Annotated in this window: 112 protein-coding genes and 4 pseudogenes (2 of these 116 cut by a window edge); 59 read left to right on the top strand and 57 right to left on the bottom strand. The window is 74.0% G+C overall.

The window, feature by feature from the left end; all coding sequences use genetic code 11:
- Positions 1–1,015, top strand: the 3' portion of a protein-coding gene (locus tag ACIPW5_RS05795) for an ATP-binding protein (protein ID WP_401240837.1). Its footprint begins 983 nt before the window's first position; only the last 1,015 of its 1,998 coding nucleotides appear in the window; its start codon lies beyond the left edge, outside the window; the stop codon is at positions 1,013–1,015.
- A 138-nt stretch (positions 1,016–1,153) separates the two neighbouring features.
- Positions 1,154–1,603 carry a spore-associated protein gene (locus ACIPW5_RS05790; protein WP_401240836.1) on the top strand — a complete coding sequence of 150 codons (450 nt, stop codon included), beginning with the start codon at positions 1,154–1,156 and terminating at the stop codon, positions 1,601–1,603.
- Here ACIPW5_RS05790 and ACIPW5_RS05785 read toward each other — a convergent pair.
- From ACIPW5_RS05785 to ACIPW5_RS05775, 3 genes are all read right to left on the bottom strand, one after another.
- Positions 1,587–2,000 carry a ribosomal protein L7/L12 gene (locus ACIPW5_RS05785; protein WP_401240834.1) on the bottom strand — a complete coding sequence of 138 codons (414 nt, stop codon included), beginning with the start codon at positions 1,998–2,000 and terminating at the stop codon, positions 1,587–1,589. The two genes, ACIPW5_RS05790 and ACIPW5_RS05785, sit on opposite strands and share 17 nt — an antisense overlap.
- 118 nt (positions 2,001–2,118) lie before the next feature.
- Positions 2,119–9,144, bottom strand: a complete 7,026-nt coding sequence (locus tag ACIPW5_RS05780) for a LamG-like jellyroll fold domain-containing protein (RefSeq protein WP_401240831.1) — start codon at positions 9,142–9,144, stop codon at positions 2,119–2,121.
- A gap of 143 nt (positions 9,145–9,287) precedes the next feature.
- On the bottom strand, positions 9,288–9,632 hold the full coding sequence (locus ACIPW5_RS05775) for a hypothetical protein (protein ID WP_401240828.1): 345 nt from the start codon (positions 9,630–9,632) through the stop codon (positions 9,288–9,290).
- Between the two features lie 47 nt (positions 9,633–9,679).
- Here ACIPW5_RS05775 and ACIPW5_RS05770 point away from each other — a divergent pair, with 47 nt between their 5' ends.
- On the top strand, positions 9,680–9,910 hold the full coding sequence (locus ACIPW5_RS05770) for a hypothetical protein (protein WP_401240826.1): 231 nt from the start codon (positions 9,680–9,682) through the stop codon (positions 9,908–9,910).
- 95 nt (positions 9,911–10,005) lie between these two features.
- Positions 10,006–10,671 carry a MerR family transcriptional regulator gene (locus ACIPW5_RS05765; RefSeq protein WP_401240823.1) on the top strand — a complete coding sequence of 222 codons (666 nt, stop codon included), beginning with the start codon at positions 10,006–10,008 and terminating at the stop codon, positions 10,669–10,671.
- Positions 10,672–10,806: 135 nt separating this feature from the next.
- Here the strand turns inward: ACIPW5_RS05765 and ACIPW5_RS05760 are convergent, their stop codons facing one another.
- A complete protein-coding gene (locus ACIPW5_RS05760) occupies positions 10,807–11,340 on the bottom strand; it encodes an SMI1/KNR4 family protein (protein ID WP_401240821.1) in 534 nt (177 codons plus the stop codon).
- Positions 11,341–11,655: 315 nt separating this feature from the next.
- Positions 11,656–11,943, bottom strand: coding sequence for an antibiotic biosynthesis monooxygenase family protein (locus ACIPW5_RS05755; RefSeq protein WP_401240819.1), 288 nt, complete (start codon positions 11,941–11,943; stop codon positions 11,656–11,658).
- 125 nt (positions 11,944–12,068) lie between these two features.
- Between ACIPW5_RS05755 and ACIPW5_RS05750 the strand changes: the two genes are divergently transcribed.
- From ACIPW5_RS05750 to ACIPW5_RS05740, 3 genes are all read left to right on the top strand, one after another.
- Positions 12,069–14,291 carry a helix-turn-helix domain-containing protein gene (locus ACIPW5_RS05750; RefSeq protein ID WP_401240817.1) on the top strand — a complete coding sequence of 741 codons (2,223 nt, stop codon included), beginning with the start codon at positions 12,069–12,071 and terminating at the stop codon, positions 14,289–14,291.
- A gap of 166 nt (positions 14,292–14,457) precedes the next feature.
- Positions 14,458–15,024, top strand: coding sequence for a dihydrofolate reductase family protein (locus tag ACIPW5_RS05745; RefSeq protein ID WP_401240815.1), 567 nt, complete (start codon positions 14,458–14,460; stop codon positions 15,022–15,024).
- A gap of 343 nt (positions 15,025–15,367) precedes the next feature.
- A complete protein-coding gene (locus ACIPW5_RS05740; RefSeq protein WP_401240814.1) occupies positions 15,368–15,802 on the top strand; it encodes a pyridoxamine 5'-phosphate oxidase family protein in 435 nt (144 codons plus the stop codon).
- A 54-nt stretch (positions 15,803–15,856) separates the two neighbouring features.
- Here the strand turns inward: ACIPW5_RS05740 and ACIPW5_RS05735 are convergent, their stop codons facing one another.
- Positions 15,857–17,083, bottom strand: coding sequence for a saccharopine dehydrogenase family protein (locus ACIPW5_RS05735; RefSeq protein WP_401240811.1), 1,227 nt, complete (start codon positions 17,081–17,083; stop codon positions 15,857–15,859).
- A gap of 126 nt (positions 17,084–17,209) precedes the next feature.
- On the opposite strand from ACIPW5_RS05735, the gene ACIPW5_RS05730 reads away from it, so the two are divergent.
- The 4 genes from ACIPW5_RS05730 (at position 17,210) to ACIPW5_RS05715 (ending at position 22,117) form a co-directional block, all read left to right on the top strand.
- Positions 17,210–17,920, top strand: coding sequence for a TetR/AcrR family transcriptional regulator (locus ACIPW5_RS05730; protein ID WP_401240809.1), 711 nt, complete (start codon positions 17,210–17,212; stop codon positions 17,918–17,920).
- A 184-nt stretch (positions 17,921–18,104) separates the two neighbouring features.
- Complete coding sequence (locus tag ACIPW5_RS05725) at positions 18,105–19,685, top strand: APC family permease (protein WP_401240806.1); 1,581 nt, start codon at positions 18,105–18,107, stop codon at positions 19,683–19,685.
- Positions 19,686–19,766: 81 nt separating this feature from the next.
- Positions 19,767–21,710, top strand: coding sequence for a hypothetical protein (locus ACIPW5_RS05720; RefSeq protein ID WP_401240804.1), 1,944 nt, complete (start codon positions 19,767–19,769; stop codon positions 21,708–21,710).
- A gap of 53 nt (positions 21,711–21,763) precedes the next feature.
- On the top strand, positions 21,764–22,117 hold the full coding sequence (locus ACIPW5_RS05715) for a ferrous iron transport protein A (protein ID WP_401240802.1): 354 nt from the start codon (positions 21,764–21,766) through the stop codon (positions 22,115–22,117).
- A gap of 24 nt (positions 22,118–22,141) precedes the next feature.
- Here the strand turns inward: ACIPW5_RS05715 and ACIPW5_RS05710 are convergent, their stop codons facing one another.
- The gene (locus tag ACIPW5_RS05710; RefSeq protein WP_401240799.1) at positions 22,142–22,915 is read right to left on the bottom strand and encodes a glyoxalase; all 774 of its coding nucleotides are present in this window, start codon (positions 22,913–22,915) and stop codon (positions 22,142–22,144) included.
- A gap of 163 nt (positions 22,916–23,078) precedes the next feature.
- On the opposite strand from ACIPW5_RS05710, the gene ACIPW5_RS05705 reads away from it, so the two are divergent.
- Together ACIPW5_RS05705 and ACIPW5_RS05700 are read left to right on the top strand one after the other, a co-directional pair.
- On the top strand, positions 23,079–24,395 hold the full coding sequence (locus ACIPW5_RS05705; protein ID WP_401240796.1) for a hypothetical protein: 1,317 nt from the start codon (positions 23,079–23,081) through the stop codon (positions 24,393–24,395).
- Between the two features lie 174 nt (positions 24,396–24,569).
- Complete coding sequence (locus ACIPW5_RS05700; RefSeq protein WP_401240793.1) at positions 24,570–25,670, top strand: serine hydrolase domain-containing protein; 1,101 nt, start codon at positions 24,570–24,572, stop codon at positions 25,668–25,670.
- An 83-nt stretch (positions 25,671–25,753) separates the two neighbouring features.
- Here the strand turns inward: ACIPW5_RS05700 and ACIPW5_RS05695 are convergent, their stop codons facing one another.
- The gene (locus ACIPW5_RS05695) at positions 25,754–26,119 is read right to left on the bottom strand and encodes a hypothetical protein (RefSeq protein ID WP_401240790.1); all 366 of its coding nucleotides are present in this window, start codon (positions 26,117–26,119) and stop codon (positions 25,754–25,756) included.
- Between the two features lie 177 nt (positions 26,120–26,296).
- A complete protein-coding gene (locus ACIPW5_RS05690) occupies positions 26,297–27,193 on the bottom strand; it encodes a hypothetical protein (RefSeq protein ID WP_401240787.1) in 897 nt (298 codons plus the stop codon).
- A gap of 122 nt (positions 27,194–27,315) precedes the next feature.
- Here ACIPW5_RS05690 and ACIPW5_RS05685 point away from each other — a divergent pair, with 122 nt between their 5' ends.
- Positions 27,316–27,897 (top strand): TetR/AcrR family transcriptional regulator, encoded by a 582-nt coding sequence (locus ACIPW5_RS05685; RefSeq protein WP_401240785.1) that lies wholly within the window; start codon positions 27,316–27,318, stop codon positions 27,895–27,897.
- Between the two features lie 72 nt (positions 27,898–27,969).
- Here ACIPW5_RS05685 and ACIPW5_RS05680 read toward each other — a convergent pair whose 3' ends face one another.
- From ACIPW5_RS05680 to ACIPW5_RS05670, 3 genes are all read right to left on the bottom strand, one after another.
- Positions 27,970–28,734, bottom strand: coding sequence for an SDR family oxidoreductase (locus ACIPW5_RS05680; RefSeq protein WP_401240782.1), 765 nt, complete (start codon positions 28,732–28,734; stop codon positions 27,970–27,972).
- 182 nt (positions 28,735–28,916) lie between these two features.
- The gene (locus ACIPW5_RS05675; RefSeq protein ID WP_401240780.1) at positions 28,917–29,795 is read right to left on the bottom strand and encodes a helix-turn-helix domain-containing protein; all 879 of its coding nucleotides are present in this window, start codon (positions 29,793–29,795) and stop codon (positions 28,917–28,919) included.
- 64 nt (positions 29,796–29,859) lie between these two features.
- Positions 29,860–30,360: a carboxymuconolactone decarboxylase family protein gene (locus ACIPW5_RS05670; protein WP_401240778.1), complete on the bottom strand. Its 501-nt coding sequence runs from the start codon at positions 30,358–30,360 to the stop codon at positions 29,860–29,862.
- A 92-nt stretch (positions 30,361–30,452) separates the two neighbouring features.
- Here ACIPW5_RS05670 and ACIPW5_RS05665 point away from each other — a divergent pair, with 92 nt between their 5' ends.
- Positions 30,453–31,406: a pirin family protein gene (locus ACIPW5_RS05665; protein WP_401240775.1), complete on the top strand. Its 954-nt coding sequence runs from the start codon at positions 30,453–30,455 to the stop codon at positions 31,404–31,406.
- Positions 31,407–31,432: 26 nt separating this feature from the next.
- A complete protein-coding gene (locus ACIPW5_RS05660; protein ID WP_401240774.1) occupies positions 31,433–31,798 on the top strand; it encodes a GNAT family N-acetyltransferase in 366 nt (121 codons plus the stop codon).
- A gap of 23 nt (positions 31,799–31,821) precedes the next feature.
- Here ACIPW5_RS05660 and ACIPW5_RS05655 read toward each other — a convergent pair whose 3' ends face one another.
- Complete coding sequence (locus ACIPW5_RS05655) at positions 31,822–32,229, bottom strand: RidA family protein (protein ID WP_401240771.1); 408 nt, start codon at positions 32,227–32,229, stop codon at positions 31,822–31,824.
- Between the two features lie 100 nt (positions 32,230–32,329).
- Here ACIPW5_RS05655 and ACIPW5_RS05650 point away from each other — a divergent pair, with 100 nt between their 5' ends.
- Positions 32,330–32,716 (top strand): winged helix-turn-helix transcriptional regulator, encoded by a 387-nt coding sequence (locus tag ACIPW5_RS05650; RefSeq protein WP_401240768.1) that lies wholly within the window; start codon positions 32,330–32,332, stop codon positions 32,714–32,716.
- 10 nt (positions 32,717–32,726) lie between these two features.
- Here ACIPW5_RS05650 and ACIPW5_RS05645 read toward each other — a convergent pair whose 3' ends face one another.
- The 5 genes from ACIPW5_RS05645 to ACIPW5_RS05625 all read right to left on the bottom strand — a co-directional run bounded on the left by ACIPW5_RS05645 (position 32,727) and on the right by ACIPW5_RS05625 (position 36,535).
- Entirely contained in the window at positions 32,727–33,422 is a 696-nt protein-coding gene (locus ACIPW5_RS05645; RefSeq protein ID WP_401240765.1) for a hypothetical protein, read from the bottom strand.
- Between the two features lie 55 nt (positions 33,423–33,477).
- The gene (locus ACIPW5_RS05640; RefSeq protein WP_401240762.1) at positions 33,478–33,930 is read right to left on the bottom strand and encodes a hypothetical protein; all 453 of its coding nucleotides are present in this window, start codon (positions 33,928–33,930) and stop codon (positions 33,478–33,480) included.
- A gap of 177 nt (positions 33,931–34,107) precedes the next feature.
- Positions 34,108–34,800 carry a response regulator gene (locus ACIPW5_RS05635; protein ID WP_401240760.1) on the bottom strand — a complete coding sequence of 231 codons (693 nt, stop codon included), beginning with the start codon at positions 34,798–34,800 and terminating at the stop codon, positions 34,108–34,110.
- Positions 34,797–36,008: a sensor histidine kinase gene (locus ACIPW5_RS05630; RefSeq protein WP_401240758.1), complete on the bottom strand. Its 1,212-nt coding sequence runs from the start codon at positions 36,006–36,008 to the stop codon at positions 34,797–34,799. Before ACIPW5_RS05630 ends, ACIPW5_RS05635 begins: the two co-directional genes overlap by 4 nt.
- Before the next feature lie 2 nt (positions 36,009–36,010).
- A complete protein-coding gene (locus tag ACIPW5_RS05625; RefSeq protein WP_401240755.1) occupies positions 36,011–36,535 on the bottom strand; it encodes a hypothetical protein in 525 nt (174 codons plus the stop codon).
- A gap of 122 nt (positions 36,536–36,657) precedes the next feature.
- On the opposite strand from ACIPW5_RS05625, the gene ACIPW5_RS05620 reads away from it, so the two are divergent.
- Together ACIPW5_RS05620 and ACIPW5_RS05615 are read left to right on the top strand one after the other, a co-directional pair.
- Positions 36,658–37,992: an ATP-binding protein gene (locus tag ACIPW5_RS05620; RefSeq protein ID WP_401240754.1), complete on the top strand. Its 1,335-nt coding sequence runs from the start codon at positions 36,658–36,660 to the stop codon at positions 37,990–37,992.
- Positions 37,993–37,994: 2 nt separating this feature from the next.
- Positions 37,995–39,065, top strand: a complete 1,071-nt coding sequence (locus tag ACIPW5_RS05615; RefSeq protein WP_401241428.1) for a hypothetical protein — start codon at positions 37,995–37,997, stop codon at positions 39,063–39,065.
- 47 nt (positions 39,066–39,112) lie between these two features.
- On the opposite strand, the gene ACIPW5_RS05610 is transcribed toward ACIPW5_RS05615, so the two are convergent.
- Complete coding sequence (locus ACIPW5_RS05610; RefSeq protein WP_401240751.1) at positions 39,113–39,424, bottom strand: hypothetical protein; 312 nt, start codon at positions 39,422–39,424, stop codon at positions 39,113–39,115.
- Between the two features lie 211 nt (positions 39,425–39,635).
- On the opposite strand from ACIPW5_RS05610, the gene ACIPW5_RS05605 reads away from it, so the two are divergent.
- A complete protein-coding gene (locus tag ACIPW5_RS05605; protein WP_401240750.1) occupies positions 39,636–40,379 on the top strand; it encodes a class I SAM-dependent DNA methyltransferase in 744 nt (247 codons plus the stop codon).
- A gap of 9 nt (positions 40,380–40,388) precedes the next feature.
- Here ACIPW5_RS05605 and ACIPW5_RS05600 read toward each other — a convergent pair whose 3' ends face one another.
- The 3 genes from ACIPW5_RS05600 to ACIPW5_RS05590 all read right to left on the bottom strand — a co-directional run bounded on the left by ACIPW5_RS05600 (position 40,389) and on the right by ACIPW5_RS05590 (position 43,106).
- Positions 40,389–41,078: an NAD(P)H-binding protein gene (locus ACIPW5_RS05600; protein ID WP_401240747.1), complete on the bottom strand. Its 690-nt coding sequence runs from the start codon at positions 41,076–41,078 to the stop codon at positions 40,389–40,391.
- A gap of 118 nt (positions 41,079–41,196) precedes the next feature.
- Entirely contained in the window at positions 41,197–42,096 is a 900-nt protein-coding gene (locus ACIPW5_RS05595) for a hypothetical protein (RefSeq protein ID WP_401240744.1), read from the bottom strand.
- A complete protein-coding gene (locus tag ACIPW5_RS05590) occupies positions 42,093–43,106 on the bottom strand; it encodes an SPFH domain-containing protein (RefSeq protein WP_401240742.1) in 1,014 nt (337 codons plus the stop codon). The genes ACIPW5_RS05595 and ACIPW5_RS05590 overlap by 4 nt, the downstream gene beginning before the upstream one ends.
- Before the next feature lie 165 nt (positions 43,107–43,271).
- Here ACIPW5_RS05590 and ACIPW5_RS05585 point away from each other — a divergent pair, with 165 nt between their 5' ends.
- Both ACIPW5_RS05585 and ACIPW5_RS05580 read left to right on the top strand, forming a co-directional pair.
- Entirely contained in the window at positions 43,272–43,589 is a 318-nt protein-coding gene (locus ACIPW5_RS05585; RefSeq protein WP_401240739.1) for a hypothetical protein, read from the top strand.
- Between the two features lie 108 nt (positions 43,590–43,697).
- Entirely contained in the window at positions 43,698–44,219 is a 522-nt protein-coding gene (locus tag ACIPW5_RS05580) for a hypothetical protein (protein WP_401240737.1), read from the top strand.
- A gap of 10 nt (positions 44,220–44,229) precedes the next feature.
- Here ACIPW5_RS05580 and ACIPW5_RS05575 read toward each other — a convergent pair whose 3' ends face one another.
- A complete protein-coding gene (locus ACIPW5_RS05575) occupies positions 44,230–44,421 on the bottom strand; it encodes a hypothetical protein (protein ID WP_401240735.1) in 192 nt (63 codons plus the stop codon).
- 61 nt (positions 44,422–44,482) lie between these two features.
- Between ACIPW5_RS05575 and ACIPW5_RS05570 the strand changes: the two genes are divergently transcribed.
- Positions 44,483–45,037, top strand: coding sequence for a GNAT family N-acetyltransferase (locus ACIPW5_RS05570; protein ID WP_401240733.1), 555 nt, complete (start codon positions 44,483–44,485; stop codon positions 45,035–45,037).
- Positions 45,038–45,139: 102 nt separating this feature from the next.
- Here ACIPW5_RS05570 and ACIPW5_RS05565 read toward each other — a convergent pair whose 3' ends face one another.
- The 4 genes from ACIPW5_RS05565 to ACIPW5_RS05550 all read right to left on the bottom strand — a co-directional run bounded on the left by ACIPW5_RS05565 (position 45,140) and on the right by ACIPW5_RS05550 (position 48,478).
- Entirely contained in the window at positions 45,140–45,697 is a 558-nt protein-coding gene (locus ACIPW5_RS05565) for an EF-hand domain-containing protein (RefSeq protein WP_401240730.1), read from the bottom strand.
- A gap of 72 nt (positions 45,698–45,769) precedes the next feature.
- Entirely contained in the window at positions 45,770–47,086 is a 1,317-nt protein-coding gene (locus tag ACIPW5_RS05560) for an MFS transporter (protein WP_401240727.1), read from the bottom strand.
- A 45-nt stretch (positions 47,087–47,131) separates the two neighbouring features.
- Positions 47,132–47,515, bottom strand: a complete 384-nt coding sequence (locus ACIPW5_RS05555) for a VOC family protein (protein WP_401240725.1) — start codon at positions 47,513–47,515, stop codon at positions 47,132–47,134.
- A gap of 42 nt (positions 47,516–47,557) precedes the next feature.
- A complete protein-coding gene (locus tag ACIPW5_RS05550; protein WP_401240724.1) occupies positions 47,558–48,478 on the bottom strand; it encodes an ADP-ribosylglycohydrolase family protein in 921 nt (306 codons plus the stop codon).
- Between the two features lie 982 nt (positions 48,479–49,460).
- Between ACIPW5_RS05550 and ACIPW5_RS05545 the strand changes: the two genes are divergently transcribed.
- Together ACIPW5_RS05545 and ACIPW5_RS05540 are read left to right on the top strand one after the other, a co-directional pair.
- Positions 49,461–50,414 carry a pyridoxamine 5'-phosphate oxidase family protein gene (locus ACIPW5_RS05545; RefSeq protein ID WP_401240721.1) on the top strand — a complete coding sequence of 318 codons (954 nt, stop codon included), beginning with the start codon at positions 49,461–49,463 and terminating at the stop codon, positions 50,412–50,414.
- A 230-nt stretch (positions 50,415–50,644) separates the two neighbouring features.
- A complete protein-coding gene (locus ACIPW5_RS05540) occupies positions 50,645–54,031 on the top strand; it encodes a BTAD domain-containing putative transcriptional regulator (RefSeq protein WP_401240718.1) in 3,387 nt (1,128 codons plus the stop codon).
- A 6-nt stretch (positions 54,032–54,037) separates the two neighbouring features.
- Here ACIPW5_RS05540 and ACIPW5_RS05535 read toward each other — a convergent pair whose 3' ends face one another.
- From ACIPW5_RS05535 to ACIPW5_RS05520, 4 genes are all read right to left on the bottom strand, one after another.
- A complete protein-coding gene (locus ACIPW5_RS05535) occupies positions 54,038–54,952 on the bottom strand; it encodes a TIGR03619 family F420-dependent LLM class oxidoreductase (protein ID WP_401240716.1) in 915 nt (304 codons plus the stop codon).
- A gap of 58 nt (positions 54,953–55,010) precedes the next feature.
- Positions 55,011–55,694: a hemerythrin domain-containing protein gene (locus ACIPW5_RS05530; protein ID WP_401240713.1), complete on the bottom strand. Its 684-nt coding sequence runs from the start codon at positions 55,692–55,694 to the stop codon at positions 55,011–55,013.
- A 627-nt stretch (positions 55,695–56,321) separates the two neighbouring features.
- Positions 56,322–57,713 (bottom strand): hypothetical protein, encoded by a 1,392-nt coding sequence (locus ACIPW5_RS05525; protein WP_401240710.1) that lies wholly within the window; start codon positions 57,711–57,713, stop codon positions 56,322–56,324.
- Positions 57,710–58,237, bottom strand: a complete 528-nt coding sequence (locus ACIPW5_RS05520; protein WP_401240708.1) for a transposase — start codon at positions 58,235–58,237, stop codon at positions 57,710–57,712. Before ACIPW5_RS05520 ends, ACIPW5_RS05525 begins: the two co-directional genes overlap by 4 nt.
- Positions 58,238–58,473: 236 nt before the next feature.
- Here ACIPW5_RS05520 and ACIPW5_RS05515 point away from each other — a divergent pair, with 236 nt between their 5' ends.
- The 3 genes from ACIPW5_RS05515 (at position 58,474) to ACIPW5_RS05505 (ending at position 60,948) form a co-directional block, all read left to right on the top strand.
- Entirely contained in the window at positions 58,474–59,397 is a 924-nt protein-coding gene (locus ACIPW5_RS05515; RefSeq protein WP_401241425.1) for a D-alanyl-D-alanine carboxypeptidase family protein, read from the top strand.
- Between the two features lie 95 nt (positions 59,398–59,492).
- Positions 59,493–60,128, top strand: coding sequence for an RDD family protein (locus ACIPW5_RS05510; RefSeq protein WP_401240705.1), 636 nt, complete (start codon positions 59,493–59,495; stop codon positions 60,126–60,128).
- Between the two features lie 25 nt (positions 60,129–60,153).
- Entirely contained in the window at positions 60,154–60,948 is a 795-nt protein-coding gene (locus ACIPW5_RS05505; RefSeq protein WP_401240703.1) for a hypothetical protein, read from the top strand.
- 29 nt (positions 60,949–60,977) lie between these two features.
- Here ACIPW5_RS05505 and ACIPW5_RS05500 read toward each other — a convergent pair whose 3' ends face one another.
- From ACIPW5_RS05500 to ACIPW5_RS05480, 5 genes are all read right to left on the bottom strand, one after another.
- Positions 60,978–62,297: a glycosyltransferase gene (locus ACIPW5_RS05500; RefSeq protein ID WP_401240701.1), complete on the bottom strand. Its 1,320-nt coding sequence runs from the start codon at positions 62,295–62,297 to the stop codon at positions 60,978–60,980.
- A 12-nt stretch (positions 62,298–62,309) separates the two neighbouring features.
- On the bottom strand, positions 62,310–63,425 hold the full coding sequence (gene wecB / locus ACIPW5_RS05495) for a non-hydrolyzing UDP-N-acetylglucosamine 2-epimerase (RefSeq protein ID WP_401240698.1): 1,116 nt from the start codon (positions 63,423–63,425) through the stop codon (positions 62,310–62,312).
- A 221-nt stretch (positions 63,426–63,646) separates the two neighbouring features.
- Positions 63,647–64,342: a response regulator transcription factor gene (locus ACIPW5_RS05490; protein ID WP_401240696.1), complete on the bottom strand. Its 696-nt coding sequence runs from the start codon at positions 64,340–64,342 to the stop codon at positions 63,647–63,649.
- Complete coding sequence (locus tag ACIPW5_RS05485) at positions 64,339–65,520, bottom strand: ATP-binding protein (protein WP_401240694.1); 1,182 nt, start codon at positions 65,518–65,520, stop codon at positions 64,339–64,341. The genes ACIPW5_RS05490 and ACIPW5_RS05485 overlap by 4 nt, the downstream gene beginning before the upstream one ends.
- 53 nt (positions 65,521–65,573) lie before the next feature.
- On the bottom strand, positions 65,574–66,689 hold the full coding sequence (locus ACIPW5_RS05480) for a hypothetical protein (protein ID WP_401240691.1): 1,116 nt from the start codon (positions 66,687–66,689) through the stop codon (positions 65,574–65,576).
- A 205-nt stretch (positions 66,690–66,894) separates the two neighbouring features.
- On the opposite strand from ACIPW5_RS05480, the gene ACIPW5_RS05475 reads away from it, so the two are divergent.
- Complete coding sequence (locus tag ACIPW5_RS05475; protein ID WP_401240689.1) at positions 66,895–67,755, top strand: endonuclease/exonuclease/phosphatase family protein; 861 nt, start codon at positions 66,895–66,897, stop codon at positions 67,753–67,755.
- An 8-nt stretch (positions 67,756–67,763) separates the two neighbouring features.
- Here the strand turns inward: ACIPW5_RS05475 and ACIPW5_RS05470 are convergent, their stop codons facing one another.
- The 3 genes from ACIPW5_RS05470 to ACIPW5_RS05460 form a co-directional block, all read right to left on the bottom strand.
- Entirely contained in the window at positions 67,764–68,294 is a 531-nt protein-coding gene (locus ACIPW5_RS05470) for a hypothetical protein (RefSeq protein ID WP_401240687.1), read from the bottom strand.
- The gene (locus ACIPW5_RS05465) at positions 68,284–69,168 is read right to left on the bottom strand and encodes a DUF6286 domain-containing protein (protein ID WP_401240684.1); all 885 of its coding nucleotides are present in this window, start codon (positions 69,166–69,168) and stop codon (positions 68,284–68,286) included. The genes ACIPW5_RS05470 and ACIPW5_RS05465 overlap by 11 nt, the downstream gene beginning before the upstream one ends.
- Before the next feature lie 188 nt (positions 69,169–69,356).
- Positions 69,357–69,842, bottom strand: a complete 486-nt coding sequence (locus ACIPW5_RS05460; RefSeq protein ID WP_401240681.1) for an Asp23/Gls24 family envelope stress response protein — start codon at positions 69,840–69,842, stop codon at positions 69,357–69,359.
- A gap of 170 nt (positions 69,843–70,012) precedes the next feature.
- Here ACIPW5_RS05460 and ACIPW5_RS05455 point away from each other — a divergent pair, with 170 nt between their 5' ends.
- From ACIPW5_RS05455 to ACIPW5_RS05445, 3 genes are read left to right on the top strand one after another with little or no spacing between them, the layout of a single operon-like run.
- The gene (locus ACIPW5_RS05455; RefSeq protein WP_401240678.1) at positions 70,013–70,600 is read left to right on the top strand and encodes an RNA polymerase sigma factor; all 588 of its coding nucleotides are present in this window, start codon (positions 70,013–70,015) and stop codon (positions 70,598–70,600) included.
- Positions 70,591–71,295, top strand: a complete 705-nt coding sequence (locus tag ACIPW5_RS05450; protein WP_401240675.1) for an Asp23/Gls24 family envelope stress response protein — start codon at positions 70,591–70,593, stop codon at positions 71,293–71,295. The genes ACIPW5_RS05455 and ACIPW5_RS05450 overlap by 10 nt, the downstream gene beginning before the upstream one ends.
- The gene (locus ACIPW5_RS05445) at positions 71,292–71,648 is read left to right on the top strand and encodes an Asp23/Gls24 family envelope stress response protein (RefSeq protein WP_401240672.1); all 357 of its coding nucleotides are present in this window, start codon (positions 71,292–71,294) and stop codon (positions 71,646–71,648) included. The genes ACIPW5_RS05450 and ACIPW5_RS05445 overlap by 4 nt, the downstream gene beginning before the upstream one ends.
- A 12-nt stretch (positions 71,649–71,660) precedes the next feature.
- Here the strand turns inward: ACIPW5_RS05445 and ACIPW5_RS05440 are convergent, their stop codons facing one another.
- A complete protein-coding gene (locus ACIPW5_RS05440) occupies positions 71,661–72,227 on the bottom strand; it encodes a helix-turn-helix domain-containing protein (RefSeq protein ID WP_401240669.1) in 567 nt (188 codons plus the stop codon).
- Between the two features lie 216 nt (positions 72,228–72,443).
- On the opposite strand from ACIPW5_RS05440, the gene ACIPW5_RS05435 reads away from it, so the two are divergent.
- A complete protein-coding gene (locus tag ACIPW5_RS05435; RefSeq protein ID WP_401240667.1) occupies positions 72,444–73,697 on the top strand; it encodes an NAD(P)/FAD-dependent oxidoreductase in 1,254 nt (417 codons plus the stop codon).
- 68 nt (positions 73,698–73,765) lie between these two features.
- Here the strand turns inward: ACIPW5_RS05435 and ACIPW5_RS05430 are convergent, their stop codons facing one another.
- The 3 genes from ACIPW5_RS05430 to ACIPW5_RS05420 all read right to left on the bottom strand — a co-directional run bounded on the left by ACIPW5_RS05430 (position 73,766) and on the right by ACIPW5_RS05420 (position 75,285).
- Entirely contained in the window at positions 73,766–74,272 is a 507-nt protein-coding gene (locus ACIPW5_RS05430) for a DinB family protein (RefSeq protein WP_401240664.1), read from the bottom strand.
- Positions 74,273–74,376: 104 nt separating this feature from the next.
- Positions 74,377–74,874: a DUF427 domain-containing protein gene (locus tag ACIPW5_RS05425; RefSeq protein WP_401240661.1), complete on the bottom strand. Its 498-nt coding sequence runs from the start codon at positions 74,872–74,874 to the stop codon at positions 74,377–74,379.
- 66 nt (positions 74,875–74,940) lie between these two features.
- Positions 74,941–75,285 carry a UBP-type zinc finger domain-containing protein gene (locus ACIPW5_RS05420; RefSeq protein ID WP_401240658.1) on the bottom strand — a complete coding sequence of 115 codons (345 nt, stop codon included), beginning with the start codon at positions 75,283–75,285 and terminating at the stop codon, positions 74,941–74,943.
- A 108-nt stretch (positions 75,286–75,393) separates the two neighbouring features.
- On the opposite strand from ACIPW5_RS05420, the gene ACIPW5_RS05415 reads away from it, so the two are divergent.
- Positions 75,394–75,993 (top strand): hypothetical protein, encoded by a 600-nt coding sequence (locus ACIPW5_RS05415; protein ID WP_401240655.1) that lies wholly within the window; start codon positions 75,394–75,396, stop codon positions 75,991–75,993.
- An 83-nt stretch (positions 75,994–76,076) separates the two neighbouring features.
- Positions 76,077–77,639 (top strand): alpha/beta hydrolase, encoded by a 1,563-nt coding sequence (locus ACIPW5_RS05410; protein ID WP_401240653.1) that lies wholly within the window; start codon positions 76,077–76,079, stop codon positions 77,637–77,639.
- On the opposite strand, the gene ACIPW5_RS05405 is transcribed toward ACIPW5_RS05410, so the two are convergent.
- Positions 77,570–78,406 carry a hypothetical protein gene (locus tag ACIPW5_RS05405; protein ID WP_401240652.1) on the bottom strand — a complete coding sequence of 279 codons (837 nt, stop codon included), beginning with the start codon at positions 78,404–78,406 and terminating at the stop codon, positions 77,570–77,572. The two genes, ACIPW5_RS05410 and ACIPW5_RS05405, sit on opposite strands and share 70 nt — an antisense overlap.
- An 82-nt stretch (positions 78,407–78,488) precedes the next feature.
- Between ACIPW5_RS05405 and ACIPW5_RS05400 the strand changes: the two genes are divergently transcribed.
- Together ACIPW5_RS05400 and ACIPW5_RS05395 are read left to right on the top strand one after the other, a co-directional pair.
- Positions 78,489–79,076, top strand: coding sequence for a hypothetical protein (locus ACIPW5_RS05400; protein WP_401240649.1), 588 nt, complete (start codon positions 78,489–78,491; stop codon positions 79,074–79,076).
- Positions 79,077–79,257: 181 nt separating this feature from the next.
- Positions 79,258–79,884 carry a hypothetical protein gene (locus tag ACIPW5_RS05395; protein WP_401240648.1) on the top strand — a complete coding sequence of 209 codons (627 nt, stop codon included), beginning with the start codon at positions 79,258–79,260 and terminating at the stop codon, positions 79,882–79,884.
- A gap of 82 nt (positions 79,885–79,966) precedes the next feature.
- Here ACIPW5_RS05395 and ACIPW5_RS05390 read toward each other — a convergent pair whose 3' ends face one another.
- Complete coding sequence (locus ACIPW5_RS05390) at positions 79,967–80,314, bottom strand: hypothetical protein (RefSeq protein ID WP_401240646.1); 348 nt, start codon at positions 80,312–80,314, stop codon at positions 79,967–79,969.
- A 109-nt stretch (positions 80,315–80,423) separates the two neighbouring features.
- On the opposite strand from ACIPW5_RS05390, the pseudogene ACIPW5_RS05385 reads away from it, so the two are divergent.
- Both ACIPW5_RS05385 and ACIPW5_RS05380 read left to right on the top strand, forming a co-directional pair.
- Positions 80,424–80,951: pseudogene (locus tag ACIPW5_RS05385) on the top strand (transposase); the annotation flags it as partial.
- Positions 80,952–80,992: 41 nt separating this feature from the next.
- Positions 80,993–81,265 (top strand): hypothetical protein, encoded by a 273-nt coding sequence (locus ACIPW5_RS05380; protein ID WP_401240643.1) that lies wholly within the window; start codon positions 80,993–80,995, stop codon positions 81,263–81,265.
- Positions 81,266–81,310: 45 nt separating this feature from the next.
- On the opposite strand, the gene ACIPW5_RS05375 is transcribed toward ACIPW5_RS05380, so the two are convergent.
- The 3 genes from ACIPW5_RS05375 to ACIPW5_RS05365 form a co-directional block, all read right to left on the bottom strand.
- Positions 81,311–81,775 carry a DUF5990 family protein gene (locus tag ACIPW5_RS05375; protein WP_401240641.1) on the bottom strand — a complete coding sequence of 155 codons (465 nt, stop codon included), beginning with the start codon at positions 81,773–81,775 and terminating at the stop codon, positions 81,311–81,313.
- Positions 81,776–81,813: 38 nt separating this feature from the next.
- Complete coding sequence (locus ACIPW5_RS05370) at positions 81,814–82,452, bottom strand: DUF998 domain-containing protein (protein ID WP_401240638.1); 639 nt, start codon at positions 82,450–82,452, stop codon at positions 81,814–81,816.
- Positions 82,453–82,703: 251 nt separating this feature from the next.
- Complete coding sequence (locus ACIPW5_RS05365) at positions 82,704–83,060, bottom strand: MerR family transcriptional regulator (RefSeq protein ID WP_401240636.1); 357 nt, start codon at positions 83,058–83,060, stop codon at positions 82,704–82,706.
- Between the two features lie 98 nt (positions 83,061–83,158).
- On the opposite strand from ACIPW5_RS05365, the gene ACIPW5_RS05360 reads away from it, so the two are divergent.
- The 5 genes from ACIPW5_RS05360 to ACIPW5_RS05340 all read left to right on the top strand — a co-directional run bounded on the left by ACIPW5_RS05360 (position 83,159) and on the right by ACIPW5_RS05340 (position 88,302).
- Positions 83,159–83,947 (top strand): amidohydrolase family protein, encoded by a 789-nt coding sequence (locus tag ACIPW5_RS05360; RefSeq protein WP_401240633.1) that lies wholly within the window; start codon positions 83,159–83,161, stop codon positions 83,945–83,947.
- A 133-nt stretch (positions 83,948–84,080) separates the two neighbouring features.
- The gene (locus tag ACIPW5_RS05355) at positions 84,081–84,524 is read left to right on the top strand and encodes a peptidase inhibitor family I36 protein (protein ID WP_401240630.1); all 444 of its coding nucleotides are present in this window, start codon (positions 84,081–84,083) and stop codon (positions 84,522–84,524) included.
- A 46-nt stretch (positions 84,525–84,570) separates the two neighbouring features.
- A complete protein-coding gene (locus tag ACIPW5_RS05350; protein WP_401240628.1) occupies positions 84,571–85,014 on the top strand; it encodes a peptidase inhibitor family I36 protein in 444 nt (147 codons plus the stop codon).
- A gap of 30 nt (positions 85,015–85,044) precedes the next feature.
- Complete coding sequence (locus tag ACIPW5_RS05345; protein WP_401240626.1) at positions 85,045–85,476, top strand: peptidase inhibitor family I36 protein; 432 nt, start codon at positions 85,045–85,047, stop codon at positions 85,474–85,476.
- A gap of 105 nt (positions 85,477–85,581) precedes the next feature.
- Positions 85,582–88,302 (top strand): AAA family ATPase, encoded by a 2,721-nt coding sequence (locus ACIPW5_RS05340; protein ID WP_401240625.1) that lies wholly within the window; start codon positions 85,582–85,584, stop codon positions 88,300–88,302.
- A 61-nt stretch (positions 88,303–88,363) separates the two neighbouring features.
- On the opposite strand, the gene ACIPW5_RS05335 is transcribed toward ACIPW5_RS05340, so the two are convergent.
- Complete coding sequence (locus tag ACIPW5_RS05335) at positions 88,364–91,168, bottom strand: AAA family ATPase (protein WP_401241422.1); 2,805 nt, start codon at positions 91,166–91,168, stop codon at positions 88,364–88,366.
- A gap of 174 nt (positions 91,169–91,342) precedes the next feature.
- Positions 91,343–91,939, bottom strand: a pseudogene (locus tag ACIPW5_RS05330) (cytosine permease); the annotation flags it as partial.
- A 928-nt stretch (positions 91,940–92,867) separates the two neighbouring features.
- Between ACIPW5_RS05330 and ACIPW5_RS05325 the strand changes: the two are divergent.
- Positions 92,868–93,389 carry a hypothetical protein gene (locus ACIPW5_RS05325; RefSeq protein ID WP_401240622.1) on the top strand — a complete coding sequence of 174 codons (522 nt, stop codon included), beginning with the start codon at positions 92,868–92,870 and terminating at the stop codon, positions 93,387–93,389.
- Between the two features lie 647 nt (positions 93,390–94,036).
- On the opposite strand, the gene ACIPW5_RS05320 is transcribed toward ACIPW5_RS05325, so the two are convergent.
- The 3 genes from ACIPW5_RS05320 to ACIPW5_RS05310 all read right to left on the bottom strand — a co-directional run bounded on the left by ACIPW5_RS05320 (position 94,037) and on the right by ACIPW5_RS05310 (position 95,670).
- A complete protein-coding gene (locus ACIPW5_RS05320; RefSeq protein WP_401240621.1) occupies positions 94,037–94,507 on the bottom strand; it encodes a hypothetical protein in 471 nt (156 codons plus the stop codon).
- 13 nt (positions 94,508–94,520) lie between these two features.
- Positions 94,521–94,838 carry a hypothetical protein gene (locus ACIPW5_RS05315; protein WP_401240618.1) on the bottom strand — a complete coding sequence of 106 codons (318 nt, stop codon included), beginning with the start codon at positions 94,836–94,838 and terminating at the stop codon, positions 94,521–94,523.
- Positions 94,839–95,067: 229 nt separating this feature from the next.
- Positions 95,068–95,670 carry a helix-turn-helix domain-containing protein gene (locus ACIPW5_RS05310; RefSeq protein WP_401240616.1) on the bottom strand — a complete coding sequence of 201 codons (603 nt, stop codon included), beginning with the start codon at positions 95,668–95,670 and terminating at the stop codon, positions 95,068–95,070.
- A 242-nt stretch (positions 95,671–95,912) separates the two neighbouring features.
- Between ACIPW5_RS05310 and ACIPW5_RS05305 the strand changes: the two genes are divergently transcribed.
- The 6 genes from ACIPW5_RS05305 (at position 95,913) to galE (ACIPW5_RS05280) (ending at position 99,617) form a co-directional block, all read left to right on the top strand.
- Positions 95,913–96,086, top strand: a complete 174-nt coding sequence (locus tag ACIPW5_RS05305) for a hypothetical protein (RefSeq protein ID WP_401240613.1) — start codon at positions 95,913–95,915, stop codon at positions 96,084–96,086.
- A complete protein-coding gene (locus tag ACIPW5_RS05300; RefSeq protein WP_401240610.1) occupies positions 96,079–96,285 on the top strand; it encodes a hypothetical protein in 207 nt (68 codons plus the stop codon). Before ACIPW5_RS05305 ends, ACIPW5_RS05300 begins: the two co-directional genes overlap by 8 nt.
- 84 nt (positions 96,286–96,369) lie before the next feature.
- Positions 96,370–96,642: a MoaD/ThiS family protein gene (locus ACIPW5_RS05295; protein WP_401240608.1), complete on the top strand. Its 273-nt coding sequence runs from the start codon at positions 96,370–96,372 to the stop codon at positions 96,640–96,642.
- A 1-nt stretch (position 96,643) separates the two neighbouring features.
- Positions 96,644–97,546: a formylglycine-generating enzyme family protein gene (locus tag ACIPW5_RS05290; protein ID WP_401240606.1), complete on the top strand. Its 903-nt coding sequence runs from the start codon at positions 96,644–96,646 to the stop codon at positions 97,544–97,546.
- Entirely contained in the window at positions 97,543–98,529 is a 987-nt protein-coding gene (galE, locus tag ACIPW5_RS05285; RefSeq protein ID WP_401240603.1) for a UDP-glucose 4-epimerase GalE, read from the top strand. The genes ACIPW5_RS05290 and galE (ACIPW5_RS05285) overlap by 4 nt, the downstream gene beginning before the upstream one ends.
- Before the next feature lie 86 nt (positions 98,530–98,615).
- Positions 98,616–99,617, top strand: a complete 1,002-nt coding sequence (gene galE / locus ACIPW5_RS05280) for a UDP-glucose 4-epimerase GalE (protein ID WP_401240602.1) — start codon at positions 98,616–98,618, stop codon at positions 99,615–99,617.
- An 86-nt stretch (positions 99,618–99,703) separates the two neighbouring features.
- Here galE (ACIPW5_RS05280) and ACIPW5_RS05275 read toward each other — a convergent pair whose 3' ends face one another.
- Complete coding sequence (locus tag ACIPW5_RS05275; RefSeq protein ID WP_401240600.1) at positions 99,704–100,069, bottom strand: hypothetical protein; 366 nt, start codon at positions 100,067–100,069, stop codon at positions 99,704–99,706.
- 129 nt (positions 100,070–100,198) lie between these two features.
- Here ACIPW5_RS05275 and ACIPW5_RS05270 point away from each other — a divergent pair, with 129 nt between their 5' ends.
- The gene (locus ACIPW5_RS05270; RefSeq protein WP_401240598.1) at positions 100,199–100,624 is read left to right on the top strand and encodes a hypothetical protein; all 426 of its coding nucleotides are present in this window, start codon (positions 100,199–100,201) and stop codon (positions 100,622–100,624) included.
- Here ACIPW5_RS05270 and ACIPW5_RS05265 read toward each other — a convergent pair.
- Complete coding sequence (locus tag ACIPW5_RS05265; protein WP_401240596.1) at positions 100,621–101,202, bottom strand: TetR/AcrR family transcriptional regulator; 582 nt, start codon at positions 101,200–101,202, stop codon at positions 100,621–100,623. The genes ACIPW5_RS05270 and ACIPW5_RS05265 overlap by 4 nt on opposite strands.
- Before the next feature lie 101 nt (positions 101,203–101,303).
- On the opposite strand from ACIPW5_RS05265, the gene ACIPW5_RS05260 reads away from it, so the two are divergent.
- Complete coding sequence (locus ACIPW5_RS05260) at positions 101,304–101,753, top strand: VOC family protein (protein ID WP_401240593.1); 450 nt, start codon at positions 101,304–101,306, stop codon at positions 101,751–101,753.
- A 73-nt stretch (positions 101,754–101,826) separates the two neighbouring features.
- On the opposite strand, the gene ACIPW5_RS05255 is transcribed toward ACIPW5_RS05260, so the two are convergent.
- On the bottom strand, positions 101,827–102,339 hold the full coding sequence (locus ACIPW5_RS05255) for a universal stress protein (RefSeq protein WP_401241419.1): 513 nt from the start codon (positions 102,337–102,339) through the stop codon (positions 101,827–101,829).
- A gap of 784 nt (positions 102,340–103,123) precedes the next feature.
- Between ACIPW5_RS05255 and ACIPW5_RS05250 the strand changes: the two genes are divergently transcribed.
- From ACIPW5_RS05250 to ACIPW5_RS05230, 5 genes and pseudogenes are all read left to right on the top strand, one after another.
- Positions 103,124–103,930: an SDR family NAD(P)-dependent oxidoreductase gene (locus ACIPW5_RS05250; protein WP_401240591.1), complete on the top strand. Its 807-nt coding sequence runs from the start codon at positions 103,124–103,126 to the stop codon at positions 103,928–103,930.
- A 76-nt stretch (positions 103,931–104,006) separates the two neighbouring features.
- Positions 104,007–104,690, top strand: a complete 684-nt coding sequence (locus ACIPW5_RS05245; protein ID WP_401240588.1) for an alpha/beta fold hydrolase — start codon at positions 104,007–104,009, stop codon at positions 104,688–104,690.
- Positions 104,691–104,813: 123 nt separating this feature from the next.
- Complete coding sequence (locus ACIPW5_RS05240) at positions 104,814–105,374, top strand: hypothetical protein (RefSeq protein ID WP_401240586.1); 561 nt, start codon at positions 104,814–104,816, stop codon at positions 105,372–105,374.
- A gap of 197 nt (positions 105,375–105,571) precedes the next feature.
- Positions 105,572–105,823 (top strand): annotated as a pseudogene (locus ACIPW5_RS05235) (DUF4158 domain-containing protein); the annotation flags it as partial.
- A 97-nt stretch (positions 105,824–105,920) separates the two neighbouring features.
- A pseudogene (locus tag ACIPW5_RS05230) lies at positions 105,921–106,794 on the top strand (Tn3 family transposase); the annotation flags it as partial.
- A gap of 131 nt (positions 106,795–106,925) precedes the next feature.
- Here the strand turns inward: ACIPW5_RS05230 and ACIPW5_RS05225 are convergent.
- Positions 106,926–107,366, bottom strand: a complete 441-nt coding sequence (locus tag ACIPW5_RS05225) for a universal stress protein (RefSeq protein ID WP_401240585.1) — start codon at positions 107,364–107,366, stop codon at positions 106,926–106,928.
- A gap of 270 nt (positions 107,367–107,636) precedes the next feature.
- Between ACIPW5_RS05225 and ACIPW5_RS05220 the strand changes: the two genes are divergently transcribed.
- Positions 107,637–107,669 carry the start of a glycoside hydrolase family 15 protein gene (locus tag ACIPW5_RS05220; protein WP_401240583.1) on the top strand. It continues 1,806 nt past the right edge of the window, so only the first 33 of its 1,839 coding nucleotides appear in the window; it begins with the start codon at positions 107,637–107,639; its stop codon lies off the right edge, out of view.

The following is a 107,669-nucleotide window of genomic DNA, read 5'->3' as shown; positions in this document are numbered from 1 at the left end:
CTTCAGCCGTACGACGGCCGCCGCGGACGAGGCGTGGTGGGGGCCGGGGCAGCAGCGGGCCTACGCCGGCCTCGCCCTCTCCCACCACGACCTCTGCGCGGCACTGGAGCACCTGCTGCTGACCGCCCCCGAGGAGGCCATGGCGATGGCCGGCCGGCTCGGGTTCTTCTGGGCGTGCTGCGGCCATCTGCACGAGGCGGGCCACTACCTGGACGAGTTCCTGCAACTGGTCTCGGCACCGGCCGCCGTCCAGGCCAGGGCGCTGTGGTCGCTGGGCGTGGTGCGCTGCCTGCAGGGGAGCTACGACCTGGCGCAGCGGCTCAGCCGCGAAGCCGGGGTCGTCGCCGAGCTCGCCGGGGAAGGGGCGCTGGTCGCGGACGCGGCGTACCTGCACGGACTGGTGCTGCTGCTGCGCGGCAAGCCGCTGACCGCCCTCCACGAGGCGGACCGGGTGCTGGCCGCCTCGATCGCCGGACCGGCCTCGCTCGCCCGCTGCCGGCTGCTGCGGGTGTTCGGCCTGACCGGATCCGGGTTCCTGGAGCAGGCGCGCACCGAGGCGGAGGCGCTGCGGGCGGACTCGGTGGCCGCGGGCGAGTACTGGGCCCGCTCCTACGCGGACTACCAGCTGGCGGTGATCGCGCTGTACGAGGAGCGGGCGGCCGACGCCGCCGGGCACGCCCGGTCCATGCTGCGCGGCAAGCAGGCGATCGGGGACGCCTTCGGCCTCGCCCTGGGGCTGGACCTGCTGGCGGTGGCCTTCGCCTCCCAGGGGCGGGGCGAGCTGTCGGCCTGCGCGTACGGTCTCGGGCACCGGTTCTGGGAGTTGGTGGGGCACCCGCAGCGCGGCACCCCCGAGCTGGGGGCCCTCCGGGAGCAGGGCGAGCGGTCGGCCCGTACGCAGGTCGGCGACGCCGCCTACGACCGGGCGTACCGGCGCGCCGCGGCGGCGGACCCCCACCGGACGCTGGACGACATGCTCTCCGAGTCCGTCGGCGAACGCGGCCGGGGGGCGTAGGGGGCGTCGCGCCGGGGCCGATCGGGTGAATAAGCGGGGCGCTCTCTTCTACTTGCGGGGGATGCGCAACCGTTCCGCCGCCCTGTGTGTCCCACACCATGCAGGAGCGACCGACTCCGATGACCAGCAGGGGGAAGCATGAAGTTCACCCGTTCCGTCATGACCACGACCGCGTTCGCCGCCCTGGCCCTGGGGGCCACGACGGCTCTGGCGGCGCCCGCCTCCGCCGCGCCCAACACCACGCCGCAGAAGGTCTGCGGCAGCGCCTACAAGACCGTGAACTCGGCCGCCATCGGCTCGCTGGGCACCGTCTACCTGACGTACAACGCCGCGAACGGCAAGAACTGCGTCGCGACCATCCGCAACAACCCGGGGGCGGCCGTGGACATGGCCCTGTGGATCGAGGTCCCCGCGACCTCGGACCGGGGCGAGGACTTCGGCCGGTACACGTCGTACGCGGGCCCGGCCTACGTGTACGGCAAGGGCCACTGTGTCGACTGGGGCGGCGGCATCAGCAACGTCCACGTGCAGGTGTACAACTCCAACTGCGGCGCGCGCAAGGAGCAGCGGGTCACCGAGGTCCGCTGACCCCGGCTCCTCCCGACCGCGGCTTGCTGTTCTCCGCGCCGCGGTCCGGCCCGCCCCGGCAGGACCCACCGGGTCCTGCCGGGGCGGGGGCGCGTCCGGCTCCCTCCCCCGCCCAGCAGACCTCGGGAACCCATGGTTCCCCGTACTGCCAGGCGTTGACGGGAAAGGCTCCCCGCCGGACGGTGCGACCGCAGCAGTCGCAGAGCAGCGTGGTGCGGGCGCCTGCGGCCTCGAGGATCCGGGCCGCCTCGCCGGCGGTATCGGCGCAGGCGGCCACCGTGACCTCCACGGGTGCGTCGGCGAGCAGGAGGCCGCTGTGCCAGAGACTGCGGCCGGTGACCGTCCGTACGGCCCGGACCGCCTCCGTCTTCCGGTCCCCTGCCGCTGTCAGCAGCACACGGAACCCCGGCTCCTCCATACCCGCTCCCCCTCCGGTCGTCGTCCGCGCACGCCATGGTGGCACGGGCCGTCCGCAGGACGGCGGTGCCCCGGCCTGAGGCCGGGGCACCGCGTGGTCAGGCGGACGGTTGCCCTGCGGAAGGCCCGGAGGGGCCGGGGGTGTCCGGGAGGCCGTAGAAGTCCGCGTAGAACGAGGAGATCCGGTCCGTGTAGCCGGCCAGTTCCGGCAGGTGGACGGTGATCGCGTCCCGGATCTGGCGGGTCAGTTCGTCCCGGCTGCGGACCGCCGGGTCGATGAAGGGTTCGAGGCGGCGGACGAGCTCGTAGTTGCTCGCGACGTCCGCGCCGCGCATCGCCTTCTCCAGTTTCGTCGCCCCGGCGGGGGCGACCGGCGGCAGTTTGCGGCTGACGAACGTGACCCGGTGCAGGATCCGCCAGCACGGCGGCTTGGCCTCGGACTGCCGGGCCTGCCGCAGCGCCGCGGCGTTGGGGTCGGCGCCTTCCAGCCACTGCCGGTCGACGACCTTGCCGTAGAAGTCCTCGAAGTTGGCCTTGTCGCTGTCCAGGTAGAAGGTCATGAAGCGGTAGGCGTCGACCCGGCCCGGAACCTCGACCGCCGTTCCGTTCTCGTACTCCGGGTTGCCGTCCTTGTCGTACTTCTGCATGTCTCCGGGGGTGTCCACCATGACGTTGAGCCCGAAGGTGCGGGTGGACTCCTTGGCCTTGGAGCGGGTCCGGTTGATGCCGCCGCCCAGGGCGGCGTCCACCTGGAAGCCGATGCCGATGCCGAAGGCCTTGAAGTCGCCGCTGATGCCCATGGTGCCCATGCCGTTGAACCGGTACGAGCCGCTGGTCGTCTCCGTCACCACGTCCGTGGTCTCCGTGGTCTCGGCGAAGAACCCGCCGTCGGCGGACCAGACGTAGGTGTTGACCAGGTCGCGGCGCGAGTAGACCCCCGCCTCGTCCCGGCCCTTGCGGTCCGGCCCCGGACCCGGCACCGGGCCGGTGAAGCGGCTCAGCAGCTCCCGGGCGCGCTCGGCGGTCGGGTCGGGGTCGTGGGTCTCGGTGGACACGCCCGCGTAGTACGCCTGGCGGCGCTGCTGGTCCTCGGTGATGCGGCGCTTGAGCGCGTAGGCCTCCTTCGGCTTGAAGTAGCTGTACTCGCCGTAGTCGGCGGCGTCCTGGTAGCTGGGGTCGAGGAGTTTGCCCCGGTCGGTGAAGCCGACCGAGCCGTCCAGGGTGCCCTGCTTGACGTAGCGGGGGTTGAGGGCGAACGGCAGCAGGTTCCAGTCCCGCGGGATGTCGGGGTTGGGCAGCATCCGGTAGGCCACCACCGCTCCGCTGTGCTCCACGCGCAGCGCGAACACGTCGGCGGTCTCGGACTGGACGAGGGCGTAGCCGGTGTTGACGGGCATGAAGCGCCGGCCGCCGGTGGGGTCGATCTGGTGCGCCGCGTCGTCCGGCTCCCAGCCTCCGCTGAGGCCGACCGTGGTGGAGCGCGCGGTGTTGACGCCCTCCGAGACGTCGGTCTGGTCGCCCCAGGCGTTGGAGAACTCCAGCGTGGCGCCGCCCCGGACGTCGTACTTGAACTGGGCCATCGGGGTCGCCACGCCGATGCCCAGCGGGGCCTGGATCATCAGGGTGGAGGAGTCGGCGTTGTTGGCCAGCTGGAAGGCGAGCGAGGTGTCGACGGTGCTCTCCCCGCCCGAGGACAGCGTCTGCACCACCTGGTCGGCCTGCTGGAACTCCACCGACGTGGCGTTGATGTAGCTCAGGGAGCTGAGCCGCCGGGTGGCGACCAGGTTCTCGGACGGGATCGGCGGCGCGCCCTCGATGTAGCCCATGAGCTGCGGGTCGAACTGCGCCTGGCCGACCCACTCGGACTTCAGGTCGCCCAGCTTGTAGCCGGTGACGAGGTTCCAGGCACCGTCCTGGACGAAGGCGTAGGCCCGCTTGAGCACGCCGCGCGTCGAACCGTCCCGGTTCCGCTGGAGGTCGGCGTACTCCCCGACGGCCGGGGTGGCGGCGATCGTCTGCACGTAGGACGGCTGCCCGGTGGCGAAGACCGGCCGGACCTCGGGGCTGTCCGAGGAGATCGGCGCCGTGGACATCAGCGGGGACGGGCGGGCCGCCGCGGTCGTGGACAGCGTCAGGTCCAGCGCGCGCGGGCCCTGGTCGCGGAGGGTGGTGGCGTCGGCCTCGGTCGACTCGTCGTCGAACGCGTAGGAGGCGATGAGGTCGGGGGCGTCCCCGATCAGCCGGCCGAAGAGGTTGTCGAGGATCTGTTCCTCGGTGCGGGCCCTGCGCCAGACCCGTACCTCTTCCAGGACGCCGGTGAAGCGCTCCCGCTGCCCGGTCGCGTCGGTCCGGCCGCCGAGCGCGAACTGCTCGGCCCCGTAGGCGCCCCCGGCCGGGGCGTCGGCGGCGGCCAGCAGGGTGTGCTGCGTGGCCCGGCCGTTGACGTACAGCCGGAAGGTGCTGCCCCTGGGGTCGGGGTTCTTCACCCACTTCACCCCGTGCAGCCGGACCTGGTGGCTGCCGGCGGAGTCGGCGGCGGCGTTGCCGAGCTTCTCCTCGAACCGCCAGTGCGCGATCAGCCCCTCGGGCCGGAGCGGCTGTCCGCCCCAGGACCGGTCGTCGGTCACCGGGAGGTCCGCTCCGACCTCCTTGGCGGCGCGGGCGGTGTTCCAGATCCGGACCTCGCCGATCACGCCGGTGAACGGGTGGTCGCCCCCGCCGCGGCGGCCCCGGCCGATGTCCAGGGCGCCCGGGTGGCCGAGGTCGGGGGCCTGGTCGTAGCGGGCCCTGCCGGCCTCGGCGCCGTCGATGTGGAAGGTGATGTCGGACCACTGCCGGACGACGATGGAGTCGACGAACTCGGCGACCGCCTTGGCCGCGGAGGCGCCGCCGGACGAGGCCAGCTCCTTGGGGACGCGCATCTCCTCGCGGTTGTCGCCGATCTTCCGGACGATCCCGATCCGGTGGCAGGTGTCGGCCTTGACCCTGCCGCTGGAGTTCAGCCGCACTTCGGCGCCGGAGGCGTCCTCGAAGGCGAAGAACAGCCTGCCGTCGGCCTCGATCCCGAACTGGTAGGGGACCCGGCGGCCGCGGCCGTCGTCGATCCGGCCCTTGGACAGCAGGCCCTGGGCCGCGCCGAGTCCGCCGGTCTGCAGGAACACCTCCAGGGTGAGGTCCTTGGCGATGTTCAGGTCGTCGGTGTGCGGGGTGTCCCCGTGGACGCCACGGGCGAAGCGCAGCGCCCAGGACTGCTCGAAGACGGCGGCGACGTGGGTCCAGGTGTCGGCCGGAACGAGGGCGCGGCCGGCGGCGAAGGCTTGGCCGACGCCCGCGACGAGCTGCCGTTCGCCGGCGGCGTTCGGCGCGCCGAGCGCGAGGGTGTACGCCGAGTCGGCGCCCGGGTGGGCGTGCAGGACGCGTACCGAGCCGTCGCCGTCGCGGGCCGGGGCGTCGGCGGGGACCGCGGACGGCTTGACCCAGGCCTCGACGGTCAGGTCGTCGGCGTGCCGGGCCGCCTGCAGGTTCGCGGCCGGCAGGGCCGGCGGCTCGGTCTCGGCGGCGAAGCGCAGCGCGCGGCCGGGCAGGTCGCCCCACCAGCGCGAGGGGCGTGCCTCGCCCTCGTCGGAGGCGGTGCCGTCCCGGACCGCTCCGGTGACTCCGCCGATCAGCGCGGCGGTGACGGAGCGGGAGCCGTACTCGCCCCCCGAGCCCGGGACGTCGTGGGTGACGAGCTCCGGGGCGTAGGAGACGAGCCGGACGGCGGCCCCGGCGGGGATCGTGGCGGTGCTCGGGCCGTGGGTCAGCCGCAGTTCGGTGTCCTTCGCGGCGACGGCCCCGGTGAGCGCGTACAGGGTGCCGCCGACGTCGAGCAGGTCGCCGGCGGTCAGCGCGCGCCGTGCGCCGGGATCGGCGAGGGTCAATACGCCGTCCTTGAACGAGGCGGCCGTCCCGACCGGGACCGGTTCGGCGCGGACGCCGTTCAGGGCGTTCACGAGGGCGGCCGTGTTCCGCGGCAGCAGCTTCCAGGTCTCGGTGGCGATGCCGCCGCCGGAGAGCGTCAGGGTGCAGCGGTCGGCGAACGGGCCGACGGTGTCCGCGGCGACGGTGACCGTGACCTTGCCGAGGTCGAGCGCCGCGTCCCGGGCGGCGAGCCGGACCGTGACGGAGTCGGTGGCGGTGAGCACCTTGCCGGCGCGGCCGACGGCGGTGTCGTAGAAGATGCCGGTGAACCGGTCCCTGGCGTCGCGGTAGTACAGGCCGACGTGCCCCGTGCCGCTGTCGGCGAGGAAGGGGGTGCCGGACGCGGTGGCGAAGTCGAGTACGGCCCCGGTCCAGCCGAGGCCCGTGGCGTCCTGGCCGAGCTGCGCCATGGGCAGGACGCGGTCGCTGCGGCCCTTGGTGCCGCCGGTGATGCGTCCGAGCCGTTCCTCCTTCGTGGCCAGGGCGCTCTTGAGCCCGGTGACCCGGTCGGTGTGGGCGGTGAGGTTCGCCGGGCCGTTCGCGACGAGGTCGCGGCGGCGGCCGGCGGCGGCGAGGGCCTCGGCGGCCTTCCTGGCGTCGTCGTCGGACGGGGTGTCGGCGACGCAGTAGACGGCGACGCGGCCGCCCTGGTTCTGCCCCATGACCAGCTTCGTGTTCCTGCCGTCCCAGTCGAGGACGTTCCCGTAGCCCCTCTCGACGGTGGCCTTGGTCTCGCCGCCCGTCTTGAAGCCCATCTCCGTGCGGTAGCCGGAGCCCCGGGCCTGGAAGTCCACGTACACGGCCTCGTAGCGGCTCCTGCGCAGGACCACCGAGGAACCGTCTCGGGCGAGGACCTCGTCCGTGCCCGGGCTGACCAGGGTGTGGAGGGAGTTGCTGCCCCAGACCAGGTTCCAGCGGGTCGAGGCGTCGGCCGGGTCGGCCAGCTCCACGGCCGTGGCCACCTCGTAGTCCTTGTCCCCGTCGGGGTCGGCGACCCTGAGCAGCCGGATGTCGGTGTCGTTGTCGAAGTAGACCCGGCAGGGCGTGCTGGTCCCCGCCTTGCGCTGGCTCCCGATGGCGGTGGTGGCCCTGCCGAGGGCGCTGCGGAAGGCCTCCCGGATGCGGCCGGGGTGCTCGATGTCCTGCCGGAGGTTCTCCAGGTCCGCCTCGGCGGCCTCGATGTCCTTGCGGAGCCGGGCGATCTCCGTGTTGAGCCGGTTCTCCTCGGCCGGATCGACCTCCTCGATGCCGGAGCCGACCGTGGGGAGCTGGAGCACGTCCTTGATCTGCGCGAGGCGGCCGTCCCGGGCGACGGCGACGTCGAGGGCCGCGATCCGGTTCGTCTTGTCGGTGTCCTTGCCGGTGGCGCTCACCAGCCAGGTGAGCAGGACCCGGGCCTGGCGCTTGAGCGGCTTGGTCCGGCCGTCGTGTCCGGTCCTGGCGTCCTCCTGCTGGTGCAGGAGGACGGCGGACAGGCCGCCGGCGGTGCTGCGCCCGGAGATGCGGAAGGAGTCGCGGCGGATGCCGGGGTGGTCGGCGACCGGTGCGTCGGAGGCGGTCCAGCGGGCGCTCTTGCTGAAGTAGCCGTCCAGGCCGCTGTCGCTCTGGTCGTAGACGTAGTCCCCCTTCCCCTCGTCGAACCGGTAGTACAGGACCAGTCCCGGTTCGTCGCCGACGAGGCGCTCGCCCCGGGTGGCCGCGATGCGCTCGGGTTTGCGGGCGCGGGACCAGAGGCGGAACTCGTCGAGGTAGCCGGTGAAGTAGGGGCCTTCTTCGGGGGTCTTGCAGCCGAAGAAGACCTTCGTCGGGGTGCCGGCGGCGGCCAGCGGGCCGGACGCCACCAGCTGGTCGCCGGCGTAGAGGGCGGCGTGCGTGCCGTCGTAGACGGCGCAGACGTGCACGTACGTGCCGAGGGGGACGGCCGTGCCGGTGCCGGCGTCCGTGCCGGTGCCGGCGGCGAGGGTGGCGGTGGGTCCGTGGGCGAGGACGAGCTTGCCGTCGGCGTCGGTGGACAGGGCCAGGCCGCCGTCCGTGGCGATGAGGGTGGCGGGCTTGGCGGTCGGCTTGACCCACGCCTCGATCGTGTAGGCGCCGGTACCGAATGCCGCCGGTGCGGAGGCCTTGCCGTACGGCTTGCTGTCCGGGCTCAGGAACCGGAGCGCGGACTCGGCGAACGTGGTCTCGGGCGTGACCGGGACGAGCGGCTTGCCGCTGAACGGGCAGGTTCCCGGGGCGCGTTCCAGGACGGAGTCCCGGTGCTGCGGTTCGGGGCTGGTGTAGAAGCGGGTGCCCTGGGTGTGGAACAGGCCGTCCTCGCCCTGCTCGACGTTGATCGCGTCGATGCGCTGGGCCTTGGCGTTGTGGACGAAGAACTGCCAGCGCTGGACGTCGGCGACCGCGGTGGGCACCAGCAGCACGGTGAACCGGCCGTCGGTGACCCGGCCGGCGAAGCCGAGCTCCAGGGTGGGCTCCAGGAACGGGTTGCCGTCCATGTCGGTGGTGCCCAGGGAGTCCTTGGCCGTCTCGGGCCGGTCGCGGTGCCGGCTGCGGCGGTAGCGGACCTCTTGGACGGGCTTGAGCTCGCCGCCGGCCATGACGAAGCGGTCGCAGAGCAGGGCGTCGGGGGCGATGACGCGGTTGCCTTCCGCGGCCCCGGTCGCCTTCCTGCCGTCGGGGGTGCGGTACAGCGCGTCCGGGTCGGTGGCCCCGACGGCCTGCCGGAAGACGAAGACGTGCCGGCCGTCGGAGAGGGCCTGGAACGGTGCGGAGGCGGTGAGCCGGGCCGTGGAGGACAGGAAGGGGTCGGTCTCGTCGTCCCGGAAGAAGTCGTCGGGGCCCTGCTCGACGCGTCCGCCCTCCCGGACCTTCGGCAGCAGGGCCGCGCCGAGCGCCGCGTACCCGGCGCGGGCGATCTCGCGCGGGAACACCAGCTCCTTGGGGTCTTCGGCCCAGTGCCGGACGTCGAGGTCGGGGTTTCCGTTCTCGTCCTCGCCGGCGGGCGGGGCGACTGCGGCGTCGAGGTCGAGGACGCTGTAGTAGAGGCGTCGCCGGTCGTCGAGGGCCAGCGCCACGGTGGTGCCCTGGTGGCGGACGAGGGTCGTGTGGACGTAGGTGCGGTCGTTGTAGATCTTCAGCCTGCTGCCGGCGGCTCGTCCGGTCGTCACGCGCGGTGGTCCCTTCCTCAACGGCATCCCGTACACCACGGGGTTGGAACGACCTGCCCGAGTCCACTGGTGAGAACCCTCGTCCTGCGGGATTGGCGCGAAGGGGCCGCTCGGGCCGGAACCGCGTCGTCGGCGCGGACGGGTCAGGGGCCGGTGGCCGGGGTGTGCGTCCGACCGGCCGGTTCGACCGGTGAGGCGAAGAGGCATTCCGGTGTCACGCGCTCGTCGTGACCCGCCGCCTGCATGATCATGAACTGGAACCCGTCGGCGTCCGGGTGCCGGTCGCGGTGCCGGATCCGGAGCCAGTCCCGGAGGATCCGGTACGCGGGGGTCTCCCGCAGCTCGGGAAGTCCTTGCGCGGCGTGGAAGGCCACCTCCTGGCAGAGGTCGAGGACGGCCTTCTGCTCGCGGCGCTGGGGGAACCACACCATCTGCAGGGCCGATCGCTGCGCGATGCGGGAGACGATCTCCCATTCGCCGGCGATCACCCCCCGGACCGGGCGGTGGAGCGCTCGGCCGGCGCCTGCGCGGCGGCGTGGGAGACTCCCCCGGACTGCTGGGCCTGCTCGGCCGCCGTGGCGGGCCGGCGGCCAGGACGCCGACCGTGCTGGCCTGCGCGCAGCGGGCCGGCTACGTCCCGGAGGGGACGCACCGGGCCCGCACCGTCCATCACGGGTCCCGCCGGGACGCCTGGATAGCGGCCCTGCTGCCGCAGGACCTGGGGCGCGCACCGTCCGTCCCGTACCCGGGCGGCCCGGCCCGCTGAGGGACGGCCACCGTCGGCATGTGCCCGCGCACCTTCCACCGCCGGGCAGAATCCGGCCTTGAGTCTCCAGTGGGTGGAGACCTCAGGGTGGGGGCATGGACGGCGCGGACACGTGGTTTTCGATCGGGGAGCTGGCCCGGAGGTCCGGGCTGGCGGTGCGGACCATCCGGTTCTACTCCGACGCGGGGATCGTCGCGCCGGCCGGTCGTAGTCGTGCCGGCTACCGGTTGTACGACGACGGCGCGCTGGTGCGGTTGGAGCTGGTGCGGACGCTGCGCGAGCTGGGTGTGGATCTGCCCGGTGTGCGGCGGGTGCTGGATCGAAAGCTGTCGGTGGCCGAGGTGGCCGCGGTGCACGCCGATGTGGTGGACGCGCAGATCCGGGCGTTGCGGTTGCGCCGGGCGGTGTTGCGGCTGGTGGCCGAGCGCGGGTCGGGTGAGGAGGAGGTCCGGTTGATGCACGGGATGACGCGGCTGTCGGCGCGGGAGCGCCGGCGGTTGGTGGACGGGTTGGCGGAGGGGGCGGAGGAGTCCGTGGCGGCCATGGTGCGGGTGGCCGCGCCGGATCTGCCGGAGGATCCGTCGGTGGAGCAGGTGGCTGCGTGGGTGGAGCTGGTGGAGCTGATGCGGGACGAGGGCTTCGGTGAGGTGTTCCGGGCCGGTCCCGGGGTCGAGGGTCCGGTGGATCCCCGGGTCGAGCGGTACTGGCGGCTGGTGTGGGTGGTGAACGGCTGGGAGGTGGTGCCGGGCTGGGTGCCCTAGTGCTGTGACCGCATGGGTTCACCGGGTTGCTCGTCGTGCTGGTCGGAAGTGACGACTTCCCACCAGCAGGGGAGGCGGGACCACTGCGAACAGCAGCCTGACCGCCCGGTCTGGCAGCCCTTCGCGGGCACACCCCTACGTGTCGAAGGGTTTGTAGCGGGCGTCGCCTCCGGGCCAGGCGTGGTCCATGAACGGCGCCCGGTCGAGGCCGTCGTAGCAGCGCATCAGGAAGTCGGTGAAGCTGCCGCTGGTGCGGTACCACTGGGCGCACTCGCTACCGACCACGATCTCCCAGTTGTCCGGGTCCGGGTCGTTGGCCAGGAAGTAGTACTCGCTGCTGTGCTCGTCGTGGCCCCAGCTGATGAGCCCACCAGGGTCAGGGTGGAAGGGGAAGGGGTAGAGGTCCTCCCCGCCTTTCCGTGCATCGCGCCAGAGCTCCAGGGACCAGAAGTCCTCGAGTTCGGCAGGGGTCATGAGACCGGTCGGCCGGTCGAGGTGGAGGTACCCGCCGAGGGTTCCGGGCCCGTACACGTCCATGAAGGCCTTGTAGTCCGCGGGGAGCGTGACACCGAGGTGCTGTTCGGAGGCCTCCCAGACCTCTCGCCGTGGCCGGCCCCACGCCTCCTCCGGCTTGCCGAGCAGTGCCTGGAGGCGTTGCAAGGATGGCATGTCTTCCCTCGTCCCTGATGTACGACCGGCCGGGAACATCATCAGGCCTCCCTCTGACAACACCGAGGGGGCCCTGCGTCCTCGACCCGGCGAACCTTCCCGGTCACAGCACCAGGGGGTGTCCGCGCGAAGCCGAACGCGCCGATCAGCAGGGGCAGGCGGAACTCCGCGCCGCCCGGCCCGGTCGTGCCCGCCGTCGGAACCGGGCACGGCCGGCAGGCTCCGCAACTCCGGCGGTCCGCAGGCAGGGGAGGATCGCACCAGGTGCGTACCGCGTCCCGTGCGGACCCTGCGACCCGCCCCCTCCGGCTACGGCTACGGCTCCAGGGCGGCGATGGTGAAGTGCCGTACCTCCAGGGGCGCGAGGAGGTACTCGTCCTCCCCCGGCAGGACCACGGGCCGGCTGCGCCAGTCCTCCCCCGCGAAGTCCACCAGGTCCTGCTCGCTGCGCCAGCGGCTCACGTACAGCAGTGAGTCGGGCGGCGCGATCAGCACCTCGTGGCCCACCAGGCCCGGGTGGCGGTCCGGGAACTCGCGGACCGCGGCCACGATCATGTCGTGGAACGCCTCGAAGCGGTCAGGACGTACGCGTGCCTCACTCACCCTGATGATCACGGCCACCAGGGTGCCACGCGCACCGGCACCCGCAAAAGTAGGGTCGTGCATACTTTTGCGGGTGGGTGGTACGGCGTTCCGGCTGGGCCGCACTGACCAGGGGACAGCCAGACATGGACACCGGTACACCGGCCACCGGCGGCTTCGGCGCGCTTCTGCAGCGGCTGCGGACGGAGGCCGGGCTGAGCCAGGAGGAGCTGGCGCACGCCGCGGGGGTGAGCGTGCGGGCCCTGTCGTACATGGAACGCGGACACACCCGGGGCCCGCAGCGCCGCACCGTCCAGGCGCTGGCCGCCGCCCTGGGACGGGACGCGGCCGGAGCCCTGGAGCTGGAGCAGGCCGCGAGCCTGGGCCGTCCCCGGCCGGCCCGCCCGGCCGAGGCCCCCCGGCCCGCCGCGGCGGCGGACGCCGAGGCGCGGGCCGGCGCACCCGACCTGCTGCCGCGCGCGCCGCGCGGCTTCCACGGGCGGGAGGCGGAGCTCGCCGCCCTGTCCCGGGCCGCCGAGGGCGAGGCGCCCGTCTGCCTGGTCATCGGGCCCGCCGGGGTCGGGAAGACGGCCCTCGTCCTGCACTGGGCCCACCAGCGCGGTGCCGGATTCCCCGACGGGCGGCTCTACGCCGACCTGCGCGGCTTCGGCGACACGGGCGAGCCCGCCCTCATGGAGGTGCTGCGCGAGTTCCTGCCGGCGCTCGGCGTGCCGCACGACCGGATCCCGGAGTCGGTGACCGGCGCGGCCGCACTGTTCCGTTCGCTCGCCGCCGACCGCCGGCTCCTCGTGGTGCTCGACAACGCGCGCGACTCCGACCAGGTCAGGCCGCTGCTGCCGGGCGGCCGGCACTGCGTCACCGTCGTCACCAGCAGGCACCGGCTGCCGGGGCTGATCGTCACCGACACCGCGCAGCCCGTCGCCGTGGACGTGCTCGGGCCGGAGGACGGCACCATGCTCCTCGCCGGGGTCCTCGGCACGGAACGGGTGCACGCGGAGCCCGCGGCCGCCCGACGGCTGGCCGAGCTCTGCGGCGGGCTGCCCCTCGCGCTGCGCGTGGCGGCCGCCCGGCTGGCGCAGCGGCCCGGCTGGTCGCTGGGCGCGATGGCCGCCGAACTGTCGGACGAGTCGCGCCGGCTGGGCCTGCTGGACGTGGAGGACACCGGCGTACGGGCGGCGCTGCGCGTGACGCTGCAGCAGCTCCCGTCGCCGGTCTCCCGCCAGTTCGCCGGTCTCGGCCGCCACCCCGGGACGCACGTCGACCGGTACGCCGCGGCGGCCCTGGCGGGTACGGACCCGGCGGCCGCCGAGGACTGCCTGGAGCGGCTGGCCGTCGCGCACCTGGTCACGGAGACGGCGCCCGGCCGGTGGACGATGCACGATCTGGTGCGGCTGTACGCACGGAGCCTGGACGCCGGCCCCGACGCGCTCAAGCGGGTGCTCGACCACTACGTCGCCACGGGCACCGCGGCCGTGGCGGCCGCCGAGCCGGGCAACGAGGAGTGCTTCCCGCTGCCTGCGGACCACCTGCCGCCCGCCGCCGTGCGGGAGTTCGCCGACCGGTCCGCCGCCGTGGCCTGGTACGCGGCCGAGCGCGACGACCTCGCGCTGGCGGTGGCCGCGTCGCACGCCGCGGGGCTGCACGGCAGGACCTGGCGGATCGTGCTGACGCTGTGGCCGCTGATCGTGTGGCGGGTACGGGACGGCTGGGCTCCGCTGCTGGAGACCGGGCTGGAGGCGGCCCGGGCCGACGCCGACCGGCACGGCGAGTCGCGGATCCTGAACGTGCTCGGCTGGGTGCTGATCGAGGAGGGGCGCATCCCGGAGGCGCTGGCCCACCTGGCGGCCGCCTCGGCGCTCGCCTCCCGGGCCGGCGACGCGGTGGCCGAGGCGAACGCCCTGATCGTGCTGGCCGTGGCCCAGGGGGCGCTCGGCAGCCTGGACGAGGCCGAGGAGGGCTGCGAGCGGGCGCTGGAGCTGGCGCGCGGGGCCGCCGACCGGACCATCGAGCGCCTGGCCCTGCAGCACCTCGCCCGGCACCGGGCCGACGCCGGGAAGTGGCGCCGGGCCCTCGACACGGCGACCGAGGCCCTGGCCTTCGACGACCGGCCGGACACGACCGACGTGCCCCGGATCCTGCTGCTGATGGTGCGGGGCGAGGCGCTGCTGGGCCTCGGGGACGAGGACGCGGGCGTCCGCCAGCTCGAAGAGGCGGCCCGGGAGGCGGAGACCGCCGGCTACGAGGACGGCGCGGTCCGCGCGCTCGCCGCCCTGCTGAAGGTGTCGCCGGACCCGGCCCTCCGGGCCCGCCACGACGCGGCGGTCGCCCGGCTCACCACGCGGGCCTGAGCGCTCCCGCCGCTCCCGCCGCTCCGGCCCGGCCAGGTGCCGGGATTGGTCCCCGCCGGTGAACCGCGTGCGACCGCTTCGGCCGTGCCCAGGACGTACCCCCTTCCTCCCCGGGGCTGTGCCACGCTGTCCCGTACGCCGGACTCCCCGAACGGAAGGCTGGACCGTGCGGAAACTGGTCTACGGGATGAACCTGACCCTGGACGGCTACGTCGCCGCCCCCGGCGACGACATCGGCTGGAGCGGGCCGCCGAGCGACGAGCTGTTCCAGTGGTGGCTCGACCACGAGCGGGCGACCGACCTCACGCTGTACGGGCGCAAGCTGTGGGAGACGATGAGCTCCTACTGGCCGACCGGCGACCTGCAGCCGGGCGCCACCGCGGCGGAGATCGAGTTCGCGCGGAACTGGCGGGACACGCCGAAGGTGGTGTTCTCCTCGACGATCGACCAGGTCGGCTGGAACGCCCGCCTCGTCACCGGCGACGCGATCGCCGAGATCACCCGGCTCAAGGCCGAGGACGGCGGCCCGATGAGCATCGGCGGCGCGACCCTCGCCGGGGCGGTCATGCGCGCCGGGCTGATCGACGAGTACGAGATCGCCACCTACCCGGTCCTGGTGGGCAGCGGCACCCCGTTCTTCGCCCCGCTGGACAACTGGGTGAACCTGAACCTCCTGGAGACGCGGACGTTCCCCGGCGGCGTGGTCCTGACCCGGTACGCGACGAGGCGCTGAGCAGCAGCACCCACACGCCGACGAACTGCCGCCCGGCGGGCGGACAGCGGCTCTCCGGCTCCGTGCCGCCACGGGGGAGAGGACGCCGTGCACTCCTTCGTCACCCTCGTCACCCATGCCGTCCGTCGCGACGCGGCCTTCCAGGCGGGCCTGGACGAGCGTGTCGAGGCCGCGCAGGCGGCCCTGGAGGCGGCCGAGGCCGACACCGCCCGGGAGGACGCCGTCCGCAGCGAGCTCGACGCCGGCTCCCCTCCGGGTGAACCGGCAGCCTCCGGAATCCGGAACGCGACCGGTCCCCGCGCCGAGCGCCGTGCACACCCCGGCGGTGGCTACCCTGTGCGTCATGCGTCCGATGACCCGGGAGGAACGCGAGGCCTTCCTCGCGGAGCCGTACGTGGGGATCCTCAGCGTGGCGGCCGAGCCGGGGCGTGCTCCCCTGACCACCCCGATCTGGTACGCGTACCGGCCCGGCGGGTCCGTCACGGTGATCACCTCCCCCGGCGCGCGCAAGACCCGGCTCATCGGGGAGGCGGGCCGGTTCGCGTTGTGTGCGCAGGTGGCCGACGTCGAGGACTACCGGTACGTGACGGTGGAGGGCCCGGTGACCGGGATCGGGCCGGCCTCGGAGCGGGAGCGCTTCGACATGGCCGCGCGGTACATGGGTGAGGCCGCGGCCGGCTACGTGAACGCGACGCGGGAGGAGGCGGCCGACTACGTCGCGATCCGGATGCGGCCCGAGCGGTGGAACACCTTCGACTTCCGACGGGTTCCCGGCTGAAGGGTGCCGCCGGGCCCGGGCCCGGTGGGGGCCGGGCCGCGGCGGCGGGGTCGGTCAGGACTGTTCGCGGAGGCCCCACGGGGAGTCGTACGCGGTCAGCAGGTCGAGGAACGGGCGCGGCGGGAGTGCCTCCGGGCCGAGGACGCCCGACCGGTCCCAGACACCGTCGGCGATGAGTTCGAGCGCCACGACCGGGTTGACGGCGGTCTGCCACACCACGGCCTGCGAACCGTACTCGCGCATCGACCACTGGTTGTCCACCACGTGGTACAGGTACACCTCGCGCGGCCGGCCGTCCTTGGTGCCCTTCACCCAGGTCCCCGCGCAGGTCTTGCCCGACATGCGGTCGCCGAGCGCGGCCGGGTCGGGCAGGCACGCCGCCACCACGTCGCGCGGGGAGACCCGTACCGGGGTGCCGTCCGCGGCGCGCACCGTGACCGGTTCGGTGGAGTCCAGGCCCAGGGCGTGCAGGGTCTTCAGCTTGCCGATGAAGTCCTCGCCCAGGCCGTACTTGAAGGTGACCCGGCGGGCGTCCACCCAGCGCGGGACCAGCAGCACCTCCTCGTGCTCGACGTTGACGCACTCGACCGGGCCGATGCCCTCCGGGAAGTCGAACACCTCCGGCTCGCTGAACGGCTCGGTGGTGAACCATCCGCGGTCCCGCTCGTAGACCACCGGCGGGTTCAGGCACTCCTCGATCGTCGTCCAGATGTTGAAGGACGGGGCGAAGTCGTGGCCCTCGACCGTCAGGTTCGCACCGTCGCGAATGCCGATCTCCTCGATCTCGTCGAAGAGTTCGTCGGCCGCGTACCGGGCGAAGACGTCCGACAGGCCGGGCTCCACGCCCATTCCGACGAGGGCCAGCCGGCCCGACTTCTCCCAGGCCCCGGCCCGCTCGAACTGTGCGTCGCCGAGCTTGACCCCGCACTCCTCGTAGGGCTTGCCGGGGTGCGGCCGGGACAGGGACATGGCCATGTCGACGTAGTGGCTGCCGGCGGCGAGGGCCGCCTCGAACAGCGGCATGACGAACCGCGGGTCCGTGGCGTTCAGCAGGACGTCGCACCCCTCCTCGGTGAGGAGCGCGGTCACGGCCGCCTGGTCGGAGGCGTCGATGCGGCGTGCGTGGAACCGGCCGCCGGCCTCGCCGAGCGCGGTCACGGCGGCCTCGGCGCGGGCCGGGTCGTAGTCGGCGACCACGAAGCGGTCGAAGAAGTTCCGGCGGGCCGCGATCCGGGTGATCGCGGTACCGACGCCACCGGCGCCCACTAGCAGAACACGCATGACGAAACCCTCTCTCGGTGAGGTCCGCGGAGATCCGCGCCTCGTGGGAGGGATGAAAGCCGGGGTCGCAAGATAAGGTCAATGGTGTTGGCATAAGAGTTGCGGTGTGAGGAGGGAAGGTTCGCGATGGCGAAGCCCGTGGTCCCCGAGGAAGCCCGTCGGCGGCGGCGCCCCACCCGGCAGGGGGTCGTCCTGTCCGAGCGGCTGATCGTCGAGACCGCCCTGCGGATGCTGCGCGAGCACGGCAGCGCGGGCCTGTCCGCCCGCCGTCTCGGCGCCGCCCTCGGCGCCGATCCCTCCACCCTGTACCGGTACTTCGACGGCATGGACGCCCTCACCCTCGCCATCGGCGAGGAGCTCATCGGCCGGGCCCTCGACGGCTGGACGGTCACCGGCCGCTGGCGTCACGACCTGCGCGAACTCGGGCTGCGCATCCACGGCGCCTACCTCTCGCACCCGCAGGCGGCCGTGCTGACCGCCGGCCGCGTGACCGGCCGGCCGCGCGAGATCGCCGCCGACGAGGCCATCCTCGGCATCCTGCGCACCGCGGGCTTCCCCGACCCGGAGGCGGTGCTGATCTACCACGCCTTCATCGACCAGAGCCTGGCCTTCGCGGCCCTCGACGCCGGCTCCCTCGCCCTGTCCGAGCCGTCCCGGACCTCCGACGAGGGGCAGTGGGAGTCCACGTACGCCCGGCTGCCGGCCGACGAGTTCCCGCACATCGGCGCCACCCGGCGGCTGCTCGCCGCCCGCATGAACCACAGCGCCTACCCGGTCGCCCTGGACATGCTGCTCGCGAGCGCGGAGGCCCGGCTCCAGGCCCTGCGGACCGGCTGACCCTGCCGCCCCCGGACCTGCGCGGGGCCTGCGCGGGACCTGCGCAGGGCCTGCGCGGGGTCCTTATGCCAACACCATTGACCCCTTCCCGCCCGCGCGGGTTTCCTCTTCGCAGTTCACGCCCTGTTCACACCGCGCCCGCCACCGCGCGGCCCGCACACCGCACCAAGTACAGCGAGGGACAATGGCCGCAGACACCCCGCCGGAAACCACTCCCCGAGCCGCCACGGCCACCGCCACGGCCGCACCCGCCGCGCGCACCGCCGCGCCCGCGGCAGCGGTCCCCGGCGGGAAGGGGAAACCGGCGGCGCAGGCTCCGGCCGGCGCCCTCACACCGGACGCGATCGGCTTCCTCGACGCCCTCGCCATCGGCCTGAACGCCACCTCCCCCGCGTACTCGCTGGCCGCCGTCATCGGCCCCCTCGTCGCCCTGGTCGGCGTCCACGCCCCCGGGGTGATGCTCGCGTCCTTCGTCCCGATGCTGCTGATCGCCTCCGCCTTCCACTTCCTCAACCGGGCCGATCCCGACTGCGGCACGACCTTCTCCTGGGTCACCCGCGCCCTCGGCCCCACCACCGGCTGGCTGGGCGGCTGGGCCATCGCGATGACCGGGGTGCTGGTCGTCGGCTCGCTCGCCGACGTCGCCGTCGGCTTCGGACTGCTCGCCGTCGGGGCCGACGGCCTGGCCGCGAACACCCTGGTCCGCGAGGTCCTCACCGTCCTGCTGATCCTCGTCATGTCCTGGCTCTGCGTACGCGGCACCGAGGTGTCGGCCCGCTTCCAGAACGTGCTCGTCCTGCTCCAGGTGCTGTGCCTCGTGGTGTTCGCGGCCGTGGCCGTGTACCGCGTGTACGCCGGCACCGGATCCCTGGACGCCGTCCGCCCGGCCGCCGGCTGGCTCAACCCCTTCGGGGCGGGCGGCTCCGCGCTCACCGGCGGGCTGCTGCTCGGCGTCTTCGCGTACTGGGGCTGGGAGTCCGCCGTCAACCTGACCGAGGAGACCAAGGACTCCGCCAACGCCCCCGGCCGGGCGGGCATCTGGTCGACGGTGGTGCTGCTGGCGACCTACGTGGCCGTGGCCTTCGCGGTCGTCGCCTACGCCGGCACCGCGTACCTCGCCGGTCAGGCCGACGCGGAGGAGGACGTCTTCGCCGCGCTCGCCCACGAGGTGCTCGGCGGCTGGGACTGGATCCTGCTCCTCGCCGTCGCCACCTCCGCGCTCGCCTCCACCCAGACGACCATCATCCCGGCCTCCCGCACCGCCCTGTCCATGGCCCGCCGCAAGGCGCTGCCCGCCGCCTTCGGCCACATCGACGCCCGCCGGGGCACGCCGGGCACGAGCACCTGGTGGGTCACCGGCACGGCGATCGTCTGGTACGTCGTCATCCACCGGATCAGCGAGAACGCCCTCGCCGACTCCCTGACGGCCCTGTCGCTGCTCATCGCCTTCTACTACGCCCTCACCGGCATCGCCTGCGCCGTCTGGTACCGGCGCCGGCTGCTGCGGGGGCCGGGCCCCTTCCTGCTGCTCGGTGCGGGCCCACTGCTGGGCTCGGCCATGCTGATCTGGCTGCTGGTCGAGTCCGTCGCCGACATGGCCGATCCGGAGAACGCCGCCAGTACGACCGCCTGGTTCGGGCTGGGCGCCCCGCTGGTCATCGCGCTCTTCCTGGCCGGGGCCGGAGTGGTGCTGATGCTGCTGCGCCGCGCCCGGTCCGGAGCCTTCTGGCGCGAACGCCCGGGCGTGGCCCCCGAGGCACCGTAGGGCCCGCGCGCGCACCGGGTCACGGCCGGCCGGGCCCGGCCGGAGATCAGGGCCGGGAACGGACGGCATAGGATCCGCGGCATGGACGAACGGGGGGCCGGGCCGGTGGCCCGGCACGTGCTGGAAGGGGTGCCGGCCGGCGGGGAGGAGGTACCGGGCCTGCTGCGCGGGCTGGTGACCCCGGGCCAACGCCAGGAGTCCTGGCTGCGGTTGGAGGACCTGCTCGGCTGGAGGTCCGACGCCCCGCTCTTCCTCCACACCGTCCCGCAGCTCCTCGTCCTGCTCCCGCAGCTCGACGAGCGGCGGCTGGCGCAGGTGCTCGACTTCCTGGCCCGGCGCGGGCACGGCACCTGCCACGCTCCCGTGGGGGTGGACCGCAGGGCGTACGACCTGTTCACGAACGCCTGGCCGCACGTACTGCCCCTGGTCCCGCACCGGGCGGCGGGCGTGCGGACCGGCGCGGCCTGGGTGCTGCGCTCGATCCGCTGCACCGAGCCGGCCGTGCTCGGCGCGCTGCGGCGGAGTGCCGCCGTGGAGGAGGACCCGACGGCGCTCGTGTCCCAGCTCCTGGCGGTCGGGGAGCTGTCCGGGGACCGGGAGTGGCTGCTGCCCTGGCTGGAGCACGGGCATCCGCTGGTCGCCCTGGCCGCCGCACGGGGCGTGCTGGCGCCGGGCCGCTCGGGCGTCGCGGGCGGCGTCGTGGGCGGCACGGGTGCCGTGGACGGCACGGGTGCCGTGGACGGCCCGGGCCTCGTGGACGGCGCCGCGGGCCGGGCGGTCGCCCGCGGGCTGGCGGCCGCCGGGAAGGACCGGCTCCCGGACGTGCCGTGGTGGCCCTACGGCTACCAGCCGGCCCAAGGCTTCGCCGAGCTGTCGGCCCCCCACCCGTACGCGTCCGCGGCGCTGTTCGGGGCGGTGGTCGGCCACCGGGAGGCGGAACTGCGCCGCGCGGGCGTGGTCACCGCCGGTGCGCGGCTGCGGTACTGGCGCGACGGGGCTCCGGAACTCTGGGCGGCGGTCGCGGCCGGGCTGGACGACGAGCCCGCCGTGGCCTCCGCATCGGTCGAGGTCCTCGCCGGGAGCGGCGCCGCAGCGGCCCCGTACGCGGACCTGCTGGTCCGCCACGTCGAGCGGTCCGGGGGCGCCGCCTGCGCGTCCGGTGCCGACCTGGCGCTGCGGGCCCTGGTCGGCATGGACGACGACCGGGCCGCCGACTGGTACGCCGCCCGCCTCTGGAGCCACTGGCTCGACGTCGCCCCGCTGCCCGCCCGCTGGGCCCCCCGGCTGCTGCCGGTGTTCCGCCGACGGCTCCGCGAAGACGACCGGCAGAGCCACACGGTGGCCCGGATCCTGCGCACCCTCGCCGAGTGGGGCCCGGCGGCCGCGCCGGCGGTGCCCGAGCTGGTCGGCCTGCTGGACGCCCCGGGTCCCCGTGCGGCCGCCGAGGCGCTGGGCGCGATCGGCCCGGCCGCCGCGACCGGACGGGCGGCCGGCAGGCTCGCCGCACTGGTCACCGCCGCTCCCGGGCCGGGCCGGCACCCCTGGCACGGCGGTGCGCAGACCGCCGCCTGGGCGTACTGGCGCGTCACCGGTGACCCGGAACCCGCCCTGCGGGTGTGCGGGGCGGCGGCCCGGGCCGGCCTCGGGCAGCCGGTGCTGCGCTACCTGGCCGACCTGGGCCCGCTGGCCGCCCCGTACGCCGACGCGGTACGGCCGCTGCTGACGTGCCCCGGGCCGTGGAGCCGGACCGGCGCCGCCGCGGCCTGGTGGCGGATCACCGGCGACGCGGCCCCGGCCGTGGCGGCCCTGCTGCCGGAACTGGCGCCGCTGGCCCGGCACTCGACGACCCCGCTGGTGCTGCGCACCGTACGGGCCCTGGGCGCGATCGGCCCCCCGGCGGCAGCGGCCCTCCCGTCCCTGCGCGCGGTCACCGGATCGTCCCGCCGCTACGGCACCATCCCGGCCGACGAGGAACTGCTCCGGGCGGTACGGGAGGCGCTGACCGGCATCGGGGCGGACCGCTGAGCCCGCCGTATATCCCGTGGCGCCGACGGGGCGGCACGGGCAGGGTGGGCGGCATGACAGCCCGTTCCGGCCCCGTTCCCCCGGATGCAGACGACCGCCGGGCCGTGGAGCACGTCCTCGGCCGTCCCCTGAGCCGGACATGGCCGGCCGGTGCGCTCGCACCGGGTACCCGGGTCACGGTCGTACGGGATCCCGACTGGGACGGGCCCTGGCAGGCCGAGTTCCCCGGAACGGTCGATGCCACGGGGGCACCCGAGCCCAACACACATGCCCGGGCGTTCAGCGGCGAGCTCCTGTACTGGGTCACCTTCGACGCGCCGCAGTACGACGGCGACGGATGCGGTCCCTATCGCAAGGCCCGGATCTGGGGCCGGTACCTGAGGCCCGGGCCGGAGACCGGAGGGTAGGGCGGTCGCCGGTCGCCCGCACCCTCAGGGCGTGTCCGCCGCGTCCGCCTCCGCGTCCGTCCCCGTGCGCCACAGGTCGAGGGCTTCGGCGTTGCGCAGGCCGGCCGTGGCCCGGTCGCGTTCGGCGGCGGTGAGGTCGAGGGCGGCCAGCCGGCGGCGCCATCCGTCGACTCCGTCGGTGTCCTCCAGGGCGGTGGCGAGCTCGATGAGGGTGGCGAGGGTCCTGGCGAGGTCGGCGGGCGGGGCTCCGTCCCCGTGCCTGCGCAGGGCCGTGGTCAGGACGCGGAGGGCGGTGCGGTCGTCGTTCTTGAACTCGGTGAGGATCCGGGCGTTGTCCAGGGCCTTGGCCAGGCCCGTGAGGTCCTTCGAGCCGCCGTACTCCACCTCGGCGGGTTCGTCCCGCTGGACGAAGATGACCGAGTTCCCGGAGGGGTCGACGAGCGTGAACCGGCTCGCCCCCGGCCGGAACCGGGTGATCCGCGGGCGGCCCTGGGCCAGGACCTTGCCGTAGGCCCGGCGCATGGCCCGGGTGAACTCCGCGTGGTAGGGGGCGACCTCGTCGACGATGACCAGGCAGCCGCCCACGTCCTCCTGGGTGGGGTCGATGTTCTTCGGCGGCGTCGCGAAGTGCAGGGCGAAACCGGACCACTCCAGGGCCAGGTAGACGTAGGGCCGGGTCTGTCGGTAGGTGGCCTTGAACCCCAGCGCCTGGTAGAAGGCGAGCGTCTCCTCCACCGACGCGCACGGCAGCACGGGCACCGTCGTCTCGTTCGCCCGCACCATGGGCAGCTCCGCCATGTCGTCCGCCTTTCGATTCCCTCGGGGACCGGAGCCCCGAGACTGCCCCAGAACCGCTTCCGCCGCCTGTGGATTTCGCGGGGAGGTGCCGAGCCGGTGGCAACGGGTGCGTGTGAAGCTGGAGTTCCATCCGGTCCGTCCCCTCCGAGGAGATTCCCGCACCATGCCACTCGTCTGCGGTCACGACGCCCCCGCCTACGGCCTGCCCGTCTGCGCACACATCCGGACCGCGCCGGAGCCGCTCGACCACTACGTGCACTACACCGGCCGGGGCACGGAGCGGCAGCGGATCTGCGGGCAGTGCCGGGTCGACGCCGGGGCCGGGAGGGCGGTCGTCGCCGGGCGGCTGTGCGAGCCCTGTTTCGACGGGGCCGACGGATCCGTCACCGGTGCGGTCGGACTGCCGCAGACGGTGGACGCCTCCGGGCCGGTCGCCGGGGCCGGGCCCCTCGTCGCGTTCCCGGAGGCGGCGGGCGCCGTCGTGGACCTGGCGCCGACGGAGCAGGGGCTCCTGCTGCTGTCCGAGGACGGCCGGATCCTGCTCTGGGACGTGGAGGGCGGCGGGTGCGCGGAAAGGGCCCGCAGCACCGTGGAGGTCCCGGTCGGCGCGACCCCGTGGAACGGGCACGAGCAGGTCCGGCGGCTCCACGCCTCGTCCGACGGCCGGTTCGCCGCCGTCGTCGTCGACTTCGGGAAGCGGGGCGAGGTGTTCGACCTGGCCTCGGGCGAGGTCACCATGTCCCTGGAGAACGACGGCTACCGCAGCAACACGGTGCCGTTCTCCCTGCTGTTCACCGAGCACGCGGGCCGCTCAGTCGTGGTGCACCGCACGGAGTGGAACCGGGTGGGTGCCTTCGACCCCGCGACGGGCGAGCCGGTGGCGCTGATGCCGGCGGACGACTCCTCCGGGTTCTGGTCGCACTGCTTCCAGGGCGGGCTGCACGCCAGTCCGGCCGGCCGCCGGGTCGCCTCGGACGCCTGGTGGTGGCATCCCTCCGGGCAGCCCGTCGCCTGGGACCTCGCCCGGTGGCTGGAGGAGGGCGAGGCGGCCTGGGGGAACGGGCTGGGCGCTTTCCGGCTGCCGCCCTGCGACTACCACTGGAACCGGCCGATGGTCTGGCTCGACGAGGACCGGCTGGTGCTGGGCGGGCTGGGCGACGACGACCTGGAGATCGTGCCCGGCGCCCGGGTCTTCGACGTCAGCCGTGCGGAGGAGGACGGGGCCGGCGGGCCGGGACCCGCCGAGGTGGCCGTCTTCGGCGGGCCCCGGGGCCGGTTCTTCGCCGCGGAGGGCCTGCTGTTCTCGTCCTCCGAGGCGGGGCTGGAGATCTGGGACCCGGTCGCGGGAGCCCGCATCGGCGCCGTCCCGGGCTTCCGGCCCACCCACCACGACCGCACGCGCGGGGAACTGCTGGAACGGGCCGCCACCGGCATCCGCCGCCGGCCGGCCACCGCTGCTCCGGACGCCCCGGTGGAGTGATCCCTCGTCCCGGGCGGCGGACCTGACGAACCGTGATGTGTCAAGGGGGGTGGCCGCCCTCCCGTTCGGGGGCCAGGCGCAAGGATCTTGCGGCGGCGTCCTGGCAGAGTCGGAACCAGTCGACCGACCGGCCCGTGCGCGCAGCTCACGGGCCCGTGACCAGGGGGAAACATCATGTACGGGAAGCGCACCGCCATCGCGGTCCTGCTCGCCTCGGCGATCGTCGGGGCGGCCGTGCCCGCTGCGGCGGCCCGGCCCGCCGACCCGGTGCAGCAGCAGCTGGACCTGCTCGTCCACGCCGACGGGGTGCCGGGCGCCCTGGCGTACGACGGCAGGACGACGCGTACGGCCGGCGTCGCGGACGTGGAGTCGGGCCGGCCCATGCCCGATGCGCGGGGGCGGGTCCGGCTGGCCAGCGACACCAAGGCGTTCACCGCGACGGCCGTGATGCGCCTGGTGGCCGACGGGCGGATCCGGCTCGACGACCGGGCGGGCCGCTACGTGCCTCAGCTCGCCGAACGCCCCATCACCATCCGGCAGTTGCTCAAGCAGACCAGCGGGCTGCCGGAGTACACCGCGCTGGTCGACTGGACCCGGGCCGGCACGCCGGAGGACTACCTGGGCCTCGCGCTCAAGGAGAAGCCGGTCTTCGAACCGGGCACCGACTGGGGTTACTCCAACACCAACTACCTGGCACTCGGCATGGTGATCGACAAGGCCTCGGGAGTCGGCTTCCGGACGTACGTCGAGCAGACGATCCTGCGCCCGCTGCACCTGGACGACACCTACTGGCCCGCCCCCGGCGAGCTGTCGCTGCGCGGGCCGCACGCCCGCAACTACGGCGTCCACCCCGCCGCCCCGGAAGCCGGCCGGGTGGACGTGACCGACCTCCCCGGCTACGAGTTCGGCGCGTCCGGCGGCCTCGTCTCCACGCCGAAGGACCTCAACGCCTTCTGGGACGGGCTGTTCGGCGGCCGCCTCCTGCCCGCCTGGGCGCTGAGCCAGATGACCCGGGACACCACCGGCATCGGCGGGCGCGACGTCTACCCGGCGGGCAGCCGGTACGGCTACGGGGTCGCCTCGATCCCGCTGAGCTGTGGCGGCGTCTACTGGGGCCACGGCGGCGACCTGCCCGGCAACTCGGTCGGCGGGGGCCGGGCCACCGGGGGCCGCGGGACCGTGACCGTGTACACCACGACCTGGGCGGCCGAGGGCGACAGCCTGCGCCACCTGCAGGGGGCGGTGGACGCGTCCCTGTGCGCCAAGCGCCGCTGACGACCTGCTGACGACCTGATCCCGGGTACGGGAACGCCCCGGCCGTGACACGGCCGGGGCGGTACGCGGTGGTGCGGGGCAGGTCAGTGGACGCTGACGACCTGGAAGTCACCCCAGCTCTGGGTGGTGTTGATCCAGGCGGTGCGGGTGGAGAAGCGGCCGCCGCCGCAGTTGTTGTAGGTGTAGGCGGTGACCTCGACGCTGCCCTTCCACCACCAGCCGCCCAGCGGCGTGGACGAGTCCCGGTTGATGTTGAAGCACTTGCCGACGGTGCTGCCGTTCTGGTTGGGCCCCTTGATGTAGACGGACTGGGCCCGGCCGGACGCGTCGTCGATCTGGATCTGCTGGCCGTTGTTCCCGGCGAACGCCGACCCCGCCCCGGCGACGAGGCCGGTACCGGCCACGGCGAGCGTCACGGCGGCGGTGGCGAGCTTCCTGCGGATCTGCACGGTGTTCCCCCTGAGTTGCGGTGCTTGCGGGCACCAAAGTTGATCTTGGGTCGGAAGAAACCTTCTCCCGGGGGACCCGTGCGGAGCAAGCCGCTCCGTCGACAGGAGCGTCCCGGTTTCGTCCCGTTTCGTCGACAGCCGTTCGTCCCGGCGCCGGTCGGGGCCGGCCCCGCGGTGTCAGGCCTTGCCGATGCCCAGCGTGGTGGTCATCGGCAGCAGCCCCGAGCCGATCGCCGCGACCCAGAAGTCGCCGAGCAGGGCCGCGAGCCGGGCCAGGCCCTCGGAGCCCAGGGCCTCGTACGGGCCGGCGGCGAGCCCGTCCGTGGCGCGTTCGACCTCCGCGCGCAGCGCGTGCCCCTCGGCGGTCGCCGTCGCGGGGCCGTGGGGCTCCAGCAGGCCGCGCCGTACGAGGCGTTCCCGCGCGGCGGCCCAGTCCGCCGCGCTCCACTGCCGGCTCTGGAAGGTCTCCTCCGGTGCCGCCCCGACCGCGGCGAACGAGACGAGCGCCTCCACCGGGTCGAGCTCCGCGGCCCGGAGCGCCGCGAGGTGACCGTCCCCGCGGTGTTCGCGCAGGACCGTCGCGGCCTGCCAGAGCACCAGGTGCGGGGCGTCCGGCCAGGCCAGGGCCGCGTTGGCGGCGGCGAGCGGGCGGCCCTCGACCTCGGCGGCCTCGGCGGCGCGGCGGGCCAGGCCCGCGGCCTCCGCGAGCTCGGGGCTGTCGACCCGGTCTCCCAGCAGCGTCCGGTAGGTGCGGTCGACGGCCCGCTCGCGGGCGGCGAGGACGGCTTCGGGGGAGGCGACGTCCCAGGCGGCGGGGACGTAGCGCCCGACCATCTCCGGGTTGAAGCTGTAGAAGAGGGACGCCACCCGGGCGCTTCCGACCGCCCCCAGCGGGGAGGCCCGCCAGGCGAAGTAGCTCGGCCACCGCTCGCCGGTCCCGAAGCCGAGTGCGGCCGCCTCCTCGTAGGCCTCGGGGGCGTAGTAGAGCACGGCGTGCAGCGGCTCCAGGAGCTGCCACACGTGCCGTACGCGGCCGGGCTCGATCGTGTCCGTCCCGGTGGTCCGGTTCGACATGACGCCTCCTCAACGGGCCGGCTCGCCGGCTTTCGCCGGCTCCGTGCCCGTTCCGGGCCCCGGCCGCTCCGAACTTGACATTGACTAGATTGCTCGCGCCGACCGAACTTGTCAATGTCTAGATGCGGAGTAGCCTGTTCACCGTGACCAGCCAGCGCACCTACCACCACGGCGATCTGCGCCACGCCGTCCTGACCGCGGCCCTCGACGTCATCGCCGCCGAGGGCCCCGGCGCCCTGAGCCTGCGCGACCTCGCCCGCCGGGCCGGCGTCTCGCACGCCGCGCCCGCGCACCACTTCAAGGACCGCACCGGCCTGCTCACCGCGATCGCGGCGGAGGGCTGGGGCCTCCTCGCCGAGGCGCTCGCGGACGCGCCGGAGCTGCGGGAACGGGGCGTGGCCTACGTGCGGTTCGCCATGGCGCACCCGGCGCACTTCCAGGTGATGTTCCAGCCGGAACTGCTGCGCGGGGACGACCCCGGCCTGACGGCCGCCCGACAGCGCGCCGGCGACCAGCTGCGCACGGGGGTCGCGCAGCTGCCCGATGCGGGGCGGGGCGAGGACGCCCGCCTGGCGGAGATCGCCGCCTGGACCCTGGCCCACGGCTTCGCCACCCTGCTGCTGAGCCGCAGCCTGAACGGGCCGCCGGCCGACCGGGACCCCGAGGAGGTCTTCCGGTCGCTCGCGGGCCTGCTGTTCAGGTGACCGGGGCCCTCACCGGGCTGCCGGGTGGCCGGCGGGCCGCGGAGGCGGCTCGCCGGCCGTGCCGGGCTCAGGTCAGCGGGTGGTGTAGCCGCCGTTGAGGAAGAGGGTCTGGCCGTTGGCCCACCAGCCGTCCGTCAGCATGTGGCGCACCCACGGCACGATGTCCTCGATCTTGGTGAGGTCGCCGTTCATCGCCGACGACTTGTGGTACGCGACGGAGTCGTCGTCCTCCGCCGGGTAGAAGAACGAGGTGTCCATGGGCCCCGGGGCGATGTTGTTGACCGAGACGTTGCGGCCGAACAGCTCCTTGGACAGGGCGCGGGTGAAGTGCTCGACGGGCGCCTTGCTGCCGGCGTACGAGGAGTACAGGCCGGTGTACGCGGCGAGCAGCGAGGTGACGATGGTGATGATCTTCCCGCCGTCCTCGATCCGGCGGGCCGCCTCCCGCATCACGAAGAACGCGGCCTTGGAGTTCACCGCGAACATGCGGTCGTACTCCTCCTCCGTGATCTCGGTCATCGGCTTCTTCAGCACCATGCCGGCGGTGTTGATGCTGTAGTCGAGCTTCCCGAACCGGTTCAGGACCTCGTCGAAGACCCGCTCGACCTCGGCGACCCGCGTGAGGTCGCCCTGGATCGCGAACGCCTTGCCCGGCCCCTTGTTGATCTCGTCGACGACGTCCTCGGCCTTCGCGCGGGAGGAGTCGCTGTTGTAGTGCACCGCGACCAGGGCGCCCTCCGCGCCGAGGGTGGTGCTGATCAGCCCGCCGAGGTTGCGGGAGGCGCCGCCGACGAAGGCGACCTTGCCGTTGAGTGTCTTGTCCGGGCTCCTGACCATGACGGCCTCCTGGGACGTGCGAACGGGGACGGCGCGACCCCGGGAACCCCGAAGGCCGTGCCACGTGAAAGAGGATCACCGCGGCAGGGCCCGTGCATCTTGAACGATCCGATCAGGGGTGGAACGAACCGCTCACGGCATACCGCGGGCCGCGCGCCACGAGCCGTCGGCCGCGGGTCCGCTCAGCGCCCCGAGCCGCCGCCGTCCCGCAGCATCCGCGGGGTGGCGCCCTCGTGGCGCCGCATCGTCCGCGTCAGGTGGCTCTGGTCGGCGAAGCCGGCCTCGGTCGCGATCTCGGCGATCGGCCTGCTCGTGCGCAGCAGCTCGCGCCGCGCGTGGTCGAGGCGGCGCTGCATCACGTACTGGTGCGGGGACTGGCCGGTCGAGGCCTTGAACACGCGGGTGAAGTGGGACTCGCTCACCCCCGCCACGGTGGCCAGGTCCGCCAGGGTGACCCGCCCGGACAGGTTCGCGTGGATGAAGTCCACCACCTGTGCCAGCCGCCGGGGCGCGAGCCCGCCTTCACGGACCGGCGGCACGCCGCCCTCGCCCGCGACGCGCAGCATCACCGCCGCCGCGGCCTGCACCAGCGACTGGGCGTACAGGGTGTCCGCCGGGCCCGGGGCGGCGTACTCGGCCACCAGCCGCTCCAGCAGCAGCGCCAGCAGCGGATCCGTGAAGTGGAAGCGCGGCACCAGTTCGACCCGGCCCACGGCCCCGGACTCGGCCGCCAGCTTCTCCAGCCACACCGGGTCGACGCCCAGCAGCAGCAGTTCCACCTCGTCCTGCCAGCGCGGCCGCGAGGCCCACCCGGCCGGGTTGACCAGCGCCTCGCCCGCGTGGAACCGCTCGCGGCGCTCGGTTCCGTCGGCCGACCAGCGCAGGTTCGCCGACCGGCCGGTGTGGACCACGAGCACGTGCGCCCGCGGGCCGACCGGCAGCGGGGCCACGTCCGAGACGCCCGCGGCCCGCTCCAGCGCCCGCTCCGCCACCGCGTGCTCCAGATCGGGCCCGCTGGTGTGCACGCACCGCAGATGGGGCTTGATGTGGGAAGCGCTCACCCCACCAGTATCCGGCCCCGCCCCGCCGGCCGCCGGGCCCGGCGGGCGGCGGCCCCGTGGGGATTCAGCGGGCAGGGGTCGGGCGTACCGGGTGCTTACTGAGGATCGAGACGCGGTTGAAGGCGTTGATCGTGATCGCCGTCCAGAGCACGGCGGAGATCTCGTCGTCGTCCAGCACCTCCCGCGCCTGCGCGTACGCCCGCTCCTGGGCGAGGGCGTCGGCGGGGTGGGTGGCGGCCTCGGCCAGGGCCAGGGAGGCGCGTTCGCGGGCCGTGAACAGTTCGGTGTCCCGCCAGGCGGCGAGCACGCCCAGGCGCCGGGTGGTCTCGCCGGCGCGCAGCGCGGCCCGGGTGTGGACGTCGAGGCAGGAGGCGCAGCCGTTGAGCTGGGAGACCCGGAGGTTGACCAGCTCGACCAGGATCCGGTCCAGGCCCGCCTCGGCAGCGGTCGCGCGGACGGCGTCGGCGGCCTTGACCAGCGCCTGGTACGGGGCCGGGCTCTGCTTGTCGAGGTAGATGCGGCCGTTGGCCGGGTGGGCTCGCGCCGCCTGTACCGTCTCGATCATCTGCTGCTCCTTCGCCTGTTGTCGCGGGGTCGCGTCCCGGACTATGATCACCCATAGTTGTTGAAAGTGAAACTACTTTGGGGGGTCCGGGGATGAATCACACGGAGACGGAGACGGAGACCGGCACCGAGTCCGGGATCGAGGTCCTCGCCGCACGGGACGTCCCGCTGGGCGGACCGCGGGCGATGACCGTACGGCGCACCCTGCCGCAGCGGTCCCGGACCCTCATCGGCGCCTGGTGCTTCGCCGACCACTACGGCCCCGACCCGGTCGCCGAATCCGGGGGCATGGACGTCGCGCCCCACCCGCACACCGGGCTCCAGACCGTCAGCTGGCTGTTCAGCGGGGAGATCGAGCACCGCGACAGCCTCGGCACGCACGCCTTCGTCCGGCCCGGCGAGATCAACCTGATGACCGGCGGCCACGGCATCAGCCACACCGAGGTCTCCACCCCCGCCACCACCGTCCTGCACGGCGTCCAGCTCTGGGTGGCCCTCCCCGCCGAACACCGCCACGCCCCGCGCGCGTTCCAGCACCACGCGCCCGCACCGCTGCGCGTCGACGGCGCCGGGATCCGCGTCTTCCTGGGCACCCTCGCCGGCGACACCTCCCCCGTGCGCACCTTCACCCCGCTCCTCGGCGCCGAGGTCCTGATCGACGCCGGCGCCACCGTCACCCTCGGCGTCGACCCCGGCTTCGAACACGGACTCCTCGTCGACGAGGGCGACGTCCGCTTCGACGGAACTCCCCTGCGCCCCGCGGAACTCGGCTACGCCGCCCCCGGCCGCACCACCCTCACCCTCGCCAACGGCGGGGACCGCCCCGCCCGGACGGTCCTCCTGGGCGGCCCGCCCTTCGAGGAGGAGATCGTCATGTGGTGGAACTTCATCGGCCGCAGCCACCAGGACATCGCCGAGGCCCGCGAGGACTGGGAGAACGCCTCCGACCGCTTCGGCACCGTCGACGGCCACCCCGGCGCCCGGCTGCCCGCCCCCGCCCTGCCCAACGCCGTCCTCACGCCCCGCAAGAACCCCTCCCAGCGCTGAACCCCCTCACCGGAAGGACCTCCGCCATGAGCGACACGAACGACACGAACGAGCAGACCGCCACCACCGCCCCCGTCGTCCGCCGCGTCGACGCGCGCCACCGCTACGAGATCCTCGTCGACGGCGACCACGCCGGCCTGACCGCCTACCGCGACCGCGACGACCGGCGGGTCTTCTTCCACACCGAGATCGACGACGCCTTCGCCGGCCGGGGCCTCGCCGCGATCCTCGTCGCACAGGCCCTGGCCGACGTCCGCGCCTCCGGGATGCGGATCGTGCCTGTCTGCCCCTACGTGGCCAAGTTCCTCACCAGGCACACCGAGTTCGAGGACATCACGGACCCCGTCACCCCCGAGGTCCTCACCTGGCTCGACGCCCGGCTGGGGCGCTGAGCTTCCGCCCCCTCCCCGGCCGGTCAGTCGAGGACCGCGGTGGCTTCGATCTCGACCAGGTGCTCGGGGACGTCCAGTGCCGCCACGCCGATCAGGCTGGCCGGCGGCAGCGGCGTCATGCCGAGCCTCGTGGCCGCCCGGGTGATCCCGTCCATGAGCAGGGGCATCTTGCCGGGTGTCCAGTCGACGGCGTAGACGGTCAGCCTCACCACCTGGTGGAAGGTCGCGGAGGCGGCGGCCAGGGCGGTGGCGACGTTGAGGTAGCACTGCTCGACCTGGGCGGCCAGGTCGCCTTCGCCGACCGTGGCTCCGTCCGCGTCCACGGCGACCTGCCCGGCGATGAAGACCATCCGCGACCCGGAGGCGATCGCGATCTGGCGGTAGGCGTCGACGGTGGGCAGTCCGTCGGGGTTCAGCAAGGTGACGGTCATGGTGTTGCGGCCTCCTCGTGCTCTCTTGTGGTTACTGGGAAACCGTAGGAGAGTGGCCGCTGACGTGGAAGAACGCACTTTTCGGTGACTGAGGAACCTCATGGTGACCAAGCAGCTCAACGGCACGGGCGGGGACGAAGCCGATGTGACGCGGGCGGATTCCCTGGCGCGGGAGATCTTCTCCGACATCGCGAACAAGTGGGCGCTGCTGATCATCGAAGCGGTGGGCGACCGGACGCTGAGGTTCACGGAGCTGCGCGACGAGGTCGAGGGCATCAGCCACAAGATGCTCACCCAGAACCTGCGGCTGCTGGAGCGCAACGGCCTGGTCGGCCGGACCGTCCACGCCACCGTGCCGCCGCGGGTCGAGTACACCCTCACGGAGCCGGGCCGGGCCCTGCGCGCGACGGTCGACGCCATGTGCGACTGGACCCACCGCTACCTCGGCGACATCGAGACCGCCCGGCACCGCTTCGACACCGCCTGAGGCGGCCGTGTCACCTGCCCCGGCGGAGCCGCCCGGGGCCGCGGCGGTCCGCCGTGGTGCGGGCGGCCCTCCTGCGGGCCTCGTGCTCCGCCCACGCGTCGGAGTCGATGCGCTTGCGGTAGACCTGCTCCGGCTCCGCCGCGCCCAGGTGCACCGTCCACGCCCACAGGACGGCCGACACCACGAAGAACAGACAGGCCACCACCAGGTACGACCCGATCTCCTCGGACTCGGCGACGCCCTCCTCGTGGATGAAGCCCGGCACGCCCGAGACGAGTGCGTTGACCCACCACGCGAGCGCCACGTTGAACAGGGCCAGGGCGATCCAGTACACGACCCGCATGCTCTTCGCGGGGCCGCTCAGCTCCCCCAGCAGGAGCAGGCGCCGCAGGGACACCGGCCCCCTGCTGCTGCCGGTGCCCGTTTCCGCCTTGGCGCGGCGCACCGAGGCGTAGCAGTCCTCCAGCCAGGTGCCCGGATCCGGGTCCGGGTCCGGGCCGCCGGCCCCGGTCTGCTCCCTGGCCTGGAGCCAGCCGGTGAGGAACTGGATCTCCAGCTGCGCCTGCTCCAGCCGGCGGCGGTAGTGGTGGTCGGCGCTGCGCGCCTCGCGCCGGTCCCGGATGAGGAGGCTGGCGCCCCCCACCAGGCCGCTGATCACGGGCACGAAGAAGGGGGCGAACAGCACCAGGGAGTCCGTGAAAGCCACCGCGCGCGCCTCCTCACCCCCCAGCCTCCCACCACCGCCGGCCGCCGGCCCCGCCCTACGGGGCCGAACGGGTGCCGCAGTGGCCCCAGCCCGAGGTCGCGGAGACGGACGCGACCTGCCCGTTGAACAGGACGCAGGTGCCGCGGGCGTCGAGCCGGACCGGTCCCGCGTAGTACTTGAAATCGGGACGGCTCTGCCAGACTCCGTGGTTGTCACTGGCCCGGAACAGGCCCACGGCGATGAGCTGCGGGGTGCCGCTGCCGCTCTTGGGCACGGTGTAGGCGCAGTTCTGGCCGGTGGCGGAGTTGTAGTACAGGTAGGTGTAGCCGGTCGCGAAGTCCAGGGTGTCGACCTTGGTCCCGTCGCAGACCGCCGCGGCGGCCGGGCCGGCCGGGCCGGCCGCGCCGATCAACGGACCCGTCAGGGCGAGGACGGCGGCCGCGGCCACCGCCCCGCGCCGGATCGCTCTGCCCGTTCCGTGCCGTGCCGGGCGTAATCGGGAAGACACGTTCACCACTCCTCGTCCAGGAGGCGACAACGTCGCGGCATTCCCTCACGCGGCGCCGTAGGTCACAAGACGCACCCGGCGCCCACGGCCGCACATGACCGGAATCGGGCGGAGGTGGGGCCTGTTCCGGCAGGTCCCCGCCCTCCCGGCCCCACCGGCCGCCGGGGTCGAGTCGGGTCAGGCCAGGCCCGAGGCGATGGCGCGGCGGACGGCGTCGGCGCGGTCGCGGATCCCGGCCTTGGCGAACAGGTTGTTGATGTGCGTCTTGACGGTGGCCTCGCTGATGAAGAGCTGCTCGGCGATGCCCCGGTTGGGCAGGCCCTGGCCGATCAGCGCGAGGACCTCGCGTTCGCGGGGGGTGAGGTCCTCGGGCAGGGACGGGGGCAGGGGCCGGCCGGCCGGGGGCGCCTGGGCCCTGGCGGTGGCGAGGAGGCGGTCCTGGACCTCGCGGTCGAGTACGGACTGGCCGGCGGCCGCGGCCCGGATCGCGCGGGTGATGTCCTGGCGTCCGGCGTTCTTGGTCAGGTAGCCGCGGGCTCCCGCGCCCAGCGCGCCGAGGATCGAGTCGTCGTCGGCGAAGGTGGTCAGGACGACCACCGCGACCTCCGGGTGCTCCCCGGCCAGTCGGCGGGTGGTCTCGATGCCGTCCATGACGGGCATCCTCAGGTCCATCAGCACCACGTCCACCGGGCCGGCGGCGACGGCCGCCAGCACCTCGGTGCCGTTCGCCGCGGCCGCGACGACCTCGATGCCCCCGGCCAGGGCGAGGACGGCGGCGAGGGGCTCGCGGACGGCGGCCTGGTCGTCGGCGACGACCACCTTCAACGGCGTGTCGGGCAGCTGCTGTTGCCGTGCTTCGGGTGCGGTCATTGCGGGATCACTGCCTCCACTTGCCAGTCGCCCTGGTGCGGGCCTTCGGTGACCGGGCCCGCGGTGAGCGTTCCCCCCAGCAGGGCGACGCGTTCGCGCATGCCGATCAGTCCCATCCCGCTGCCCGCGCCCGGGACCGCCGGGCGGCTGCCGGGGCGGTTGCGGATCCTCAGCGCCGTCGACCCCGGGGCGAACGCCAGCTCCGCGGCGACGGCTCCCCCGGGAGCGTGCCGGGCGGCGTTGGTCAGGGCCTCCTGGGCGATCCGCAGCAGGTCCTGGACCGCCCGGGCGGGCACCTCGTGCACGGTCCCGGTGACGGTGAGGGCGTCCCGGTGGCCCGAGGACGCGAGCATCGACGCCAGGGTCTCCCGCAGCGGCAGCACGTCCTCGCGCAGGGCGTGCACCGTCCACTGCGCCTGCTTCAGGCTCTCCTTGACGAGGCCGTGGGCCTTGGCGTTCGCCTCCCGGACCTTCTCCAGGTCCCCCGTGTCGATCAGCGCGTCCGCCAGCTCCAGCTGCATGTTGATCCCGGCGAGGGAATGCGCCAGGACGTCGTGCACGTCCCGGGCGATCCGGCCCCGTTCCGTCAGCACGGCGGTGCGCGCCTCGGCGCGGGCGGCGCGTTCCGCCGCTTCGGCCGCGTCGATCGCCGCCCGTACGGACTGCCGCTGGGCGCGGTTGACGATGCCGACCAGGACCGGGGCTCCGGTGGTGAGGCCGAACAGCCACGGCAGCACCTCGTGCCCCGGTCCGAGGCGCAGGTACAGCACGGCGCCGCAGAGCAGGCTGCAGAACCCGGCCAGGACGAGGGCGGGCCGGGTGTCCAGCCGGTATCCGATGTGGCCGGAGAGGAAGAAGGCGAAGAGGTAGGCCGTCCCGCTGCTGCTCAGGCCGATCAGGGCGGCCGCCGAGACGACCCCGAGGGTCAGCCAGACGAGGGCGAGGCGCGGCGGGACCTTGTGCTCGGGCAGCCGACGGGCCAGCAGGGCGGCGGAGTTGACCACGAACAGGACGGCCACGGCCAGGCCCCGCCCGCTCGTCCCCATGGGACGGATCGTCAGGAGCCCCACGACGACGACCGCGACGGAGACCACCCACTGCACGCGCGGGTCCTGCCCCGGTACGGGGCGCGCGCCCGCATCCCGGCCGGTGTCGTCGCCGGGGTGCGGGGCGCTCTGGTCTGCGGGCACAGGCCGAAGATACGGCACGGTCAGACCGTGGTGCCGAGGACGGGCAGGGGGGCGGCTCCGCGCACCGTCCGGCTGCGTACGTAGATCGTGGCCACCCGGGTGACGACCTCGGTGAGCGCCATCAGGACGAAGGCCGCGACCCAGGCCTGCTGGCTCGTGATGTGGTGCGCGAGGCTGAACCGGGCGACGTCGTCGGCGCCGCCGCCGTGCTCCACCCAGGTCTGGAACCCCATCCGGGCCCCCATGCCCACGATCCAGAGGACGGCCGAGACGGCGCCCGCCTTGATCAGGAGCTGCCCGTCGAGGGCGCGGATGCGGGTGTAGACCCCTCCGGCGACGCCCAGCACGGCGCCGGCCGCCGTCAGGGCCCCGATCAGGACGAGGTCGTTGCCGGCGGTGGGGACGGAGTCCAGGTACGAGTACCCCACGAAGGCCACGATCGCCAGCGGGAGCAGGAAGGTCTTGTGGTCGAGACGGCCCTCCCGCAGCTGCCGGAAGACGATCAGGACGAGGGCGATGTCGGTGATCCACTCGGTTGCTGTCATGCCCACCAGACTGCTGCGGCGCCGCTCGCCGCGCCTGGACCCGGGGGTGGAGAAGGGGGTGGAGATCCGCCGTGCACCACCCCGCCTGGACTCCTGTCGGAGGGGCCGCGTAAACATGGATCATGCCGGAAGAGTCCCCCGCCCCTGAATCCCCGTCGGAATCCGCGCCGGAATCCCCGTCGGAACCTCCCCTGATACGGAGCCTGCGCACCGCCGTGGCCGCCGCCCCCGGGGACGTTCCCCTGCGGCTGCACCTCGCCGAGCTGCTGCTGTCCGCGGGGCTGCACGACGCCGCGGTGACGGAGGCCGCGGCCGCCCTGCAGCACGCGCCGGGCGACGGAGCGGTGCGTGAGCTGATGCTGCGGGCCATGGGGGTGCCGGCCGCCCCGGCCGCGCCCCCGGCCGCTCCCCCGGCGCCGTCGGAGCCCGCGGTCGGCGGCGCCGGCGAGCCCTCCCGCCCCGCCGGGTTCGACTGGCGGGCGGCCGAGCAGGAGGTCGACGGCATCGTCGAACCCCGCTTCACCGAGCCCCCGCTCGGCGCCGACGGCAGCGGCGACCCGGGCGACGCCGACGCCTGGGAGGTGTCCGCGCCCGGCGTCGTACGGCTCGCGGACGTCGGCGGCATGCAGGAGGTCAAGGACCGCCTGGAAGCCGCGTTCCTCGCACCGATGCGCAACCCCGAACTGCGCAGGCTGTACGGCAAGAGCCTGCGCGGCGGGCTGCTGCTCTACGGTCCGCCCGGCTGCGGCAAGACCTTCATCGCCCGGGCCGTCGCCGGCGAACTCGGCGCGAACTTCCTGTCCGTGTCCGTCAACGACGTCCTCGACATGTGGATCGGCAACTCCGAACGCAACATGCACGAGGTCTTCGAGACCGCCCGCCGTCAGGCGCCCTGCGTCGTCTTCCTCGACGAACTGGACGCGCTCGGCGCCAAGCGCAGCCGTACGCAGCACAGCGGGATGCGCAACACCGTCAACCAGCTCCTCACCGAGCTCGACGGCATCGACTCCGCCGCCAACGAGGGCGTGTTCGTCCTGGCCGCCACCAACGTCCCCTGGGACGTGGACATCGCGCTGCGGCGTCCGGGACGGCTCGACCGCACCCTGCTCGTGCTGCCCCCCGACGCCGCCGCCCGCGAGGCGATCCTCCGCTACCACCTGCGCGAACGCCCCATCGAGGCGGTCGACCTGGGGCGTCTGGTCAAGGCGACGGACGGCCTCTCGGGCGCCGACCTGGCCCATGTCTGCGAGTCGGCAGCCGAGAGCGCGCTGCTCGACTCGGCGCGCACCGGCGTGATCCGCATGATCGGCACGAAGGACCTGCTGGACGCGGCGAAGTCGGTGGCCCCCTCGACGGAGCCGTGGTTCGCGGCGGCGCGGAACGTGGCGATGTTCGCCAACGAGGGCGGCATGTACGACGACCTGGTGACGTACCTGAAGAAAAGGCGGAAGCTGTGAGCATGGACCCGGTGGTGGCGCGCGCCGTCGCGCTGCAGTCGGCGGGCCGGTACGAGGAGTGCAAGGCCGTACTGGCCCCCCGCCTCGCCGAGGCGCCGGACGACGAACTGGCCTGGCAGGTGCTCACCGTCGCCCACGAGAAGCTCGGCGAGTACGAGCTCGCGGAGCGCGCGGGCGGCGAGGTGCTCCGGATCTCGCCCGGACACGTCGGCGGGCTCATCCAGCTGTCCCGGGTGCTGCTCCGGCTGGACAAGCGGTCCGAGGCCCGGGCGGCGGCGGAGGAGGCCGTCCGCAGGTCACCCGGGGTGTGGACCACGCACTTCGTGCTGTCCGAGGTGCTCGTCGCCCATGCGGCGGCCCCGCCCGCCGATCACGAACGGGCGTACGAGGCGGCCCTGGAGGCCGTACGCCTCGCCCCGGAGGAGCCCGAGGCGCACCAGGCGGTGTGCTTCACGGCCGTACGCACCCAGCGCCAGGACGTCGCGAAGCGGGCCCTGGTGGAGTGGCTGCGGCTGGACCCGTCCAACCAGACGGCGCAGGCCATGTACACCGACGCGATGGCCGACTCCCCGAACGTCACGGCCGCCGAGTCGGCGGAGCTGTACTCCGCCGGCCTGGCGGGCGCGCCCCAGTCCGCGATGCTGCGCAACGGCCTCGACCGCGCCACGTACCGCCTGCTGCGGGGCACGCGCTGGCTCGCGATCGTCTGCGTGGTGTCCGCGGGCATGATGGTCGACCTCTTCACCACGTCCAGGCACCCGGTCCTGCGGGAGCTGCCCGTACCGCTGGGCAACCGGCTCTGGGTGCTGACGGTCATGGCCGCGGTCTGGGGCTTCGGCGCACTGTGGCGCTACCGCCGGATGCGCACCGGGGTGCAGCTCAACTTCCGCTCCCTCGTACGGCGCGGCCGCTGGTCCCGGATCGTGCTGGCGCAGGCGGTGGTGGCCATGCTCTGCGCCCTGCTGATCTCCCAGGTCCCGTGGACCGACCGGGGCGTGCCCGGGGTGCTGTTCTGGGCCGGCCTGCTGGTGCCGCTGTCGACCATGGCGTACGACCGCAGGAAGGCGGGGTGACCGGGTGACCCGACCGGCCGGGTGAGGTCCTGCCGCCCGGGGGGGCGTCAGGCCGCCGGGGGCGCGCCGGGGTTCGGGGCGGGGTCGGGGGCGACCGCGGACCACCAGGCGATCAGCCGGTCGGCCATCGCGTCGGTCCGGCGGCCGACGGGGTCCAGCCCGAAGTGGTCCTCCAGCTCGTACCAGAGGAACTCGCCGATCTCCGCCCGCGTGGTGCCACGGCTCAGGCGCTGGAACAGGGGGGCGAGCATGCAGTCGTACTCGTCCGGCGCGAGGTCGGCGACGCCGACCGGGTCCCACTCGTTGAGCAGGTACCGCAGGTTGTCGGACAGCACGGCCGACGGGGTCCAGGGATGCATCGGCCCAGCCTGCCATCCGGGGGCCGCCGTCGTCGTCCGAGTTCCGTGCCGTTGGCGCTACAGCGCGCTCTCGGCGCGGCGGGGCCCGTGGGCCGGGGTCGTCGGGGCCCGGGGGCTCCCGCCGGCCGGTGGAGGCCGGTGTCCAGCAGCGCGAACGTCGCGGTGGTAAATGCGTCGACAGCACCCTCGGCACCCGGCACAGTGGCCACCCGTGACGAGCAGTGAACTGTGGACCCGCGCGACCGCCGACCGCTACGACGCCGAGGAGGCCGAGGCCTCCTCGCCCGCCGTGCTCGAACCGGCCCTCGACTTCCTCGCCGAACTCGCCGGAGACGGCCGGGCGCTGGAGTTCGCCATCGGAACCGGACGGGTGGGGATCCCGCTCCGGGAACGCGGCGTGCCGGTGGTGGGCATCGAACTGTCGGAGCACATGGCGGCGGTGCTGCAGCGCAAGATCGACGAGGACGCGCTCCCGGTGGCCGTCGGAGACATGGCCACCACCGTCGTACCCGGCACGTTCACCCTGGTCTACCTCGTCTACAACACCATCACGAACCTGCTCACGCAGGACGAGCAGGTCGAGTGCTTCCGCAACGCAGCACGGCACCTGGAGCCCGGCGGCCGGTTCGTCATCGAGCTGGGCGTGCCGCCGCTGCGGCTCCTGCCGCCCGGCCAGGTCGCGGTGCCGTTCGACGTCTCCCGGCAGCACCTCGGCTTCGACACCTTCGACCTGGTCGAGCAGATCCTCGTCTCGCACCACTTCACCCGCGACGGCGACGACGGCCGCTACCGCCGCGAGAACTCCCGGCACCGGTACGCCTGGCCGGCCGAGCTCGACCTGATGGCACGGATCGCCGGGCTCGAACCGGAACGCCGCGTCGCGGACTGGGACGGGGCTCCGTTCACCCAGGACTCCACGAAGCACGTCTCCGTGTGGCGCAAGCCGCCGGCCTGAGCCCCCCGCTCACGCCTTCCCGGCGGCCGTCGGCTCCGGAGCGAGGGTGAGGAAGTCCTCGTACGTGCGGACGCGGACCCCGGGCCGGTCCTCGGCCAGCGCGGCGATCATCGCCGCGGCCAGCCGGCCCGCGGGCACCGGCCGGTAGGGGCGGGCGGGCCCGGCCAGCAGTGGGGCCAGGACGGTCGCGGCCGAGCTGCCGAGTCCTTCGCCCCGGCGGTGCGAGGGGCGGTGGCCGAGGATGAAGGAGGGCCGGAAGAACTCGGTCTGCCGGTAGCCCAGGGCCGTCACCTCCGCCTCCATGTCCCCCTTGACCCGCAGGTAGAAGGCCCGGGATCCGGATCCGGCGCCGACCGAGGAGACCACGGCGATCCGCGTGGCGCCCGCGGTCCGGGCCAGGGCGGCCACCCGTACGGTGTGGTGCTGGTCGACCTCGCGGAAGGCCTCCTGGGAACCGGCCGTACGGATGGTGGTGCCCAGGGCGCCGTACACGTCCGCCCCGTCCGTCCCGGCCGGCAGGTCGTCCGCCGCGAGCTCGGCGAAGTCCACCAACCTGGCCTCCAGCCGCGGGTGTTCGACGCCGAGCGGACGGCGGGTCAGGACGGTGACGCGGTCGTAGCGCGGGTCGCGCAGCAGCCGCGCCAGGAGTTGTCCGCCGACCAGTCCGGTGGCTCCGACCAGGAGCGCGCTGCGGGTCACGAGGGGTCCTTTCCGCCGTCGGCGGCCGGCCCGCCGGGATCTCCGCAGGATGCCACATCCGCAGCCCGCCCCCGGCGGGGCCCGCGGGCACGTACGGGGTCCGGCCCCGCCCGGTCCGTCACGCCACCAGCCGCAGCGAGGTGTCCGCGAGGCCCAGCCGTACGCTCTGGCCCCAGGTCAGTTCCAGGGCGTCGGCCTCCATGCCGTCGCCGAAGACCACGATGCGGTCCGATTCCACGGTCAGCCGCAGCCCCTGACCCGGCCTCAGCTCCCCGGCGACGTTCGCCGTTCCGGTCCCGGGCGAGGGCCAGGCCTCGCGGACGAACCACAGGAGCCGTCGGTCGCACGGTGCGGGCAGCGCCGCGGTGCTGCCGCGCTCCAGCCACAGGGAGCGCAGCCAGCCGGTCGCGCCCGTGCCGGTGCCCACCAGCACCCCGGAGGACGCTTGTGCCTCGCCCGGGTCCTGCCCGCCGTCGGGGCCCAGGCGGTAGCGGGCCGTCTGGTGGCCGGGCGGGCCCAGGTAGATCTCGTTCAGCGCGAGGAGCCGCTGGCTGTCGTCGGCGACGGCCTCGACCATGGTCAGCTCCTCCGCCCGGCCCCCGGCGGCGGTCGCGGCGTGCAGCAGGGCGGCGGTGTCGGCGCTGCGGTGCCGGACCAGGATCCCCGGGTTGCGCCCCGGGTCGGTGTCGATGCCCACCACCGGCTGTCCGCCGAGGTACTTGGCGGTGTTGGCGACCAGTCCGTCCTGCCCGACCACGACCACCACGTCCTCGGGGGCGAACAGGAACCGGTCCAGGTCCGCCCGCTCCACCCGGGTGGAGCGCCAGGTCAGCGGCACCGCCGCCGCGACCTCCCGCAGCGCCTGCCCCACGCGCGCGTGGCGGCGTACGACCTCGTCGATCGAGCGGCCCCGGCTGGAGAGGAAGAAGGCGGCCTGGCCGTGCGTCCCGTGCCGGGCGAGGAGTTCCTCGTACTCGGTCCTGCGGTGCACGAGCACCGCCCGGGGGGCCAGGCTCATTCGCCCGCCCCGCCGTCCGGGCGCCCGAGCCGGGCCAGGAGCCCGGTGAGGACGTCGGGGGAGAGCGTGATGCTGTCGATCCGCGGCAGGTTCTCCGCCAGCCGGGTCGCCGCCAGGGCGTGCAGCGTGCCCGGTCCGGCCTCGCCGTGCACCCGCAGCCAGGCGGCCTGCGCCTCGGCGCGCGCCGCGCCCGTCTCGCGGGCCGCCTCGGCTTCGGCGCGGGCCAGGCGGACCTTGCGGGCCGCCTCGGCCTCGGTCCGTACGGCGTCCGCCGCCGCCTTCTCCTCCGCCTCGCGGCGGGCGTTGGTGCCGCGCTGGTCGACGAGCTGCTCCTCGCGCCGGGCCAGTTCGATCTGACTGGCCAGCTCGTTCTCGGCGATGGCGCGCTCGCGCTCGACGGCGACGGCCCGCCGTTCGTAGGTGGCCCGGTCCGCCTCCTGCTGGATCTGCTCGCGGGCGGGGGTGCGCAGGGCGCGCTCCACCTCGGCCTCGGGGCGGATCGCGACGACCCGTACGGCCACCACGTCGATGCCGGTGGCGGGGAGCCGGGGCTCGTCGGCGAGGCCGTCGGCGACCCGCTGCCGTACCGACGCGACGCCGTCCACCAGGGCGGAGGCCAGCGGGGTCCGGGCGAGCACGTCCAGCGTGTGCTGCTGCGCGGTCTCGGTGAGGAGGGTGGCGATCTGCTCCAGGGGCGCGCCGCGCCAGCTCCCGGTGTCCGGGTCGACGGAGAAGTCGAGCCGGTCGGCGGCCGCGGCCGGGTCGCTGATCCGGTAGGTGACGGTCGCCTGGACCGTGACGTCCTGGAAGTCGGCGGTGCGGGCGTGGAAGGCCATGGCCAGCTCGCGGTCGTCGACGGGCACTTCCGAGAGCGCGGCGGACAGCGACCGGTACCAGAAGCTGAGCCCCCGGCCGTCGTGGGCCAGCCGGCCGCGCTTGTGGTGGCGGATGTGGGCGGTGGGCGCGGAGCGCAGATGGCGCCAGCCGAGGCGCCGGGTGATGTCGGCCATGACGGGACCCCCTTGATTTCGTCAACAAGACGATAAAAGCCGGACCCTCATATCGTCAAGAGGACGAAAAGGGGCGGGACGGCAGCCCGTTCGCCCCCTCGCCCCGGCGGGGCCAGGATGGAAGAAGGCCCCGGACACCCAGCCCTCCCCCAGAAAGGGCCGACCATGAACCGACCTGCGCGCCTCCGCCCCCTCACCCTGCTCGCGGCCGCCTCCCTCCTCACCGCCGCCGCCCCCGCGGCCCTGGCGGCCGTCCCGGACGCCCTGCCCGCGGCGACGTGCTCGACGTCCGGCGTCCTGGACAACGGCAAGGTCCACCTCTCCGGCGGCGGCTTCACCCCGGGCCCGGCCTACATCTACGGCTCCGCCGGCTTCGGCGGCACGGTGGAGATCCCCCAGAACGGCGGCTTCCAGGTCATGAACGTCCCGCCGGGCCAGTACACCGTCCGCCAGGGCGGCGAACTGACCGAGTGCAGCGGCTAGGCACTGCCTACCGCCGAACGGACGGAAACCTCCGGCCCACCGACCCCGAAGCATGATCTGCCGGACCGTACACAGGGCGTGTGTCGGAAGTGATCTAGGTTGGCGGATGTGAGTGCGCGGGGGCGGAGTTACCGATACGTCGGGCCGGTTGAGCTGAAGGCTGCGGTCCGGCCCGGCAGCGGTGGGTGCCCGATCGGCTCGGCAGCCGACTTTGGCGGTTGGATCGCCGAGCGATCGGCAGCAGAGCTGACCGAACCCTTCACCTTCGTGGTCGGCACGGATGGTGTGCTTCGGCTGGCGCCGCGGCGAAGCGAGCACGTGGCCTGCGCTGGTGGGGACATGGTTCTCAGTGCCGGCGAGATCAGCTTCGTGCGTGAGGCAGACCGGTGGACCGTGGGCGAGGTCAGCAACCAGTCCACCGGATACTGCCCGGACGTGACCTCTTGGCCGGCAGTCGCTCGTGCTCTGGACGCCGTGGACCTTGGGCGGCCCTCCGGCTTCACCCACGAGGTGGTGTTCCGGCGGTGCCCCCACTGCCAGGAGCACAACATCGTGCGCGAGGGCGACTTCGTCTGCGTCTTCTGCGGCAGCGATCTGCCGGCGACGTGGAACGTGGATCCCACCGTGTGACGGCCGAGGGTCACAGCCACTCGTCGACGGCCGCGACGAGGACGGCCGCCTCGTAGCGGACCGCGAGTTCGTCGTACCGGGTGGCGACGGCGCGGTTCCTCTTGAGGCGGTTGATCCCGCGCTCGACCGCGTGACGTTCGCGGTGGTCGACCGGGTCGAAGTGCGGCGGCCGGCGCTCGCGTTCGCCGAAGTGCCAGGTCAAGGGCCATCCAAGGGTGCCTGAGAACCTGGACCCCGCGCGCTGGAACGTGATCGAATAGGGGATGACATCGTTCTGGACCGGTCAACGAGTACGCCTGCGCGGCATCGAGCCCGACGACTGGAGCGCGTTCATGCGCTTCGCCGAGGACGAAGAGCGCCTGGGAGACCTGCTCAACCCGCCCCGCTCTGCGGAGGGCTTCCGTGCCTGGGCGAACGAGCAGGCCGCCGCCAAGTCCGACGGCGACTGCTTCGGTCTGGTGATCGAAGCCATCGACACGGGGAAGACGGTCGGCGCTGTCGGGTCGCATCAGGCTGATGCACGCGCAGGCTGGTTCGAGTACGGCGTCACGATGGAGGCCGGCCATCGGCGCAAGGGCTACGCCTCGGAAGCCGTGGTGATGCTGCTGCGCTACATGTTCGACGAGCGGCGCTTCCACAAGTGCGGAGCGCGGGTCTTCGCGGACAACGAGGTGTCGTTGGCGTTCCAACGGCGGCTCGGCTTCGTCGAGGAAGGCCGCCTCCGCGACCAGGTGTTCTCCGCCGGTCGACATCTTGATGTCGTCGTGATGGGCTTGCTCGCCGACGAGTTCGCCCGACTCCACTCACGGAGCGAATGAGGTTCTACCCACGCTGATGCCACCTGTCGGCGGTCCGGCAGCGCGAGCTGCGCACAGGGCCCGTTCCGGTCCGGGCCGGAGCAGGCCCTGTGCGCCGACGGGTCAGTGCCGGGTGTCGGGGCGGCCCATCCACCAGTTGCCCGGGGCGTCCGGGTCGGTGCTCGACCAGTACTCGACCACCGCGGACTCGAACTCGGCCGGGTCCAGGGTGCCGTCGCCGTCGCGGTCCAGTCGGCCGAACGCCGCGTCCAGGTCCGCGCGGCCGATCCCGGGGAAGTGGCTGCGCTGGAAGGCGTCGAACTCGGGCCTGCTGACCAGGCCGTCCGCGTCGGCGTCGGCGATGGCGAAGAAGGCCCGGGCGAGCGCGCCGACGGTGGCGGCGGCCGCCTCCGGGTCGCCGGCCAGGGCGAGCACGCCGGTGGTGAACTCTTCCTTGGTCAGGCGGCCGTCGGCGGCTCCGGCGTGCTGCGCGTGCAGGCCGTGCCAGATCGCGACGTAGGCGTCGACCATCCGCGTGTGCTCGGCCGAGCCGCGGGCGTGGCCGAGCTGGTCGGCGGCCCGGTCGCCCATGATGACGTGGTCGGCCTCGGTCAGGGCCCCGTCGCCGTCGGCGTCCAGCAGGTCGAAGCCGTGGCTGATCTTCTCGCGCAACATGTCCATGGCGGCGAACGTAGCGCGAGCGCCGCAGGCCGGGGCCGGTTGCTGCCGTGGTGCCACACGATCGGGTGATCGTCAGCGGTCGAGGGACCGGTGGGCGGTCTCCGGCAGCCGCAGGTACACCGCCGACGAGCACAGGCACAGCGCGGCCACGTACCAGGGGAACAGCCCCGGCCGGCCCAGTTCCTGGAGCAGCGTGCCGACGTACGGGGCCGTGCCGCCGAAGAGGGCAACCGTCAGGGAGTACGGGAAGCCGATGCCCGCCGCCCGCACGCGGGCCGGGAAGACCTCCGCGTTCACGGCCGCCGAGACCGAGGTGAAGCCGGTGAGCAGCACCATGCCGGCGCACTGGACGAGCAGCAGGGAGAGGAACGAGCCGTCCAGGGCGCGCAGCAGCGGTACGACGAGCAGGGCGAAGCCGAGCCCGAAGAACAGCAGGGACGGCTTGCGGCCGAAGCGGTCGGACAGCAGGCCGCCGACCGGCTGCAGCAGGGCGAAGAAGGCCAGCGACAGGGTGCCGGCGAGCAGCGCGTCCGTCTTGGCCATGCCGGTCTCCAGCTCGGCGTACGTCGGCAGGTACGAGGTCCAGGTGTAGTACGCGAGGGTGCCGCCGGCGGTGATGCCGCAGATCCGCAGCGAGGCGCGGGGGTGGTGCCGGAGCGCGTCGAAGAGCCCGGGGCGGGGGGCCGCGGCGGGGCGGTCGGCGAGGGTCTCCTCGGCGCCGCGCCGGATCCAGAACCCGGCGAGGCTGAGGACGGCGCCGAGCAGGAAGGGCACGCGCCACCCCCAGCCGTTCATGTCGTCCTCGGGGAGCGCGGCCACGAGCAGGGCGGCGAGGCCGGAGGCGGCGAGCTGGCCGATGGTGGTGGAGACGTACTGGAACGACGAGAAGAGGCCCCGGCGGCCGGGCCCGGCGGACTCCACGAGGAAGGTGGTCGACGCGGCGAACTCCCCTCCGACGGACAGGCCCTGGAGCAGCCGGGCGGTCACGAGGACGACCGGGGAGAGCAGGCCGACGGCCGCGTACGTCGGGGTGAGGCCGACCAGCAGGCTGCTGCCTCCCATGAGCAGGATGGTGACGGTCAGCGCGGTGCGCCGGCCCCGCCGGTCGGCGACCGCGCCCATCAGCAGTCCGCCGACCGGGCGCATGAAGAAGCCGACGGCGAAGACGGCGAAGGTGGAGAGCAGCGGGACCAGGGAGCTGCCGGCGCCGGGCGGGAAGACCTGCCGTGCCAGGTGGGTGGCGAGGAAGGTGTACGCGTACCAGTCGTACCACTCCACGGCGTTGCCTACGGAGGCGGCCAGCAGCTGCCGTAACGGGCGGCGGCTCGGCGGGGCGGGGGTGTCCGGGGTGTCGGGGGTGTCGGGGGTGTCCGTAGCGGTCTCTGTCATGATCACGCTCTGCCCGCCGCGGGCCGTCCCTACGCCGCGCCGGTCTCAGGAGGAGGCCGCCGCGCGCTCGGCCTCGCTGCGCAGGACGCAGAACTCGTTGCCCTCGGGGTCGGCGAGGACGGCCCAGCCGGAGCCGTCGGGTTCCCGGCGGTCGGCGACGAGGGTGGCGCCGAGGCCCAGCAGCCGCCCGACCTCCTCCTCGCGCGAGGTCTCGGGGCGCAGGCACAGGTGGAGCCGGTTCTTGACCGTCTTGGGCTCCGGCACCCGGTTGAAGTACAGCATCGGCCCTTCGGGCAGGATCACGGCGGTCTCCGCGTCGCCGGGCCGGCTCTCCGGGTGCAGCGGAGCCCCGAGGGCCTCGCCCCAGAACCGGGCCAGCCCGTAGGCATCTGCGCAGTCGACCGCCACGTTCTGCACCACAGCAACCATGCCCGGGATCCTGCCCGGAGCTCCGCCCGCCGGGCAAATCGGCTATCCGTACGAGGCCCCGGGCGCGGGCAGCGGCTCGCGGGCCGCGTGCCAGGCGGGCGGGAGGGCCGCGACGCCGGTGCGGGCGGCGATGACCCCGCCGGCGATGGCGCACGTGGTGTCGATGTCCCCGCGTCCGGCGACGGTGGACCACAGGCCCTCGTGCAGGTCGTCGAGGTGGGTCGCCGCGCACCAGAGGGCGTAGGGCACGGTGTCGGGGCCGGACATCCGGTAGCCGGAGCCCAGGACTTCGGCGGCGTGCCGGACCGAGGTGTGCTCCGGCATCCGGGCCGCGATCCGCAGCCCGGAGCGGACGTCGCCGACGGGGAGCCGGTCGGCGACGGCGCGCAGGAAGTCCGGGCGCGCCGGGACCTCGCCGCCACGGCTGCGGACGGCCAGCGCGGCGGCCACGGCGACCGCCACCGCTCCGGCGACCGCCTCGGGGTGGTGGTGCGAGACCTCGCCCTGCCGGGCGGCCTGTTCGGCGACGGCTTCGAGGTCGGCGGCGAGCCAGGCGCCGAGCGGGGCCACGCGCATGGCGGCGCCGTTGCCCCAGGAGCCCTGGCCGCCGAACTGTCCGGCAACCACCTCCCGCCAGGGCTCGCCCGCGCCGATCCGGCGCAGGACGTCGTGCATCGAGGCCCCGTAGCCGCGGTGCGTGTCGGCGGCGTAGGCCTCGGCGAGGCGCAGGGCGAGGCGGTCCTGGTCGACGGTGCCGCCGCCCTCGGCGAGTTCCCGCAGGAGCACGAGCGCCTGGGCGGTGTCGTCGCTCCACCGCCACAGCGGCTCCGGGGGCGGGATCCGCGCCTCCAGGGCGGCCGTGCCCTCGCGGCGCAGCATGCCGAACCAGCGGTCGCCGAAGGCGTCTCCGAAGGCGAGCCCGGCCAGCGAGTCCCGCGCGGCGGGCGGGGGCGGTGTGGTCATCGGGCCATTGTCACAAGGCACCGGCACCCAGGTCACCGCGTTTTCGGCGGGGCCGGGGCGGGGCCGGGCGGGGCCGGGCGGGAGGCGGGCCGCGGCCGTTCAGCCGAGCCCGACCCCGAGGGCGCCGGGCCGGGAGCGCTCCCCGGACCCGGTCGGGCAGCAGACCGTCCGGCCGCCGGCAAACGACCCGGAAGCCGCCCCACCGGGACCGGCCACCCGGGCCCGTGACCGGACCGCGAAGCCGACCGCGGCGCGGGCCGTGACGGGTTCGGCGTCCGGGAGAGTCGGCTCGGGGGCGGCGCCGCGGGGGGGGGGGGGCAGCGCGGGGGCGGGACTGCCGGGGCGAGGCTGCCGGGGCGAGGCTGCGGGGCGACGTAGCCGGGGCGGGGCTACGGGGGCACCAGGGCGGGGACATCAGCGCGGAGTCGGCGTGGGGGTGGCGCCGCCGGGGCGACGTCCCCGGGGCGACGTCCCCGGAGCGACGCTGCCGGGGCGCCAAGGCGGGGACATCAGCGGGGAGTCGGCACGGGGCGGTGCCGCCAGGGCGGGCTGCCGCAGCGCCAGGGCGGGGACATCGGCGGGGAGTCGGCGCGGGGGTGGCGCCGCCAGGGCGGGCTGCCGAAGCGCCAGGGCGCGGGCATCGGCGCGTGGACAGCGCTGCGGGGACACCAGGCCCAGGCGCCAGCGGGGGGACGACGGCGCAAGGACGCCAGCGCCGGGACGCGGCACGCGGCACGCGGCACGCGGCACGCGGCACGCGGCACGCGGGACGCGGCACGCGGCACGCGGCACGCGGGACGGCAAGTCGGCGGCAAGTGGCTGCCAAGGGGGTGCGGGGACCGTTGCGCATCCGTTGTCGGCAAGCGATCCAGGAGCGTCCGGACGTGTCCCCCAGCTGTACTCCCCCAGGCCTGTCAGGCCTGACAGGCCTCCCCAACCTCCCCGGCCCCCTCACCCCCAGCGCCCCCGCCGGAGCGGCGCGATGACGGTACTCGGCTCTGCTCCCCACGAGGTCCTGGACGCCTACCGGACCTGCGAGTTCGTCACCCTGGGCAAGGACGGGACCCCGCTGGCCTGGCCCACGGCCGTCGAACGCCGCGACGACGGGACCCTCCTCCTCACCACGTCGATCGCGTTTGCGCAGAAGGCCCTGAACGTCCGCCGTGACGGCCGGGTCGGACTGCTCTTCTCGGACCCGACCGGCAGCGGCCTCGACCCCGCCCCGCAGGTCTTCGTCGGCGGCCGCGCGCAGTGCCCCGACGCGGTGACGGCGAGTCCGCGGGGGGCCGAGGAGTACTGGCGCAGGCTCTTCGAGCGGCAGCCGCACAGCCGCGCGTACCTCACGCGCCCCATGAGGCCGGTGATGTCCTGGTACTACCTGCGCCTCCTCATCACCGTCGAACCCGAACGGGTGCTCGTCCGGCCTCCCATGGCCGAGCTGCCGGACCTCCCGGTGCCGGCCGCGCCCGCCGGGGCGGCGGCCGCCCTGCCCGGGGCCGCGCAGCTGGCGGGCCTGCCCACCGCCGTCCTGGCCGCGCGCGACGCCTCGGGCGCGCCGGTGCTCGCCCGTACCCGGCCGCGGCCGACGGCGGCGGGCTACCTGGTCGGGGTGCCCGCGGACTGCGCCGTCGAGCCGGGGCCGGCGAGCCTGCTGGTGCACCGGCACGACGAGCGGCTCGACCGCATGTACAACGCGCTCGTACGCGGCGAGCTGCGCCGCAGCGCGGCCGGCTGGATGGTCGTGCCCTCCACGGTGGTCGAACCCATGGGCTCCGGCCGCGCGAGCGACGCCCTGAAGGTGCTGCGTCACACGTGGCGCTCCACCGACCGGTACCTCGCACGGCGCGGCCTGCGCCGGCCGAAGGTCCAGTGGGACCGGTTCCGCGCCCTCGCCGAACAGGGGAAGGAACGGGAGCAGGCACGGGCGGGGCGCTGAGCCGGCCTGCCGAACCGTCACCCCGCCCGGAAGGAACCCGTGCGCACCCTGATCGGCTTCGCCGCCACAGTCCTCGCCTCGCTCCGGCACCCCCCGCCCGCTCCCCCTCCGGGGGCCGGCGCGCCCGCCGGGCGGATCCGTCCGCCGGCGGTGACGGGGGCGCCGCACCACTGACCCGCCGGTCCCCCGGGAGCCCACCGCCCCTCCTCCACCCCTACGATGTTCTTGTCATGATCACAATGAAGGTGCTCGGGCCGTTCCGGGCCGAGGTCGACGGCCGCCCGGTCGACGCGCGCGGCCGGCTCGGACGGATGCTCCTCGTCCAGCTGCTGCTCGCCCGCGGTGCGGTCGTACCCACGGAGCGGATCATCGAGCGGCTCTGGCCGACGCGCGTCCCGCCGAGCGCGCAGACCTCGCTGCACGCGTACGTCGCACGGCTGCGGCGCGCCCTCGAACCGGAACGGGCACCGCGGACGCCCGCGCGCATCCTGGTCAGCGCCCCCTACGGCTACTCCCTCGTCCTGGACCGGACGGCGGTGGACGCCTGGGTGTTCGAGGACCGGGTGGCGGCCTGCCCGGCGGCGGGTGCACCCCCGCACCTGGCCGCCGAGCACCTGGCCCGGGCGCTGGCGACGTGGGGCGGACGGCCGTACGCGGAGTTCGCCGACGAGCCGTGGACCGCGGCCGAGCGCACCCGCCTGGAGGAGCTGCGGCGCGGCGCCCGGGAACGGCTGGCGGCGGCGCGGCTGGCCGGCGGGCAGGCCGCCCAGGCCGTCGCCGAGGCCGGGGTCCTGACGACGGAACAGCCGCTCCACGAGGAGGGCTGGCGGCTGCTGGCCCTGGGGCTGTGGGCCCGTGACCGGCAGGGGGACGCCCTGGCCGCGCTGCGCCGGGCCCGACAGGTCCTCGACGAGGAACTCGGCGTCGAGCCCGGTCCCGCCCTGCTGGAACTGGAGGACGCCCTGCTGCACCAGCGCGTCGAGGTCCTCCACCGGGCGGCACCGGCCCCCGCCCCCGCGCCCGCTCCCGTCGTACGGGCCGAGGAGCCTGCGTCCCCGGCCGCCGTACCCGCGCGCCCGGCCGTGCCGACGGTGTTCGGCGCCGACCGGCTCCTGGGCCGCGACGCGGAACTGCTCCGGTTCGCCGACGCCGCCGACCGGGCGCGCACCGGCGGGGCGCAGGTGGTCCTCGTCTCCGGTGAGGCCGGCATCGGGAAGTCGAGCCTCCTGGAGACCGCCCTGCGGCAGCTCCCCGGACAGGGCTGGCTGGTCGCCTCCGGGCAGTGCCCCGAGACCGAGGGCGCCCCGCCCGGCCGGGCCTGGTTCGACATGCTGCCCGGCCTCGCGCAGGCCGCGCCGCCGGGCGCGTACGCCGACGAGCTCGCCCCCCTCCTGGACCCGGGCACCGCGAGTGCCCCGGGGCAGGCGGACGGCAGCCCGGCACGCCGCTTCCGCCTGCACGGCGCGCTGCTCGGCTGGCTCCGCGACACCGCCCTGCGGCAGCCGCTCGCACTGGTCCTGGACGACCTGCACCGGGGCGACCGGGAGAGCGTCGAGCTGTTCCTGCTCTGTGCCGAACGGCTGCGTGACGTACCGCTGCTCCTGGTGGGCTCGTACCGCACCGGCGAGGGCGACCTGACCGGCGCGCTGGCGCGCCTGGCCGCCCGCTCCCCCGTACGGATGCCCCTCGGCGGGCTCCCGGACGCCGAGGCGAAGGCGCTGATGCGCCGGGTCGCGTCCGGCATGAGCGACCGGGCCGCGACCGCCCTCGCCGAGCGGGCCGGGGGCAACCCCTTCTACCTCCGCGAGAGTTCCCTGCTGCTGGCCGGCGAGGGCGAACAGCAGGCGCTGGCCCGCATCCCGGAGGGGGTCCAGGACGTGCTGCGGCGCCGGCTGGCCCTGCTCGCGCCGACCGCCACGGCCGGACTGCGCCTGGCCGCCGTGGCCGGACGCGAGGCGCCGGTCGCGCTGCTGGTCCACGCCGCGGACTGCGACGCCGACCAGCTCCTCGACGCCCTGGACGCGGGGGTGTCCGCGGGCCTGCTCACCGAGCCCCGGCCCGGAACGGTCCGCTTCAGCCACGCCCTGGTCAGGGACGCGCTGGAGGCCGACCTCACCGGGCTGCGGCTGGCCCGGATGCACTCGCGGCTCGGCCGCAGCCTGATCGCCCTGGGCTCCGACGACGTCGCCGCCACCGCCCACCACCTGCTGAGGGCGGCGACGGTGGTGACCGCCGACGCCGGGCCCGCCGTGCACCACGCCCGGCTCGCGTGCGAGCAGGCCGTACGCCGCTACGCGCCGCAGAACGCCGAGCACCTCCTCGGCGCGGCCCTGGGCCTGCTGGCGGACCACCCGGCCGCGTTCGCCGGCCAGGACCCCGCACTGCTGCGGGTGCTCTTGCTGGGCCAGCTGGTGGACTGCCGGATCCGGATGGGCGCCGTCGTACCGGCCCGGGAGGCGCAGCAGGAGGCCGTACGGGTGGCCCGGGCGGCGGGCCGCGCCGATCTGCTGACGGCCGCGTACACGACCTGGACGGAACCGACGCCCTGGCGGGTGCGCGCGTACGCGGAGTGCGACCCGGAGGCCGTCGAGGAGCTCGGGCGGCTGCTGGAGGGCGGGGGCACGGCCGACCGGGAGCGGTGCCTGCTGCTCGACCAGCTCGCCGACGCGCTCGACGACACGGACCCGCGGGCGGAGGCCGTGGCCCGGCAGGCCGTGGAACTCGCCCGGGCCACGGGCGATCCCCGGCTGCGGGGCCTGACCCTCACCTCGCTGATGCGCCGGATCGACTGCGAACTCGCCCCCGGGGCCTACCGGGAGCTCCACGAGGAGCTGACCGAGGTGGCCGCCTCCCAGGACGGCCCCGAGTACTCCTGGATGAGCGCCTACACCGCCGCCCGGATGGCGGCCGCCCGCAACGACCCGGCGGGGATGGAGGAGTGCCTGCTGCGCGCCGACGGGATCGCCCGCACCTACGAGCTCCAGGGCGCGTTCGCGGTCGCCAGGCTGCGCCGGCCGATGCTCGCCCTGGCCCGGGGGCGGTTCGAGGAGGCCGAGCAGGAGCTCGGGGCGGCGGTGGCGGAACTGCGGGCCCGCGGGGCCGTGGACCTCAGCGGGCTCGCGGGCCTGGCCGTCGGCTGCGTACGGCTTCAGCAGGGCCGGCTCGCCGAGGTCCTGCCGGTCCTGCTCGCGGTGTGGGAGCAGTACCGGCCGCACAACGAGGCCCTGACCGCCCTGGCCCTGCTCGCCGCCGGCCGCCCGGAGGAGGCCCGCGAGGTCTTCGCCCAACGGGCCCCGCTCCTGCCCGACTTCGCCTTCGGCATCCTGGCCGGCCTGCGCGGCACGGCGGCGATCGCCTTCGGCGACCGGGTCACCGCCGGCGAGGTGTACCGGGACCTGCTGCCCCTCGGTGGCCTGGCGGGCGGCGCGAGCAGCCTGAGCCTCGTCTTCCGGCCCGTCGCGCAGACCCTCGGGGACCTCGCCGGGTTCCTGGACCGCCCGGAGCAGGCGCGGGACCACTACCGGGAAGCGCTACGGGTGGCCGCGGCATGGGACTCGGACCACTGGGCGCAGACCGCCCGCACGGCCCTGTCCGGGCTGCCATCTGCGTCCGCGTAGCAAAGGTCAGCTCCCTCCCCACTCGGCCACGAACTCCGCGGCCAGGTCGAGGAACTCCTCCGGGGAGTCCGTGGTCAGCTGGAGGTCCACCAGCACCTCGTCGGTGTCCGCCGCGCACATCAGCCGCAGGTGGTCGCAGATCTGACGCACCGTCCCGCGCCGGTGGGTCTCCCCTGCGGCGGCCTCCCCCGGGGTGACCTCCGCATTCACCCTGAACACCCGGCGCAGCAGGGCCGGGTCCCGGCCCGCCCGCTCGGCCGCCTCGACGGCCACCGCCCACAGCCCGTGCAGGTACGGCAGCGGCATCGAGGCCGCGAGCCACCCGTCCGCCCGCCGGCCGATCCGCTCCAGCGCGAACGGGGTGAAGCCGCCCAGCAGGAGCGGCGGTCTCGGCATCTGCGACGGCTGCGGCAGGACCGTGGACTCGGCGATCGTCCACAGGGGGCCGGCGTGCGCGACCGTCCCGGACCGCCAGACGGCCTCCAGCACGTCCAGCGTCTCCTCCAGCCGGGCCCCGCGCCCCCGCCACGGCACGCCGCAGGCCTCGTACTCCTCCCGCATCCAGCCCAGCCCGATGCCCACGTCGAGGCGGCCGCGGCTGATCAGGTCGAGGGTGGTCAGGGACCTGGCGAGCACCAGGGGCGGCTGCCACAGGGCGTTGAGGGTGCTGCTGCCCAGCCGCACCCGCCGGGTCGCGGCGGCCGCGACGCCCAGCGCGAGCAGCGGGTCGAGATGGGTCCCGTACCGCAGGGGCATCGCCTTGCCCCCCGCATACCCCTCGGGCGGGACGAGCGGCGACAGCAGCCGGTCGGCCACCCAGAGGCTGGCGCACCCCAGCTCCTCCAGGGCGGTGCACAGGGCGGCGGACTGGTGGGGGTCGGCGAAGGGCCCGAACTGCGGGACGGAAAACCCCATGCGCATCGGTGGTGCACACTCATCGATCGGTACGGAACGGCTGAGGGTCCCGGACCCGCCCTCCTCACCCACCCGCCCGCCGCCCGCGGATCCGCACGGTCTCCCGGCGGTACTGCCGCTGCCCCAGCAGCCTCCACACCACCCGGGCCGGAACCGGCAGCCGGGCCAGGAACTCCCGGCGCTCCTCGGGCGAGGTGTCCTCCAGGATGGCGCCCAGCGCGATCATCAACCGCTCCTTGGGCGTCTCGGCCAGCCCCCGCTCCCCGACGGCCCGCCACCGCTCCTCCCCCACGTGCAGCGCGACCAGCGGCATCACCTCCCGCTCCTCCTCGTCGAGGTGGGCGCACAGCTGCCGGTGGTGCCGGCGCAGCGCCTCGGCCAGCTCGTCCCGGTCCTCGGCCAGCGCCCGCTCCCGCCACCGGTCCATCAGCACCTGCACCTCGCCGATCCCGCCGTCGAGCTCACGGTGCTGCGCCTCCATCGCGAGCACCTGCTCGGCATCGAGGTCCAGGTACGGCAGCACGGCGGGCCAGAGCACCTCGTCCTCCCCGGTGTGGTGCGCGTGCAGCCCGACGGCATACTGCCGCCAGTGCTCGGCAAGCACCCGCGCCCGCCCCACATCCCCGGCCCGCACGTCCTGCACGAGCTCACCCAACAACCGCGCCTCACGCCGGAACACCCGGTGGATCATCGCCATCTCCCGCACATAGGGGTGAACGGCGGCATCAAAAACCTCACTCGTGGTCATGCCCCCACCCTCCGCACCCCGATTGCCACCCACTTGCCACCGGCTTGCACGACTCAGGCGCACATCACGGCTGTGCACGCCTCCCGAGCGCCGCCCAGTCCGGGGTGAGACCCACCGCCAACCCCTCGACGACGATCTGCACAGACCCATCCCGCTACGGGTTCCCAGGCCTCCCCTCCGAGGAGCCGTAACCAACCCTGGAAACGTGGCAGCGCGGGCCGCCGTCTAGGGGCTGCCCGCGCCAGTGACCTCAACCATGAACCAGTGAGGTGGGGCTGGTGACAGCCCCACCCTGGACAGGGATGCCACGACGCGCCGAATACGCGAAACGCGGTATGACTCCCGCGATCCCTCTTCCGGCTATCTGGGCGGCACCTGCGGGAGGACAACGACCGGCTTCGCGAGCGCGTCGCCGTCCATGCCCAGGTCAACCACGAGCTCCGTACCGAGCTGGACAGGCGCACCGACAGCACCACCCACCGCAGCCCCGTCCGGAGTATGCCCATCAGGGCCTGGAGGGCGAAGCGACATGACTGTTGAACGCGTTCTGTGAGCGAGTCTTGTTGTCGACCCGTCCTACCAGCTCCATGCTCGGCTTCAGTCTCCTCCGCCGTCACGCAGGCAGTTTCAGCTCAGGAGAGGATTGCCCCTGAGGTTCGCTTCCCCGCACGGCCAGGGGCCCTCGGCCAGGGACCCCAGCGGTGTACGGAAGACCAGGACCTCGTTGTCCAGGGAGACGACGACACGGCCTTCGCTCAGCAGAAGCGAACGACCGATAACCGCTCGGCTGTCATCCATGGCGAACAGCTCGTGTCCGGCGAGATCCGTGTCCACAGCGAGCAGCTTGCCGTCTCGCCAGAACACCGCCGTTCCCTCGCAGTCCATCGCGGGGTAGGACGTGTAGTAACCCGTCAGCGGCGGCCCGTCCACAAGGCTGTTGTCCGGTGCGAGCCGCCGGAAGCGTGACCGCGAAGGCAGGCTGTTTTCGAGCTCCGGGCCGCGGACGCCGCCGTTCTTGTCGACGAGCATTGCCCCATGACTGGCCCAGCGCGCGGTTTCGACGCCGTCCCGGCCGAAGTGGCCGGTCGTGAAGGCACCGTATCCCTGGGATCCGAGCAGGAACTGGCCAGGGCCAGCTATCGCCTTTCGGCCTGTGGGAGCGGGAGCGGTGACCGACACGGTCTCACCACTGTCCAGGTCAAGGAAGAACGTCCTTCCGATGCCACCCCGTGTGTCGGTGAAACTGGCTGCGATCCGGTCGGCCGATACGAGCAGTGGCTCCCAGTGATCAACGCCGATCTCCTCCGGGACCCAAGGTCTACGCGGCCGGATCTCCCACCCGGTCCGGTCCCCCATCTCCACCACGCCCGGGAACGACACCGCACCGAGCACAATCGGCGTGGACCAGATGCACTCCCCCTCTCTCGTGTACCGGGCCACGCGAGGCTCCGGTACAGAGGTGGGTCGGCTGCGTTCCCCACGGACGATGCGGGAGCTGCTGACCCAGGAAATGACGAACCCGTCGTCGAGGAGGACGAATGCGCCGATCTCCTCATCGGCTCGGCACTCCGGGCGGGCGGTGGGCCCAGTGGAACCGTCCGGCAGAACGCCTTCCAGGAGCCGACCGTCGCGGTCTGGGTAGGCGAGCCACAGCACGCCGTCCGTGGCCAGACGGGATCGCGGCTTGCCCGTCCCGGGGTAGGTCCGCTGCCACGTCACCTTGCCTGAAAGGTCGACGCTCGTGATGACGGTCACCAGCGGATTCAGGCCGTAGCCGGTCACGGTCAGTGGCCCGGAGGGGTCGGATGCGGCCACAGCCCAGATCTGGCCCGGCATGGTGAAACGCGATAAGAGGGTCATGCATCGGCATCTTGCCGCATGTCTCCGTCCGCAGCGGTCGACCCTGCGGGCCTCGCGTTCGGTTGACCAGCCCTTCCTGCCTTTGAGCGTCTCTCTTTTGAAGGTCGCGTTGAACGACTCGGCGGCGGCGTTGTCCGCGCTGGACCCGATCGCGCTCATGCTCTGCCGGACACCTGCGGACCTGCGAACCTCAGCGAAGGAACTCCAATCTCCTGGACCATCAAGATCCAAGCCTCTCCGGGGTCAAGGCCCTCCGGGATACCGTCGGTCACCTCGTCGGCACGTTTACGCAGGCAGGCGCGGTGCTGGTGGCAGGTCTTCTCCACTACGGCGGCAAGGTTCTGGAGCAGGTGCCAGGGGTCGGCGACTTCCACGGCAGCGGGCGCGGCTTCCTTGATCGCGCAGGTGTAGGACGAGGCCCGGTCGCGAGAGGTGATCGCGGCGTCTGGGTGCTCGCGCAGCCTGGCGGCGAAGGTCTCGGAGGTACGGCCAGACAGAACATCCACGACGTGGCCGCCCTCCACGTCGACGAGGATGGTTCCGTAGGTGCGGCCTCCTGCGGAAGGCGAACTCGTCGACACCGAGAACCCGCAGAGCTCGCTCCGGCACCGGCGGAGGAACCAGCAGCTCCAGCAGTCGCGTTCGTCCGGCGGCGGCCCTTCCAGAACGAGGCCGACCGGCACCGGTCTTGCGGGCTTCTGGGCTGGCAGGGATCGAAGAAGCCTTCGTGCGCGATCGCAGAGATGGCGGGGGCGTGGGCGTCCCGCTCTGACCCGGCGGCACCGATTCACCGGATCCCGGCGGCTTCGGCTGATACCGACGCCGGGGTCCGGGCGTTCTCCCGGGCGGGGGCGCCCTTCGCGGCGCCTCCCGTCCGTGTTCATCAACACAGTCAAGGAATGCAGTGATCTCCACCCTGATGCGGCGCGCCAAGGGCGCGCTCGCAGTATCCATCGCCGCTGGAGCCCTGGTCACGGCCACGACTCCCGCCCAGGCGGCGCCCGCGCCGGCCATCACCGCGGCCGGCGCGATCGTGATCAACGGCACCAACGGGGCCACGCTCATGGCCAAGGACGCCGACACCAAGCGTCCGATGGCGAGCACCACGAAGATCATGACCACCGTGGTGGTCACCACCCTGCCGGGTCTCGACCTCGAGCAGAAGGTCACGGTCAAGCAGGAGTACCTGGACTACGTCTACCGCCAGGGCGCGAGCTCGGCCCAGCTCAAGGCGGGCGCGACGCCGACGGTCCGTCAGCTGCTGTACGGCGCGATGCTGCCGTCGGGCTCCGATGCCACGTACGCGCTCGCCGACACCTTCGGCGCCGGTACGACCATGGCGGCCCGGACCGGTGACTTCATCGCCAAGATGAACGCCAAGGCGAAGGAGCTGGGTCTGGCCAACACCGAGTACGACTCCTTCGACGGCATCTCGCCGACCGGGAAGAACCTCACCAGCCCGCGCGACCTGGCGAAGCTCACCCAGCACGCGATGACCATCCCGCTGTTCCAGACCCTGGTGAAGACCACCAGCTACAGCACCGGCGGCACCGCCACCGTCGGCGCCTGGAGCAACACCAACCTGCTGATCCAGCCCCGCCCGACCGGTTACGCGTACCCGGGCGCGATCGGCATCAAGACCGGGACGACCACTCCCTCCGGCAAGTGCCTCGTCTTCTCGGTCGTCCGCAACGGCAAGACGATCATCGGGGTCCTATTGAACGACGAGGAGCGGTACATGGACTCCATGGCCCTCTCCGACTGGGCCCTCGGCCCGGCGGCCGGCGCCAAGAACTCCGTCCAGCGCAGCAACACCGAGCCGATCCCCGACCTGCTCGACTGACGTCTGGGAAGCCCCTGATAGTGATGCGGACGACGTGCGTGCGGCTCCGCGCTGCGCACGTCGTCCGTGTTTCCCTCCAACGAAGAGATTTCATCGTGAGCTTCGGCGATCCGAACAACCCGTACGGCCAGCAGCCCCCGCAGGACCGGCCCGGTCACCCGCAGCAGGCCCCGCAGGGCGTGCCGCCCCAGTACGGCTACCCGCAGCAGGCCGCCCCGCAGTACGGGTACCCCCCGCAGCCCCAGCAGCCCCAGCAGCCCCAGCAGCCCCAGCAGCCCCAGCAGCCCCAGCAGTACGCTCCCGCGATGCCCGAGCTGGCCCACTGGGGGCTGCGCGTCGGGGCGGACCTCCTCGACACGCTGATCGTGATCGGCCCGATGTACGCCCTGGGCTTCGTCGACCTCGCCACGGCCGCCGATCCGGACACGGCCGAACCGGGCGTCTTCTTCATCGTCGGCATCGTCTACGCGGTCGTCATGGGCTTCTTCCAGCTGTTCAAGGAGGGCTCCACCGGGCAGTCGACCGGCAAGAAGGTGGTCGGCATCAGCCTGCGGCGTGAGGCCGACGGCAGGACTCTCGGGTTCGGGCTGGCCTTCGTCCGCAAGCTGGCCCACATCCTCGACAGCCTGCCCTGCCACATCGGCTGGCTCTGGCCGATCTGGGACCCCAAGAAGCAGACCTTCGCCGACAAGGTGTGCAGCACGGTCGTCATCCGTGTTCCCAAGCGCTGAACTGCAACGAAGGAAGGGGCTTGCGGTGACGAGCAGGGCGAGGCGTCTGGCGGTAGCGGGCGCGGCGGCGGGCATGGTGCTGGCTCTGACTGCCTGTGAAGGCGGGGCGAGCGGCGCGGGGGGCACAGGGCAGGGAGCGGAGGACGGCGCGCTGTTCGCCGAGTCCGTCCGGTTGTTCCGGGACGCGCCGTCGGTACGGGTCACCGCTCCGTCCGCGGTCGCCCTGGGAAGCCGGGTCGCGATATTCGTCGACCGCGACAAGAACTGCCGCGTGGACGCCCAGAACGGGTTCTTCCGCGTGGTCGTCGAACGCGGTGGCCGCACGTGGGTGCGGTGGAGCGAGGACTACCTCCAGCGGGATGCGCACACCCCCGACGGCGAGCGGCTGGAGAAGGCGCTGAGCGGCAAGTGGCTGGAGCTCGGCCAGGAGGGGCGGATCCGCAAGAGCATGGTCGACCTGTGCGCCTTGACGCCCCTGCGCTCCGTCGCGGACGAGCTGGTGAAGCCCGGCCGGCGCGCCGTCCGTGAGCCCGAGACCACCGAGAACGGCGAGCGGCTCCTCCCGTTGCGCTGGGGCGAGGAGCCCTCCACGGTGACCGCGTACGTCAAGCCCGGAGCCAAGCCCGGCGACAAGGCCTATCCGCGCAAGCTCGCCGTGGACATCGTGGGGTTCTCCCTGACTCCGGTCGACTTCCTGCTCGACGGCTACGGCGAGCCGGTCGCGGCGCAGCCGCCCGCTGCCGCGCTGACCGTCCGTTCGGCGTCCATCGAGGCCTTGGCGGAGAAGCACCTGGCGGTGGGGCTGCACGGCAGTCCCTGAGGGCGGGGACTGCCGTGGGCTCGGGCCGGTCAGGCTTCCAGGGCCACCGGGCCCGTCGTGACGGGTTCCGCGTTGCGGCGGGTCTTGGCCCAGCCGGTGCGGCCGCGGGCCGTGCGGACGAAGGCCCGGGCCGAGACGGCGAACAGGTGGTAGGCGTAGAGCCACAGGGCCACGCCCCACAGCAGTGCCGTCAGCCGCGAGGCGTCCGGGGCGTGGTCGCGGCGGTAGAGCGGGCCCCACGCCACGAACGGGCCGATGGAGAGCAGGGCCAGGGTGAGGGTGAGCGGCCAGAGGGTGAGGAGGCCGAGGCCGCCGAGGACGAGCAGTACGGCGGTCAGGGCCAGGGTCAGCAGGTGGGCCAGGGGCTGGCAGAAGGTGTAGAGCGTCTCCAGTACGCCGCGGCCGCCGTAGTGGCGGGAGGAGACGATGCGCGGTGCGTAGCGCACGCACTGGAGGTTGCCCTGGGCCCAGCGGGTGCGCTGGGTGAGGAGCCGGCGCAGGTGCGGCAGGCCCTCCTGGGAGACCCAGGTGTCGGCGATGTGGGTGATGCGGTAGCCGGCCAGGGTCATGTGGAGGCCCAGTTCGTAGTCCTCCAGCAGCGCGCCCCGCTGCCACGGGCGGCGTTCGGCGTCGGCGATGCGGTCGAGCGCGGAGAGCCGGGTGAACTGGCCGTTGCCGCCGAGGCCCACCGAGCCGGTGCGGCGGCGCAGGAGCTGCATGCCGGCGTTGGAGACGGCGAACTCCATGTCCTGGAGCCGCACCAGGAGGCGGGCGGCGGCGTTGCGGGTCCGGCCGCGGTCGGGCAGCGGGCGCGGGTCGTCGACGTTGCGCATCCGCACGCCGACCTGGACCCCGCCGATGTCCGGGTCGCCGAACGCCTCGGGGCCCGAGACCTGTTCGAGGGCGCGGGGGTCGAGGCGTCCGTCGGCGTCGACGACGCAGACGACCACCCGGTCGTGGGCGGTGCCGTCGGGCAGGAACTCCACGAGCCGGTCGTACGCGGTGTTCAGCGCGTCTCCCTTGCCGGTGCGGGCGTGCGGGCGCTTGCGCTGGATGAGGTGGATCCGCTGGTCGTCCCGGGCGAGGGCGTCCACGACGGGGCCGGTCCGGTCGTCGCTGTCGTCGTTGATCACCCAGACGTGCGCGGCCGGGAAGTCCGTCCGCAGCTGGGTGACGGTCGCCCGGATGACGGCCTCCTCGTCCCGGCACGGTACGAAGAAGTGCCAGTCGAAGGCGGTCGGGTCGCCCGCCTCGGTCGCGGGGCGGCGTACGTACGCGTGGCGGGCGCCGGCCCAGTAGAGCAGGAAGCAGAGGAGGAGGGCGAAGGGGAGGATCAGCAGGGTGTTCACGGTTGCCTTCCGTCAGGCCGCGGCGGCGACGAGTTCGGTGAGGCGGGTGGCGATGCGCCGTGACGCCCGTCCGTCTCCGAAGGGGCTGGGGAGTGCGGCCAGGCGGGCGCGGCCGTCCGGGCCGAGGGCGAGGGCGGCGCGGGCGGCGCGTCCGAGTTCGGGGCCGGGTGCGACCAGGGTGGCGAAGTCCGCCATGGCCTCGGGGCGTTCGGTGGAGTTGCGGACGACGACCAGCGGGCGGCCGAGGACGGTGGCCTCCTCCTGGATGCCGCCGGAGTCGGAGACGAGGAGGGCGGCGTGGCGGGCGAGCGCGAGGAAGCTGCGGTAGCCGAGGGGGCGGGTCACGCGCAGCGGGGTGAGGAGGTGCGTGAGGCCGGCCGCTTCGATGCGGGCGCGGGTGCGCGGGTGCAGGGGGAGCAGGACCGGCAGGTGGGTGGTGAGCGCCGACAGTTCGGTGAGGATCGCGTGGAGTGCGGCGGGGTCGTCCGTGTTCTCCGGGCGGTGGACGGTGGCGAGGACGAATCCGTCCGGCAGCAGTCCGGCTCGCGCGAGGTGCGCGGACCGTTCGTCGGGGTGGGGGAGCTGGGCGCGGACCGCTTCGACCACGGTGTTGCCGGTGACGTCGACGAGGGTGGGGTCGATGCCTTCGGCGAGGAGGTTGAGCCGGTTCTCGGGGGTGGCCGCGCAGAGTACGTCGGCGAGCCGGTCGATGAGGATCCGGTTGTGCTCCTCGGGCATGTTGCGGTCGTGGCTGCGCAGCCCGGCTTCGACGTGGACGAGGGGGATGGCGCGGGCGTTGGCGGCGAGGGCGCCGGAGAGCGCGGCGTTGGTGTCGCCCTGGACGACGACCGCGAGCGGGGGGTGTGCGGTGAAGAGCTCGTCGAGCTGGGTGAGGGCCGCGGCGATCTGGACGGCGCGGGGGCGGCCGCCGATTCCGGTGAGGTAGGTCGGTTCGGGGAGGTCCAGGTCGGTGAGGAAGCGGCCGGAGAGGTCCGCGTCGTAGTGCTGCCCGGTGTGCACGACGTGCGCGGCAGGTCCGAGGAGCTTGATCAGTTCGGTGAGTTTGACCAGCTCGGGGCGGGTGCCGAGGACGACGGCGATGCTGCGCGGCGGCAGGGGGGAGGACACGGGGGCTCCAGCAGGGCGGACAGGTGGGGGCACCTTTCACGGTCGTACCGCCCCGTTGTGCGGATGGTTGGCGTCCGGTTGCTGGAGGGTTGCTTCGTGCGCCGGGCGGGAATCGGGGCCGGAGGTCCCGTCCGGGCGCGGGCCGGAGGTCCTGCGGCGACGGGCCGGAGGTCCCGGGGGTGCGGGGGCCGGGAGGCCCTGGGCCGTCCGGCCCCGCGGTGTCAGTCGCCGGGGTCGGCCCGGTAGCGGTAGCCCAGGCCGCGTACCGCTTCGATCGGGTCGGGCCCGGGGTCGTGCGCGGCCTGCTGGAGCTTGCGGCGCAGCCGCAGGACCGCGAACTTCACCCGGTCCCGGCCGATGCCCTGCGGGTCGTCCCACACCTGGGCCAGGAGCTGGTCGGTGGTGACGACCCGGCCCCGGTTGCGGACCAGTACCTGGAGCAGCCCGTACTCGATGTCGCTGAGCCGGACCTCCTCGCCGTGCCAGACCGCCGAGCGGCGGTCCGGCACCAGCCGCAGGGACCGGTCCTGTGCGGCCCCGGACCAGAGGGCCGGGGCGGCGCGCCGCAGCAGGGCTTCCACCCGGGCCAGCAGTTCCTCGTTCCCGAAGGGCTTGGGCAGGTAGTCGTCCGCCCCGGCGCGCAGTCCGCGCACCCGGTCGCTCTCGGCGCCGCGTGCGCTGAGCAGCAGCACGGGGAGGTCGGTCATGTCCCTGGTGCGGTCGAGGACCTGCCATCCGTCGAGTCCCGGCGGCAGGCCGATGTCGAGGACCATCAGGTCGGGCCGGTCGGCGAAGAGGCGGCGCAGCCCCTCGCGCCCGTCGGCGGCGGCCACCACCTCGTACCCGGCCCGGCCGAGGAGCACGCGCAGGGCCACGGCCACGTCGGGGTCGTCCTCCACGACGAGGATCCGGGTCACCGCGGCCCCTCCCCCGCAGGGTCCCCGGGACCGGCCAGGGGCAGGCGCAGGGTGAAGACGGCTCCCCCGCCGGGGGCGCCGGCCGCGGTGAGGTCCCCGCCGTGACGGCGTACGACGTCCCGGCTGAAGGCGAGGCCGAGTCCGGTGCCGGGGTGGTCGCCGCGGTCGGCGTTGGGGGCCCGTACGAATCCGGTGAAGATCTCCTCCCGGTACTCCTCGGGCACCCCGATGCCGGTGTCGGCGACCGTGATCTGCCAGTGGGGCCCGTCGGGTGCGGCCCGTACGCGGAGGGTGCCGCCGCGCGGGGTGAACTTGGCGGCGTTGTCGAGGAGGTTGGCCAGCACCTGCTCCAGCCGGTGCGCGTCGCCCCGGAGGGGCGGTCCGGGGGCGCAGTCGAGGACGGTGAAGAGGCCGGCACCGGCGAGCGCGGGCAGCTGGTCGTGCACCGCGTGCTCCAGCATGCCCACCACGTCGACCGCGCCGAATTCCAGTTCGGCCTTCGGGGCGCGCATCAGGGTGGTGTCCAGCAGGGTGGTGACCACCCCGGCCATCCGGACCGCGTTGCGGCGGATGGCGTCCAGGAAGGCGCGCTGCTCGGCGCCGAGCGGTCCGGACGCGGGGTCGGCGAGCAGGTCGCAGAAGCTGAGGACGGAGGTGAGCGGGGTCCGCAGGTTGTGGGAGGCGGTGGCGAGGAACTCGTTGCGCCGGCGGGCCAGTTCGGCGAGGTCGGCGTTGTCCCGGTGGAGGGCGCGCTCGCGGCGCTTCGCGTCGGTGACGTCCTCGGCGGTCCACAGCGAGCCGAAGGGCAGCCCGTCCTCGTCGTAGAGGGGCTCGACGTCGCGCCGTAGGACCCGGCCGTCGAGGAGCTCGATCTCGGCGACCCGGTGCAGCCGGCGGGCCAGGATGGCGGGGGTGCTCTCGGTGATCCACGCCGGGCGGTGCGCGAGGTGGGCGACCACCGCGTCGATCACCGGCGCCAGGGGGGCGCCCGGGCGGTGGTCGACGCCGTCCCCGGCTTCCCCGGCTTCCCCGGCTTCCCCGCCGTCCGTGCCGTCCAGGTCGAACATCTCGACGAAGCGGTGGTTGGCGGCGACCACGTGCCCCGCTCCGTCCTGCACGATCGCCGCCCGGGGCAGTGCCTCCAGGACGGCCTGCAGTCGGTCGCGCGCACGGTCCACGGCATCACCGTACGCGCGGACGTGCCGCCGCCCGCGCAGCGCGGCCCGGGGCGTCAGGAGCGCGTCGCGCTCCCGCACTCGTCCCCGGTGGAACCGCCCTGCCCGACCGGCGCGGTGCGGTCGTACGGGTCGGTCGTCGTGCCGGATCCGGCCGCCCGGCGCTCCGCGCCGAAGGGCGGGGTGAGGTACCCCTGGGCGGGGCCGCAGCCGCCGTTGGTCATGGCGTACTTGTACGAGGTGACGGAGAAGGTGCCCGGCTCGGTGATCACCTTGGCGGGGTCGTCCCAGCTCAGGACCAGCTCGCGGCGGACGATCGTGCGCAGGATCTCGCCGTCGCCGTCGCCGCCGTCACCCTCGCCCGCGCGGGTGACCGGGTAGACGAAGGTGACGTCGGCGGTCACCCGGAGCGCGCCGCGCTCGCCCTCCTGGTAGGTGAGCCGGCCCCGGGTCTTCACGACGTCGCCGACCAGCCGGGTGCGGGACGGCTGGAAGCGGCTGAAGAGAAGGAGGGGATCGTTCTTCTCGCTCGGGGTCCGGAAGGCGGTGTCCAGCAGGTCCCGGACGTCCTTCTGGTGCGGGTTGATGAGCGCGATCGCCTTCTCGGGGCGCTCGCCGCGCAGCACCGCGGGGTCCAGGCTGGAGGCGACCAGGAAGTCCCGGCTGGCGGCGAGGGCCCGTTCGACCTCGGGCGCGCCCATCCAGCCGACCGCCCGGGCCTTCGGCACGGTGATCCCCGCCGCTCCGCTCGCCCAGCCGGCCGCCGGCGAGCCGCGGAACGGCTCCTCCCGGGTGGGGCGTTGGGCGGCGTCCACCGGGGGTGCCTGGCTCGGGCGGGCGGTCTCGGGCGCCTCGGGCGCGGAACCGGAGTCCGCGCCGGTGAACAGGTCCACCACCCGCCCCGGCGCGAGCGCCACCAGCACCAGGAGGACCAGCGAGACCACCAGCCCCGCCGCGTACCAGCCCTTGCGCCGCTTGGGCCGCGCGGGCGTGTGGCTGCGCCAGGCCTCCGGGGCCCGGTCGGGCTGCTCGCGCAGCCGCCGCGCGACCTCACGGGCCCGCGCCGACGGCTCCTTGGGCGCGTCGGCGGTACCCGCCACCGACTCGCGCAGGAACCGCTCCCACTCCTCGTCCGACCTGGACGACCCGTCCGGCTCCGTACCCGCACCCATCCCCGACCCCCTGGCAGTAGGCGGACCGCGCCCCGCTCCCCCGGGGGCCCGTCCGAACTCTTGCGGCGGCCCCTGGAACACGGGCACAGGGGCTCACTGCGCGTCACATCTTAACCGTCCTGTGATACTGCCGTTCGAACCGGCCGGGCACCTCGATCACCGGTCGAGGGCGTCGTGTGATGATGTGCGTCCACTCCGGGAGGCGATGGTGCTGAGCAGGGGCGCGCGGTGGGCCGCGGGCGTGACGGCCGCGGTCTGCATGGTGCTGCTGCTGGGCTCCAGCACGCCGAGCGTCCCGTCCCCCGCGCCGCTGCCGCCCGGCGCCGCCGGGGCGGTGGTCGCCGACCGGGTCGGCACGTGGAACATCTGCAATCCGTGCGGCAGCGGGCAGGACTTCGGGCGGGCGACGGAGATCGCCACGTACGCGCCCCAGGTCATCGGGCTCCAGGAGGCGTGCGTACGGGACGTCGAGCGGATCCGCGACTACCTGGAGGAGGCCTACGGGCTGGTCTACCGGGTCGAGTACGGGAGCGTCCTGCGGAACTGGAACCGCTGCGGGGGCCTGCCGTGGCGGCCCGGCGGCTACGGCCAGGCGATCCTCTCGGCGGCGCCGATGACGGACCGGGTGAGCGTCGAGTACCCCGACGGCGGCTCCGAGGACCGCGGCTACCTGGCCGTCACCACGCTGGTCGGCGGCCGGCCCGTACGCGTCTTCAACACCCACCTCGCCGAGCGCCGGCAGCCGCAGGTGCGGGCGGGCCAGGTGCGGGTGCTCGCCGCGGAGGTCGCCCGTCACGACCGTGCGATCGTCCTCGGCGACTTCAACGCCGTGCCGGACGCGCCCGAGCTCGGGCCGATGTGGGCCCTGGCCCGGGACACCGACCCCGGCTGCCGCCCCACGGCGGCCGATGCCGATGCCGGTGGCGGGGCCGACGGCTGCGCGGTGACCACCGACTGGAACAGCAAGTTCGACTACGTGTTCCTGCGCGGCATCACCCCGCGCACGCACCACGTCCGCCCGAGCCCGTACTCGGACCACCACCTGCTGTACACCGACCTCGGCTAGGCTGTCTCTCAGACGGCCCGGCCGGAGCGGGGCCGCCGGACGTGCAGGCGGATGTGCGTGCCGGGCTGCGGGGTCAGCAGGGCGGCGACCGGTGGCAGGACGGTCGCGCCGACGGCGTCGAGGACCTCCTGCGGGCACGCGTCGGGGTGCAGGCGCAGGGTGAGGGCGAGCTCCGGCCGCCTGCGGGTCCCGGTCAGCCGGCAGCGGGCGCGTGCCACGCCGGGGATCCGGGTGCAGGCCAGGCGTACGGCGCGGCCGTCCAGCGAGCAGCGGGGCGCCCCGAGGGGCAGGCGGCGCGGCGTCCGGCCGGGGAGCTGCGCCGCGAGGAGGGCCGCTCCGAGGAGGATCCCCAGGCATCCGCACACGGCCGCGGCCGCGGTGGGGTGCCCGGTGAGGAGCTCGCGGACGGGCCCGGGGCACAGGCGTGCCCCGGCACGGAGGCCGCGCAGGACGCCCGCCGGTGCCGCTGCCGCGGTGACGAGGGCGAGCCCGGCCAGTCCGAGCACGGTCCGGTTGGCCGCCCGGCGGCTACGACGCATCGCCGTCCCCTCCGCGCCGCCGGCCCGGGGCGGCGCCGGCGAGGTCGAGCCGGATGCGGGGGGTCCGGCCGAGTGCCATCCCTTCGACGGCGCGGGTGATCTCCCGGGTCGCCGCCTGCGCGACGGCGTCGGGGTCGCCGAAGGCGCGTTCCGCCCGGACGTGGATCCCGCGTGCCGTGCAGCGGACGGAGCGCACGCGCAGCGCCGGTACCCCGGCCAGGGCCGCCCGTACCAGGCGCGAGGCGCCGGCGCGGCCGAGCACCGCCCGTACGGGGCCACGGGTGCGCAGGGTCAGCAGGCGGCGGTGGCCCGGGGTGAGGGCCAGGGCGAGCAGCCACCCGCCGAGGACCGCGCTCCCGACGGCGCCGGCGGTGCGCGCGCCGGGGGCCTGAAGGGCCGTCACGAGCGCTCGCCACGACGGCCGGAGCGCGGGGCCGGCCGGCGGGTGCGGTGCGAGGGCGTGCCACAGCAGCAGGGCCGAGGCCGCGGTGACCGCGAGGGCGAGGCATGCGGCCGGCAGGCGCCGCTGCGACCAGGTCCGCGGGGCCCGGTCGGCCACCTCGGCCGCATCGGCCGCATCGGCGGTCCGGGTGCCGGGCGGGTGCGGGACGGGGACGAGCCGCGTCACCCGGACGCGGGGCGGCGCGACCTGTCGGCCCGTCAGGTGTTCCGTCCGCGCGCGAACGTGTTCCTGGACCGTCCGGGTGCGGGTGTCGACGGCGTCGGTCAGCGGCAGGGCCACCTCCACGGCGAGGTCGAATCCCGGGCCCGCGGCGGACGCGGCGGCGCGCAGGACGCGTCCGCCGCCGGTGAGCGTCTCGGCCGCCGCCTGCCGGGCGATCCTGGCCGCTGCCCGGTCGGCGACGGTGGTCACGCCGCGTTCGGCCGCCTTCACGGTCGCCCGCGGTCGTGTCCGCAGTGCCCGAGCGCCTTGCTGCACATGTGCCCTCTGTCCTCCGCTCTCGTCTCCGGTCGACCGAACGAACCCGCCGCGCGCCGGGCGGCCTCCACACGCGGCCCCTCCACACCCGGCCGCTCCACACGCGGTCACGCCACACGCGGTCACGTCACGCGCGGGTCGCCCGTCGCCGGCTCGTCGTCGCCGGGCAGGTGCACGTCGTTGACGGCGATGTTCACCTCGACGACCTCCAGTCCGGTGATGCGCTCCACCGCGCCGATCACGTTCTCCCGCACGTCCCGGGCGACGTCCGGCACGGGGACTCCGTACTCGACGACGAGTTCGATGTCGATGGCGGCCTGGCGTTCGCCGACCTCGACCTTCACCCCGCGCCCGAGGTTGGGCCGGCCGCCTGGCACCCGGTCGCGTACCGCGCCGAGCGTCCTCGACAGCCCGCCGCCCATGTCGTGCACGCCCGGGATCTCCCGCGCCGCCATCCCGGCGATCTTGACGACGACCGCGTCCGCGATCGACGTCCTGCCCCGGGTGCCGAGCGGCTCGCTGACCACCGTCCGGCCGACGCCCTTCCCGGCGCCGGAGCCGTTCGCGGGTCCCTGCCGGACGGGTACCGCTTCCTGCGTGGTGGTCATGGCCGCCCCTTCGCGGATCCGAGTTCGCCTGTCCCCCCTTAGACAGCGGAGGAAGCGAATCCGTTACGCAACTCATCCGTGGACGGCACGCACACCAGTACGGATCTCCCGGCCGTAACGGATCGCACGGCAGCGGTGTCAAAGCAGGCGAGGCTGGAAGGAGCCCGCGTGTGAGTGCTCGATGGGACCCCGACGGGTACGACGGTGCGTCCGCGTCCGGGGCCGGTGACCGACTGCTGGCCGTGCGGGCGGCGGAAGGCGACGAGGAGGCGTTCGAGATGCTCGTACACCGTCACGGACCGGTCGCGCTCCAGCTCGCCGAGCGCCTCCTGGGCGACCGCGCCGAGGCCGAGGACGCCGTCCAGGACGCGTTCGTCAGCGCCTGGCGCAAACTGCCGGAGTTCCGCGGGGAGGCGGGGTTCGGCACCTGGCTGCACCGCATCGTCACCAACCGGTGCCTGAACCTCCTGCGGGCCCGCAGACCGGCCGCCGACCTCGACGCGGTTCCCGAGCCGGCCGCACCGGAGCACCAGTCGTCCCCGGTCCGGGCCGCCGAATCGCACGCCGCCGCCGGGGACCTCGGGCGGGCGATGCGCTGCCTGTCCGCCGAACAGCGGGTGTGCTGGGTCCTGCGGGAGATCGAGGGCCGGCCGTACGAATCGATCGCGCTGACGGTCCGGATCAGCCCGGAAGCGGTCCGTGCACGCGTCTTCCGGGCCCGGCGCGTACTGACGGAGGCGATGGCCGCATGGCGATGAACGACCCCGTTCCGGCCGGGTCACCGGCGGCGGAGGACAGTGAACTCCTGGCGTGCGGAAGGGACTTGGCTGCGGTGTGGGAGCAGGCCGAGGCCTGGGACCCGGCCGGGGCGGCGGAGCAGGGCGAGGTGGCGGAGCAGGGGGAGCAGGGCGAGGGGATGGCGGGGGGCGGGGAGCCGCCGCCGGACCCGCACTCCCGCCGGTGCGTCCACTGCCGTCAGGCGCTGGCGGACCTGCGGCGGCTCCGTGCCGCCGCACTGGGGCCGGAGGCCCCCCGTACCGGCGGGGCCCCGGACGCCTCCGCCCTCGCACGCCGGGTGATGGACGTGGTCCGGCTGGAGCTGCGCCCCGGCCGGACCCTGACCCTGGGCGAGCGGGACGAGGACACCTGGATCTACGAGTCCGTCGCCGCCCGGACCCTGCGCGCGGCGGCCGAGGAGGTCCCCGGCGTCCGCGCCGGAAGCTGCCGCGTCGCGCCGCCGGAGGGCCGCGACGCACCGCGGCGCGGACCGGTGGCCGTCCGGCTGGAGGTGACGGTCGAGTTCGGCCCCGGCCTCCGGGCCGTGACCGAACGGGTGCGCGAGGCCGTCGGCCGGGCCGCCGAACGGCGGCTGGGGCTGGCCCTCGCCTCGGTCGACGTCACCGTCACCGACCTCCACGACCCGCCGGACCGACCTCAGGAGACCTCGGAATGAACACCCCACGGGCCGCATCCGCATCCGGAGCCGTAGCCGTGGCCGTCTCCGCGGCGGTGGCCGACGCCGTGCTGGAGGTGCCCGGCGTCGCCTGCCTGCGCCCCGGCCTGCGCAGCCTGCTGCACACCGCCGCGCGCCGCCCCGGCACGGGGCCGGCCGCCGGGGCCGACGACCGGTCCGGGGTGCACGTCACCCTCGGCGCCGCCGGGACCGTCACCGCCCTCCACGTCGAGTTCGTCGCCCGCGCGCAGCACCGGGCGGCCGATGTGGCACGGGCGGTGCGGACCGCTGCGGCCGGGACGGCCTCCGTTCCCCGTGCGGCGGTGAAGGTCACGGTCACCGGCGTCGTGTGACGGGCGGTACCGCTAGAGCGGCGGCGGGCAGGTGAGGATCACCCACAGCGCCAGCGACCACGCGCAGGCCGCCGCCCCGAGCAGCCGCAGCCGACGGATCCGCTCGGGCGAGACGGGGTCCGCGCTCCGTGCCCGCGGGCGGGCCGGGGCGTCCGCGACGGGCCGGTGCGGCGGGGAGGCAGCTGCCGGCCGGGGCCGGGCCGCCCCGGATCCACGGGTTTCCCGGTCGGCGGGCCGTACGACGGGCCGTACGCCGCGCAGCGGTCCCGGGCCCGTCGCGTCGGCGCCCGCGACGGCGCCCGCGACGGCGCCCGCGACGGCCGCGTGCTGGGCCAGACCCGCCAGGAAGCGCCGGTAGGCGTCGCGCCGCCCTCCGCGCGGGGCGGTGCGTCCGGACTCCCAGGACCGCACGGTCCCCGGGGTCACCCCGAAGGCGACGGCGACCTGGCGGGTCGTCAGACCCCACTGCTCCCGGAGCCGACGGCGCTCTCCGGGCTCCGGGAGGCCCAGGGGGCGCCGGGGGGTCCTGCCCGCCTGCGGAGGGACGATCTGACGCGGCAGAAGCTGATCTACTGTCATACAGATCGGACAATCCGAGTCCCGCCCCCGTGATGCCCGGCCGGGAGGGTTCATCCGTTCGGCCGCGCACCCCGAGGAAGCGATGCGCACCAGCGGCTTCCCGCCCCGCCCACCCGCCGCGCCGGGCGGCGCGTCCGGCCGTGCGGCCCGGCCGCCGGTGCGTAGCCTGGCCACCACCGCTGCGCCCGCGATCCGGGCAGGAAGTCGAGGGCGTCCATGAACTGCGACAACTGCGACGTGGTGGTCGTCGGCGCGGGAGCCGCGGGACTGGCCTGCGCCTCGGACCTCGCCGCGGCCGGACTGGCCGTGCGCCTGCTGGAGGCCGAGGACACGGTGGGCGGCCGCATCCGCACCGACCGGGTCGACGGCTTCACCACCGACCGCGGCTTCCAGGTGTTCAACACCGGCTACCCGCAGGTCAGGCGCCGCCTGGACCTGCCCTCTCTGTTCCTGCGCCCGTTCACCCCCGGGGTGCTGGTGCACACCGACGCCGGACGGCTCCGGCTGGCCGACCCCACCCGGCGCCCGCGCGACGGCATCGGCCTCGTGGCCGGCCGGCGGGTGAAGCCGCGCGACCTGCTGGCCCTCGGCGTGCTCTCGGCCCGCGCCCTGCTCGCCCCCGCGTCCCGCCTGCGGGCCCGGCCCGACGCCACCACCCGTACCGCGCTGGCCGATGCGGGGTTCTCCGAGGACTTCGTCGAAACGTTCTTCCGGCCCTTCCTGTCCGGGGTCTTCCTGGAGGACTCCCTGGAGACCTCCGCCCGCTTCTTCCACCTGGTCTGGCGCAGCATGCTGCGCGGCACGCTCTGCCTGCCCCGCGACGGCATCGGCGCGGTACCGGCGCAGCTCGCCGCCGGCCTGCCCCCGCAGGTGCTGCGCACCTCGTCGCCGGTCACCGGGCTGGGGCCGGAGGGAGTGCTCCTCGGGAGCGGCGAACAAGGACCACGGGCCCGGGCCGTCGTCGTCGCCACCGGGGCGGGCGCCGCGGCCCGCCTGCTGCCCGGACTGGCGCCGTCCCCGGGCAGGACCGTGACGACGCTCTACCACGCGGTCGAACGGTCCCCGCTGCCGGAGCCGACCCTGCTGGTCGACGCGCGGCGCCGGTTCCTGAACACGTGCGTCCTCACCGAGGTCCAGCCCGGCTACTCCGCTGACGGCAGGAGCCTGGTGTCGACCTCCGTGCTCGGCACGCCGGGCCCGGTGGAGGAGGCCGCCGTGCTCAACGCCCTCGCGGAGGCGTACGGCACGGACACCGCGACCTGGGAGCCGGTGCACCGCGTGACCGTACGCGGCGCCCTGCCCGCCATGCCGCCCCCACTGCCCCTCACCCGCACCACCCGCTTCTCCCCCGGCCGCTACGTCTGCGGCGACCACCGCGCAACGGGCTCCCTCCAGGGCGCCCTCGCCTCGGGAACCCGCACGGCCCGCGAGGTCCTCACCGACCTGACGGCGGGTCCGGGCCCGCGCTGAACGCCGGGCCTTCTGCCGCAGGGCCCACGGTGGTGCTCCGCAGCCGGGGGTGAGCCGGAGGAGGCGGTTCAGCCGCCCGTCGTGCCGTCGAGGAGTTCGCGGAGGATGTCCAGGTGGCCGTTGTGGCGGGCCGTTTCCTCGGTGAGGTGGAGGAGGATCCAGCGCAGGTCGACGTGGAGGCCGTTGCGGATGGGCCGTTCGGCCTTGGCGTCCAGGGAGGCCCCGGCGACCAGTTCGCGGTAGCGGGCGCTCTGTTCGGCGTACTCGTCGAGCAGCTGCGGGAGCGGGAAGTCGACGGCGATGCGCATCTCGCGGTCGGGGTCCTCCTCGGTCCAGGGGCCCTGGTCCTCCTCGCCGAGGAAGACCATCTGGAACCAGTAGTACTCGACCCAGCGGAGGTGGTTGACCACTCCGCTCATGGTCATCAGCGGGGACCCCGGCAGGATCGCCTTGACGGCGTTCTCCGCGGAGACGCCGTCGCACTTGGCGCGGACGGTGTCACGGGTGTAGTCGAGGAATGTGGTGAGCTGGGTGCGCTCGTCCCACGCGGGCGGTGTGTCGGTGATTCTGGTCATCGCGCGAAGCATCGTCGATGATCACTGCCGGTGTCGAGGCATTTTCGACAGCTCGTTCGGATGCGCTCGGACGGCGTCCCACGCGGCCCGTGCGCGGCCGGTCCTCACCAGCCGGCGGTGCCCGCCCCGCCCTTGAAGGGGCCCCGGATCTCGGCGGTGATCCAGCCGCCGTAGAAGTCGCCGGGCTGGGCCCGTACGGGCTCGCCGTCGACCGTGCACAGCTCGACCCTGGCCGGGTAGAAGGCGAGGTGGCCGGCGAGGCACCGGTAGCGGGGTGAGGGTGCCTCGTAGCTCCAGGCCGCGTCGGGGACCGTTTCGGGGCCCAGGACGAGGGTCCAGTGGGTGGCCGTGCCCTTCCACTCGCAGAAGGTGCCCGTCGGAGACCGGGACAGGAGGTCGGTGCGGACGTCGTCGCGCGGCACGTAGAAGACGGGCGGATGGCTCGTCTCCAGGACGCGCCGGCAGGCCCGGGAGTCGGCCAGCGTCACTCCCCGGTGCCGGACCACCACGTGCCGGTCGTCCGGCTGCACGATCGGGGGGCGCGGGTAGTCCCAGACCGATTCCGGCGGCCGGGGAGCGTGGCCGTCGTGCGGGTCGCTCATCGGCTGCACCTCCGTCATGTTCTTCGCCGTCCGGGGTGGGGGCGGATGCGGGGGCGGGGTGCGGGTTCAGGGGGTGCGGACGAGGAAGAGCTCGTCCGCGAAGCACCAGGCCCAGGACTCGTCGGGGGCCAGGGAGAGGACCACGGGGTGGCCGGTGCGCGCGTAGTGGGCGTGGGCGTGGCGGCCGCGGGAGCTGTCGCAGCAGCCGACGTACCCGCAGGTGGCGCACCATCGCAGCCGGGTCCAGGTCCATCCGCGGGCCCGGCATTCCGCGCAGGCCCGGTCCGGGGTTTGTGCTGAGGGGGGCAGGTCCGCCGCGTGGGAGCAGCTGCGCCCCTCGGGGCGGCCCCCGTCCGGTGAGGGCAGCCATCCGGAGGGCGGGTTCCCGGGGTCGGCGCCGGTACGCGGCATGGCGGGGTCCTTCCGGCAGGGAGGCGGGTCGCCCCGCCCCGACGGCCAGTCTAGGGCGGGGCGGAGGGCGCCCGCGGCGGGACCGGGGGCGGCGGATAGCGTGCGGGCATGGTGGTGACGGAGGAGCGGCGGGTGCTGTACCGGCAGGGCAGCGGGTTCTGGCGGATGACGGCGAAGTGGGTCCTGGTCTTCGGGGTCCTGGCCCTGGTGGACGGCGGGCTGGTGCGGTCCTGGGGCGACGCCCTGGTCTGGCCGGTGGTCGGGGTCCTGCTGTGGGTGCCGTTCGGGATCGGCGTCGTCTGGTACTCGCGGAAGGAGCAGCTGGTCACGCTGACGCCGCGGGGACTGCGGGTGTGGCGCAAGCGGCTGCCGATGGAGAAGGTGAACCTGCTGCACGTGGCGCGGCTGTGGCTGGAGGGGCGGTCGACCGCGGACGACCGGCCAGTGGCGCAGTGGTCCCCGGGCGACCGGGTGGTGTGGGTGCCGCTGCTGAGCGGGCGGGCGTACGGGGTGCACCTGCGCGATCCGGCGGCGTTCGCCGGGGCCTTCGGTGACTTCGCGGTCGCGGCGTGCGGCGGGCCGGACGCCGTCCGCGCGAGGGCGGCGGAGACCTACCGGGATCCGGTCCCGCTGCGGCCGCGCCGCACCGGCGACGCCGGCGACGGCTCCCGGCTGGACCTCCTGGACATCCTGCACGTCCTCGACTGAGCGCCGGCTCGCGGAGGGCGGGGAAGCGAGGTTTGGTGGTTCCAGGGGCTCTCGTCGTACCCGGCAGCGGAGGAGGGCGGACCATGGCCCTGTCCCGACCGGTGGGCCGCCGCCGGTACCGCCACCGCGCGGCGGTGCTCGTCGCGGCGGGGGTCTGCTCGGCGCTGCTCGGCGGCCCGGGGCCCGCCGTCGCCCGGGACGCGCCGTCACCGCCCGCGCTGGACTGGACCCCGTGCGTGCCCGGGAGTCCGTACGACTGCGCCACCGCCCGCGTCCCCCTCGACCACTCCGCCCCGGCGGGCCGGACCGTCGACCTGGCCGTGGTCCGCAGGAAGGCGGCCGACGGCGCGCACCGCATCGGGACGCTCTTCGTGAACCCCGGCGGGCCCGGAGGGCCCGGGACGGTGCAGGTGCCGCAGAACTACGACTCCTTCCCCAAGGAGGTCCGGGACCGGTTCGACATCGTCAGCTGGGACCCCCGCGGGATCGGCAACAGCACGGCCGTGAACTGCTTCGGGAGCAGTGGCGGCGCCGAGGCGTGGGGGCGTTCCAAGCCGGCCGGCTTCCCCGTCGGGGAGAAGGAGCGCACCGCCTGGACCGACGCGTACGAGGACCTCGGCCGGCTCTGCGAGGAGCGGGACGCCGACCTCCTGCGGCACGTGTCGACCGCCGACACCGCCCGGGACCTGGACCTGCTCCGGCAGGCGGTGGGCGAACCGCAGCTCAACTACTTCGGCGTCTCGTACGGCACGATCCTCGGTGCCACCTACGCGAACCTCTTCCCCGGCAAGGTCCGCGCCATGGTCCTGGACAGCAACATCGCGCCCTCCGCGTGGACGGACGACGGCCGGCCGGACGCCCGGACCCCCACCTTCCTGCGCATGGGCTCCGACCGCAGCGCCGCGGCCACCCTGGACCGGTTCCTCGCCCTGTGCGGAGCTGCCGCCACCGACCGCTGCGCCTTCTCGGGCGGCAGCCCGGAGGCGACCCGCGCGAAGTTCGACCGGCTGATGCAGCGGCTCCGGGAGCACCCGGTGGGCACGTGGACGTACGCCAGGACGGTCGCCGACACCGTCACCGGCCTGTACATCGTCGACCCTGGCTGGACGGACCTCGCCCGCCGCCTCCAGGACCTGTGGCAGGGCCGGGCCCCGCGGCCCGCCGCGTTCCCGCCCCCGCCGCCCGTCGCGGAGCCGGACCCGTACCTCGGCGACGAGCAGGCGATGGCGGTGTGGTGCGGCGACAGCCCCAACCCGCGGGATCCCGCCGCGTACCCGCGGCTGGAGGAGGACAGCGCGAAGCGGTCGGGCGACGCCGGGCGCTTCTGGACCTGGGCCGGAGAGCCGTGCGCCACCTGGCCGGCCCGGGCCGCCGACGGGTACGCCGGCCCCTGGGACCGGCCCACCGCGCACCCCGTCCTCGTGGTCGGCACCCGGTACGACCCGTCCACCTCGTACGAGGGCTCCGAGGCGATGGCGAGGGAACTGGGCGACGCCCGGCTGCTCACCCACGACGGGTACGGCCACACCGCCCTGTTCAACAACGCCAGCAGCTGCGTGAAGGAGTACGAGAGCCGCTACTTCACCGACGGCGCGCTGCCGCCGCCCGGGACCGTCTGCCGCCCGGACGCGCAGCCCTTCTCCTGACCGCGGAGGGCCTCGCCGCGCCGGCCGGGGTCGTCCTGCAGGGAGGCGTGCAGGTGGCGGGCCCGGATCGCCTGGCCGAGGTCGCCGAGGGCGGTGAACTCGTTGGCCAGCGCCGCGAGCAGGTGTCCGTCGCGCGGCTCGGTGTCGTCGAGGAGGCGGACGAGCGCGGCACGGGCCGCTTCGGTCCGGCCCTGGCGGCGGGCGAGTGCCGTCCAGGTGAGGTCGTACGCGTCGTGCGGATCCGGGCCGTAGTCCGAGTCGTCGAGTTCGGCCGCCCACGGGGCGAGGGCCGTCGCGGAACCGGGGAAGCCGTTGAGCAGGAAGTGGAAGTCGGGGTCGGACTCCCGCAGGGACCGCAGCTCGGCGTGGTCCTCCGGCTGACCGTGCAGGGCGACCAGGACCGCGGCGATGCGGAGCTCCTCGCTGGGCCCCTGGCCGGCCTCCTGCCGCAGGAGCACGGCAGCAGGGGCAGGTCGCCCGGCTGCCGGTCGGCCGATGAGGATCTCCAGGGCCTCGTCCGGGCTGCCGGCGACGAGGCCCGCCCGGCCGTCGGAGCTCGCGTACAGCACGGACCCGTCGGCGCAGGTGAAGAAGGTGCCGCCGGTGTCGTCGCCCGCCACGGCCGTCAGCGGCGCACCGCTCGCCAGCCGGACCCCTTCCAGGTGCCCGGCCCGGTCGAGGTCGAAGCCGAAGGTGCCCGCGGCGATGGCGGCCAGTTCGGGATCCCGGCGCAGGTGGGTGAGCGCGGGGTGGTCGGGGCGGGTCATGGCCGGACGGTAACAGCCGGGACGGGCAGGCCCGGCTGAAATGCGGTGGCATGGGGTACTCGGCACGTGTGACGGTTCGGCCATGGGCAACTCCAAGGCTTATCCCGTCTTCCGCACCGACGACGCCGCCACCGCATACGCCAAGGCCAGGCACCTGTGCGCGCTGCTGTGGGAGTGCGAGGACCGGATCGGGCTCTTCGCCGAGCTGTTGACGGTGGAGGACGTCCGGCGGATGGCGGCGGTCCTGCCTGGGGCGAGGTACGAGTACACGGGGATGCGGACCGGCCCGGCGGGCGAGGACCTCTGGTTCGACCTCGACGTGACGACGGCGGACGACCGTGCACTGGAGCCGCACCTGCCCCTGGACATGGTGGGGATGCACGTGCCGGTGGGCATCGAGGACCGCTTCACGGCGGCCCTGGGCCGGGGCATGGCCGCCATCGACTGGCACGGCGCGTGGCCGGACGACCCGGAGGTGGGCCAGTACGCGAGTCCGAAGTACGACGGGGTCCAGATCGTGTTCCACGGCGACGATCCGCAGTTGGACTCCCCGGCCCACGACCACACCGTCTTCGTCCACGTGGGCAAGTTCGGCTGCCCCTCCCGTGCCCGGGACCTGGCCGCCCACATCGGCGGCGATGTCCTGGGCGAACCACTGCTCGGCTGGTGACCGGACCCGGTCCGCCGGGTCCGCTCACGGAGGTCGGCCTCCTCAGCGGTGAGCAGGTCCGGGGCGGCGGATGCGCAGGGGGCCCGGCCGCCGCGGCAAGCCGGGGCCTGCGGCGGCGGCCGGGGGCCTGGGGCCGGGAATTCCTGGGGCCGCCGCGGACCCCGCGGCTAGTCTTGTGATCATGGCCCTGACACCCGATGAGTTCTACGACCACGCACGCGCGGCTGCCGACGACGAGCTCCGGCTCCCGCTGGCCCGGATGACGGGATGGGACGTCAGCCCCTTCGAGGCCGACGGCCTGCGCGTCTCCGTACTGCGCCCGCCCGTTCTGCCCGAGGCCCCGCGGCACGGCGAGGACCCGGCGGACTGCGACGAGTGCCGCTCCCGCGACGAGGGCATCTGGCTCGACGACCACTGGCGGCTGGCCCGGATACCGGGCGTCGGCGTGCCGCTGGTGCTGATGCTCTACCCGCGCGACCACTACGACATGGCCGACCTGCCCGACGCCCTGGCCGCCGAGCTGGGCGTGCTGACCGCCCACGTCGTCCGCCACGTCCAGGCGCTCCCCCACGTCTCCCGGGCCCACGTCTACCGCATCGGGGACGGGGCCGCGCACCTGCACGTGTGGTTCTTCGCCCGGCCCGAGGGGCAGAAGCAGCTGTTCGGGTCGTGGCTGCCGGTCTGGGACGACCTCCTGCCCGAGTACCCGGCGGACGTGGCCGACGCGGACGCGGCCGCCGTCGCCGAGGCCCTGGCCGCCTCGTACGGCGGCCGCCTCCCCGACGCCGGGGAGCCGCAGGGCTCCTGAAAGAGCGTTCTGTCCCGGCGGGGGTGTCGGGCGGCCTTCGGGGAGACCGGCCCCGACGGGGCCGAGGGCTCGGAACAGGCGCTCAGCAGTACGTCCGGGCCTTCTTGACTTCGGGTTCGGCCTGCTGGGGGTCGGAGGTCACGTTGAGGAAGTCATGCGCCTTCCTCAGGGTGTCGGCGAGTGGCTGGAACTTGGCGTCCGTCAGGGCAGCCGCTCTGGCCAGTTCCTCGGCGCCGGCGAGGCGCACCACCGCGATCTCGAAGGCCTTCCCGGCGTCGGTGCCCGGCAGCGGTTCCGGCACTCGGTTCAGGGCCGCACAGGCCAACTCGGCGTCGGTGCCCTGGACCTTGCCGGACGCAGCCCCCGACTGGCAGGCCGTCAGCGCCAGCAACAGACCGACCGCGGCCACAGCAGTTGTCGGACGCCTCATCGGTTCCCCCACTCGAAGACTTCCGGCCATCCTCGGGGGCTTCGCTGAGAGGGCATAGTCCAATCCCGGCCAGCTTGCCCGGCTACCGACCCCGCAGAATCCGAGAGTTTTGGCGGTGGCGAAGCTGCCGAGCGGCGGGGTGAACAAGCCCGTCTGGCTCTGGTGGCCGGGGATCGGTGCGGGACCCGAGGACGTTGACCGATGCCGGCAGGCGTTCCTGCGTAGGTTCGACGTGGAGCACAACTTCCGGCTGCTGAAGCAGACGCTCGGCTGGACCCTCCCCAAGCTCCGGAACTCCGAAGCGGCCGAGCGCTGGACCTGGATGGTCCTGGCCGCACACGCCCAGCTCCGACTCGCCCGCCCGCTCGCGAGGGATCTCCGCCGGCCTTGGCAACGGGCTGCGGAACCGAACAGACTCACACCTGCCCGCGTCCGGCGCGGGTTCAGGAACCTGCACGTGAAGACGGGCACGCCAGCCCGTGCACCGAAACCCACTCGGCCCGGCCCGGGCCGACCACTCGGATCGAAGAACAGGCAGTCCGCCACCCGCTACGAGGTCGGATGCGTCCTGGCGACCGGCGAGCCCTACACCCGACCCTCACACCACAAGACAGGGACCAAACCCCGCCGAACTTGATCGGATCCATGACAGTTGCCCGAGTGGCCTACGCTGCGGCAATGCCGAAGATCAGGTTGAACAACGACACCAAGAAAGTACTCGGGATCTGGGTCGAGCCATGGGGTGAGGACTACTGGATGAACCCCAGGGAGGAGTTCACGATCACCACCGACACTCCTGAGGGCGTGGACCCCGATGGGGTCCCCTTCGAGGTCGCCTTCCACAATCAAGGTGTCAGCGTCGGGGTGAACGTCGGCTACGAGGCCGTCGTTCACGACCAGTCTGGCGCAGTACTGGTCTGCGGACACCAGCGCCCGCTCGAAGTGCCATGACCGGGCAGGTCAGTGGTTAAACGTCAAGTTGAGCGGCCGGGGCCGTCAGGCGGCCCCGGCCCCCGGGGACCAGGTGACGGCCGGCGGGCGGACGGCGGCGCAGCGGGGCCGGCCCAGGGAGTCGGTGAGGCCGAGGCGGGCGACGAGCAGTCCGGTGTCCGCCGCGGCGTCGGCCACCGCCGGGTCGACGGCGTCGAGCATGAGCTTCGCCCGGCGGAACACGGTGCGGGCACCGGTGCCGTCGAGCCCGCTCCAGGAGAGGTAGACGAACCGCTGTCCGGGGCGGCCCTGGATCCACGGGCCCGTCAGGTCGACGCCCGCGGCGCCCCGCCGGGCGGTGCAGTCCAGGGTCCAGGCCGCCGAGGCGGCATCGCCGGGGCGGGGGTCCAGGGGCTGCCCGTCCCGTGCGCGCGGCTGGACGGCGACGTGGATGTCGGCGTACCCGGGGAAGCCGGGGCCGGGCGGACAGCTGCGGCCCGGCAGGTCGAATGCCTCGATCCGGAGGTGCATGGGGCCACTGTGCCATCCGGCCGGTCCCGGGCGCCGCTTCAGGCGGCGCGGCCGAGCCGGGCCGCCGGCAGCGGTCGGTCCGTACGGGCCGCGGGAGCGGCGAGGCCGGAGACCGCGGCGGCCAGCACCCAGAGCAGGAGGGGGAACGCGGCGACGCGCTCCATGCCGCCCATGCCGAGGCCGAGGTAGCGGTGCGAGAGGAAGAGCCCGAGGGCCGTGAGCGCGGTGGCCCCCGCCAGGCCGGCGCCCCACCGCAGCGGGGCCGGGACCCGCTCACCCAGACCGGACCCGGCCAGGACCAGACCGGCGTTGCCCACGGCCATGACCAGCAGGGCGCCCAGGACGTGCAGGTTCTCGTCGACGTCCGCGGGGGCCAGCCCGACCAGTACGAACCCCGCGCCGGCACCGGCCAGCAGCAGCCGGGCCGTGACGGCGGTCCCGCCCCTGCGCCACAGCGCGGCGCCGCCGGCCAGGGCGGCGCCCACGACGAGCAGCACGCCGAGGGTGACGAACGAGGCGTTCATCAGGCCGTGTTCGGGGGAGCAGACGTACCGCGGCTCGGGATCAGGCTGGAGTGCGCACCGGGCGTTGCCCAGGTCGCTGATGTTGTTCCGCGCCCAGCTGTACGGCCGGGTCCAGGCCGCCTCGACGATCCCGTGGACCACGAAGAACTGCACCACTCCCGCCGCCCAGGCCGCGTACGCGATCCGGAGCCTCGCCCGTCCGTGCCTCGTAGGTCCCCGCCCCACCTGTCCGGCCCCCACTCGTCCGCGCTTCACCCGTCCGCCTTCCGTCGTGTGGATCCCGATCCCGATCCAGATCCCGATCCCGTACGGACAGCCGATCACGCGGCGCCGGGTCCGGGCACTCCGGCGGCCCCCCTGGGCGGGGGTGGGGCGGGCCCCACCCCTCGGTCGGCCCGGGCAGCTCAGGCCGGCGGGTTCTCGGTGGCGGAGATCGTCCGGCGCAGGAGGCTGCGGGCGGTGTCCAGTTCGGCGGCCCGCCGGTCGAGTACCTCGAGCCGGCCGCGCAGGCTGTCCAGGACGCCGGGGCAGGGGCGCAGGGCCGCCTCGTCCGCGGTGCAGGGCAGGACCTGGCGGATGAGGCGGGTGGGCAGGCCGGCGGCCAGGAGGGTGCGGACGCGGCGCACCGTGTCGGGCGTCCGGTCGTCGAACTCGCGGTAGCCGTTGGCGCGCCGCTCCGAGCGGATCAGCTCCGTCCGCTCGTAGTGGCGCAGCAGGCGCTCGCTGACTCCCGTACGGCGTGACAGCTCCCCGATCAGCACCGGACCGCTCCCTTCGGCTTGACCTTCCCACGGTGTCAGGGAGCAACAGTGTGCGGGCCGGCCGCATTCCGGACCGGTCACCGAGGAGGGAGTGATCCTTGATCATCGATGCGCACAGCCATGTCCACGATCCCGTCGGGGCGCACGTGGGGCTGCTGGACGAGGCCGGGGTGGACCGGACGGTGCTGTTCGCCACCCGTCCGCATCCGGAGCGGGCCCGCGACCTGGCCTCGCTGCGCCGGGAGATGGCGGTGCTGGACGAGGCGATCGGGGGCCGGGCCGGCACGGTCGAGGGGTACCGGCGGGCGTGGGCGGAGCTGGACGCGGCCCTCGCGGCGCGGCCGGACCGGTTCATCGGCTTCCTGTCCGTGCCGCTGGACCTGGAGCCGGAGCGGATCGCGGAGACGGTGGAGCGGGAGGTCGTCGGGCGCGGGATGCACGGGATCGGCGAGCTGACGCCGCCGCCGGGCCGGGCGGGGCTGGTCGAGCCGGTGCTGCGGGCGGCCGCCGACCACGGCCGGCTGCCGGTGGTCGTGCACGGGTCGGCCCCGGCCACGGCGGACGACCTGCGGACGCTGTCCGTGCTCGCCCGCCGGTACCCGTCGGTTCCGCTGGTGGTCGGTCAGCTCGGCGGGCTGCACTGGATGCAGGCGGTCGAGCTGGTGCGGGACACCCCGAACATGTACCTGGAGCTGTCCACCGCCCCCGTCGTCTTCGCGGTCCGGCTGGCCGTCGAGGAGCTCCCGGACCGGACCCTGTTCGGCTCGGACGCCCCGTACGGCGACCCGGTCCTCGCACGGGCGCTGGTGGAGCGGGTCACCGTCCCGGGCGAGGTCCGCGACCGGGTCCTCGGGGGGACGGTCGCCGAACTGGCGGGGCTCGTCTGACCTCCGGGCGCGCGACGGCGGTGCCGTCATCACCTGCAGTCGAATGACTGATGTCCGCCGCACTGCCCCGGCGGCACTGTGGAGTCGTCCCGCGAACGCGGAGAACAGGGAACACAGGGCAGAGGAGACCAGGATGAAGCTGCGCAGAACGGTGTCGAGGATCGCGGTCGGCGTGGCCGCGCTGACCGGGGCGGTCGTCGCGACGACCACGGCGGCGAACGCCGCGATCCTCACCGACATCCAGACCGGCCCCGGCAAGTGCCCGGCCAACTGGGTCTGCCTGTGGAGCGAGAACAACTTCGTCCGGGGCAATCCGGCGTCCGGTTACGACTTCGGGGCCGTCGGTTCGGACGGGAACTTCGCGGACATGGGGAAGTTCAAGTTCGAGAAGGACCTCTGGCGCTGGAAGGGCATGCAGGACGCCGCATCCTCGGTGGTGAACAACACCGGCGGCCGGATCTGCTTCTACGAGCACAACAACTACGGCGGCCTGGAGTTCAGGATCGGCCCCGGGGAGCAGTGGGCCTCCGTCCCCTCCTGGATCAACGACAAGATCAGTTCGTTCAAGTTCTGCTGACCCCGCCGCCCGCGGACAGATCACCGTACGAAAGGAAACGAACACCATGAGCATGTTCTCGAAGGGCGGGGCGGCGAGGCTCGGACTGTGCGCCGCTGCCGCGACCGGGCTGATCCTGGCCGGGGCGACCGCCGCGAGCGCCACCACCGTCTTCGACATCGGCCACGGGGCCGGGTCGTGCCCCGACGGCTACGTCTGCCTGTGGTCGGAGGGCAACTTCATCCAGGGCAAGCCCGTGCTCGACCACAAGTTCGGCGCCGTCGCGTCGAACCAGAACATCGGCGACATGGGCAAGCTGGCGCGCACGTCCGCCGGGGACAAGGGGATGCAGGACACCGCCTCGTCCGTCGTGAACAACACGGGGAGCAGCATCTGCTTCTACGAGCACAACAACTACGGCGGCCTGCAGTTCAAGATCGGCCCCCGGGAGAAGTGGCCCTCGGTCCCCGCCTGGATCAACGACAAGATCAGTTCCTTCAAGTACTGCTGACGCCCGGTCGGGCAGAACGGATGGATGGTGATGAATTTGCTGAACAGGACGGCAAGGACCGGGCTGTACGCCGCGGCCGTCGCCGGGATCCTCCTGGTCACGGCGCAGTCCGCGAGCGCCTCCACGATCCTCGGGATCGGGCAGGGCAGCGGGGCGTGCCCGGCCAACTACGTGTGCCTGTGGTCGGAGAACGGTTTCGTCGGTGCGACCAGCGGCCCCAAGTACGGTGCGATCGCCTCGGACCAGAACATCGCCGACATGGGGAAGCTGAAGCGGACCGGAGCCCTGTGGGACGGGATGCAGGACACCGCGTCGTCCGTCGTGAACAACACGGGGAGCAGCATCTGCTTCTACGAGCACAACAACTACGGCGGCCTGCAGTTCAAGATCGGCCCCCGGGAGAAGTGGCCCTCGGTCCCGTCCTGGATCAACGACAGGATCAGCTCCTTCACCTACTGCTGAGGTGATCCCCGCCGCCCGTGTTGACCGAATACATGCAGGTCAGCGGGGACTGATCTTCGTAGGATGGGGGGAGCTCCTCCGGGAGGCACCCCTACCGGAGGTCACATGCCCCACCGCGCGAATCACCGGCTCCTCGGGCGGGACCGGGAGCTGGAGGCGCTCGACCGCCTGCTGCGCGAGGTGCGCGGCGGGGCCAGTCGGGTGCTGGTGCTGCGCGGTGAGGCCGGGGTCGGGAAGTCCGTGCTGCTCGACCACCTGGCCGGGCGGGCGGCGCCGTTGCAGACCGTGTACGCGGCCGGCGTCGAAGCCGAGGCCGACTTCGCGTACTCGGCCCTGCAACGGCTGTGCGCCCCGCTGCTCCCGCACCTCGACCGGCTGCCGGCGGTCCAGCAGGACGCGCTGCGCGTCGCGTTCGGCCTGAGCGCGGGCAGGCCGCCCGAGATGCTGCTGCTCGGGATCGCGGTGCTCGGCCTGTTCGCCGAGGCCGCGGCCGGGTCCCCGCTGGTGTGCCTGGTCGACGACGCCCAGTGCATCGACCTGATGTCCCAGCGGATCCTGGCGTTCGTCGGACGCCGTCTCGACGCCGAGGCGGTGGCGCTGGTGTTCGCCGAGCGGACCGCCGACGGGGAGGGCGCGGAGGCCCTCTCCGGTCTGCCGGAGCTCCCCCTGCGCGGGCTGGCCGACGCCGACGCCCGGACCCTGCTCGACAGCGTCCTCCCGGGGCCGGTCGACGCCCGCGTACGGGACCGGATCGTCGCCGAGACCGGCGGGAACCCCCTCGCCCTGCTGGAACTGCCCCGGGGCCTGTCGCCGGCGGAGCTGGCGTTCGGCTTCGGGGGACCCGGAGCCGGCCCCCTGGCGACCCGGGTGGAGGACGGCTTCCGGCGGCGCGTGGACGCGCTGCCGGCCGACACCCGCGCCCTGCTGCTCGTCGCCGCCGTCGAACCGGTCGGCGACGCACCGCTGCTGTGGCACGCGCTGCGCCTGCTCGGCATCGGCATCGAGGCCGCGGCCCCGGCCGAGGCCGCGGACCTGATCACCCTGGGGGCGCCGGTGCGCTTCCGGCACCCGCTGGTGCGTTCGGCCGTCTGGCGCGGGGCAGACGCCGCCGCGCTGCGCGCCGCGCACCGGGCGCTGGCCGAGGCCACCGACGCCGGACGCGACCCCGACCGGCGGGCCTGGCACCGGGCGCACGCCGCCGTCGGCCCGGACGAGGAGGTCGCCGCCGCGCTGGAGCGGTCCGCCGACCGGGCCCTGGCGCGGGGCGGACGGGCGGCCGCCGCCACGTTCCTGGAGCGTGCCGCCGCACTCACCCCCGGCCCGGGGGAACGGGCCCGGCGCGCGCTGGCGGCCGCGGGCGCGCACCTCGCGGCGGGCCTGCCGGCCCGGGTCCCCGATCTGCTCGCCGCCGCCGAACTGGGGCCGCTGGAGCCGCTCCAGTCGGCCGACGCCGGCCGGCTGCGGGCCAAGGCCTCGGCCATGACCGGCCCGGGGTTCGGCGCGGTGCAGCCGCTGCTCGACGTGGTGGACCGGCTGCGGGACCTCGACCCGGCCGCCGCGCGCGAGACCTGCCTGGCCGCGTTCGGAGCCGGCATCTGGGCGGGCCGGCACGACCCGGACGGACTGCGCCGGGCCGCCGAGTCGGCCCGCGGGCTGCCGCCCGGCGACGAGACGACGGGGGTCTTCCTCCGGGCCCTGGTCACCTGGACCACGGACGGGCCGGCCGCCGCCTTCCCGCTGCTGGCCGACGCGTTGGGCCGGCTCTCCGACGGTGAGGACCTGACCGTCCTGTGGCCCGCCGCGAACGCCGCCGTGGAGCTGGGCGACCTCCGGGCCTGGCTGGACATCACCGGCCGGGCCGTGCGCTCCGCCCGGACCACGGGCACGCTGTCGGTCCTCTCGACGGCGCTCCCCTACCGGGCGGCCTCCCTCGGCTACGCGGGACGCTTCCCCGAGGCGTGGGACCTGCTCGCCGAGGCCGCGCCCATCGAGGAGGCGGCGGGCGTGGCCACCAGCATGGTCTCGACGGCCCTGCTCACCGCGTACCAGGGGCGCGAACGGCCCGCCCTGGAGCTGCTCGGGGCGATGGAACGGGAGGGCGAGCGGCGCGGCCTGGGCCGGCTGACGGCCATGGCGGCGTGCGCGCGGGCCGTGCTCCACAACGGCCTGGGCAACTACCCCCTCGCCATGGAAGCGGCGCTGCGGGGCGCGGAGTACCAGGACCTCGTGGTGCACAACTGGACGTGCAGCGAGCTCGTCGAGGCCGCGACCCGGGCCGGACACCCGGACGTCGCCGCCCGGGCCCGCGAACGGCTGGACGACTGGGCCCGGGCCGGCACCCCCTGGGCCCTCGGCTCGCAGGCGGTGGCCGAGGCCCTGACCGCGGGCCCCGCAGCGGCCGAGGACCGCTACCTCGCGGCCGTCGGCCACTTCGGCCGGGGCGGGCTCCGGGTGTTCGAGACGCGGACCCGGCTGCTGTTCGGCGAATGGCTGCGCCGCCAGAACCGGCGGGCCCAGGCCCGTACCGAGCTGCGCGCCGCGCACGAGGCCGCGTTGGAGATCGGGATGGAGGCGTACGCCGAGCGGGCCCGGCGGGAGCTGCTGGCGACCGGGGAGACCGTCCGCAAGCGGACCGTCGGCACTCCGGTGCTGACCCCGCAGGAGGCCCGGATAGCCCGGCTCGCGGCGGGCGGGCACCCGAACGCCGAGATCGGCGCGCAGCTGTTCCTCAGCCCCCGCACCGTCGAGTGGCACCTGCGCAAGGTCTTCGCCAAGCTGGGCGTCTCCTCACGCCGCGAGATCGAGGCCGCCTTCGCGGGCCCGTGACGGCGTACGCGGGGCATCGGACGGCTGGGCCCCGGACCGCCGGGCCCCGGACCGCGCGGCCTCAGACCGCCGCGGCCTCCCCCGTCCGGCTCAGGGCGTCGCGCAGGGCCGCCCGGGTCGTGATGCCCAGCTTGGGGAAGGTGCGGTACAGGTGCGAGCCGACGGTGCGCGGGGAGAGGTGCATCCGCCGGCCGATCTCCTTGTTCGTCAGGCCCCCGGCGGCCAGGTCGGCGATGCGGCGTTCCTGCCAGGTGAGGGAGGTCAGGTCCGGTGCCGGAGTGCGGGGCGGGGTCCCGGTCGCGTGCAGGGCGGCCCGGGCCCGGTCGGTCCAGCCGGCCGCCCCCAGGCGTTCGAACGCCTCGGCCGCCGGGAGCAGGTGGCGCCGTGCCGCCACCCGGTCCCGGACATGGCTCGTGCGGATGCCGTGCGCGAGCCGGATCCGGGCCAGCTCGAAGGGGAAGCGGGCGGCGTCCGGCTGGGATTCGGCCCGCGCGAACATCTCGGCGGCCTCCCGCTCGTCCTCGGCCGTCATCGCCAGCGCCCCGTAGGTGATCAGGGCCAGCCGGGGCGACACCGCGGGCAGGCCCGCGTCGCGTGCGGCCAGCGCGTGCGCCCGGGCCTGCTCGGCGCGGCCGGTGTGCCGGGCGGCCTCGACGAGGTCGAGGAGGGTGCGCGCGGCCTGGTGCGCGTACGGCCGGAAGCTGCCCGGCGGCGTGATGCCGACGGCGTGGAGGTACGCGGTCTCGTGGTCGCCGCTGCCCAGTGCGGCGGTCGCGCCGGCGGAGTCGGCGATCTGGATCAGGAACCCGAGTCCGCGCGGGCGGGCCCAGGCGTCGACCTCGGCCCGCAGGTCCCGGGACCGGGCGGTCTGCCCGCGCAGCGCCGCCAGTTGGGCCAGGTACGCGCGGCTCTGGGCGGCGAAGAGGTGGTGGCCGTGCTCGGCCGCCAGGTCCAGGCCGCGCAGCCCGGTGGCCTCGGCTCCCGCCCATTCGCCGACCGCCATCTGGTCGAGCATGATCTCGTGCAGCATGACCATGCCGGTGGCCACGGCCCCGGTCTCCAGTTCGCGGTCCACGACGCGCTGGAGGTGCGGGCGGTACCGGTCCAACAGGTCGAGGTGGTACGCGGCCACGCCCAGCCGTGCCACGTCCCAGGGCTCCAGGTCCGGCAGGTGTGCGGCGGCCCGCCCGACCGGCCCGGCCCAGCCTGCCCCGAACCGGGCGACGTCGCTCCAGGTGCCGCTGTAGAGGCGGGCGCGTTCGGTGACGAGGCCGCCCAGGGAGGCGAGGAGCGCGTGCGTGCTCTCCCAGGCGGCCCGGTCGCCGCCGTACTGGCTGATCGCGAGGAGGAGGACCACCAGCCGGGTGAGCACCTCGTCGGGTCCGGCTCCAGGCCCTTCGGTGACCGCCCCGGCGGCCGGCCCGGCGTCCCGCAGCTTCTCGATCGCGGCCGAGACCTGCCCGTGGGTGCCGCGGACGTCCCCGTCCTGGTACAGCGACTGGTAGGCGCCCGCCAGGACCGCGGCCGCCGACTGCGTCGCGCCGGGGGCGAGGCCGTCCCGTACCAGCCGGTGCGCCTGGCCGGGCCGGGCGGCGTGGCCGGCGACGAAGGCCGCCTCGGCCAGCCGCCGGGACCGGTCGGCGGGGTGCTCGCTGAGCTCGGCGGCCCGGGTCAGCCAGGTCACGGCCGCCAGCGCGCCGCCGCGCCGGGTCGCGGACTCGGCCGCCGCCTCCAGGACCGCGGCGACCCCCTCGTCGGGGTCGGCCGTCGCGGCCGCCAGGTGGGTGGCCCGGCGTTCGAGGTTCCCCCGGTGGAACCGGGCCAGCGCCAGGTGCGCGGCCCGGCGCCGGGCCGGGGCGGCCGTCTGCACCACGGCGGACCGTACGAGCGGGTGGCGGAAGGCGAGGCCGCCGGCCGGCCCGGCCTCCAGCAGTCCGGCGGCCACCGCCGCGTCGGCGTCCCGCATGCGGTAGCGGGTGCCCGGCACCGCGTCGGAGCGGCCCGGGGTCCCGGCTCCGTCGAGGGCGCCCCGCAGCAGCTCGTCCCGCACCCGCTCGTCGAGGGCCGCAATGCGGGCGTCGAACAGCCGCTGGAGCCGCCGGGGCAGCGGTACGCCGTGCTCGTCGGCGAGGTCCCCGACCGGGAGCCCTCCGGCCGCCCGGGAGGCGAAGTGGGCGGGGAGTTCCAGCAGCGCCAGGGGGTTGCCCCGGGCCTGGTCGAGGACGGTCCGGCGGAGCCTGCGGCCCAGCTCCGGGTACCGGTGGTCCAGCAGGTGCGCCGCGTCCTCGTCGGCGAGGGCGGCGACCGGCAGTTCGGGCAGCGCGGCGGTGTCGAAGCGGGAGGTGACGTCGGTACGGACCGCCACCAGCAGCTTCACCGGGCCGCCGGCCAGGCGCCGGCCGACGAACGCGCAGACCTCGGCGCTGGAATCGTCCAGCCACTGCCCGTCGTCCAGGACCAGCAGCAGCGGCCGCCGGGCGGAGGCGGGCGACAGCAGGCCGAGCACGGCGATCCCGAGCGCCATGACGGACGGCGGACCGCCCTGTGCCCCGCGTGTCCCGGGGCCCCCGTTCCGGACCGTGCCGAACACGGCGTCGAGCACCGCCCGGCTCCCGTCGTCCGGCCGCGCGGCGCCGGCGAGCAGCGGGTGGAGCAGCTGGTGCAGTCCGGCGTACGGCAGCGCGGACTCCGCCTCGACTCCGGCGGCCCGGACGACGGTGTGGCCCTGCCGGGCGGCCAGGGCGGCGGCGTGGTCCAGCAGCGAGGTCTTGCCGACCCCCGCGTCTCCCCTGAGGACGAGGGCGCGGCCGGTGGCGGAGGTCACGAACGCCGCGAGTTCCGCCCGTTCGCCCTCGCGGCCCACCATCGCCGTGGTGGTCGGTTCCGTGCCCGTCACGTGGCGGCTCCTTCACGCAGTGGACGCCGGCCGGCGCCCACCGTCACGATGCCGGGGCCCGTCCCCGGTCGAGCCGGTGGCGGACCCTGGCCCGGGTACGGGCCACCCCCGGCCCGGGTGCGGGCGCCGGGGTCCGGGCCCGCGTCACACCGCTGCGCCGTGCTCCCGCCCGGCCATGAGCGCCGTGTAGAGCAGCAGGGACGCGGTCAGGCCCACCGCCCAGCCGTAGTCGGCGAGCGGCTTGAGGAAGGGGATCAGGCCCTCCTCGGGGAACGGGCCCTTGCCGGGGGCCGAGTGGGAGCCGCCGACGGCCAGGATCCCACCGACCGCGAAGGCCGCCAGGGCCCGCAGGTTCCAGCCGCCCGTGTACCAGTACGGGCCGCCCGCCCGGTAGAGGTCGGGCAGCGAGAGCCGGGTGCGGCGCACGATCCAGTAGTCCGCGATGAGGACTCCGGCGACCGTGCCGAGCAGCCCGCCGACCAGGCCCAGCCAGGTGAAGATGTACAGCTCGGGGGTGGAGGTCAGCTTCCACGGCATGATCAGCACGCCGACGACGCCGGTGATGAGCGCGCCGCGGCGGAAGTCGATCCGGCGGGGCGCGAGGTTGGCCAGGTCGTAGGCCGGGGAGACGACGTTGGCGGCGATGTTCACCGAGATCGTCGCGATGAGTACGGTGACCAGGGCGAACAGCAGCCCGAAGACGTTGTCGGTCTTGGCGACGAGCTCCACCGGGTCCCAGATCGGGGGCCGGCTCAGCGGCCGCCCGGCGATCCCGTCACCGTTCGTCCCGCTGACCGACCAGCACCGGGCCCGGATCGCCGCGGTCGCCGAGGCAGCGGCCGCCCGCATCGAGCAGGCCCTCGACCTCGTCGGCCGTGACCGGGTCCTCGCCGAACCGTGCCGGTGCGGCCGGCCGCATCACCCTCTGGGGCGGGGGCGGCGCCGACCCGGCTGCGCGGTGCGGCAGCTGCGGGCAGGTGTGGACTCTGGCCTCCCCCTCGTAGGCGGGGGCTTGAAAGGTGGTGGACGGCGCCTCGTCCTTCCGGTCGCCGGATTGCCGCATCGCTAAAGTCAACAGGGCCCGCCAGCAGACGACTTACGGAGCAGCCATGAGGATCCGAACAGCCCTTTCAGCGCTCACAGCTGCCCTGACCATCCTGGTTGCCACCGCCACCCAGGCCGCCGCGCACTTCTCCCCGCCCTTCCCCACGTACTGACAGCCGCGCGGCCCCGCCCGACCAGCTCTCGGGCGGGGCCTCCGCGCTCCACACCTCGAGGTCGCCACCCCGCCAATCCGCCACTCCATCAGCGGGTCCCCCGCTGCGAGGACGGCATCCGGATCGTCCACTCCGATCCTCCGGAGGAACTCCGCCACGTCCGCCAGCCCGTAACGGGGTGCCGAGGATGGCGTCCTCCCCCTGGACGTGCGCAACCAGGCGCCGGCCGCCCGCAGGAGCAACTGGGTGGACGGTGATCCGTGCACGATCCGGCATCCCACCAGCCTGCGCCCGGACGGATCCGGACAGGGCCCGGCGTCCGGCCCGACACGACGAAATCTCATCGCCCGGCCCTAAGCCCGAACAGGCCCGGACTGCACTCAGGTGAACCTGGCGGCGCGCCCCACAAACACGACCGCCAGGGACCCTCACACCGTTCTACGGTGTCACCCATGGGCGGCCAGAACAAAAACCTCCGGGAAATCGGCTACTTCGTCGCCTTCGCCTCCGGCGGCGTAGCCCTAGTCGGTAACGCCGTAGTCAGCACCTGGACGGTCGGCATGGTGGTCGACGCAGTAGAGGCAGCCATCCCATCCCAAGCATCAGCCGAGGACTATGTCAAGGTCGCCACGGTCTTTTGGGCCTCGGCGCCCATCGTTCTGGCAACCCTTGCCTGCGTCATGCTCGTGTCGCACTACGGGTATCAAGGTACGGGCACGGTCGCCCTGTTCTGCATCCCCTGGCTCATTGCGGGAGCCTGGAGCTACGGAGTTCTAGCCCCAGGAGTAGACGCCCTCACAGCGTTGGGGAACACCCCGCCGGTAGCTGCTGGGCAGTGGACACCACTGGCAAAAGTCGTGTCGTGGGCTGTCCGGCCGTACAGCTTGGTAATCGGCGCGCAGGGACTCTTCCTTGGGGGCGTTGCAGGCATCGCCTACCTGCATTTCACCAATCCAGAGAGGCACCAAGGCTAAGAACTGCATCGCGCAGGCCCGGCATACACCTACCCAGCACGCAGCCCCGATCCACCAGGGACCGGGGGCTCCGTCGTCTAGCTTGATGGTGCGAGCCCAACTCGGCCCGTGCTCAACAGAACGGCGGCAGACGTCGTCGCCTGGGCGCCGACGAGGCTCGTGATCTGGGGCGGCTACAACGACAGCAGCGGCAGCCAGCCCGCCATCAGCACATCGGCCGCCGCGCTGTACGCCGCGGTGAAGACCGGTCTGCCGGCCTGCGAGGTCTACGTCCTCGGATGTTGGTCGCCGACTGGGAGCCCCGGTGCCTCGCTGACGAACACCGACGCCACGTTGCGCACCGCGGCGGCCGCTGCGGCCTATCCCTTCGTTAGCCCGATCACCGGGTCCATCTATGACTCCTCGGGGTCTCTGGTGGCCACCCACGGGCCCCGGATCACCGGTACCGGACGCGTAGGAGCGACCACGGGCAGCGGCAATGCCGACGTCTCCATCGGAACCGGCGGGATCCACCCCGACCGATGCCGGGCCCGTTTACCTGTCACGCCGCATCGCGGCCTCGATCCGGGAACTCCTCCCCGCCTGAACGCACAGCGCCCCCTCTCGCCTTCGGGCGGGAGGGGGCGCCTTCGTACGTCCGGGGGGCGTCAGCGGCTCGTGCCCTCGGGCCAGAGAATCCGCACCGGAACGCCGGTGCGCTCCGCGTACGCCACGACGTCGGCGGTACCTCCGTAGCCCCATGCCGGCTTCCCGTCCCAGACGGCCAGCAGCTCATCCACAAGGCCGACGAGGATCTCGCTGCCGGCCATGTGCGCGGCTGAGTCGGAGGCGGCCATCCCGGTGCGGTGGACGTCGGCGGCGCGGCTCATCAGTTCGTCGTACACCGGCCAGTGCTCGGCGGGCAGACCTTCGCGGTACTGGTCGGCGGGGAGGACGACTTCGAGGCGGCCGCCGTGGGCGAGGACGTACTCGGCGAACCAGGCGTCAGGGCCGTCGGCGATGCAGGAGACGCCCACCAGATCGGCGCCGTGGTCCCTGACTGCGGCTTCGAGGAGGTCGCGCACCTGCTGCTCGACCTCGACGCTCAGACCTCGGTGACCGGTGATCCCGACTCGCATTGCGTGTCCTCCCCTACAGGTAGACGTCGTGTAGCCGCTCGTCGAACTCTCGGACCACCTTGGGCGCTGACGACGTCCGGTACGCGCGGCGGACCGCGCGGGCACGGTCCACGATCCTCCCGGAACGGTACTGGAGCCCCGTGTCGAGCGCACGGCCAGCGAACGCGAACGCGGCCTCTACCCGGCCGGTGGCGAGGTGGCCGGCGGCGATGTCGAGGATGAGGAGGGCTCGTTGCTTGGCGTGGCCGGTGGCGAGGGCTTCGGTGTCGGCTTCCAGCACCCAGGTGGGCAGGCCGAGTCGGGCCCCGCAGGTGACTCGGGCGGCCGCCACCTTGCTCTCGTTGAAGGTGAAGACCCACGGCCATGGCGGAGGCTCCTCCGACCCCAATCTCGCGGCCAGGGACCGACTGCTCGTCAGCGCCCGGTCCGCAGCGCGCTCGTCACCCGCCGCGGCGTGGGCCAAAGCCTCGACCGACGACAGCCACGCGTCCGCGACAGCTGGCCTGCGCGCATCCAGGTACTTGCGGGCGGTCCGAGTCCAGGTCAGAGCGTGCGCTCCGTTACCCGCGTCCGCTTCGAACTGGGCCATGGTCCCGGCCTGGTAGGCGGCGAGCAGAGGGTCCCCGGCGGCCCCGCGCCGCCTTGATCGCCTGGCCGTACCACATACGTGTCGAGCCGTGGTCACCCATGTCCCACGACAGCCAGCCCACCAGGCTTGCGGCGTCGCTGCCGACGCCGGCGAGCCGGGCCCGCTCCTGGTCGCTGCCGGCCGACTGGGCCAGCTTCTGAACGAGGCGGAGCTGGGACTGAACGGCTTCGGCAAGATCGCGGGATGGCGTCGCCCCGTCCATCCGCCGGTACGAGGCGGTACCGAGCCTCAGCGGCGCGGCTTGCCCCGGGCCCTCACCCGGGTCGGGGAGGGCTGAAAGCACGGGGGTGACGGCGGCTGCTCCGAGTCCACCCATGAAGTTGCGTCGTTCCACGTGCTCGAACCCATCTCGTGTCGCCGCGTCCGCGAGGCCCACGAGGAGGCCTGGAATCCCCAGGCCTACGGCGGCCGCTGCCAGAACGTCGGTCGCATACGCTCCCGGCCCCCGCTTCTCCAGCCGCGAGATGGCTGACTGGGACAGTCCGCACGCCTGGCCTAACTGTTCCTGCGTCATGCGAGCGTCCTTGCGAACCAACTCGATGACCTTCCCGTAGTCCTTCGCCCGCGACGCTTCTCTGACCGTCGGCGAAATCCTCAACGCGCCTGCCCCCAGTCTCGGGTTTCATCCGCTCCGGGCCCCTGCCCGTACCCGCTGCGCGCATATCCGCATGCGCATGCCGCATCGGAGATGGTCCCACGCCAGGGCCCGGCCAAAGACTGGTCTCACCACCCGCTGACGACGGTAGGGAGTGACCCGTGACCGGCCGCATCATCCGCAGCTGCACCCGAGACGTCCTCGGCATCGACACCCCCGACGACCCGCATCAGTGGTTGGCGCCCGTGCACGAGCCGAGCGCGGACCTCCTCGACCGGGCCCAGGTCGGCTGGGAGCGGTTCCTCGGCTCCGCGATGGAGGCTCCCGGTGAGTGAGCAGTACGAGTACCAGCCTCACCGCCTCCTCCGAAAGCGGGTCCAAGACATCGCGTCCGGCGTCGAGGGCGAGCTGATGGCCGTCATCACGGAGGACGTGTCCGACACCGGCATCGAGCGCTGGGCAGACCTGGCCTACATTCGGGACGGCTCCGGGCGCGAGTTCACGACCACCGTCGACAACGTCCAGCCCGTGTGAAGTCTCACCGGGTCGGCCGTCCCTGGGCCGCTGCCGACGCGGCGACCCCTCCTCGTCAACTTCCGACACCCGATTGGACTGCCCGTGCCGTACGTGCAGCTACCTCAGGCCTGGACTCTGGAGACTGGCGGCGAAAAGACCATCCCGGTCACCGCCTCCACCGTCTTGGAGGCCCTCAGCTACCTCGCCGAGCTCTTCCCCCTCGTTCGCAAGCGGCTATTCACCGACCGCGGCCGTGTCGCGAGCTGGGTTACCGTCTCACTGGAAGGTGAGCTGATCCCCGGCCGTGCTGCTGCGGAAACCTCCCTCGGCGACGGCGAGACCGTGATGGTCATCCCCGCCATGGCGGGAGGCTGAGATGGCATCCACGACTGCGCCGTCCATGGCCGTGGTTCCGGCCGGCCACCTCCGGCGCGGCACCACCGAGCAGCAGCTCGACCGCATCGCCGGTGAGCAGCACCTGCCGCGAGCCTGGTTCGAGGACGAAGCGCCCCGGGCCGTCGTGGAGCTGCCCGCCTTCCTCATCAGCCGCACGCTCGTCACCAACGCCGAGTACGCCGCGTTCACGGAGGCCACCGGCTTCCGCACCCATGCCGAGCAACGCGGATTCGGCCTGGTCTACGGTGAGCGGTTCTGGGAGGAGACCGAGGGGGCGTGCTGGCGGTGCCCGGCCGGGCCCGTGGGCCCCTGCTGGCGGGACATGCCGGACCACCCCGCAGTGCACTTGTGCGCCACGGACGCCGACGCTTACGCCGCCTGGGCGGGGCTGCGCCTGCCCACCGAAGGCGAGTGGGAGTACGCCGCCCGCGGCCCGCAGGCTCTCGAATGGCCCTGGGGCGACGAGTTCGACGCCGACGCCTGCAACAGCGCCGAGTACTGGAACCGCGGTCCCATCACCGGGGGCGCCGGCTGGGCCGACTGGTGGCAGCGACACCGCAAGGACGACGCGAGCGTCCTTCCGTCCACCACGCCGGTGGGGGCGTTCCCTTCAGGGGCTTCGCCGTTCGGCCTGCTCGACATGGCGGGAAACGCCATGGAGTGGACGGCGAGCATCTACCAGCCCTACGACCCCGACCGCTCCTACGGCGACCTCTACGACCAGCTCGCCGGCCTCTACCGAGTCGCCCGTGGCGGCAGCTGGATGAACTTCCGTTACCAGTGCCGAGCTGCGGAACGGCTGGCCGGCAACGCCCGGTACAGCAACTTCCAGACCGGGTTCCGGTGCGCCGGAGACCCCGACGACACGGGAGATGACGCATGAAGGTGCTGATCACCGGCGGTGCCGGCTACATCGGGTCGACCATCGCCTCGGCCTGCGCCGACGAGGGCATCACTCCGGTCATCCTCGACAACTTCGCCACCGGGCGCCGGGAGTACCTCGGGCACCGGGCGGCGTATCAGGGCGACATCGCCGACGGTGCCCTCCTCGACCAGATCTTCACCGAGCACCCCGACCTGTACGCGGTGATCCACTGCGCGGCCCTCAGTACGGTGCCCGAGTCCACAGCCAACCCGATCCTGTACTACCGGGAGAACCTGGCCGCCACCATCTCCCTGACCGAGTACCTGCTCCGCAACGGGTGCCGACGTCTCCTGTTCGCCTCGTCGGCGGCCGTCTACGGGACCACGGCCACCACCGTGACGGAGACGGACCGCCTCAACCCGGCCAGCCCCTACGCCCGCACCAAGGCCAGCTGCGAGGCGTTCCTCAAGGACACCAGCGCGGCCACCGGCCTGGCGGTGATCGCCATGCGCTACGCCAACCCGATCGGCACCGACCCGCTGCTCCGTACCGGGCTCCAGGTCGACAGGCCCACCCACCTCCTGGGCCGGCTGATCTCCGCCGCCGAGGACGGAGCGCCGTTCACCCTCACGGGTACCGACTGGCCCACCCGGGACGGCTCGGGGCTGCGCGACTTCATCCACGTCTGGGACCTCGCCACCGCCCACGTCCGTGCGCTCCGCAGCTTCGACACCGTCACCGCTGATGCACCCTTCCGGGCCCTCAACATCTCCAGCGGCGCCGGGACCACCGTGCGCGAACTCGCGCACGCCTTCCAGAGTGCAACGAGACAGACCGTCGACCTGAAGGAGGCACCGGCACGCCCCGGTGACGTCGCCGGTTTCACGATGGACAACGCCCTCGCCGCCCGACTTCTCGGATGGTCCCCCCGGCTGACCGTGACCGAGGCCATCCACCACGCGATGGAGTGGCGACCCGTACGCGCACGCTTGCTGATGTAGGGCACGATGCCAGCAGCACCCCGGCGGCGCAGGGACCTGCACCGCCCCTGGCAGCACGACCGCACCGACGAACGAGGAACAGAACCTTGAAGGTACTCATCGCGGGAGGCGCCGGCTTCATCGGCAGCACCATCGCCTCCGCCTGCACGGACAACGGCATCACCCCCGTCATCCTCGACAACCTTGCCACCGGCCGCCGCGAGTTCACCGCCGGCCACATCTTCTACGAGGGTGACATCAGCGACGGCGCCCTGCTCGACCGGGTCTTCGCCGAGCACCCCGACATCCGGACCGCCGTCGACTGCGCCGCGCTGATCGTCGTCCCCGACTCGGTCGCCAACCCGCTCGGCTACTACCGCGAGAACGTCGCCAAGGGCATCCAGTTCCTCGAACACCTCGTCCGCAACGGCTGCCGCAACCTGCTCTTCAGCAGCTCGGCATCCATCTATCAGGCGGACCCTGCGGACTTCTCCGTCGATGAGCAGTCCCCCCTCGAAACCCTCAGCCCGTACGCCCGCACGAAGGCGACGTTCGAGACGATCCTGCGGGACGTCGCCGACGCCGGAACGCTCAACGTCATCAGCCTGCGCTACTTCAACCCGATCGGCGCCGACCCCCAGCTCCGCACCGGGCTCCAGGTCCGCACGCCCACCCACGCCCTGGGCAAGATGATCGACGTGCACCACGCGGGCGAACCGTTCTCCATCACCGGGACCGACTACCCCACCCACGACGGGACGGGCATCCGCGACTACGTCCACGTCTGGGACCTTGCCGCCGCACACGTGAAGGCGATCGAGCGGTTCGACGCCGTCACCCGCACCGCTCCCTACCGCGTCATCAACCTCGGCACCGGACGCGGTACGACCGTCAGGGAGCTCGTCACGGCCTTCGAAGCCGTCACCGGGTCCCCGCTGGAGGCCGTGGAGACCGATCGCAGGCCGGGTGACTCCGCCGGCGCCTACGCCCGCGTCGACCTCGCGCGCGAGCTCCTCGGCTGGAAGGCGGAGCACTCGGTCGAGGACGGCATCCGGGATTCCCTGCGCTGGTACGACAAGCGCGACACGATGATCGGCACCGCCGACTAGCGTTCCCATGTCCCCGACCGACTGCAGGACCCGATGGACCCGCACGGCGACCACATGCTCAGTTGGGGCGCCGAGCTGGTCCGGGGTCAGCGGGGGAACAGGAACCGGCGCAGCCGGCCGCCGCGGCGGCGCCCGGGGGCGGCCGGCCAGGGGCCGCGGGATTCCAGCTCGTCGGCCAGCCGGGCCAGGAAGCCGCGGAACTCGGCCTCCCCGAAGGGCTGCTGCCCTTCGTACGGGTCGAACGTGCCCGCCAGCGGCCCGTCGGCGGCCAGCACCGCCCGCAGCGCCGCCAGCTGCTCGGCCATCGGCCGGTCGGAGAGCGGTTCGGCCTCCATGGCCGTCGCGTACCGGCGCACCATCTCCTCGTCGAGCGCCGCACCGGCCTCCCGGTACATCGCCTGGTACAGGATGCAGTTGACCAGCCCGTACGCCCATCCCGCCACCGCAGCCACCCTCTGCTCCTCCGCTCCGACTCCGCCGAAGGGCCCATCCAACCAGCCCTCACCCGGACCGTATTGACGCGCCGCTTAGGGGTGTTCGCGGGACAGTGGGGGCCGTCGCACTGCGAAGGGGGAGTACCGATGGCGATCCGGGTCCCGGTCCGCGCCGTGCCGGAGCGGCCCGCGCCGCCCCGGCCCACCGTCACCCGGCTGCGCCTGACCTGCGTCTACGGCGGGGTCTTCCTGCTGGCCGGGACGGCGCTGCTGGTCGTCGTGTTCCTGCTCGCGCGGCAGGCGGTGGACAGGGGCAGCGAGCCGGTCTTCGAACTGCGGGCGGAGGGGGCGCTCGTGCTGGCCCCGGCGGACTGTCCGGTACCTGCGGGCGGCGGGCCGTCCCCCTGCCCGGCAGCCGGCCCGCCGCGGCCCCGCGACCCGCTGACCTCGTCCGCGCTGATCGCCCTGGCCGCCCTCGGGCCCCTGTCGGTCGCCGCGGGCTACGTGACGGCCGGGTACGCGCTGTCGCCGTTCCGGCGGATCGCGCACACCGCGCAGCAGGCCGGTCGCTAGCCCTCGGTCCGCAGTCCGGAGAGGAGCCGGTCGAGGGCCTCTTCCGCGGCCTGCGGGTCCCCGCCCCGGGCGATCCAGAGCGCGGTCTCGTTCATCGCCCCCGAGAGCAGCCGGGCCAGGGGCTCCACCGGCCGGGCGGGGATGGTCCCGGCCGCGGCGAGCGCCGTCAGGGCGTCCGTGAGGTGCCGGGCGGAGGACTCCTCGTCCAGGGACCGCCACTCGTCCCAGCCCAGGACGGCCGGCGCGTCGACCAGCAGGATCCGCCGCACCGCCGGGTCGGTCCCCGCGGCGAGGAAGGCCCGGCAGCCGGCCCGGAGCTGCTCCCAGAGGTCCTCGTACCGCTCGGCCTCGGCCGCGACCCGCTCGCCCAGCTCCTGCTGGACCTCGGCGACGACGGCCCGGAAGAGTCCCGCCTTGCTGTCGAAGTGGTGGTAGGCGGCGCCCTTGGTGACCCCGACGGCCCCCGCCACGTCGGCCAGCACCACGTGGTGGTAGCCGTCGGCGGCGAACCGCCGCCGCCCCTCGGCCAGCAGCGCCCGCCGCGTGGCCGCCCGCTGCTCCGCCCGGTTGACCGCCATCGCGCACGCACCGCCCCTTCGATGTCACATACCAGGGGTATGCTAACTCCATGGTTCACATACCCGGGGTATGCGAACTGGATCCGAAGGAGCCCACCGCCATGACGAACGCATCCGCCACCCTTCCCGCGACCCGGCTGGGCGGCTTCTACCCGGTGCTCGGCACCCGCGACGTGGCCGCCTCGCGCGACTTCTACACCCGCCACTTCGGCTTCGAGGTGACCTTCGCCGCGGACTGGTACGTCAGTCTGCGCCGCCCCGACGCCCCCCAGTACGAGCTGGCCCTCCTGGACCACGCCCACCCGAGCGTTCCCGAGGACCACCGGGCCCCGCTCCGGGGCGGCCTGCTGCTGAACTTCGAGGTGGACGACGTGGACCGCGAACACCGGCGGCTCGTGGTGGACGCCGGCCTGACCGAACTGCTGCCGCTGCGGACGGAGCGGTTCGGCCAGCGCCACTTCATCGTCGCCGCCCCCGACGGCGTCCTGATCGACGTGGTCACCGTCGTCCCGCCCAGCGGCGAGTACGCCGCCGGCTACACCGGAGCCTGAGGCGGGCACCCGTGCGGGAGGGGGCGGGGGCGGCCGCCGTGGCCGGCGCCGCGACGGTGTGAAGGACCGGCCCTCACGGAGCCAGCTCCCGCAGGTCCAGCGGCATCCTCCAGAGGTTGCGGCGGTGGACGGATTCCAGCTCGGCCTGGAGCCGGGACGGCGGCACCACCAGAACGGGGCAGCAGGCGTGCGCCAGGCAGTACCCGGCGACCGAGGGGCGGAGGAACCGGCGCAGGGCGGCACGCGCGCCCGCGCCGACCACGAGAAGGTCCTCCGGGTCGCGGGCGGCCTCCACCAGCGCCGCACCCGCAGTCCCGCACGCCGCCACCCCCGTGAGGGGCACTCCGGGCCCCACACCGCCGAAGGCCGTGTCGAGGACCTCGCGGAGCCGTTCACCCGCCGCTGCGCGGCATTCCGCACGCGCCGCGGGTCCCGGGCCGTTGCGGCTCCCGAGTTCACCACCCGGCGCCTGCCAGGCCAGCACGACCACCAGCTCCGCATCACGCACCCGGGCTTCCGCGGCAGCCCTGTGCAACGCGGTCATGCTCCCCGGGGTACCCGTCCCGCCGACGACGACCCTTCGCACGGTCTCATCTCTCCTCTGCTCGTCGTTCACCGGTCCGCATCCACGCACCGCGCGGCGGAAACCGGGGTGGGGAAGGGGTGGGTAAGGGGCGGGGAACCTGCGGGCGGCCGGTGGGCGACACGGCCGCCCGCAGGGCTCCGGGGCACCGGAGCGCACACGTGAGCCGTCCGGCTCCGGTGCCCCCGCACCGGACGCCGGACGGCCCATGTGCCGTGCGGCGGTTGACCGGCGCGCGGTCGCATCGGGACGGACCCCCCACGGGCCGAACCATGCGCTGTCCCGGCGGAGTTCAGGTCTCCGCCCTCCAGCCGCGCGCCACCGGACCGTCACCCGGCTCCGTCGCGAAGCCAGTCTGTGGCCGGAAGCCGACCCGGCCGACACTCCTTGACGCGTTCCTTCCGCATGACCTCCGATCCTTGACGCGGCCCTGATGGCGTGCACGGACGAAGCGGAGTCGCTTCACCCGTCACCCATCAGAAGAGCGTCAAGGACGCGTTCGCGATCTTGTCCCGTCGTCCCGGATGCGCTGGGATGGGGCCATGAACAGCGGTCCGCGCCACGACGATCGGCCACCGAATACGGTGCAGCCGACGGCGCCCGCCGTCCGCCCGGCCGTCTGACACCGGCCGCGCGTCATCCGCGTACCCGCTGCCGCCCCTCGAAGGGGCCGGCCCGGGCTCCGTACGCGTCCTCACCCTCACCCGCACGAGCCGACCCCCGGCCCGCCCTTCGCGGAGCTCCGGGCCCGTCTGCCGTGCCCGCTTCCAGGATCCAGGAATCCGCCATGCCTTCATCCCTGTCCGGCCGTACCGTCCTCGTCACCGGAGCCACCTCCGGCATCGGCCACGAGACCGCCCGCATCCTCGCCGAACTCGGCGCCACCGTCCTCCTCCACGGCCGCACCCCCGAGGAGGCCCGGGCCGCCACCGACCGGCTGATCGCGACCGCCGGCATCGACACCACCGCCGTGCGCCCGCTCGCCGCCGACTTCACCTGCCTGGAAGAAGTGGAGAACCTGGCCCACGCCGTCGTGCGCGACCACCCGCGCCTGGACGTCCTCGTCAACAACGCGGCCATCGCCGCGCCCGAACGCCACACCCTCACCGCCGACGGCAACGAGATCGCCTTCCAGGTCAACTTCCTGGCCCACTACCTCCTCACCAACCTCCTGGAGCCCGCCCTCACCGCTGACCCCGGCGGGCGCGTCGTCAACGTCTCCTCCGCCCTGCACCGCTCCGGCGCCATCCAGTGGAACGACCCGCAGCGCGTCCGCCGCTACTCCCGACTCGCCGCCTACGCCCAGTCGCAGCTCGCGCTGACCGTCTTCGCCGCCGACCCCCGCGTCACCGCCGTCTCCGTCGACCCCGGCGTCTGCGAGACCGGCCTCCTCCCCCTCTACGGACACGAAGGAGCCCCGGCCGCCGAGGGCGCCCGGCACGTCGTACGCCTCTGCGACCCGGCCACCGGGATCGTCAACGGCGCCTACTACGACCGCTCCGAGCGCGTCGCCCCGGCCCCCGCCGCCACCGGGGAGCGCACCGTCAAGCGCCTCGACAAGCTCGCCGGCCTCCTCGTCGGCCACACCGCCTGACGGGACACACCCGCACGCCCTCGCGCGCTCCGACCAGGGGGAGGAACAGCGGCAGGACGAACGGCGATGCTCACCGATGGTTTCCATCTACCGCAGCACGCTGGGCAAGGGGCACGTCCGCCGCTGGTGCACCGGCCGACTGGACGCGTGGCCGGTACCGCACGAGCGGACGGAATTGACCGCCAACGGCGCCCGGACCCACGTGGTCACCGCCGGATCCGGCCCGGTCACGGTCGTCTTCGCCGCCGGGACGCACTTCAACGCCGCCACGTCGCTGCCCCTGGCCACGGCGCTGATCGAGGCCGGACACCGGGTGGTCCTACCGGACGTCCCCGGCCAGCCGGGTCTCAGTTGCGGGGGACGCGGTCTCTCCGGCGGTCGTCTCTCCTGGTACGGCACATGGCTGGGCGAGGTCCTCGACGGCGTCACGCCGACCGGACCCGCAGTGGTGGTGGGCCACTCGTTCGGCGCCGCCATCGCCCTGTCGAGCCCGTCCCCGCTGATCGACCGGCTCGTGCTCGTGTCCCCCGGAGGTCTCGGCCGGCTGCGACTGACCCCCGGTCTGCTCGCCGCTTCGGCGGCCTGGTTATTGCGGCCGACCCCCGCCCGCAGCACCCGTCTGCTGCGGGCCATGCTCGCGCCGAACTCCCCGCCCGGGTGGCCGCCCTCGTGTAGAAGAGGAACCCCGAGGCGGCGGGACGTCACGGCCTCACCGGACCTCGGCCCGTCAGGAACGCAGGCCGAGGGGACCGAACCTTGACGACGCTCGTACAGGGGCTTCGGGGCGACGAGGGAGCGCGCCCGTCAAAATGCCGTCGGCACGGCGTCAGCAGTGCGTCAGGGGCCTCGGCCGGGGAACCTGCCCGGTCCTACCGTCGGTTGCATGGGACGACCTATCACTCAGCCCTCGACCGGCGGTGGAGCCGGGGACGCGGGGCCCGCCGGAGCGCTCGTACAGGACACGGAGTGGGCCGGGGAGCGGCGGTCGGCGGCCGGCGTGGCCACGCTCCTCGGCACCGCCCTCTTCGGGCTCGACGCCGCCGCCGGCCGCCTCGACATGACCCGCGGCGCCCTGTGGACCGGCCTGGCCGTCCTCGTCTTCGTGATCCTGCTCCCCCTGCGGGTCTCCACCCGGCCCGGTTTGCTGAGCGCACGCGGGCTGTTCACGGAACACACCGTCCGCACCGACTCCCTCGTCTCGGTCCGCTGGTCCGACGGGGTGTCCCAGCGGATGGTCCTCCGGGACGCGGACGGAAGCAGGGTCGAGATCGACCCGAGGATCCTCGTCCGCAACCCCGCCATGTGGCGGCACCTCGACGCCGACGCCCAGACCTCCGTCCAGCGCGGCACCCTCCTGTGCGGGGCGACCGCCATGCGCCAGCTGGCGAAGCGCATCGACGGCGAGACCGCCCGTACGGTCTTCAAGGTCTCCGGGCTGGGCTGACGGGCGGGCGGGCGTGCATGCACGGGTGCAAGTAGTTGCGGTACAGGAAGTGCCGGCGAGATTGATCTTGGTCGGCCAGCACACCTGGCGGGACGCCACCGGGGTTCACGGAAAGATCGTTGGGCGGGTCGCGGTGCTGGCTACGGTCCGCTCGTGCCGGTGGAGTTTCTGACTGATGAGCAGGCCGAGGCGTTGGGATCGCGGACGCATCGTGCGTGAAGCGGTACCCGGAGGGGCGCAGGACTCCGTACGAGCATGCGCAGGAGATCCAGGAGCGGTTCCGCTACCGGGACTTCACCGACCGGCGGTGGGGCCGGGAGTTCCGCGGGTTCCTGTACGGGCGGGCGTGGACGCACGCGGAGGGGCCGGTGGCGCTGTTCAACCACGCGGTGACGTGGCTGCGGAAGAACCGGGTGCTGCTGCCGGGGGTGTCGGTGCTGGCCCGGCAGGCGTCGGAGGCCCGCACGGCGGCCGAACGGCGGCTGTACGAGGCGGTGGCCCGTGCCGCGCACAGGGCTGATCCCGGGCTCGCACCGGCGCTGGCTCAGCTGCAACATCGGCCTGACACCGGTCATCGACCCGAACAACAAGGCGCTGACCCGCTCGCGCCTGTCCCACGTCGACCAGAACTACCTGCGCGCGGACACCATCTCCACGGCGAACGCCGCGCTGATTGCCACCCAGTCCCGCATCGAGCCGGCCCAGATGTGGGGCGGCGGGCTGCTCGCCTCCGTCGATGGCCTGCGCTTCGTCGCGACCGACAACGCCTCGTACTCCGACATGGCCTTCGGCCTGTACAAGATGCTCGGCTCCGCTTCGCCTCGCGCTTCCGCGACCTCGCAAACCAACGGTTCTGGCGGGCCGACCTGCCGGGCGGCGAGACGCCGGCCGCCGGGTACGGGCCGCTCCAGGCCGTGGCTTGCAACAGGGTGAACCTCAAGCGGATCGTGGCGCACTGGCCGGACATGCTCCGGGTGGCCGGGTCGCTCATCACCGACCAGGTCCGCGCCTACGACCTGCTGCGGATGTTCGGCCGCGAGGGCCACCCCACCCCGCTGGGGCCGCGTTCGCCGAGTACGGCCGCATCGACAAGACCATGCACCTGCTCGCCCTGGTCGACCGGGTCGACCCGGTCGACGACACCTACCGCCGCCTGATGAACCGGCAGCTCACCGTGCAGGAGTCCCGCCACCGCCTGGCCCGCGCGATCTGCCACGGCGGCCGGGGCCGGATCCGCCAGGCATACCGCGAGGGCCACGACATCAAGGACGAAGACGTCGCCCGCCTCTCCCCGCTCAAGGACCGGCACATCAACTTCCTGGGCCGCTACCTGTTCAACATCCACGACAACGGCCCCGAGCGCGGTCTTCGCCCGCTGCGTGACCCCGTGGCCCCCGAGGAATCCGACGATGAGGAGTAGGTCAGCGGCCGCGGGGCGCGTACATGATCGCGGCCATCCCGGCAAGTCCCGACCCGCTCCTCGACGCCGCGTCCGCGGACGGTCACCTTCGGAGTTCCCGTCATGCTCGGCCGGGCTGTTCGGGGCGGGACTCAGGTTTCGTCGTCTCTCATCACCAGTACGGGGCAGGTCGCGTGTTCGACGCAGTACCGGCTTACGGAGCCCAGCAGGGTGCCGGTGAGGCTGCCCAGGCCGCGGCTGCCGACGACCAGCAGGTCCGCGCCGTTCGCGGTGTCGACGAGGATCTGCGCGGGGTGTCCGTGCACGATGTGGGTGTCGAGAGGTACCTCTGGGGCGGTGTGTCTTTCCTGGTCCACGACGTGGGCCAGAGCCTGCCGGGCGGCTGCTTCGAAGTCCGATGCAGGTACGGGTACAAAGCTGCTGGTGGCAGGGATGGTCCACCCGGTGACGGCTTCGACGGCCGCGTTCTGCCTTCGTGCCTGGGCCAGTGCCCACCGCAGAGCCTTGCGCGAGGGTTCGGAGCCGTCGACGCCCACCACGATCCTCGCGGTCGGCCCATTCTCGTCGGCCATGGTCCGCCTCCTGGACGCCGTGCTCACCCGGCGCTCGGCTTGTGGTGTCTGCTGGTGATTCTCGGCTCCTCACGGTGGCCCCGCCAGCCGACGGCGCGATCAGCAGCAGGCGCTGCGGTCCGGAGTGGCTGGGGGCGCCCGAGGCCGCGATGATGGGCAGAACGGCCGACGCTGGGTCGCCGCGGCAACGCCTGGCGTTCCGCGACTGCCGGTGGGACCGCGCTGGTGCGGGACTGTGTGCGTCCCTCGCCGCGCAGGCGAGGAGGCGCTGTGAAGGACTATCCCCCGATCGCGGACCACGGC

Origin of the sequence: Streptomyces sp. NPDC090077 (assembly GCF_044747545.1) — a bacterium.
In the GTDB taxonomy this organism is placed as follows: domain Bacteria; phylum Actinomycetota; class Actinomycetes; order Streptomycetales; family Streptomycetaceae; genus Streptomyces.
This window is presented reverse-complemented; position numbering and strand designations above follow the sequence as displayed.

What these genes read in the sequence shown, in the direction of transcription:
- ACIPW5_RS05240 (WP_401240586.1), top strand. Translation starts at nt 104,814, where the DNA reads ATGGGACGACCTATCACTCAGCCCTCGACCGGCGGTGGAGCCGGGGAC.
- ACIPW5_RS05565 (WP_401240730.1), bottom strand. Translation starts at nt 45,697, where the DNA reads ATGGACATGTTGCGCGAGAAGATCAGCCACGGCTTCGACCTGCTGGAC.
- ACIPW5_RS05475 (WP_401240689.1), top strand. Translation starts at nt 66,895, where the DNA reads ATGGTGCTGAGCAGGGGCGCGCGGTGGGCCGCGGGCGTGACGGCCGCG.
- ACIPW5_RS05470 (WP_401240687.1), bottom strand. Translation starts at nt 68,294, where the DNA reads ATGCGTCGTAGCCGCCGGGCGGCCAACCGGACCGTGCTCGGACTGGCC.
- ACIPW5_RS05590 (WP_401240742.1), bottom strand. Translation starts at nt 43,106, where the DNA reads ATGGCCGACATCACCCGGCGCCTCGGCTGGCGCCATCTGCGCTCCGCG.
- ACIPW5_RS05480 (WP_401240691.1), bottom strand. Translation starts at nt 66,689, where the DNA reads ATGGGTGCGGGTACGGAGCCGGACGGGTCGTCCAGGTCGGACGAGGAG.
- ACIPW5_RS05450 (WP_401240675.1), top strand. Translation starts at nt 70,591, where the DNA reads ATGGCGATGAACGACCCCGTTCCGGCCGGGTCACCGGCGGCGGAGGAC.
- ACIPW5_RS05670 (WP_401240778.1), bottom strand. Translation starts at nt 30,360, where the DNA reads ATGATCGAGACGGTACAGGCGGCGCGAGCCCACCCGGCCAACGGCCGC.
- ACIPW5_RS05720 (WP_401240804.1), top strand. Translation starts at nt 19,767, where the DNA reads ATGGACGAACGGGGGGCCGGGCCGGTGGCCCGGCACGTGCTGGAAGGG.
- ACIPW5_RS05790 (WP_401240836.1), top strand. Translation starts at nt 1,154, where the DNA reads ATGAAGTTCACCCGTTCCGTCATGACCACGACCGCGTTCGCCGCCCTG.
- ACIPW5_RS05405 (WP_401240652.1), bottom strand. Translation starts at nt 78,406, where the DNA reads ATGACCCGCCCCGACCACCCCGCGCTCACCCACCTGCGCCGGGATCCC.
- ACIPW5_RS05560 (WP_401240727.1), bottom strand. Translation starts at nt 47,086, where the DNA reads ATGACAGAGACCGCTACGGACACCCCCGACACCCCCGACACCCCGGAC.
- ACIPW5_RS05595 (WP_401240744.1), bottom strand. Translation starts at nt 42,096, where the DNA reads ATGAGCCTGGCCCCCCGGGCGGTGCTCGTGCACCGCAGGACCGAGTAC.
- ACIPW5_RS05715 (WP_401240802.1), top strand. Translation starts at nt 21,764, where the DNA reads ATGACAGCCCGTTCCGGCCCCGTTCCCCCGGATGCAGACGACCGCCGG.
- ACIPW5_RS05700 (WP_401240793.1), top strand. Translation starts at nt 24,570, where the DNA reads ATGTACGGGAAGCGCACCGCCATCGCGGTCCTGCTCGCCTCGGCGATC.
- ACIPW5_RS05445 (WP_401240672.1), top strand. Translation starts at nt 71,292, where the DNA reads ATGAACACCCCACGGGCCGCATCCGCATCCGGAGCCGTAGCCGTGGCC.
- ACIPW5_RS05535 (WP_401240716.1), bottom strand. Translation starts at nt 54,952, where the DNA reads ATGCGCATGGGGTTTTCCGTCCCGCAGTTCGGGCCCTTCGCCGACCCC.
- ACIPW5_RS05245 (WP_401240588.1), top strand. Translation starts at nt 104,007, where the DNA reads ATGGTTTCCATCTACCGCAGCACGCTGGGCAAGGGGCACGTCCGCCGC.
- ACIPW5_RS05725 (WP_401240806.1), top strand. Translation starts at nt 18,105, where the DNA reads ATGGCCGCAGACACCCCGCCGGAAACCACTCCCCGAGCCGCCACGGCC.
- ACIPW5_RS05655 (WP_401240771.1), bottom strand. Translation starts at nt 32,229, where the DNA reads ATGACCGTCACCTTGCTGAACCCCGACGGACTGCCCACCGTCGACGCC.
- ACIPW5_RS05395 (WP_401240648.1), top strand. Translation starts at nt 79,258, where the DNA reads ATGGCCCTGACACCCGATGAGTTCTACGACCACGCACGCGCGGCTGCC.
- ACIPW5_RS05665 (WP_401240775.1), top strand. Translation starts at nt 30,453, where the DNA reads ATGAATCACACGGAGACGGAGACGGAGACCGGCACCGAGTCCGGGATC.
- ACIPW5_RS05740 (WP_401240814.1), top strand. Translation starts at nt 15,368, where the DNA reads ATGCGTCCGATGACCCGGGAGGAACGCGAGGCCTTCCTCGCGGAGCCG.
- ACIPW5_RS05730 (WP_401240809.1), top strand. Translation starts at nt 17,210, where the DNA reads ATGGCGAAGCCCGTGGTCCCCGAGGAAGCCCGTCGGCGGCGGCGCCCC.
- ACIPW5_RS05260 (WP_401240593.1), top strand. Translation starts at nt 101,304, where the DNA reads ATGACGAACGCATCCGCCACCCTTCCCGCGACCCGGCTGGGCGGCTTC.
- ACIPW5_RS05250 (WP_401240591.1), top strand. Translation starts at nt 103,124, where the DNA reads ATGCCTTCATCCCTGTCCGGCCGTACCGTCCTCGTCACCGGAGCCACC.
- ACIPW5_RS05760 (WP_401240821.1), bottom strand. Translation starts at nt 11,340, where the DNA reads ATGCCATCCTTGCAACGCCTCCAGGCACTGCTCGGCAAGCCGGAGGAG.
- ACIPW5_RS05270 (WP_401240598.1), top strand. Translation starts at nt 100,199, where the DNA reads ATGGCGATCCGGGTCCCGGTCCGCGCCGTGCCGGAGCGGCCCGCGCCG.
- ACIPW5_RS05390 (WP_401240646.1), bottom strand. Translation starts at nt 80,314, where the DNA reads ATGAGGCGTCCGACAACTGCTGTGGCCGCGGTCGGTCTGTTGCTGGCG.
- ACIPW5_RS05265 (WP_401240596.1), bottom strand. Translation starts at nt 101,202, where the DNA reads ATGGCGGTCAACCGGGCGGAGCAGCGGGCGGCCACGCGGCGGGCGCTG.
- ACIPW5_RS05660 (WP_401240774.1), top strand. Translation starts at nt 31,433, where the DNA reads ATGAGCGACACGAACGACACGAACGAGCAGACCGCCACCACCGCCCCC.
- ACIPW5_RS05625 (WP_401240755.1), bottom strand. Translation starts at nt 36,535, where the DNA reads ATGACAGCAACCGAGTGGATCACCGACATCGCCCTCGTCCTGATCGTC.
- ACIPW5_RS05550 (WP_401240724.1), bottom strand. Translation starts at nt 48,478, where the DNA reads ATGACCACACCGCCCCCGCCCGCCGCGCGGGACTCGCTGGCCGGGCTC.
- ACIPW5_RS05545 (WP_401240721.1), top strand. Translation starts at nt 49,461, where the DNA reads ATGACGGTACTCGGCTCTGCTCCCCACGAGGTCCTGGACGCCTACCGG.
- ACIPW5_RS05440 (WP_401240669.1), bottom strand. Translation starts at nt 72,227, where the DNA reads ATGACAGTAGATCAGCTTCTGCCGCGTCAGATCGTCCCTCCGCAGGCG.
- ACIPW5_RS05705 (WP_401240796.1), top strand. Translation starts at nt 23,079, where the DNA reads ATGCCACTCGTCTGCGGTCACGACGCCCCCGCCTACGGCCTGCCCGTC.
- ACIPW5_RS05680 (WP_401240782.1), bottom strand. Translation starts at nt 28,734, where the DNA reads ATGGTCAGGAGCCCGGACAAGACACTCAACGGCAAGGTCGCCTTCGTC.
- ACIPW5_RS05540 (WP_401240718.1), top strand. Translation starts at nt 50,645, where the DNA reads ATGATCACAATGAAGGTGCTCGGGCCGTTCCGGGCCGAGGTCGACGGC.
- ACIPW5_RS05650 (WP_401240768.1), top strand. Translation starts at nt 32,330, where the DNA reads ATGGTGACCAAGCAGCTCAACGGCACGGGCGGGGACGAAGCCGATGTG.
- ACIPW5_RS05690 (WP_401240787.1), bottom strand. Translation starts at nt 27,193, where the DNA reads ATGTCGAACCGGACCACCGGGACGGACACGATCGAGCCCGGCCGCGTA.
- ACIPW5_RS05320 (WP_401240621.1), bottom strand. Translation starts at nt 94,507, where the DNA reads ATGCGAGTCGGGATCACCGGTCACCGAGGTCTGAGCGTCGAGGTCGAG.
- ACIPW5_RS05635 (WP_401240760.1), bottom strand. Translation starts at nt 34,800, where the DNA reads ATGACCGCACCCGAAGCACGGCAACAGCAGCTGCCCGACACGCCGTTG.
- ACIPW5_RS05735 (WP_401240811.1), bottom strand. Translation starts at nt 17,083, where the DNA reads ATGCGTGTTCTGCTAGTGGGCGCCGGTGGCGTCGGTACCGCGATCACC.
- ACIPW5_RS05585 (WP_401240739.1), top strand. Translation starts at nt 43,272, where the DNA reads ATGAACCGACCTGCGCGCCTCCGCCCCCTCACCCTGCTCGCGGCCGCC.
- ACIPW5_RS05310 (WP_401240616.1), bottom strand. Translation starts at nt 95,670, where the DNA reads ATGACGCAGGAACAGTTAGGCCAGGCGTGCGGACTGTCCCAGTCAGCC.
- ACIPW5_RS05340 (WP_401240625.1), top strand. Translation starts at nt 85,582, where the DNA reads ATGCCCCACCGCGCGAATCACCGGCTCCTCGGGCGGGACCGGGAGCTG.
- ACIPW5_RS05290 (WP_401240606.1), top strand. Translation starts at nt 96,644, where the DNA reads ATGGCATCCACGACTGCGCCGTCCATGGCCGTGGTTCCGGCCGGCCAC.
- ACIPW5_RS05415 (WP_401240655.1), top strand. Translation starts at nt 75,394, where the DNA reads ATGGTGGTGACGGAGGAGCGGCGGGTGCTGTACCGGCAGGGCAGCGGG.
- ACIPW5_RS05765 (WP_401240823.1), top strand. Translation starts at nt 10,006, where the DNA reads ATGGACGGCGCGGACACGTGGTTTTCGATCGGGGAGCTGGCCCGGAGG.
- ACIPW5_RS05375 (WP_401240641.1), bottom strand. Translation starts at nt 81,775, where the DNA reads ATGCACCTCCGGATCGAGGCATTCGACCTGCCGGGCCGCAGCTGTCCG.
- ACIPW5_RS05685 (WP_401240785.1), top strand. Translation starts at nt 27,316, where the DNA reads ATGCGGAGTAGCCTGTTCACCGTGACCAGCCAGCGCACCTACCACCAC.
- galE (WP_401240603.1), top strand. Translation starts at nt 97,543, where the DNA reads ATGAAGGTGCTGATCACCGGCGGTGCCGGCTACATCGGGTCGACCATC.
- ACIPW5_RS05525 (WP_401240710.1), bottom strand. Translation starts at nt 57,713, where the DNA reads ATGAGCGCGATCGGGTCCAGCGCGGACAACGCCGCCGCCGAGTCGTTC.
- ACIPW5_RS05400 (WP_401240649.1), top strand. Translation starts at nt 78,489, where the DNA reads ATGGGCAACTCCAAGGCTTATCCCGTCTTCCGCACCGACGACGCCGCC.
- ACIPW5_RS05420 (WP_401240658.1), bottom strand. Translation starts at nt 75,285, where the DNA reads ATGCCGCGTACCGGCGCCGACCCCGGGAACCCGCCCTCCGGATGGCTG.
- ACIPW5_RS05750 (WP_401240817.1), top strand. Translation starts at nt 12,069, where the DNA reads ATGGACACCGGTACACCGGCCACCGGCGGCTTCGGCGCGCTTCTGCAG.
- ACIPW5_RS05410 (WP_401240653.1), top strand. Translation starts at nt 76,077, where the DNA reads ATGGCCCTGTCCCGACCGGTGGGCCGCCGCCGGTACCGCCACCGCGCG.
- ACIPW5_RS05530 (WP_401240713.1), bottom strand. Translation starts at nt 55,694, where the DNA reads ATGACCACGAGTGAGGTTTTTGATGCCGCCGTTCACCCCTATGTGCGG.
- ACIPW5_RS05350 (WP_401240628.1), top strand. Translation starts at nt 84,571, where the DNA reads ATGAGCATGTTCTCGAAGGGCGGGGCGGCGAGGCTCGGACTGTGCGCC.
- ACIPW5_RS05555 (WP_401240725.1), bottom strand. Translation starts at nt 47,515, where the DNA reads ATGGTTGCTGTGGTGCAGAACGTGGCGGTCGACTGCGCAGATGCCTAC.
- ACIPW5_RS05325 (WP_401240622.1), top strand. Translation starts at nt 92,868, where the DNA reads ATGGGCGGCCAGAACAAAAACCTCCGGGAAATCGGCTACTTCGTCGCC.
- ACIPW5_RS05425 (WP_401240661.1), bottom strand. Translation starts at nt 74,874, where the DNA reads ATGAGCGACCCGCACGACGGCCACGCTCCCCGGCCGCCGGAATCGGTC.
- ACIPW5_RS05570 (WP_401240733.1), top strand. Translation starts at nt 44,483, where the DNA reads ATGACATCGTTCTGGACCGGTCAACGAGTACGCCTGCGCGGCATCGAG.
- ACIPW5_RS05225 (WP_401240585.1), bottom strand. Translation starts at nt 107,366, where the DNA reads ATGGCCGACGAGAATGGGCCGACCGCGAGGATCGTGGTGGGCGTCGAC.
- ACIPW5_RS05345 (WP_401240626.1), top strand. Translation starts at nt 85,045, where the DNA reads ATGAATTTGCTGAACAGGACGGCAAGGACCGGGCTGTACGCCGCGGCC.
- ACIPW5_RS05710 (WP_401240799.1), bottom strand. Translation starts at nt 22,915, where the DNA reads ATGGCGGAGCTGCCCATGGTGCGGGCGAACGAGACGACGGTGCCCGTG.
- ACIPW5_RS05355 (WP_401240630.1), top strand. Translation starts at nt 84,081, where the DNA reads ATGAAGCTGCGCAGAACGGTGTCGAGGATCGCGGTCGGCGTGGCCGCG.
- ACIPW5_RS05460 (WP_401240681.1), bottom strand. Translation starts at nt 69,842, where the DNA reads ATGACCACCACGCAGGAAGCGGTACCCGTCCGGCAGGGACCCGCGAAC.
- ACIPW5_RS05615 (WP_401241428.1), top strand. Translation starts at nt 37,995, where the DNA reads ATGGACCCGGTGGTGGCGCGCGCCGTCGCGCTGCAGTCGGCGGGCCGG.
- ACIPW5_RS05610 (WP_401240751.1), bottom strand. Translation starts at nt 39,424, where the DNA reads ATGCATCCCTGGACCCCGTCGGCCGTGCTGTCCGACAACCTGCGGTAC.
- ACIPW5_RS05515 (WP_401241425.1), top strand. Translation starts at nt 58,474, where the DNA reads ATGCGGCGCGCCAAGGGCGCGCTCGCAGTATCCATCGCCGCTGGAGCC.
- ACIPW5_RS05435 (WP_401240667.1), top strand. Translation starts at nt 72,444, where the DNA reads ATGAACTGCGACAACTGCGACGTGGTGGTCGTCGGCGCGGGAGCCGCG.
- ACIPW5_RS05430 (WP_401240664.1), bottom strand. Translation starts at nt 74,272, where the DNA reads ATGACCAGAATCACCGACACACCGCCCGCGTGGGACGAGCGCACCCAG.
- ACIPW5_RS05380 (WP_401240643.1), top strand. Translation starts at nt 80,993, where the DNA reads ATGCCGAAGATCAGGTTGAACAACGACACCAAGAAAGTACTCGGGATC.
- ACIPW5_RS05335 (WP_401241422.1), bottom strand. Translation starts at nt 91,168, where the DNA reads ATGGTGGGCCGCGAGGGCGAACGGGCGGAACTCGCGGCGTTCGTGACC.
- ACIPW5_RS05620 (WP_401240754.1), top strand. Translation starts at nt 36,658, where the DNA reads ATGCCGGAAGAGTCCCCCGCCCCTGAATCCCCGTCGGAATCCGCGCCG.